This window comes from Streptococcus pneumoniae, assembly GCA_040719455.1.
Classification (GTDB): Bacteria; Bacillota; Bacilli; order Lactobacillales; family Streptococcaceae; genus Streptococcus; species Streptococcus pneumoniae_G.
Window position 1 is genome coordinate 1,397,501 of sequence record JBFDTN010000001.1, and the last position, 115,343, is coordinate 1,512,843.

The following is a 115,343-nucleotide window of genomic DNA, read 5'->3' on the forward strand; positions in this document are numbered from 1 at the left end:
CACGCCTCACTGCTTAGCCAGACACTTCCATTCGTCTGGTTGAGTTAGCCTTCTGCGTCCCTCCATCACTTCATACTCTAGTACAGGAATATCAACCTGTTGGCCATCGGATACACCTTTCGGTCTCTCCTTAGGTCCCGACTAACCCAGGGCGGACGAGCCTTCCCCTGGAAACCTTAGTCTTACGGTGGATGGGATTCTCACCCATCTTTCGCTACTCATACCGGCATTCTCACTTCTATGCGTTCCAGCGCTCCTCACGGTACACCTTCACCACACATAGAACGCTCTCCTACCATTACCTATTAGGTAATCCACAGCTTCGGTAAATTGTTTTAGCCCCGGTACATTTTCGGCGCAGGGTCACTCGACTAGTGAGCTATTACGCACTCTTTGAATGAATAGCTGCTTCTAAGCTAACATCCTAGTTGTCTGTGCAACCCCACATCCTTTTCCACTTAACAATTATTTTGGGACCTTAGCTGGTGGTCTGGGCTGTTTCCCTTTCGACTACGGATCTTAGCACTCGCAGTCTGACTGCCGATTATATCTCGTTGGCATTCGGAGTTTATCTGAGATTGGTAATCCGGGATGGACCCCTCACCCAAACAGTGCTCTACCTCCAAGAGACTTAACATCGACGCTAGCCCTAAAGCTATTTCGGAGAGAACCAGCTATCTCCAAGTTCGTTTGGAATTTCTCCGCTACCCACAAGTCATCCAAGCACTTTTCAACGTGCCCTGGTTCGGTCCTCCAGTGCGTTTTACCGCACCTTCAACCTGCTCATGGGTAGGTCACATGGTTTCGGGTCTATAACATGATACTAAGTCGCCCTGTTCAGACTCGGTTTCCCTACGGCTCCGTCTCTTCAACTTAACCTCGCATCATATCATAACTCGCCGGTTCATTCTACAAAAGGCACGCTCTCACCCATTAACGGGCTCGAACTTGTTGTAGGCACACGGTTTCAGGTTCTATTTCACTCCCCTCCCGGGGTGCTTTTCACCTTTCCCTCACGGTACTGGTTCACTATCGGTCACTAGGGAGTATTTAGGGTTGGGAGATGGTCCTCCCAGATTCCGACGGGATTTCACGTGTCCCGCCGTACTCAGGATACTGCTAGGTACAGACTCTGTTTCGAATACGAGGCTTTTACTCTCTTTGGCTCTACTTCCCAGTAGATTCTTCTACAAAATCTGAGTCCACATTGCAGTCCTACAACCCCGAAGAGTAAACTCTTCGGTTTGCCCTCCTGCCGTTTCGCTCGCCGCTACTCAGGCAATCGCTTTTGCTTTCTCTTCCTGCAGCTACTTAGATGTTTCAGTTCACTGCGTCTTCCTTCTCATGACCTTAACAGTCATGGATAACATGCATTACATGTTGGGTTCCCCCATTCGGACACCCCTGGATCATTGCTTACTTACAGCTCCCCAAGGAATTTCGTCGTTAGTCACGTCCTTCTTCGGCTCCTAGTGCCAAGGCATCCACCGTGCGCCCTTATTAACTTAACCTTATTTAACCTAATTCTTTCAAATTAGAAAACTCATTAATTCACAGCGTTTTCGGTTTATTTTCTTGTTACTATTTGATATAGATATTCAATTTTCAATGTGCAAATCTCTACAACTCTCTCGAGTTGTATGGAGCCTAGCGGGATCGAACCGCTGACCTCCTGCGTGCAAAGCAGGCGCTCTCCCAGCTGAGCTAAGGCCCCACAAGACCTCTCAAAACTAAACATGACGACCAATATACAGTTCCTTTTTTCCTTAGAAAGGAGGTGATCCAGCCGCACCTTCCGATACGGCTACCTTGTTACGACTTCACCCCAATCATCTATCCCACCTTAGGCGGCTGGCTCCTTACGGTTACCTCACCGACTTCGGGTGTTACAAACTCTCGTGGTGTGACGGGCGGTGTGTACAAGGCCCGGGAACGTATTCACCGCGGCGTGCTGATCCGCGATTACTAGCGATTCCGACTTCATGTAGGCGAGTTGCAGCCTACAATCCGAACTGAGACTGGCTTTAAGAGATTAGCTTGCCGTCACCGACTTGCGACTCGTTGTACCAGCCATTGTAGCACGTGTGTAGCCCAGGTCATAAGGGGCATGATGATTTGACGTCATCCCCACCTTCCTCCGGTTTATTACCGGCAGTCTCGCTAGAGTGCCCAACTGAATGATGGCAACTAACAATAAGGGTTGCGCTCGTTGCGGGACTTAACCCAACATCTCACGACACGAGCTGACGACAACCATGCACCACCTGTCACCAGTGTTCCGAAGAAAAATCCTATCTCTAGGACGGTCACTGGGATGTCAAGACCTGGTAAGGTTCTTCGCGTTGCTTCGAATTAAACCACATGCTCCACCGCTTGTGCGGGCCCCCGTCAATTCCTTTGAGTTTCAACCTTGCGGTCGTACTCCCCAGGCGGAGTGCTTAATGCGTTAGCTGCGGCACTGAGTCCCGGAAAGGACCCAACACCTAGCACTCATCGTTTACGGCGTGGACTACCAGGGTATCTAATCCTGTTCGCTCCCCACGCTTTCGAGCCTCAGCGTCAGTTACAGACCAGAGAGCCGCTTTCGCCACCGGTGTTCCTCCATATATCTACGCATTTCACCGCTACACATGGAATTCCACTCTCCCCTTCTGCACTCAAGTTAAACAGTTTCCAAAGCGTACTATGGTTAAGCCACAGCCTTTAACTTCAGACTTATCTAACCGCCTGCGCTCGCTTTACGCCCAATAAATCCGGACAACGCTCGGGACCTACGTATTACCGCGGCTGCTGGCACGTAGTTAGCCGTCCCTTTCTGGTAAGATACCGTCACTTAGCAGATTTTCCACTCCCACTAACATTCTTCTCTTACAACAGAGCTTTACGATCCGAAAACCTTCTTCACTCACGCGGCGTTGCTCGGTCAGGGTTGCCCCCATTGCCGAAGATTCCCTACTGCTGCCTCCCGTAGGAGTCTGGGCCGTGTCTCAGTCCCAGTGTGGCCGATCACCCTCTCAGGTCGGCTATGTATCGTCGCCTTGGTGAGCCGTTACCCCACCAACTAGCTAATACAACGCAGGTCCATCTGGTAGTGGTGCAATTGCACCTTTCAAATGCTTACCATGCAGTAAGCACTGTTATGCGGTATTAGCTATCGTTTCCAATAGTTATCCCCCGCTACCAGGCAGGTTACCTACGCGTTACTCACCCGTTCGCAACTCCTCCGCTCGGTGCAAGCACCAAGCTTCAGCGTTCTACTTGCATGTATTAGGCACGCCGCCAGCGTTCGTCCTGAGCCAGGATCAAACTCTCATATAAAGTTTGAGCTCTCACTCATGTTCTGTCTCGCTGACAGATTTATTGTTTCTTGTGTTTGACTGACTGAGTCTCCTCAGTCGCCCTGCACATTGGTTCGTCTTGTTCAGTTTTCAAAGGTCTTTGTCGCTCTCTCGCGACAACCATCTTAGTATATCACCTATCCATTTCTTTGTCAACACTTTTTTTCGTTTTTTTTGATTTTTTTATTACTTTTTTTAATCTTGTTTTTCTGCATCTTCTATTTTTGCCTAGTTTACAATAAAATAACTACCCCTAGTGATTTCTCTCGTTTCTTTCATTCAACTATAAAAAAGAACTTCCTAATAGAAGTTCTTGACTGCTTTACTTACTAAGCTCTGTGATAAAGCCTTTTAACTGTTCCTTCGTATGGACGCCTGCCACTTGTTTGACTACTTCGCCGTCTTTTTTAAACAATAGGGTAGGGATTGACATGATCCCATACTCCCGGGCGGTGTTTGGATTCTCGTCAACATCCATTTTGAAGATTTTCAATTCATCTTCATGAATTTCTTCGGACAATTGTTCCAAAATTGGTGCTTGCATACGACATGGGCCACACCAAGTTGCCCAAAAGTCAATCAAGACAAGACCTTCTTTTGTTTCTTCGACAAAGTTTGCATCTGTAACTGCTTGAACCATAGTTGTTCTCCTTTATTTATATTGCTAATTCTATTTTATCTTAAAAGAAAGCTTTTTCAAAATATTTGCTACGCATTCATCTCTATTGGCTAATAATAGGCTCTAAGTATTTATTTTTCCTACAACAAAGATTAATCTATTTTGTACTTTGACAAAAGTAATTCCTTCTTGAGAATAACCCTTTTTTCCGATTTCAGCAACAATAACAATCGCTTCATCTGCAACTAGGTTAAAAAAATCCATCTAGGAATAAATTTTATATATGAGTTTGTCTCCTCATTTTTACAAAAATATATAATTTTCACATGTAAGCAAAGTAGTCTATAAGCAACCAAGTGCCTATATTAGAATTTTCTACCATAATCACAAATAACTATTATCTAACCTCATGTTAAACTCTTTGCTCATTGATTTATCAATTTGATAAACTAGCTCGCTATTCAGCGTATTCTTTACTTTTGAATCCTCTATTGAGCTTACTTATCCCTTTGTAATTACAAAATTCATAGTATAAAAAAGAAATCACTCATCAGTGACTTCTCTAGAATATTATACAAGCATACCCTTCATCTTCACAAGCCAATAAATTGATAAAATAAATAAAGGAAAGGCTAAAAAGATCATGGACACAATCCCTAGACTGGTTGCCAACGCTACAAAAAGCATGCCAAGAAGGCTCGGGAGAACAAGATCTACAACACCGATGGCTGATTGAATAGATCCCATTGCATCCTCAGGAATCAAGCTCATCACTGCTGTTTGCAACCGAGGCATGATAACACCGATTGAAAAAACACCGCCAGCAATTCCCATGAGCAGCATCCAGAAATTTTGAAAGAAAAAACCAACTAAAATCAATCCACACATAGATTGACCAATATAAAGATTTAGTTTTGTAGAGACATGTTTCAAAAGATTACCACTGAGAGAACTTCCTAAAATAACTCCCGCGATATTTAAAATGGAGATAATGCTCAAAGCCTGTCCTGTCTGTAAACCTAGGAAAGGATGTTTCGATAGAAATAAGGTCGCAACCGGCACTGTTATATTGAGCAAGGCACTACTAATTGCTAAAACACAGAGTAATTTCATGATATCACCCATACCAGCTAAGAACTTAATAAATGTTAAAAGATGTTGCCAAAAAGCCTTAAAACTTAAGTTTTTATCAATCTCTAGTTCCTCTTCCATCTAGATTAATTTCCCTCGAATCAGCCATAGCCCACCGAAAGCAAAGAGAAAGGTCAAAGCATTTAAAAAAGCAAAAATTTCAATACTTAAAAATCCTAAAAATAATCCTCCACTGAGATTGCCAATAATTCGTACAGTCAGTGTACTCGCCTGTACAAATCCCATGGCTGTCGTCATATCATCCTTAATCAAGCGAACTATATCGGCGTTAGCATGAATCCTGTAAATTGACCCAAGGTATCCGAGATAAAGTTAATCAAGCAAATTAGGACAACAGATAACAAAGAAAATTTACTACTTGTCAAAATGATACCTACGCCTGTGTAGAGTAAGAATTTGACGAAAGAGAAGACAATATTTTTTCGAACCCGATTTTTCTGAAAATCTGCCACTGTCCCTAAGGCTATCTGCAAAATCTGTGGCAAAGTTTCTGAAATCGTAATTAAAAGGATGGCTAAAGGTGCAAATGGATAAGAAGACACATAACTGATAAAAGCTAGATAAAACATGGTATCTCCAAATTATGTAACTTTTATAGTTTTCAATCAATATGTTATCATTTATTTATCGAAATAAAACAATGGACTTCTCCACAAGGATTGAATCCAGTGATTTACAGGATTCAGTCCTTTTACTTTTTCTTCCCTCAAGCATTGTCTTGCGCTGCTGGAGGCTAAAGATATGAATAAGTTATAGATATTGACTTCCTGTCCACCCCCTTCAACTGTGACATCACTAACATTTTTCGGCTCTATAATTTCTGTAGTGGGTAACTTCCACTGAAGAGATTATAGAGCTTTTTCAGTGTAGAAAAAAAGTCCCATATAATCTATAATGAAAAGCGACGAAACTCACATTAGAAAGAATCATATGGAACGACTTAATAATACCACAAATCTTATCGGAATAAAAGATAAAAATATCACCATCACTTCTGCTTACAAAGTTAAATCCCATATCCTCCTTCAAGCAACCTTAGACTATCCTGCTCCTCCTTGTCCTCACTGCCAAGGAAAGATGATAAAATATGACTTCCAACGAGAATCCTCTATTCCTATGCTTGATCTTCAAGGATTTCCTACTCTTCTAAAACTTAGAAAACGACGCTTTAAATGCAAGTGTTGTCTACGTGTATCCGTAGCTCAAACGCCTCTCGTCAAGAAACATCATCAAATTTCTCAACCTATCTGGGACAAAATCACTCAACTACATACGGAAAAAGTAACGAACTCTGATATCACTAAGAAGAACCACGTGTCTGTCTCTACCGTACAGCGAAAGCTGACTAAATTCTCCTTCAAAGAAGACTACTCAAGACTTCCTGATATCCTATCTTGGGATGAATTCTCATGTAATAAGGGAAAGCTTGCATTTATCGCTCAGGATTTTCAAACCAAAAAGATTATCACTATTCTTGAGAATAATCGGCAAACAACCATTAAAAACTACTTCCTCAAATACACGAGAGAGATGAGGGAAAACGTCAAAGTCGTAACTGTAGATATGGCTGGTAACTACATTCCTATCATTAAATTCTTATTCCCGAAAGCAAAGATTGTTCTGGATCGTTTCCATATTATTCAGCACCTGAGCCGGGCGATGATGGCTACTCGGATTGCCATTATGAAGAACTGTGACAAGGGCTCTCTCCCTTATCGTGCTATGAAACATCATTGGAGAATCCTCCAAAAGGACAGCCGGAAACTCTCTAACAAACTCTTTTATTCTCGAACCTTTAGGCAAACATTAACCCCTAGAGAAGTAGTTCAAAAAACCTTAGACTTATCAGAGGAACTAAGGCACTATTATGACCTTTATCAACTCTTGATGTTCCATTTTCAAGAGAAGAACAGTGAGGCTTTCTTCGGACTGATAGAAGACTATTTACCTACTGTGAATTCTACTTTCAGAACAGTCTTTACAACCTTTCTCAAATACAGACAATACATTACCAATGCACTTGAATTACCTTATTCAAACGCTAAGCTAGAAGCTACTAACAAACTTATCAAAGACATCAAACGACAAGCTTTCGGTTTCCGAAACTTCAAAAACTTTAAAACAAAAATTCTCATCGCTTTAAACATACAAAAAGAGAGAACCAACCTGATTCTCTCTCGTATGGGATAATACTTCACCCACTACAGTTGACAAAGTGCCCATTTTTCTAAGATACAAATTTAATAAAAAAAGAACCTTGCTTCCACAAGATTCAAAGAACTATAAACTCCGCCAGTAGGACTCGAACCTACGACATCATGATTAACAGTCATGCGCTACTACCAACTGAGCTATGGCGGATAATAGCTAAGCGACTACCATATCTCACAGGGGGCAACCCCCAACTACTTCCGGCGTTCTAGGGCTTAACTGCTGTGTTCGGCATGGGTACAGGTGTATCTCCTAGGCTATCGTCACTTAACTATTCTGAGTATTTCCACACTCAAAATTGAATATCTTATCAAATCCTCTCAAGAACTAAACCACGCTATGTTCTCGTTGAATCTTACTTATTTTGGATAAGTCCTCGAGCTATTAGTATTAGTCCGCTCCATTGCTCACACAACTTCCACTCCTAACCTATCTACCTGATCTTCTCTCAGGGCTCTTACTAACTTAACGTTATGGGAAATCTCATCTTGAGGTGGGTTTCACACTTAGATGCTTTCAGCGTTTATCCCTTCCCTACATAGCTACCCAGCGATGCCTCTGGCGAGACAACTGGTACACCAGCGGTAAGTCCACTCTGGTCCTCTCGTACTAGGAGCAGATCCTCTCAAATTTCCTACGCCCGCGACGGATAGGGACCGAACTGTCTCACGACGTTCTGAACCCAGCTCGCGTGCCGCTTTAATGGGCGAACAGCCCAACCCTTGGGACCGACTACAGCCCCAGGATGCGACGAGCCGACATCGAGGTGCCAAACCTCCCCGTCGATGTGAACTCTTGGGGGAGATAAGCCTGTTATCCCCAGGGTAGCTTTTATCCGTTGAGCGATGGCCCTTCCATTCGGAACCACCGGATCACTAAGCCCGACTTTCGTCCCTGCTCGAGTTGTAGCTCTCGCAGTCAAGCTCCCTTATACCTTTACACTCTGCGATTGATTTCCAACCAATCTGAGGGAACCTTTGGGCGCCTCCGTTACCTTTTAGGAGGCGACCGCCCCAGTCAAACTGCCCGTCAGACACTGTCTCCCATAGTGATAAACTATGCGGGTTAGAGTGGCCATAACACAAGGGTAGTATCCCAACAGCGCCTCCTTCGAAACTGGCGTCCCGATCTCTTTGGCTCCTACCTATCCTGTACATGTGGCACAGACACTCAATATCAAACTGCAGTAAAGCTCCATGGGGTCTTTCCGTCCTGTCGCGGGTAACCTGCATCTTCACAGGTACTAAAATTTCACCGAGTCTCTCGTTGAGACAGTGCCCAAATCATTACGCCTTTCGTGCGGGTCGGAACTTACCCGACAAGGAATTTCGCTACCTTAGGACCGTTATAGTTACGGCCGCCGTTTACTGGGGCTTCAATTCAGATCTTCGCGTTACCGCTAAACCCTCCTCTTAACCTTCCAGCACCGGGCAGGCGTCACCCCCTATACATCATCTTACGATTTAGCAGAGAGCTGTGTTTTTGATAAACAGTTGCTTGGGCCTATTCACTGCGGCTCAGTATTACTGAGCACCCCTTCTCCCGAAGTTACGGGGTCATTTTGCCGAGTTCCTTAACGAGAGTTCTCTCGCTCACCTGAGGCTACTCGCCTCGACTACCTGTGTCGGTTTGCGGTACGGGTAGAGTATGATACATCGCTAGAAGCTTTTCTTGGCAGTGTGACATCACTCACTTCGCTACTAATCTTCGCTCCCCATCACAGCTCAACGTTATAGGTATAAGCATTTGACTCATACCACGCCTCACTGCTTAGCCAGACACTTCCATTCGTCTGGTTGAGTTAGCCTTCTGCGTCCCTCCATCACTTCATACTCTAGTACAGGAATATCAACCTGTTGGCCATCGGATACACCTTTCGGTCTCTCCTTAGGTCCCGACTAACCCAGGGCGGACGAGCCTTCCCCTGGAAACCTTAGTCTTACGGTGGATGGGATTCTCACCCATCTTTCGCTACTCATACCGGCATTCTCACTTCTATGCGTTCCAGCGCTCCTCACGGTACACCTTCACCACACATAGAACGCTCTCCTACCATTACCTATTAGGTAATCCACAGCTTCGGTAAATTGTTTTAGCCCCGGTACATTTTCGGCGCAGGGTCACTCGACTAGTGAGCTATTACGCACTCTTTGAATGAATAGCTGCTTCTAAGCTAACATCCTAGTTGTCTGTGCAACCCCACATCCTTTTCCACTTAACAATTATTTTGGGACCTTAGCTGGTGGTCTGGGCTGTTTCCCTTTCGACTACGGATCTTAGCACTCGCAGTCTGACTGCCGATTATATCTCGTTGGCATTCGGAGTTTATCTGAGATTGGTAATCCGGGATGGACCCCTCACCCAAACAGTGCTCTACCTCCAAGAGACTTAACATCGACGCTAGCCCTAAAGCTATTTCGGAGAGAACCAGCTATCTCCAAGTTCGTTTGGAATTTCTCCGCTACCCACAAGTCATCCAAGCACTTTTCAACGTGCCCTGGTTCGGTCCTCCAGTGCGTTTTACCGCACCTTCAACCTGCTCATGGGTAGGTCACATGGTTTCGGGTCTATAACATGATACTAAGTCGCCCTGTTCAGACTCGGTTTCCCTACGGCTCCGTCTCTTCAACTTAACCTCGCATCATATCATAACTCGCCGGTTCATTCTACAAAAGGCACGCTCTCACCCATTAACGGGCTCGAACTTGTTGTAGGCACACGGTTTCAGGTTCTATTTCACTCCCCTCCCGGGGTGCTTTTCACCTTTCCCTCACGGTACTGGTTCACTATCGGTCACTAGGGAGTATTTAGGGTTGGGAGATGGTCCTCCCAGATTCCGACGGGATTTCACGTGTCCCGCCGTACTCAGGATACTGCTAGGTACAGACTCTGTTTCGAATACGAGGCTTTTACTCTCTTTGGCTCTACTTCCCAGTAGATTCTTCTACAAAATCTGAGTCCACATTGCAGTCCTACAACCCCGAAGAGTAAACTCTTCGGTTTGCCCTCCTGCCGTTTCGCTCGCCGCTACTCAGGCAATCGCTTTTGCTTTCTCTTCCTGCAGCTACTTAGATGTTTCAGTTCACTGCGTCTTCCTTCTCATGACCTTAACAGTCATGGATAACATGCATTACATGTTGGGTTCCCCCATTCGGACACCCCTGGATCATTGCTTACTTACAGCTCCCCAAGGAATTTCGTCGTTAGTCACGTCCTTCTTCGGCTCCTAGTGCCAAGGCATCCACCGTGCGCCCTTATTAACTTAACCTTATTTAACCTAATTCTTTCAAATTAGAAAACTCATTAATTCACAGCGTTTTCGGTTTATTTTCTTGTTACTATTTGATATAGATATTCAATTTTCAATGTGCAAATCTCTACAACTCTCTCGAGTTGTATGGAGCCTAGCGGGATCGAACCGCTGACCTCCTGCGTGCAAAGCAGGCGCTCTCCCAGCTGAGCTAAGGCCCCACAAGACCTCTCAAAACTAAACATGACGACCAATATACAGTTCCTTTTTTCCTTAGAAAGGAGGTGATCCAGCCGCACCTTCCGATACGGCTACCTTGTTACGACTTCACCCCAATCATCTATCCCACCTTAGGCGGCTGGCTCCTTACGGTTACCTCACCGACTTCGGGTGTTACAAACTCTCGTGGTGTGACGGGCGGTGTGTACAAGGCCCGGGAACGTATTCACCGCGGCGTGCTGATCCGCGATTACTAGCGATTCCGACTTCATGTAGGCGAGTTGCAGCCTACAATCCGAACTGAGACTGGCTTTAAGAGATTAGCTTGCCGTCACCGACTTGCGACTCGTTGTACCAGCCATTGTAGCACGTGTGTAGCCCAGGTCATAAGGGGCATGATGATTTGACGTCATCCCCACCTTCCTCCGGTTTATTACCGGCAGTCTCGCTAGAGTGCCCAACTGAATGATGGCAACTAACAATAAGGGTTGCGCTCGTTGCGGGACTTAACCCAACATCTCACGACACGAGCTGACGACAACCATGCACCACCTGTCACCAGTGTTCCGAAGAAAAATCCTATCTCTAGGACGGTCACTGGGATGTCAAGACCTGGTAAGGTTCTTCGCGTTGCTTCGAATTAAACCACATGCTCCACCGCTTGTGCGGGCCCCCGTCAATTCCTTTGAGTTTCAACCTTGCGGTCGTACTCCCCAGGCGGAGTGCTTAATGCGTTAGCTGCGGCACTGAGTCCCGGAAAGGACCCAACACCTAGCACTCATCGTTTACGGCGTGGACTACCAGGGTATCTAATCCTGTTCGCTCCCCACGCTTTCGAGCCTCAGCGTCAGTTACAGACCAGAGAGCCGCTTTCGCCACCGGTGTTCCTCCATATATCTACGCATTTCACCGCTACACATGGAATTCCACTCTCCCCTTCTGCACTCAAGTTAAACAGTTTCCAAAGCGTACTATGGTTAAGCCACAGCCTTTAACTTCAGACTTATCTAACCGCCTGCGCTCGCTTTACGCCCAATAAATCCGGACAACGCTCGGGACCTACGTATTACCGCGGCTGCTGGCACGTAGTTAGCCGTCCCTTTCTGGTAAGATACCGTCACTTAGCAGATTTTCCACTCCCACTAACATTCTTCTCTTACAACAGAGCTTTACGATCCGAAAACCTTCTTCACTCACGCGGCGTTGCTCGGTCAGGGTTGCCCCCATTGCCGAAGATTCCCTACTGCTGCCTCCCGTAGGAGTCTGGGCCGTGTCTCAGTCCCAGTGTGGCCGATCACCCTCTCAGGTCGGCTATGTATCGTCGCCTTGGTGAGCCGTTACCCCACCAACTAGCTAATACAACGCAGGTCCATCTGGTAGTGATGCAATTGCATCTTTCAAATGCTTACCATGCAGTAAGCACTGTTATGCGGTATTAGCTATCGTTTCCAATAGTTATCCCCCGCTACCAGGCAGGTTACCTACGCGTTACTCACCCGTTCGCAACTCCTCCGCTCGGTGCAAGCACCAAGCTTCAGCGTTCTACTTGCATGTATTAGGCACGCCGCCAGCGTTCGTCCTGAGCCAGGATCAAACTCTCATATAAAGTTTGAGCTCTCACTCATGTTCTGTCTCGCTGACAGATTTATTGTTTCTTGTGTTTGACTGACTGAGTCTCCTCAGTCGCCCTGCACATTGGTTCGTCTTGTTCAGTTTTCAAAGGTCTTTGTCGCTCTCTCGCGACAACCATCTTAGTATATCACCTATCCATTTCTTTGTCAACACTTTTTTTCGTTTTTTTTGATTTTTTTATTACTTTTTTTAATCTTGTTTTTCTGCATCTTCTATTTTTGCCTAGTTTACAATAAAATAACTACCCCTAGTGATTTCTCTCGTTTCTTTCATTCAACTATAAAAAAGAACTTCCTAATAGAAGTTCTTGACTGCTTTACTTACTAAGCTCTGTGATAAAGCCTTTTAACTGTTCCTTCGTATGGACGCCTGCCACTTGTTTGACTACTTCGCCGTCTTTTTTAAACAATAGGGTAGGGATTGACATGATCCCATACTCCCGGGCGGATGGTTGCACCGTTTCCTTGCTACTGAACTAGAAATGATCAATTTGTAAATCGTAGCAGATAACCATTGGGGTCTTGTAGGAGAAACTCGATTTGTTCCTTTTGAATCCTTCGATAGAGTTCTTCCACCTGGTCGCAAGCGATTGAAAAATTAATGCCCTGCCCTAAGGGATATTCTAATGCACCAATGTTCCAACCGTCATCGTGGATTTGCTCAAACATGAACTGACTATCCTCAAACGACATATAGTTGTTTAGTTTTGATTTAGTACTAGGCAACGAGTCGCAGGCATAACTGGGGTTAGGCAAGACGAGTTAACGACGTAATAGATTAAAACTAAATGACTATAAAAGCAAACTTATCTTCTATTCGCTCATACTCTAGTGTAAAGCCTAGTCTTTCATAAAAAATCTTTTGTTTGTGTAATATCAAAGACAGACAATTCCGGAATAAGTTTATTGAAATGCATGGCAAGTTCTCCATATGCTTAAAAGCATCTACTGCTAGTCATTACTTAAAAGTCACGATGGTAGCGCCACTTCCTCCAGCATTTTGAGGTGCATAGCCGAATTCTTTAACCTGTTTATTGCGACGGAGATATTTGGTCACTCCCTCACGGATGACACCTGTTCCGATACCGTGGATAATATCGACTTGCGCCATATTATTAAGCAAGGCTTGATCGATAAAGGCATCTAATTCTTCCATTGCTTCTTCGTAGCGTTTTCCTCGAAGATCTAAGCGGGCACTCGGTCCTCGACCGCTGGTACGTTTGACAACATTGATCTGTTTTTTCTTAGGTGTTTCTTCTTTTTCTACTTTAACGAGGTCAAACTCTTTTTCGTCTAACCTCATCTTAATCAAACCAACTTGGGCTTCCCAACGTCCGTCTTTGAGTTGTTTAACAAGGCTACCGCGTTGACCATAGCTGGTCACAACAATCGCGTCTCCAACTCGTGGTTGACGTTTTTTCTTGGCTTGTTTTAAAACCTTATTTTTCGATAAATCCACCACTTCTGGCGCTAGCTTTTTCAGCTGGCTTTTGGCTTCAATGATTTCATGAGGTTTGAGACTTGCTTTCTGATGAAGATTTTGCAAGATACTGTCACTTTCAGCCAAAGCCATATCTACGATTTCCTTCGCTTCTAAGCGTGCTTTATTTAGCTCCGTTTCTTTTTCTCGGTTTAATTCGTGGTAAAGTTTTTTAAGCACACGATTAAATTTGAGATTATCTTGCTCTACTTCACGGATATGATCCAAGCGTTTACGACTTTCCAAGGTTTGCTCTTCGAGCTGCTCAATAATGCGATTGACATCATTATCAGTATCCGTCATACCTTCTGCCTCACGGACAATGAGATCCATCAAGCCCAAGCGTCTAGCAATCTCAAAGGCATTACTACGACCAGGAACTCCCTGCATAAAACGATAAGTCGGACGCAAGCTATCCGTGTCAAATTCCATGCTGGCATTTTGCACCCCTTCGGTCTCAATCCCATAAGCTTTCAACTCAGGATAGTGGGTTGTCGCCATGGTTTTAATCCCTCGAAGTCGTAAATCTTCCAAGATAGCAATGGCTAATGCTGCCCCTTCTTGTGGATCGGTTCCTGCTCCTAACTCATCAAATAAGACTAGGGATTGCCCATTTACTCGCTCCAAGATGGAAACGATATTGGTCATATGGCTTGAGAAGGTCGATAAACTTTGCTCAATCGACTGCTCATCTCCAATATCTGCAAAAACTTGATGGAAAACTCCAATCCGGCTCCCCTTATCTGCCAAAATAGGTAGACCAGCCTGTCCCATCAACTGCGCCAAGCCAAGGGTCTTTAGCATAATGGTTTTTCCACCTGTATTGGGTCCTGTGATGACCAGCGCTGTTAAGTTTTCACCAAAATACAGGTCATTTGCCACAGCGTTTTCCACCAAGGGATGACGGACATTGAGAAGTTGCACATCTTGCTGCCTAGACAGATTAGGAACCACTGCTTGATAGTCTTGCAAAAATCGAACCTTGGCACTGGTCAAGTCTAAATGTCCAATAATCCAAGCGTTATTAGCAATTTCTTGAGCATAAGGACGAATCATGCTAGACAATTCTTCTAAAATACGCAAAATCTCATAGCGTTCATCCGCTTTATGACTAGCAATTTCTTCATTCAAATTGACCACAGCCCGTGGTTCGATATAAACCGTGTTTCCACTGGCTGAAATATCATGCACGACCCCTGCAATCCGATTGCGATAGGTATTTTTAACAGGCAAGACATTTCGACCATTCCGGCTTGCGACAACCTGATCCGCCAGCATATCGCCTTTGTGTTTAAGAATGTCTTGCAAAATCTCTCGCACTTGGTGCTCATTTTCCTGAATGTTTCTACGAATGCGGGCTAGGTTGTCACTGGCAAAGCTTTCTACAAAACCACCATCGTTAATGGCCTGCAAACTCCCTTGGATCGTCGGAAAATCCACTAGATTTTCAAACAAACGAGATAAACGTTCCAAGCGAACATTTTCTAATTCTCCATAAAACTGAACCAGCTCATGACTGACAGCTAATAAACGCTTAAGAACTAGAAATTCTTCAATGTTTAAATCACTTTCTAACTCCAAGCGTTTCGTAATCGCCGAAACATCCTCTGTGGCTCCCAAGGCAAAATGAGGTTCTTCTACAAAAATCGCCTGCATTTCTTGCATTTCTAAAAAGGCTGTTTCAATTTTTTCCGCCTTATCGGTCGGCATAAGCTCAATAAGCTCCCTTTGCCCCTGCTCTGTTACCAAATAGGGGATAAACAAATCCTTGACTTTTTGAAATTCCAAGGTTTCTAATATTTTTTGATTCATCTTTTTTCCTCTTTTTATGTAAAGAAACTCAGCTAGCTACCCAACTGAGTTGTCCTTTATCCGATTATCTTTGTCACCCAAAGCGTCTTTAAGAGATTGCTTGTAATAGGGACATGGTTGATGAGAAATCGCACTAAACTACTAGCATTCAAATGGTTTTGAATCGTTCCCATCGGAACTGTCGCTAAAATTGTCAGCACCATTTGTAAACCAAACAGGGTCACACAAACGGAACAAACACCTGCAAGGAGATTAAACTTTTTATCATCTAAATAATTCAAGGGCAACACATGCAGGAAAATTCCCACAAAACGCCCAACGGTATAAACCACTGTATAAATCAGCAAAAAGGCTATCCCTGCATAAAAGACCTGATCCAACTCAAACAGCTGTTGACTAGAAAAGAAATAGGTCGTTGCTCCTTCTTGAGCATTGGCATAAGGGACTAAGAGACTGATTGTTTTTGACAAGGTTTGATAAGATTGGCTAGCGATCATCACAGCCACCACAGCAAGTAGGGTATAAAATCCTTGTAGAATCAAACCCCTACTATATCCGATATAAAAACTCCAAGTCAAACAAATGAGTAAAAGAATTGAAATCATTGCTCGACCTCGTCTTCACTCGCTTGTTTTTGTGTGTTTTTGACAACTTTTTTACGCAGAATTTCCAATTCTTGCTCTAAGTCATCGACTGCAATTTCTCTCTCCAGCTGCGTAGACAGACTGTTTACAGCTAATAAAATAGCTAATGTTTCGTCATCTGCCATCGGCATGCTTTCTTTGAGAGCTGCGTATTTCTCTGTTGCGACTTTTTCGACCTCTTCCATAAACAAATTATCATGCTCGGTTGTTAAGGTTAATGTCTTGTTTCCAAATGTAAATTTGTATCGATTTAGATTTGCCATAAAATTTACCTCAAGACATTATACCAAAAAGAGGAGATTTTGTCAGTTTTTATAGTAATTTCAGTGTTTTTTATAGCTTTTATGATTATAATGTCCACCCTCACCCAAGCAGTCTATTATTTTTTAAAATATAGCGGAATACAGGCGGTTACGCTATATTGTTTTTCCGATGAAGCGGCAATAAATTTCGATGTTCATTTTTCGACCTCTTCCTTTACTGGTTGATGGATGATAATCTTATCGATTAATTCATTGAGAATTCTTGGTGTCAATTTAGATAGTGTCGTGTAATCTTCAATCACTTTCGTAAATTTTTCAATCTCCTTATTGTACTCCATTTCTTGACGTAAGATAGTCTAAAATGTTTAAAATCTATTTATTCCAAACGAAAAGCAGGCACACCGCCTGCTTTTCGTTTGTTCACATCTTAACTTCTCGTACTTGTAAAACAAAGACTTTTTCATTTGCCAAACAATCTAACCAATATTGTCTGTCTTGTTCGGCTTCGCTTTGGTACAGTTTCATCCAATAGATTTCGGCTTGTTTAAAATTTACAAACGAGTAAGAATAAGTTAATGCCGAATGCTCGCCGACAGGAAAGACAACTTCGAAAGTACTTTTTTCGAAAATATAGTCCAGCGATTCGATATTAGATACCAGTTCGCTAATTGCGGCTAATTGGCAATTTCCCGTTTTGAGTAAATGGAAAGTCTCTTGTTTCATTTCGAAATTCTCCATATTTTCATGCTTGTTTTGCTTTAATTTTTCGGACATATTTTTCCTCCTTATCTGTTAACAGTGACATCATAGCTCTCTTTGGCTAAATAGTCCAATAGTTTAAAAGATTTTTATTACATTTTAGGAAATAAAAAATAGTGCCGAATTGTCAAGTTAAGTGCAACAGTGTGTATCTGATGTAAAGTTGAGTTTGGTATTAGGCTGCTTGGGCTATCCCAAGCAGAGTTTTGGCAGACTGATAGCCTAATAATCTTCTTGGTCTCTGGTTGATGGCTGAGGTAGTCGTAGCTAAGCTCTCAGCTGTGATGGATTTGATGGGGTACTCCTTAAGGAGTTGAGACACGGCTTCGTTCACATACTCCGCCTTCTTCCCAGCCAGATAGACGGTGATCGCGTAGCGTGTCTTGCGTTCAACCAGGGTCAGGATAGATGGCTCTCCAGCTGTTTTCAATCCAAGGACAGAGTCAATCTCCCAATGTCCAAACTCAGAACGATTATTGATTTCTTCTAGGCGTTCCTCAATGGAAGTCCCCAAATGCTTCTTAGTTGATGTACGCTTCTTGACCTTTGGTTTTAGTCGCATGGCACGAGGTAAGTCAATAGGCTTAACTGCCAGTAATCCTTGATGAATATAGGTGTACATGGTTTTAGTGCTGGGAACTAGCTCATCAGGATTGTCCTGCTTATAGGCATGAATAAAGGTATCGACACTATGAATTCTTGGCTTAGCCAACATGGCCTCCGTAAAGGCGGTTAGGAAAGACTCTGAGACCTTTTCAAGTTTCAGACAGTAAACAGCCTCCCGCCTCTTTTCAGCCAGATTTTGGGCTGTCTCATCGAAATAGTCCTGAAAATAAACGAGTTTACCATTGACTTTCTTGACTTGCTGGACAGAGCCTCGCTTAATCTCGCGTGAGATGCTGGAACGGTGAACGCCTATTCTACGAGCAATCTCAGCCATGGAATGACCATCAGACAACCAAGCCTGAATTTTCCCTCTCTGACCTGCTGTCAGATGCGTATAAGAACGTTTTGTGGTACAATCAGTAGTGGACATGTTTATCTATCTTTCTATACTTTGTTTAGCAACTTTAGTATATCAGATAAACATGTCTTTTTCTGTTGCTCTTCATTTTACAACGGGGGAATAAAAAATAGTGAGCACAATCGCTATTTTATGGGATTATGGGTGGATATTAAATATTTTTAATTTTTACTGCTGTCAGACTCGTCCACATATTGAAACTACCTTTTCATTTCATCGAAATGAACTTTATCAATATCTTCAATGAATCTCATTAGAGTTTTACTATTCTCGATAATTTCCTCAGATTTAATTGGTCGATGTGATAAGACATTGATAAAAGTCAACAAAGCTCCTAGCCTGCGTTTAAAATTATTACCAACTTCCTTCCCAGTTGCATTTTGATATATTTCTTGAATTTCATTTTGATTATTTCGTTGTGGTAGAAGACCAGGTTTCTTGAAATATAAAAACTCTTCAAAAATTCTTCTCATACTGTTGGCAGCATGGTAAGTATCGCAAGAATCAAGCTCATTTGTTTTTTTGTCTTTTAATTGATAGATCTCTAAGAATAGCTTCTTGTATGGGGTGATATTTTGTTGGCAAGTTCGAATTTCACTATGAAAATCCTTATCTGGATTTTTGAAAACTTCAAAAAGTCCATATTTATCATTATTCACTTTAATACCGTATGTTATTTGACAAAAATCATCCCAAGAATGGGTAAGTAAAAAAAGTTGAATATTATCCTCGGAAAGAATTTTTTTCATCATTTCCAAAACATAAAATCTATTAGTTTCATCTAAGCTAGATATAGGATCGTCTATTACTACTAATTCAAGGTCATCTTTTAATTCTTTTTGCTCACTATCCTTATATAGTTCAAAATAGAAATATAGTAATGCTAACAGATTTTTTTCACCCTCACTTATATTTGAAATTGATAAATTAATATTATCTAATGAATGTTTTAGATAATAATTATTATTTTCTAATATAAGCTCTATCTGGATTCCGAGGCTGGTTAGAATTTCATTCAAAAATTCCATGAAATCCTTATATTCGGACTGGCTCTCTTCAAGTTTTCGGATTTCTTCATTATATTTTTTATTACTTTCCTTAGTTGATTCTATTTTTTTCTCGCTCTCTTGAATTTCTTCTAAATTTTTTTGAATATCTGAGTCTTCAATAGCAATAGCGATAGATCCTTTTGCAAGCTTTTCGACATTACTTATAGTGATATTAATTTCATTTATTTTGTCGTTGCGAGTTTTAGTTATAGTACTATTAACCTGTTCGACTTCTGTCTCAAAATCTAGTATGTGATTTTTTAGTGAGATAGATAAGTTCATATTTGAAATTTTTTCATCAATTTTTTCAATAATTGTGTCTATGTCGTGAAGCTGCTTGAAACTAAATAATCTATTAATTTCATCTTGCCCCATTTCAATGATAGTTAAGGTCATCTTCTTTGATTTTGCTTGAGTGACTAACTCCTTGTTGTCACTTAATGTATCTTTTATTTTTTCAAGTCTTGATATATCCTTCCGTTTAGAGTTCTGTTGATATGTTTTGATTCTATTTTTAACATCTTGCAAATTCAAAGTATTGTGACAGAATTTGCATTTTGATTCAGCTTTGTTGTGTAATTCTATACCTTTTTCAAGCCACTTTATTACTTCGGAGGTTGTTGGCATATCATCTGTAAGTGGATATTGCTTATTTAGGGATTTTTCTAAAAAATCTAAGTCATCTTGAGGAATCTTTGTAATGTTTAAATTTGGAAGCTCAGCATTGATTATCTTGTTTCTATCATTCTCAAGTTTTTTAATATCTGCAGAAAAATTTTTAATATATTCTCGGTTTGAATTTATTTTTAAAGCTGAATCTAAATCACTTTTATATTGTTGTAATATTTCTTCAATAGTAAATTTGGACTGCTTTCGCTTTATATTTGCTTTTCCTTTTTTTGAATCATGAATCTTATCAATGTGTTCACGGAGTAGGTCTCTGCTTTTGCTACATTGTTTTTCGTCAATGTGTACATCTATAATTTTAGATTTTATTTTTACGATTTTTTCAGCAATATCTGCATCATTTTTACTGAATGAAATCTTCACCCCTTTAATTAGAGAGTCATCGTCATTAAGAAGAAGTGTATTAGAAACATAGTCAGCATTAAAGAATCGAAATGAAGTTTCGGAAGCTCCGCTGTCTTTATAGGTATTGATAATACCATTTGATAAAGAACTTTTCCCTCGACCATTATAGCCAAATATAACGTTCTTATTTTTGAAAAAATTAGGCGGTGTGGAGTAATCTTTAAACGATTTTAAGTTAAGGTTTTTAATTTGTTCAATCATATATAGTCCTTCTTTTCTCTCTTTTAATGAGTATATTATATCATATTATTCTTCCTGTAGAGTTGCATAGTAATTTAACAAATAAAAAGGTTAAAAGTACCTTTGGATAATGCTTTTAGCCGAGATATAGATGGTTTATATTATCTCGTATACTTGGACTGCTGGGCAAGATATGATATAATAGAGGGCATGAATAGTATCAGCCTTACACCGAGTGAAGAAACTATTAAGCAATTTGTGAGTAAACACCAAGCTAATCTTGCAAATAGTAACAATCAATATATTCGCTATTTTTTTAGACTGAATCAAGCAACCGTCTCCATCTATACTTCTGGTAAAGTTCTAATCCAAGGAGCAGGGGCTAAAGCTATTGCCCAAGACTTTGGCTATCAGGCTCCTGAAACAAAAGAAGTGATCTACCATCAAAATCTTCCATTAATAGGAACAGATGAAGTTGGAAACGGTTCTTACTTTGGTGGCTTAGCTGTCGTGGCTTCCTTTGTCACACCTGAGCAACACCCTTTTTTGAGAAAATTAGGGGTAGGAGATTCGAAAACTCTGACAGATATAAAAATCAGACAGCTAGCACCACTTTTGAAAAAGGAGATTCAGCACCAAGCCCTTCTCCTTCATCCTAAAAAGTACAATGAGGTGATTGAGTCAGGTTACAATGCTGTCTCTGTCAAGGTGGCGCTTCACAACCAAGCCATCTATCTATTACTCAATCAAGGAGTGAGTCCTCAAAAGATTGTCATCGATGCTTTTACCAGTCAGAAAAACTATGAAAAGTATCTGAAAAACGAACGAAATCACTTTAAAAATCCGATCAGCTTAGAAGAAAAAGCCGAAGGAAAATATCTTGCCGTTGCTGTTAGCTCGATTTTAGCACGAGATTTATTTTTAGAGAATCTAGAGCAACTCAGTCAAGAACTCGGCTATACATTACCAAGTGGAGCAGGAAGTAAAAGTGATCAAGTTGCCAAGCAAATCCTCGCTGCCTATGGAATGGCTGGTTTAGCACAATCCGCCAAACTTCATTTTAAAAATACAGAAAAAGCAAAAAAATTGCTAGAAAGGTAATTTATGAGTAGACGAAATAAGAAACAAAGTGCATTTGCTCACTTTTTAGCCGAATGGGGTGTCTTTACCCTCATGATGGGATTGATTTTCCTTTCCTATCTCTTTGTATGGAATGCCGTTCGTGTAGATGGACACTCGATGGATCCGACTCTAGCTGACGAAGAACGTTTGGTCGTCGTCAAAGTGACGCCAATTGACCGCTTTGATATTGTCGTTGCCAAGGAAACCGATGAAGATGGCAAGGAGAAACAAATTGTCAAACGTGTTATCGGCATGCCGGGCGACACCATCCGATACGAAAATGACCAACTCTATGTCAACGACCAGAAGGTAGAGGAGCCTTATTTGGCTGACTACATGGCAAAATTCAAGGAAGACCGCTTGCAAACTACCTACTCTTACAACAGTTTCTTCCAGCGTTTAGCACAAAACGCCCAAGCCTTTACAGTCGATAAAGACGGGAATCCAAGCTTCACTATTGAAGTCCCACAAGGCGAGTATCTCCTACTCGGTGATGACCGCATCGTTTCAAAAGATAGCCGTCAAGTCGGAACTTTCAAGGCAGAGCAAATCCAAGGTGAGGTCAAATTCCGTTTCTGGCCGTTCACCAAAATCGGCACATTTTAAGAATCTGTATTTATAAACGAAGTCTTCTAGTGGGGAACTTATTTTATGATAATCAAGTCGTTTTTTTGAAGGAATACTTGACTATATTTCTAGAAAAACAAGGCTGAGTAGCGGAAAATAAGCCCTGAATAGAGTCGCTGAGCTGTGAATATAGATTCTAAGCAACCACACCAAGAAAGGGGTGGGACAGAAGCCCTTGGGACTCCTGTCTCATTCCTTCTTTTTTACTAGAAAGAGAGCAAGATGGACCTTTATATCTCAGGAACGATTGAGCGAATTATTTTTGAAAATCCGAGCAATTTTTTTCGTATTCTCCTCCTTGAAATAGAAGAAACCAATAGTGAGTTTGACGAGCCTGAAATTATCGTGACAGGCACTATGGCAGATATCATGGAGGGAGAAGACTACATTTTTTGGGGAGAATTGGTACAGCACCCCAAATACGGTCAACAGTTAAAAATGAGTCGCTACGAGCGTGCCAAGCCAACTCAGCAAGGCTTAGTCAAGTATTTTTCGAGTGATCATTTCAAGGGAATTGGACTCAAGACCGCTCAAAAAATCGTGGATTTATATGGGGACAATACGATTGATAAAATCTTAGCTGAACCTGAAAAACTAACCAGTATCAATGGCTTGTCTGTTACTAACCGTGAAGCCTTTGTCAGCAAGCTTCGCCAAAATTATGGGACTGAGCTAATCCTCTCAAAACTTGCCAGCTACGGCATTCCCAACAAGCTAGCTTTTCAAATCCAAGATTTCTACAAGGAAGAAACCATGGAGATCGTGGAACACTCTCCTTATCAGCTTGTCGAGGATATCCAAGGGATCGGCTTTAAGATTGCCGACCAACTAGCTGAGCAAATCGGGATTGAAAGTGATGCTCCTGAGCGCTTTCGTGCAGGTCTGATTCACACTCTTCTTAATCTGTCTATGGAGACGGGGGATACCTATATTGAAGCAAGGGATTTGCTAGAGGCAACGATTACTCTGCTAGAGAGTGCTCGCCAGATTGAGCTAGATCCTAGTAAGGTCGCTGATCAGCTAGCGAGTCTCATCGAGGAAGATAAGGTCCAAAACGTTGGTACCAAAATCTTTGACAACAGCCTATATTTTGCTGAGGAAGGCATTCGCACCCACATCATGCGGATCTTAGAAAGAGGAAAAAAGGACACCTTTCAACAAGAAGAGATTGAGAAAGCTATTCAGCAAGTCGAAGAAGACACCCATATCACCTATGATGCCATTCAAAAGCAAGCCATTTGTGCTGCTATTGAAAACAAGGTCTTTATCCTAACTGGCGGACCCGGAACAGGGAAAACAACAGTCATCAACGGAATCATCGCCGTCTATGCCCAGCTCCACAAGCTAAATCTCACTAAAGAAGAGCAACCCATTCTCCTTGCTGCGCCGACTGGACGCGCTGCCAGACGGATGAATGAGTTGACAGGACTTGCGAGCGCTACGATTCATCGGCATTTAGGCATGACAGGGGATGACGACACTAGCCACTTAGAGGACTATCTGGATGCTGACTTTATCATCGTGGATGAATTTTCCATGGTGGATACTTGGCTTGCCAATCAGCTCTTTAGCAACATTGCAACTGACAGCAAGATTTTGATTGTCGGAGACAGTGACCAGCTCCCTTCGGTCAGCCCAGGGCAAGTGTTAGCTGATTTATTGCAAGTCACAGCTATTCCTCAGACACGTTTGCAAAAAATCTATCGACAAAGTGAAGATTCGACCATTGTTACCTTAGCCAGTCAGATTCGCGAGGGGCATCTTCCTTCTGATTTTCAAGAGAAAAAAGCCGATCGCTCCTATTTTGAAGTAAGGGCAGAGCACATTCCTGCCATGATTGAAAAAATCGCGGCAGCAGCTATCAGAAGTGGGATTGACTCTTCTGATGTCCAAGTGCTGGCTCCCATGTATCGTGGAAAAGCAGGGATTGACCATATCAATCAGCTTATGCAAAATCTTCTCAATCCTGTGGAAAATGACGCACTTACTTTTGATAATCTCGATCAAAGCTATCGCATGGGAGATCGCGTCATTCACCTCGTCAACAACGCTGAAAGCAATGTCTTTAATGGCGATTTGGGCTATATCACCGATCTTCTACCTGCCAAATACAGCGATTCCAAGCAAGATGAAATCACCATGAATTTTGATGGCAATGAGATTACCTATCAACGTAGCGAATGGTATAAGATTCGCTTGGCCTATGCCATGAGTATCCATAAATCCCAAGGAAGTGAATTTCCAGTGGTGATTCTTCCGATCACCTCAAGCAGCAAGCGGATGCTTCAACGAAACCTCATCTACACCGCCATCACGCGCTCAAAAAGCAAACTCATCCTCCTTGGTGAGTACGCTGCCTTTGATTATGCCACAAAAAACACAGGCATTGCTCGAAATACCTACCTCATCGAACGATTTGCGGATGTTTCTTCCAATTTATCCACAGAAGGTGTGAAAAACTTTGTGGATAATGTGGATAAACCTGTTGAAAAGTCCGATATTCCCGTGGAAAACTGTTTCTTAACCGAGGATAACCTGCTTTCCATTGACCCTATGATTGGAATAACAGAAGAAGATATTCAAACCTTTTTCACATTTTATCAAAAAAATTAACAAAAGAGTGAGGAACCTGCAATTCCTCACTCTTTATTTTCTAGTTTATTTTTTCAAACGTTCTACGTCGCGTGCAATGACCAATTCTTCGTCTGTTGGGATTACAAGGACTTTCACTTTAGCGTCTTCACTTGAAATGATACCGTCTGCCCCACGGACATTCTTTTCTGGCAAGATATCACAACCAAACCAAGACAAGCCATCGATTACAGCTGCACGAACAAGGTCAGAGTTTTCCCCAATTCCTGCTGTAAAGACAATTGCATCTGCTCCATTTAACACGGCAAAGTATTGACCGATGTATTTTTGAATACGATCCACAAACATATCAAAGGCAAGAGTGGCATCTTTATCACCAGCCTCCATGGCACTTTCAATATCGCGCATATCACTTGATTGACCAGATACACCTAATAGACCTGATTCGCGGTTCAAGACACGACTGATATCAGCTGGTGTTTTCAAATCATCTGTATGCTCCATCAAGTAAGGAATAATTGCCGCATCGATATCTCCCGTACGCGTTCCCATCATAAGCCCTGCAAGTGGAGTGAATCCCATAGAGGTATCCACAGATTTTCCACCGTTAACAGCTGTGATAGAACCACCATTTCCGATATGTGCTGTGATGATTTTCAACTCTTCCACTGGACGACCAAGATGTTTAGCAGCTTCTTGTGCAACATACTGATGGCTCGTTCCATGAGCTCCATATTTACGAACTTGATTTTCTGTATAATACTTAGTTGGCAATGGATAGCGATAAGCCTTCTCTGGCATTGTCGTATGGAATGATGTATCAAATACGGCTACACTTGTAATATCTGGTAGCAATTCCTTGAAGGCACGAATCCCATCTGCATTAGCTCCATTGTGAAGCGGTGCAAGAAGAGTCAACTCTTCGATTTTTTGCAACACTTCATCATCAACAAGTGTTGATTCTTTGAAGAATTCGCCACCAGCCACCACACGGTGTCCAACACCTGTGATTTCATCATAAGCTTTGATAATCTCAAAACGAATCAAATCATCTAACAAGATTTTCACTGCTTGTGTGTGATTTTCAATATCTAGGACTTGCTGTTCAGCACGTCCATCAAATTTTACGGTTGAAATCGAATCTGGCAAGCCAATACGCTCAATCAATCCTTTGGCAAGGACTGTTTCTTCTGGCATGGCATACAGTTGCCATTTCAAACTTGAACTTCCAGCATTGATTGCAATTGTTTTTGACATAATGTTCCCCTTTGGTATTAAGCGTTTTCATATAGTATATCAAAAATTTGTTTAAATTTCACTTTCTTTGAACCCATTTTTGAAAATTTTCTCTAAATTGCATCATTTCTTCTGGATTTTGAATATTTGTCAATGGATAGACAAAAGGATTTTCTACCTCTTCGTCCTGTTTTTGTAAAATAAAAATACTTTTTGCATACTGGCTATGACCAAATAGAGTCTCTGGCAGGCTAATCATGGCTAGAACTTGGGCATGGTCTTTCAGCCATGCTTTGAGCAATGGACTCTGAGGGCTTGTCAGCAAATCATTAGGTGCTAAAAAGAAAGCATAGCCGCCTGTTTTTAGATATTTGAGCGATTGCTCCATCAAGAGATGATGGGCGTAGGTGTGCTCACCCTCAGCTGCCACCTGATAGCGCTTAGCGATACGATCATCTGGATAATACCCCACAGGCAGATCACTAATAATCACATCACTGTCTTTTAAAACCTGTGGACGAACCGCATCTCCCTGTGCAAAACTCACATCTGCTCCCATGACTTCTGCCATACTAGCCGATAAATCAATCAGTAAATCATCGACTTCCATACCTAGATAATTTAAGTCTTTCTGGCTATGGTTTAACAAGGTCTCCGCTAGATTGCCAAGTCCACTTCCCATTTCAAGAACATCAATCTTCTCACGACTGACAAGGCTATCCACTAAAAAGGTCAAGAGCAGACCAATCGCATCAGGCGTAAACTGGTGATTAGCTTGTAATGGCTCGGTTTGAGCTGCCTTCATCAATAGAAACTGAAAAGATCGTCGCCACTCCTCTTTTGTCAAATGTAGTTCTTTTAAGGTCTGGTTATTTTTTTTGACGACTTCTAACTCTGTCTCTCCATCCACATAAATCCCATTTTGCTCTACTAAGGCGTCATAAAAACTGGTTGATAGGGCATTTTGCAAGGTTTGGACATTTTCTAGTAGCAGGTGATACGCCTGCTCAATCGTTTCAAAATTCATAGTATCCTCCGCTCCCTATCATACCAAAAATCAACTTTTTTGGCTATTCTAATGTAGAGTTGTGAGAAGGAGTTTCACGATTTTCTGAAACAAGCTCCTCTTTTTCTTCCTGAAGTTTGGTCTTTGAGTCCGTTTTGCTGATACTCTTTTGCACCTTTTCTTCTGTCTTTTTCTCTTCTTTTTGAGCATGCGGGAATAAAAACTGATACCTGCGCCTAGATGCTAGATGGCTTGTGATAGAAAGACTCATTTTCTCTTTTTGATAATGCGCTGTTCCCTGTTTAAAGGCAATCTCTCCTGAATTTTCTTTGATCTCATCTCTAGCAAACCTTGCCATAGCATAGGCTTTAGCTCGCTCTTGACTCAAGAGAAAATTGTGACTGCTTGCCACCTCACGATTGAGATAAAATTGCAAAACTAGGCTGAACACAGCTGCCATAAAAAGGGCATACAGAAGGACACCTGCCTTAACCTTTTTCTTCCACACGATAAATATACTTCCTTTCTAAACCTTTTTCAAAACGAAGATCAATATGAACAATCGAGCCATCTTTTGAAATCTGAGCCTCTGTCACCCCATACACCATAGGCTGATAGCCACGACCATTGCTGTCTGTCTTTCGAAAATCATCTTTATTGGACTTTCCAAAGGCAATGGCTTTACCATCTTGAAGGACGTAAAGTTTCCCATTTTCAACCTTGTCAAACTGACTTCGGCTCAACTCAGCGTCTAATTGATCTGCAAAAAGCAACCATTCCTTGACCTCGTTATTTTGTTGCGCCTGAATTTCAGACGCAAGAAGCTGCGTCATGGACTGAAATAGGAGGATACTGCCACTGATAACAAGCAGCGAAACCAAGGCTTCTAGGAGCGTAAAAGCAGCTACTTTGCTATTTTTCCACACGTATGATTTCCTCCTTTCCATGATAAACAGTGAGTGCTTGAGCGGATTTTTCCACATGAATCGCTACACCATTTACAGCCACATCACTCTGCTCTGTCTGCAAGGCCATTTTCGCCGTGCGAAAGACTTCTTCTTGTGCCAATTGCTGAGCTTGCTCTTTTCTTGACTCATGAATATGAGCCAGTAAAAAAGTGGCGATAAAAGCAAAGACACTAAAGGCAAGGAGAGCCTCTAGTAGAATGCTCCCCCTAACTGCTTGTTTTCTTAATTTTTCCATTTCCGATATATAATTGATAACTAATCGTTTCATCCTTGGTCTGAAAGACAATCTTGCTCAGCGAAGAATTCCCACCTGCTCGATCAAAATGCAAGACTTGATAATCTGGTGCCTGCACAGAGCTTGGGATAGCTAGCTGGCGATAATCATTTGAAATCCGGCCTTGGGCAATGGTCAAATCCAGCTTTTCCTGAGAAGTTGCACTTAACTGCTGGCTTTCACGGTAGAATTGCTCAAATTCTAAAAAGAAAATCTGATTTTGCACCTTTTCAAAAGAAGCATGCATGGAATTTGACAAAATCAAGAGTAAAAAACTGGTAATAAAGAGGGTTATCAAACTTTCTAACATGGTAAATCCTTTAATCACTAATCTCACGCCCTTTTTCGACTTTTCCAGAGGCAAGGGCTTTATGGTAAGCTTCTACCTGCTTGTCCGTAATCTGTCCTTCTTTTTCTAATTTCCCAAGAGTTGCAGTTTCACCAACGTGATTTAACTCATATAGCTCCGCTTGGCTTTCCACCACCTTAACCACCGCTGCATTTCCTTTTTCTGCCACCGCATCTTTTTGCTTGGTTAAGTTTGGTACAAACAAGAGCATGAGGACACTGATGATAAGAAGTACCACTAACATTTCTACCAAGGTAAACGCTTTGACCTGTGCTTGTTTCAATTTTTTCATCATCATTTTCATTAAATTTGAACCTCCATATTTTCATAAATGGGTAATAACATCGCTGCATAGAGCATCACAATCATAAGGGCGACAAAGACAAATACAAGGGGCTGGACTAAGTTCATGGCTCTATTGACACGCGTGAAAAACTCCTCCCATGTCTTTTCCGCATAGACTTCTAGCTCACTTCCCAAGCGCGATTTGACTTCGCCATATTCAATAATCAAGCCCAATTCTTTCTTGAAAAAGGGATAGTCTTGGACTTTTTGAGAAAATTCCTGTCCATTTTGCAGAGCCAACTCCAGATCTCGTCCGATTTCTTGAAAGAGCTGGGATGCTTGTTCTTGCATCATCTGAAAAATCTGGCTGAGTTCTAAGCCTTGTCCAATCATATTGCCCCACTCTCTCGCATAATAGGCGGTGAGATAAATCTTAATATACTGTCCAAAAAAGGGAATTTTTGACAGATGAGAAAAGACTTTGAGTTTGGCTGTTTTTCGAACATAGAGCAAAAAAGCAAAGATAACAAGAGATAAAACTAGGATAATTCCCAGAAAAATCTGAGGCAAATGGCTAATCACTTGAGTTGCTAGATTGCTACTATCCATTTGAGGCAAGAGATAGTTGCGCAACCCCAGCATAATCAAGACCAAAAATCCTAATAGAAGAAGAGGATAAGTCGCCACCTCAATCAATTTCTTTTTCACCTTAGCGAGATTATCTAGATACTCCTCGATCTTGACCATACTGAGGGCTAGATTTCCATGAAATTCTGCCAAGGACAGCTGGGTGACAATGGCATCTGAAAAACCAAGACTTCCCATAATTCTTGAAAAGGGTTGACCTGTGGATAAACCTTTTCGCATCTTCTCCACATAAGCTGTCTCTAATAGCGCACTTCTCCCCAAGAAATCCACTGTTTCTGCTAGATGAAAGCCACTAGAGAAGAGGTTATTAAAGAGTTCGATGACTTTTTTCTGTTTACTTGTGGATAATTTTTTCGCTTTCCGCCTGTTCAAGACTGATATGTCCTGCTGCAAAAAGCTGATCAATTTCTGCATTCCAGACATCTGGCTGGTGCTCTTGATAGTTTTGGCTGGCAAAATCGACAAGTCCTCCTCCCTTGATTAACCGTTGATAACATACGCCCTGTAAGACAATCCGCAATTCATCCTCGCTGACCCCTAATTCTAATAAACGTTCATACACACCACGGATACTTTTAGCGTGGATAGTAGAAAATACCGTAGCCCCTGTTAGGCTTGCCCTGACCACGGCACGCGCTGTCTCACTATCCCTGATTTCCCCTATAATCAATAAATCCGGTCGATGACGCAAAGATAGCTTGATTAGATTTTCATAGGTCAAGCCAATCGCTTCATTTAACTGTAACTGGAGCATATCATCCTGCTTGATTTCCACAGGATCTTCGATGGACATAATCTGCTGTCCTTTAAATCGCTTTTGAGACAGATAATGCATAAGGGTCGTTTTTCCACTGCCGACAGGGCCTGAAAAAAGGTAAAGCCCACGCTGGCAAATATTTTTGCTTAATGTTTCCACATCCGCAAACCAAAAATGCAACTCATCTGCCTTATCATGAAGCAAGCGAATAACAAGACTTTCAAGACCTCTGTAATCTCCAACTGTGGATAAGCGTAGAGAAACCTCCTCTTGTCCACAAAGATAATCACAGGAGCCCAACTGACTGCGGCGTTTTTCCCCAACATTCATCCCAGCTGTGAATTTAAAATGACTAATGACTGCAGCAAATTTTTCAAAATCATACTGACCAATCAGCTGCCTTTCATCTCCAATCCTCATATGCAGCTCATAGCAATCTTCTTTTGGAATAAAATAAATATCCTGCGCCTTTTTGTCTCTTGCTTGCTTGATAATCTCTTGTGCAATTTCTTGAACCATATGCCCTCCTTACCTAACTATTCGAAAGAAATCAAAAAAATGCCAACACAAGTTGACATTTTTGCTAATTATTTCTATTTTGACATACGCGGTGCTTTTCAGACGCATTTTGTTTATTATAGCCTGGGCGGAACTTACTTTGTGGAATCACATGGTCATCTTCTAAGAGCATGAGCGAATGATACTGCTGGATATACTCTCCACACTCCTCACACCAACGCTCATCGCCTGGATCCCAAAAAATCGTCATTAAATCACTACGACTTCTATAAAATGGAGACCCCTCAGCCAAATCGACCCAATGATGTTTGTAATGTTTCAGCGCAGTATAATAATCGTCAAATGTCCATGTTTTGACGATGTCATCTTCCCAACCTTCTAAAAACCACCAGGGTTCATAATCTCCATACATCTCTACTACACAATACATACTACTTTCACTTCCCTGTCGTTTATTATACTGAAATTCATTTAAAATTCAAACTATTTTGCTTGAAAAGCTAGGTGATTTTTATTTTTTCGAACGTTTTATCCTTAATCAACTTATATTTTTCGTTTATTTTTCAGAAAATATTGATAAATCCGTTTTCATTTTGTATAATGTTATTATCTGATTCTAAAAGGAGATTATGATGAAAAAATCATTCATGTTCAAAAGTACAGTTGCTCTTGCAACCTTTACTGCCCTTGCTGCTCACCCGCAATTAGTCCTTGCTAATGAGAAAGAGCAAGTTGAACCTATCAACACAGAGCAAACTACGTCCCCTTCTCTTGATGTAACAAATACAGAGACTCCTGCTGTGAATGTAGCTACTCTTTCATCTACAAGCACAGAGACTAGCGATATTAAGCCAATTGAGGGACAAAACGTGGATGTCCGTATCCTTGCAACCACAGACCTGCACACCAATCTCGTCAACTATGACTACTACCAAGATAAACCTGTGGAAACATTGGGACTGGCTAAAACAGCACTCTTAATCGAAGAAGCTAAAAAAGAAAATCCAAATACAGTCTTGGTTGATAATGGCGACACCATCCAAGGAACACCGCTTGGAACCTATAAATCAATTGTCAAACCTATCGAAAAAGGGGAAGAACATCCTATGTATGTCGCCCTTAATGCTCTAGGATACGATATTGGAACCCTTGGTAATCACGAATTTAATTATGGTTTGGACTATCTAAATAAAGTCATTGAAACTGCCAAGATGCCAATTGTCAATGCTAATGTTTTAGATGCTAAAACAGGCGATTTTGTCTATGAGCCTTACAAGATCTTGGAAAAAACCTTTGTAGATACCGAAGGACGCAAGACCCTTCTTAAAATCGGGGTGACAGGAATTGTTCCTCCACAAATCATGCTTTGGGATAAGGCAAACTTAGAAGGCAAGGTCATCGTGCGTGACTCTGTGGATGCGGTGAAGGACATGATTCCTACTCTTCGTAAGGCTGGAGCAGATATCGTTCTTGTCCTATCTCATTCAGGCATTGGAGATGATGTTTATGAGCATGGGGAAGAAAATGTCGGCTACCAAATTGCTAGCTTAGCAGGTGTTGATGCAGTAGTGACAGGGCATTCACATGCGGAATTCCCAAGTGGAAACGGTACAGGCTTTTATGAGAAGTACAAGGGCGTTGACGGCATCAAAGGAAAAATCAATGGCACACCTGTCACCATGGCAGGTAAATACGGAGACCATCTTGGAATCATTGACCTCAATCTAACCTACACTGATGGCAAGTGGAGTGTGAACACAAGCAAGGGACAAATCCGCAAGATTGATACCAAGTCAAAAGCAGCAGATGAAACCATTGTTAATCTTGCCAAAGAAGCGCATGAAGGCACTGTTAACTATGTCCGTCAACAAGTCGGTACAACGACAGCCCCAATCACCAGCTTCTTTGCCTTGGTGAAAGACGATCCATCTGTCCAAATCGTCAATAATGCCCAACGCTGGTATGCACAGCAAGAACTAGCAGGTACACCAGAAGCCAATCTCCCAATTCTTTCAGCGGCAGCTCCATTTAAGGCAGGTACACGAAATGACCCAACTGCCTACACCAACATTCCAGCTGGACCAATTGCTATCAAAAACGTAGCCGACCTCTATCTCTATGATAATGTAACAGCTATCGTCAAGGTGACAGGCGCTCAGTTGAAAGAATGGTTGGAAATGTCTGCTGGGCAGTTTAACACGATTGATCCAAATTCTACACAACCACAAAATCTCGTCAATACAGACTATCGGACCTATAACTTCGATGTGATTGATGGCGTGACCTACCGTATTGATGTTACACAACCAAATAAATATGACCGAAATGGAAAAGTTGTCAATGAAACAGCTAACCGAATTGTCAATCTTGAATATCAAGGAAAAGCGATTGACCCAAATCAGGAATTTATCGTTGTTACCAACAACTATCGTTCGAACGGAACTTTCCCAGGAGTGAAAGACGCTAGTGTCAAACGCTTGTTGAACTTGGAAAACCGCCAAGCGATCATCAATTATATCTTGGCTCAAAAGGAAATCAATCCTAGTGCTGACCAAAACTGGTACTTTGCCGATACCATCAAAGGCTTAGACTTACGCTTTATGACGGCAGAATCAGCCAAGGATTTGATCAAAGACTTAGCCGATGTCAACTACATCGAACCGGCAAGCATCGAAGGTTTTGGAGTATACCGCTTCACCTATGTAGAACCAACTGTGCAAGTAGATGACACAGAGGTTCCACCAACTGCACCATCAACGCCAGTTGAAAAAGACATTCAAGAAGAACTGACTCTTCCAGGCGGTCAAAAAGTGACCTTGCCAATCCAAAAAGAAACTCAAGTGCAAATATTAGGAGCAAAACAAAACAAGGCCTCTAAACTGGCTGCTCCAAGCAAGCAATCTGCAGAGAAAAGCAGTCTACCAAAAACAGGTCAGACAACTTCTTCTCTAGGATTCCTAGGCTTTGCAACACTAGCACTAGCAGGTCTTGGATTAAAAAAAGGAAAACATTCTGAACAATAAAAGATAAAAAGGTTGAGCATATATGTTCAACCTTTTTACATGTCCTCTTTTAAGCAGCTTATAGTTGTTTCGTTCTGACTTAGTATAAGGCAACGAGTCGCAGACTGAAGTTAACGACATCATAAATGAAAGCTAAATGGCTATACCACAATATCTGACTCACTCCGTCTACTCTTGATTCAAAAACTTGTCTTTATAGTAATTAAAATAGGTCTTTTGTCCCGTAATCATTACCAAACGTCCTTCTAAACCATAACGAAGAATAGAAGCCTCTTTTTTCGTGAGGGTAGTTTCTGCTTCAATTTTGAAGAAATTTCCTTTTTCTGTCTTTGTCGCATTGGTATCAATGCTAGAAATGGTAGATGTTAAGGTCATTTGCTTATTGGCGTCGTCAACAGTCGTAAAGCGAACTTTATCCCCTTCTTTGATACTAGAAATGTCCTTAGAGGAGATATAGCTGGTGATTTTCACCTTACTGTTTTCTGCTAGAGTTGGGTAGAGCTGAGCTAGTCTTGTCCCTTCAGGCACCAAGCTAGAACTTTTGGTCTCTGGATTGAGATGAAGAATACCGTCTTCCTGAGCTAGGATTTCTCCTTTTTCTGTCAATCCAGCTTGAATCTTATTATTGCCTTCAACTTCCAGAATCTTTTGATCTAGTGCTGTCATTTCTTGCCCCACTTTAGCTAGATTTTGTGATTTAAGAGATTCTAATTGGCTTGTAAGGCTAGCAGAATAAGCTTGTTGAGCTCCTGATCCTGCGTATTGTAGACGGTAGCCTGATAAAGCAGATTCTAGTTGGCTGATTTGGCTATCGACTTGTGCCAGGTATTGGCTTTTGAACTGTTCTTGGGTACCGTCGGTTGCTTGGGTGCTGTAGGCTTGATAAATGTCATAGCCACTTGTTGCGGGGTCCAGGCTAGCTCCTGTTTGGATAGCTGATTTGACGGCTTGGTAATCGGCAATCTTGGCATTGGTCTCATTGATGATATTGCCTAGTTCTGCCTGAGAATTGCTTGCAACGGCATTTTGCGAAGCAATGGTCGCATTTTGCTGCTCCGCATTGGCGCTGAGGCTAGCCGCTTGATTGAGATAGTCTTGAAAGGCTTGTTCATAGCCAAATTTATCCGCTGCAGGAAATTGGCTAGAACCAGATTCAAGACTGGCTTTGAGGAGTTCTAACTGACCTTTTTGTTCTTTTAGGGTTTCTAATTGGGAAGAAAGAGTGGCTTGTTGGGCCTCTTCTCCCTCTCGTTTATATTTGACCAGTACTTCCCCTTTTTTAACAGCCTTATTTTCCTCTAAATGATTCTCAATAATCGCGTTATTGCTGGTTGATTGGATATTGGCCAAAATACTTTTTGGTTCAATACTAGCGCCTGCAGAGAGGGTTATCTCTTTCTTGGCAAAGAGGGCAAAGGCTAGGAGAAAGAGTAGGAGTACAAAGGTTTGCAGAATTACACGACTTGAAAAGTTATGGTAGCGACGATGGTAAAATTCAGCACTTTCTAAAAATTGTTCGTTCATGCATTCTCCTTTCTAGCTATTGACCAAGTTGGCATAAAAACCATTTTTTGTTAAGAGTTCCTGGTGAGTGCCTTGTTCGATGATTTGCCCTTGATGGAGCACCACCACGTGCTCTGTCCGCTCGGCAATAGTTAAACGGTGGGCGATAAAGATAAGCGTCTTATCCAGAGCCATGAGATTATCGACAATTCGTTTTTCAGTTAGAATGTCAAGGCTACTGGTCGCTTCATCAAGGATTAACACAGGAGCATCGGTTAAGAGGGCACGTGCCAAGGCAATCCGCTGGCGTTGACCACCAGAAATCCCTGCCCCATCTGAGGTCAATTCTGTCTGGTAATTGAGAGGCATGCGCTCGATGTCTGCTCGAATCTCAGCTAGCTCAACTGCTCGTAAAATATCTTCTTGCGTTGTTCCTTCTTTGGCACCTAAGAGCAGATTGTCTAAAATCGTTCCATTAAAGACATAGGGTTGTTGAGGGAGGTAATTGATATGCTGCCGTAGTGCATGTTTATCAATCTGATTGAGATTGATATGGTTCAGTGTAATTTCGCCCTTTGAAGGATCGTAGAAATTAACCATCATCTTGGCCAAGGTTGTCTTACCAGAGCCAGAAATGCCGACAAATGCAACCTTGCTGCCATGTTTGATAGACAAATTTATATTAGACAAGACATCTTTCCCATAGCCGTATTTGTAGCTGACATCTTTAAAGTCAATATCTCCAACTACCATTCTCAGGTCTTGCACTGTCTTTTGCTCGGCAAATTCGGACTCGACCAAATAGACCTCATTCAAGCGGTTATTGGCCACTTGAGCAGTTTGGAGTTTCGTTTGTAAGTTGATAATATTTTCCAAGGGATTGGTGAAATACACGAGCAAGGTATTGTAGGTAATCAGCTGCCCCAAGGTCATTTGATTGTCCATGACTAGAATCGCTCCCATCCAAAGAATAGCGACATTTAAGAGAAGCTGAGCCACTTTTTTCAGAGCCTTTTGCTGGCTCTCCGCTCGGCTATAAGCAAAAGATTTTTTGAGATAATCTACAAATTCCTTATCAATCTTTTGGTAGCGAAAACTTTCGCTAGTCAATGATTTAATGGTTTCAATCCCGTTAATGTCCTCAATGATCGAAGAAGAGAGCACGGCGTTTGATTCCATAGTATCTCGATTCATCTTTTCAAAAGGTTTCATAAAAGCAAAGATGATTACAGAATAAATAGGCAAAGCTAAAAGACTAATAAAGAATAGGTTGATGTTTTGAGAGAACAGAACGACTGAGATGATGAGCACCGTTGAAACGTCCAGAAAGATGGACAAGATGGTAGAAGCTAGAGCGTCAATGATACTATTGGCATCGGTAAAACGTGAAACAATCTCTCCTGTCCTACGAGTCGTAAAAAAAGACATAGGTAGATGAAAGACGTGCTTGATATAGGACAAAATCACATCAATCGACAAGCGCTGTCCTAAAATCAAAAGCAGATAATCCTGTGCATAAGCGAGCACCTGTTGTAGGACATAGACGATGACAAGTCCTAGCGAAATCATTCCCAGTTTATTTTTCATCTGATCCGGCACATAAGTGTCAATGATGGACTGAAGGTAGTAAGAACCCATGATATTGATTAGAGTCACGAGAAAGGTCGCAAGAATAATGTTGGTAATCAGCCCTCTTTGCTTGGTCAGAATAGGCAAAAAAGAAAGAAGTCCATTTTTCTTTTCTTTATGAGGCTTGTACTCAGGAGTTGGAGCTAGAAAGATGGTGACCCCTGTCCACTCTTCCTCAAAACGTTTGCGAGGGAGCTTGGTGATTTTAACGGCAGGGTCTGGATCAGCGATATGAATGGATTTCTTGTCTTGACCAATTACGACATAATAATGAAGAAGCTTACCTTCTTTGAGCACATGAGCGATAAAGGGATAAGTCAAATCCTCCATATCAAAGAGGGTCATATCTGCCTTAATAGCACGTGTTTCAAAGCCAAGTTCTTGGGCGACCTTCACCAAGCCAAAGGCAGTCGTGCCTTCCATAGTAGTCTTTGCCATTTCACGAAGACTAGCAAGAGAATGGTACGAACCATAAAAACCAAAGACCATGGCAAGTGAAGCTACCCCGCAATCCCTGCTATCAACTTGAGGACGATAATGCCGTTTCTCAAACTTCATACTGTGCTCCTTTTAAAAAGTAATAGATATATGTTACCGAAAATTTGTTGGTTTGACAAGAGCACGTGAATTTTTACTCTCAAAAAATGAGGTTGGAACTTTTGTTCCAACCTCATTACATTTTAGAGATTTAACAGTTTAACACAATCTTATCAAGCTTGTAAAATATTGGTAAATTCGTATTCTACAAACCTCGTTAACCTTTGCGCGAGGAAATTCGATTTCTTCGAAATCACGATTGAAGCCAACTCCCATCAGTATTTTCCAAACATGCTCTACATCAATTCTTTTAAGACGCTGACGCTAGTCAGAGCATAGAGCGGAGCGGTCTCTGCTCGCATAATCCGTGCTCCAAGACCAACCTTGCGACCACCTTTTTCCTCAAATTGCGCGACCTCATCAGGCGACAATCCCCCCTCTGGACCAAAGATAAAAAGAATCTTTTCACCGCCTCTAAGGCTTGATAAGGCTTCTACCAAGGCAGCCAGCTCACCTGCCTTAGCTGATTCTTCATAAGCGATGAGAATACTATCAAACTGATCAAGTGCAGCAAGAAAATCTGATTTATTCGCAAATAAGTTAACCTCAGGCACCCGATTGCGCTTACTCTGCTCTGCTGCTCCAAGAGCGATTTTTTGCAGTTTTTCAACCTTTTTAGCCAACTTCTTGCTATCCCATTTGACCACTGACCAGTCTGCTGGGAAGGCCCAAAGCTGACTCGCACCTAGCTCTGTTGTCTTCTGGGCAAGAAATTCTAATTTATCCCCCTTAGGAAAGCCACAGGCAATGGTGACCTCTACTGGTAATTCAACCTGGTCTGGCAATTCTTCAATCACTTCAAAACGATGTTCTACTTCATCAACCACGCGCGCCAAGCGCTTAATCCCATCATCAAAGACGAGGACTACTTGGTCATCTTTTGCCAAGCGCATAACCTGAAACATGTGCTTGACAGTATCCTTATCCTCTATGGTAATGCTTGAACTTGCCTGACCCTTTACAAAATACTGCTGCATCTAGCCTCCTATGACACCTGAAATATCATGCGTTTTTTTCAACACAAGGGCATTCCATTCCCCTTGAATCATCTGGGTTTCAAGGAAGAAGCCTGCGCTATAAGCTGCTTCCAAGACCATATCCAACTTATCAGCGATAATCCCACTCATGATCAGATAGCCTTCGTCCTTGAGCAGGCGGTAAGCATCATCTGTCAGATGCACCAGGATATCTGCCAAGATATTGGCCACGATGACATCAGCCTCTAGCTCTACACCACGAAGCAAATCACCGGTTTGCACCGTGATATTGTCCGTATGGGCATTGAGATCAATATTTTCCTGAGCTACCCGCACCGCAACTTCATCAAGGTCATAGGCGTGAATTTGCCCCGCACCTAGAAGGGAACTCGCAATCGAAAGCACACCGCTTCCAGTTCCTACATCCAGCACGCGCTCCCCACCCCGCAAGACTTGCTCGAGGGCAAACAAGCTCATCTTAGTCGTCGGATGTGTCCCCGTCCCAAAGGCCATACCAGGGTCGAGGCGAATCACCTTCTCACCTGCCGTCGCCTCATAATCCGTCCAAGACGGCACAATGGTCAAATCGTGGGTAATCCGCGCTGGCTCATAGTATTTCTTCCAGTTGTCCGCCCAGTCTTCCTCTTCCAAGGCTTGATCTTCCAAGCGAACCGTACTTGGGTCTAAAAAGTCGCTGACTTCTTTCAAGCGCTCAAGCAGTCTCACCTTGACATCTTCAATCGCTAGATTTTCTGGATAGTAAGCCACAATCGTAATCACATCGGATTGCTCTTTGTCAGGCACAATTTCCCCAAACAAGTCCTCCTTATCCAGATAATCTGCTGTATCTTCAATCGCAACGCCCTGCGCACCCAGCTCAATCAAGAGATTGGATACAATCTCCTCACCTTGGCGCGAAAGCTCCACCCGTAATTCCTGCCACATAGTGTCTCCTTTAACCATTCATTTCTTGTTCTTCTATCTCTTTTAAACTCAGACCAATCTGATTTTTCCACTCTGTCCGCCCATTAGCACTCATTCCAAGGACAAACATAGCAGCTGTCGAAGCGCTATTAAACAGCTGATTTTGCTGCAAAATACCGTCTTGAATCAATCCTTTGTTTGACAGCTCTTCTCTCAATTCTTGCACAGACTGAGAAAGATGAGGAGCGTTGATCACATCCATCATGCTACCTTTTAGGACTACGAAACCTTCTGCAGTCCGTCTACAACTTGCTTTGATTTCTCGCTTAGATTTTTTGGTCTTTCTCTTTAAATAAAGCAGTTGTTCATCTTTGCTCTCTTTTTCATAGGAAACTGCTTCTTGCTGAATAATGGGCACAAATAGCTTATAGCCGAGCGTTCCGATAATCATCGTCGTATATTCAATGATTTCATCTAGTTCAGCCTGCTTTTCCTCAGTTACATGTCCAGCATTAGGTTCATTACCATTTTTGACTACAAAACGCCCTGCTTCCTTAGCAAGATTGGTAAATGAATTTTCCAAATAGCTAATCTCAGTCGGACCAAATGAGTTGTTCTGCGTTGTCAAAATAATCACATCATTAAAATAATCCGCATGCGAATCTCTAGTGTGCTCCTGTACACGCAAAAGAACACCTTCTCCATTTTTTCGCATGGTTGCTTGACCGATGTAGGTAATATCTTTTTGCGTCTCATCATCTTTCCCAAAAAGGAAATAAATTCCACTCTGTTTAAGCTCGTCTCGCTCCTTGAGAGTCGTCAACTGAATCCGAGGAATTTTATACAGCACTCCTGTCCAGTTAGAAAGCGTGCACTTCATACGCCCTGTCACATCTCCGTCCATGAGGAAAATATTGATATTTTTGCTCCGATTTGCCATCCCTAATACCTCGGATAAGGGTGAAAATCCTTTTCCTGCAAGCTTGCTCTGCCATTTTCAAAAGCCTCTTTGTCCCAGTTAATAGCAAATTCTTCTGCCTCATCATCTGCTAAAAAGTCCATGAGATCATCTAGCCCTTTTTCCGCTGTTTCTGCTAGAAAGGCAACAAAATAGGCGATAAATTCACTGGACAAGCCTTTTTTCTGCTCATAAGGAATCGTCACCAAATAGTCCTCTTCCTTGACCGTTGACTTCAAGGGATTGTAAAACAAGACTGCTTCTTCAAAGAAAATATCTTCTGTTGTCACATTTCCCTCATCGTCTACGGTTTCAACGCCCGCCTTATTTTCCACTTCCAGTAAAAAAGCGACCTCTACCGCATGATTTTTCTTGTCCCAGTTGATTTCAAAATCATAGGGAAATTCCTTTTCCATAGTTTGATCCAAAATATCTAAAAATCCGTACTTGCTCATCTTGCCTCACTTTGCTTAAAATATGATAGAATATATAGATAAGTGTATCATAAAACCAACTAAAAAGATAGGAGGAGCAACAGCCATGATTGAGAATCTCGCTCTTAAAATGCGGCCCAAAACGATTGACCAGATTATCGGGCAGAGCCACTTGGTCGGTGAAGGGAAAATTATCCGTCGCATGGTGGAGGCAAAGCGTCTATCTTCCATGATTCTCTACGGTCCGCCAGGAATTGGCAAGACCAGTATTGCGAGCGCCATTGCAGGCACATCCAAGTACGCCTTTCGCACCTTTAACGCCACTGTCGATACCAAAAAACGCCTGCAGGAAATTGCAGAAGAAGCTAAGTTTTCTGGCGGTTTGATTCTGCTCCTCGACGAGATTCATCGTTTGGATAAGACCAAGCAAGATTTTTTACTGCCCTTGCTGGAAAACGGCAATCTCATCATGATTGGGGCAACAACCGAAAATCCTTTCTTTTCCGTAACACCTGCCATTCGCAGCCGCGTTCAGATTTTTGAGCTAGAACCTCTCTCAAATAATGACATCAAAAGAGCTATCCAGACAGCCATTTCAGACCCAGAGCGCGGATTTGATTTCCCTGTTATCTTAGAGGATGATGCGCTTGATTTCCTTGCAACCAGCACCAATGGTGACCTACGTTCTGCCTTTAATTCCTTGGAATTAGCCGTTCTATCCACTCCTGAAAATACAGAAGGCATCCGCCATATCACACTTGATACTATGGAAAACAGCCTGCAAAAAAGCTATATCACTATGGATAAGAATGGGGACGGTCACTACGATGTCCTCTCAGCTCTTCAAAAATCCATTCGAGGAAGTGATGTCAATGCCAGTCTTCACTATGCTGCACGCCTAATTGAGGCTGGAGATTTACCCAGTCTAGCGAGACGCCTCATGGTCATTGCCTACGAGGACATTGGTCTTGCCAATCCCGACGCTCAACTCCATACCATCGCTGCCCTTGAAGCCGCCCAAAAGCTAGGATTTCCAGAAGCCCGCATTCCCATTGCTAATATCGTAGTTGATCTGGCCCTCTCACCCAAGTCAAACTCTGCTTACCTAGCTATGGAGCAGGCTCTTTTCGATCTAAAGAAAAACGGACACCTGCCGATTCCAAGGCATCTTCGCGACGGGCATTACAAGGGAAGTAAGGAGCTAGGCAACGCTCAAGACTACCTCTATCCTCACAATTTCCCAGAAAAATGGGTAGATCAGCAATATCTACCAGATAAATTAGTCGGAAAAAACTACTTTGAGCCAAATCAAACTGGCAAATACGAGCGAGCCCTTGCTACGACTAAGGAGAAGATTGATCGCTTAAAAAAATAATGGTATCGGTTTCAAAAAAATTGCATTTTTCTCTTGAATTTTTTTGAAAATGTGGTATTATATAAACATAGAAACGCTGTGGTGTACGACTTCACACTTAAGTGTTGACCGACTATTTTTTGTATTACTAGGGAAACAAAAGTCTTCTAACAGCATGCAGGCCGTTACACGCGGAAGCAGCTTCAGTTAGAGCGAGTTGCCCACCTGCTTAATTGCGCGGGTTCAATACAAATCGTGACAGTCCGGCACCAATACAGCTTTTTCTATTGCCTCCTTAGCTCAGCTGGCAGAGCAGCGGACTCTTAATCCGTGGGTCACAGGTTCGATCCCTGTAGGGGGCATATTTTAGTGCTCAAAAGCCTTATTCTAAGGGCTTTTTTTCGTTTTTGTTCTACTTTTGTTCTACCAAATCTTTTTTTGACTTTTCCGATAGTAATTCTCGGATCAAATTGTTTTCTCGTAACTCCTTTTCCTTCAGTAAATGACCGTAAGTTTTAGTGACTTGCGTAATATCTTTATGACCCATGACCTTGGCTACTACCCAAATATCCACTCCTTTTGAAAGAAGGATACTCGCATACGTATGCCGAATACCGGTCGCTGTTAGCATATAAGGAGCAATTTCTAACTCCTCCAACATTAGCTGTAACGCCTTATTCACACCATTATTCGTAGGAGTGCCATAAAGTCCATCATAAAATAAAAACTGATCCGGATTCTTCACATTTAGACGATTTAAAGTCTCTTTCTGATCAACTCGCAAGCATCTTAAAATCTCAATAGTATCCCCATCTATCGGGACATATCTGTCTGACGTTTCCGTCTTAGGTGGCTTCCAGCTATTTGTAGTACTATCATATCGTCTGTAGGTATGAATTGTCTGATGCTCTAAATCAATACAATCCCAAGTTAACCCAAGAACTTCCCCGAATCGCATACCTGTTTTAAAAGCAATGTAGAAAAAGTACGGGAGCACCGATTTTCGATAATTTAACTTCGTTCTCAAAAAACCTAGTATCTTGTAATAATCAGAAGAGCTAGAAATAAATTTTTCCTCCGTTTTTTTGCTCTGCTTCTTGCCAGAGATGATTGCTCCTTCTGTAAAATCTATCAGATCAATTCGATCTCTAATAGCATACTTCACAACCTTCTTTACTTCATTGTGGAGCCTGTTGACAGTATTTCTAGTAACTTTCTGAGCATAGTCATTCAGAAATTGTTGGTACTGGCTATATCTTATATGTATGGCTGGAGTTGTCCCAAAATAAGCCTCTATACGTTCACCTCTTAGCTGATGTTTATACAAAGTAGACTCACTTTTTCCCAAAGGAATAATTGTATTCGTGAACCACTCATTCCACAAGTCATATAGACTCATATTGTTCCTAATCTGCATGCCCTGTTGAATTTTCAGTTCAATCTCTCGAGCAGCGTTCTTTGCCTCAGTCTTTGTAGAAAATCCACCTTTGTAAGCGATTAACTGCTTGTCTTTATCAACAATTCTAAAATCCCACTTGTTTCCTCGTTTTCTAAAACTTGCCATGATTTAATTCCTCTTTTCTAAAAGGATAAATCAAGGATTAACTCCTTGATTATATCACTTTTTTTTTAATGTAGTCAATATAGTCGCAAAATTTTTATCAAAGTACTTTCTTGTCTGACTTGCTAAAAAGAAATAGCGTCCACCTTGGTTCTCAGGGTATTTGACAAAGCCATTAGGATTTTGTTCTATATCAATCTGAGAACGTATCTCAGGTTTATAGAGGATATTTTCGAGTAACCAAGGACGAGAGACTGAAAGCAAATCTACAATATCTTTTAGTTGAAGCCATTTTCCTTGCGAATTTTCTTTCAGGAGTCGTTCGTATTCTTCTTTTTGCACTATGATATGACTTTCAGGTAATTTAACAGTAATATTTTCCAATGTTAGTTGTAATTGATTTGATATGTTATTCATGATATTTTCTCTTTCGTTTAAGTATCATTTATGAGATAATAAGCAGTAGAAGGAGCTACTGCTTACTTCTCAAAATGTAGGACTTACTAGCTTTTACCTTGGCGGGGCTTGCTAGTAGGTTTTTTCTTTTTATGATTTACTGGGTTCATGGTGGAATAAAAAGCATCATTCTCAAAGTTATATACCGATATCTCAGGATTCGAACAATCAAATTGATAAGCAAATCGTTCAATCTGTTCTTGAGAATGGTTATTGTAGTCAGCTACTGAGAACACTATTTGCTTATATAAGGGTTCTCCATCTTCAGTAGTAACCTTGAAATGATAGACGACCTCATTGATCCTTCTCATCATTTGCTCCTCTGAGTCAGCCGTTCTTTTATTTTCAGGTACCATAATATTATAGATCTGTTTTGGCGAAAAAATACTTGTGATATGGATTTCTTCCCATAGCGTAAAGATATTGCTATATCTTGCATGCATTTGTTGTAGGTATCTGTCTGTCACCTTCAAAAACTCAGCATAAGGTAGTTCACCCTTATACTCCTCCATGAATAATATAGGTTCGCCTTGATACCCATCTAACCCCCCATTCTGATAGTCGCTCCAAATATAGACCTTTTCACGACCGTGTTCTTCTTTAAGCTTAACTTGTGTATAAGACTTACCAGCACCAGAGTCGCCAGTATGATAGATAACTTTGACATCTCTATAGTCAGGCGTATCCTTGATTCGGAGCTGATAGTAGTGCTCTTTTATCATCTTCGAGTATGAGCGATACTCCAATTTTTCAGACATGATTTCTTCCGGAGTAGCACCACCTTCTAATCTCTCTTGAATATAATCAAGATCGCTTCGATAGCCTTGCCGGTTAGCTCTAAGCTCTCCGAGCACCTTCATAGGCACAACAATAGTATGCGCTTTTTCTTCGTGTTTACCGGTTTTATTGAGGTATTCAATTACCTCTTCTTTTGTTCCTCTTGTAAACTCTGCATGTATAGTCGGATAGAGACTTTGAAGAGCAGAAAATCGAACTTGACCCTTGTCTTCTAAAATGAGATGGCAGTGGTGGGTTCCTGTGTCCGCTATTTCGTAATTTGCTGCGCACATCCTCTTTTCTTCTTTTCCATCTACCCAAAGGCGCATGAGGTGGTCAACAATCGCTTCAGGAGTATAGTTGATATTTGGATCAAGATTTGCACGAAATTCTTTTACACGCTTCTGAGTTTTTTCTGAAAAATTCTCGAAATACTTGCTTTCAGTATCAAAGAGTTTATCAACGTTGTTCAGTACGCAACAGAATGAATAAGCTTTGTGTTTTGAATCAAGTTCTTTCTTTTTAGTTTGTTTGAGAGTCATTTATTGCTCCTGTCTTGATATTTTTCAGTGTCTTTTTGAGTGTGAGACAAAGAAATGCTTGAGTTAATGCGGTTTTGAGGGATTTGTCTTGTGTCTTTGAAGTGGTGCAAAGGTAATACTAACTTTGCACCTTACATGAGGCTGTCTGCCCCCCTCCTTACGCCTACGGCTAAGGAGGGGCGACCTCTTTCTTAGAATACATTCCTTTTAGAATCTCTTCTTCAACAGCAAATATGTCATAGGTCGGAACCCGAATATGAATAGGGGGCTTCCCTTGTTCTATCAGGTATCCCCGTCCTCGCCCCTGTTTACGTGAGACTTCATTTTGATCATCTGAGAGCAACATGCCTAGAACCTCCTTGCTAAACGAACCTAGCAAAATACTATTATGAATATTTTCGCGAGATTTTCCAAAATACTCCGAATCCGGTCTTTGTTGACTGATCCAAACATGGATATTGAAGCTTCTTCCCAACATGAGAAGCCTAGATAACTGTCTGATTCGAATTTCCCTACCTTGCTTATCAAGCATAGTCAAATAAGCAGCCATCTCATCAAGATAAGCAATGACTAGAGCTCTACTCCTATCTTTTCTAGACTGGCGATTCTCTAAGAGCCCTATCGCTTCATCAAACCAAGCACTCACTTTATCAAATCGAAAGAAAGATTCTTGGGTTAATAAAAATTCAAAGTCCCTATCTCCTTTATAATCTCCAACTAATAAACTTGCCTTTAGATGCTTAACAGCCTTAGCAAGCAACAGCTTAGAGCAATAGGTCTTTCCAGATCCAGAGCTTCCAAATACTGCAAGGTGAGGAGCAGAGAGATTTAAGGGAACAGGAGCCTTTATCCCTTGCTCTAATAAATCTTCATGGAAAAATAGACTAGAAATCCTCATCTTCCACCTCTTTTACAATTTTCTTTTCTAGCTTTTGAGGCGTAATGTCACAGTAAAATTCTTGAGCAGTAGCATAATCAGTCGCAAAGATATAGCGCAACACAATATAATTTACTTCTTTTTCTAGCAAGGATACAGAATGAGTAGAGAGCACGAAAGGACTCGGAGAAAGGTTATAGCCATTTTGTTCCCCATACTCACGTAAATAATAGTCTGACAATTCTTTTAGGTATTCACGATTGATATCCTCGCTATCTGTGATACAGAGCACCTCAAAGAGTTTAGCAGTACCAGCTCTGTTTTCTCGAACCTCGTTCCAACTTTTTAAGTATAGTTTGTTATTACTAAAGATTCTTAGCTTTCTAACAACAAAAGAGAATACTTCGTGCATCGCTTCAGGACGATAGATCACAGACTCTGTTTTCCAAACATTGGGAATTTTGCCATCCGTAGATAGCCATAGTAAGATAAGAATAGGAAAAATGATAGCAAATAAATACTTTAGCAAATATATACCTGCTACTAGCCCGATACTTAAAAGGATAGCAAGCATTATCTTCATTTCCAATTTTTGTTTATGAAACCAACGTAAAATTTTCATTATAAAATCCTCCATATTAAACCAAGAGGCGATAGGAACATTCCTATTCCTCCACCTCTTGCATATTTAAAAGTGTCTCTAGGCTATCAATTTCAGTAATCCAATAGCCTCCACTGCTAAAATGATACCCCTTTCCAACAATCTTGTACACGGTCATTGGTTCAAAAGCAATCTCTGAACCCATAGGAACTATGATACTAACCACCTCTGTGTTATCCCCCAATGTAGGGAGTGTGTACTTGATAGCAGAAGGTTCTTTCTCTCTCAAAAAACGTCCCTTCTCATCTTTCATCTTACGCCCCAAAGAGTCAGTCAAAGTTCTTTTGTAAGGAAGTCCCTTAAAACCTAAGTGAACTGCCGTCACCTCCTGCGTCTGCATAGGACTACTGCCTGTATTCGATGTAGCAATTAAAGAGCTAAATGTAACCATCTTTTATACCTCCAATTTATAATATAGAAAAAGCAAGGGGAATAGGACAGGATAGGATAGGATAGGATATACGTATTAGAATAATACGTAATGGTAATCTCCCCCTTGCTGAAAACACGACAATCTTAACCTATCCCATAGGCATCACCTCCTTGACTCTCAAGACCAAAACTATGTATAACTAGCTGAGAGACTTCTAGTTACTCATCTCAACAATAGCATTATCTCACATCAACAATACCGAAAACTCGCCACCTACTCATTTTTTTTCGATTAGCAAACACTCATATTACTCATCTCAACAATAAAATTATCCCATATCAACAATACCGAAAACTCGCCATAAACTATTTTATTTTTGCATATTGTTGTTTTAATACTTTTTCCTGCATATTATAGGTTTTCTTATCTCTCATATAAGCTCCAAAGAAAGCAGCTCGACACGATAAGTCTTGATAAGCTTTAGATTCTATCATCTGCTTAATTAAAGGAGAGTATTTTTTCTTCATCTCAACACTCAGTTTCTCATCTAGGTTTAGGATACGCTGAAGTGTTCGACTCGCAATCCCTTCAAATTCCCCAGTAATCCCTAAATCCATTCTTATTTTTTCCGATTCCTTTGAGTTAAAATCGCAAATCTCATCATAGATAGATCCTCCTAAACGAATTTTTATCTCGTGTTTTGTTTTATAATATTCAATAGCGTAACGAATTTTTATCACAGACATCTCATAGTATGGAAAAGGAGCCTGTTCTGCAGGTATGCGGACATACTCTCCGTTATGGATCTTCTTCTTATCCTCTTTTAATTTCTTTATGATTTCCTTGTTCACTGGTTTCTTCCTCTTTCCTTTTCTAGTGATTCGTTCACATTTAATTACTTTACTAATTTTTACATTGATCAAGCTCTCAAAGTCAATGTTCTTAATTCGTAATCCGTATTGTTGTTCTTTTCCAATACAGTGGTCAGAATCACCTTGACTCTTAGCTTTTACTTCACGCCACCTTTTCTCATAAACTTTTTTAAGCTTCTTAACGTTCACCTTAATTGGCATACAATATCCTCATTTCTAAGCAGTTTCACTGCTATTTGTTATACTAATAATTTAATCATAGACACCTAGCACAAAACTCGCCAGTCTATCCCGACATACTTTTTTTAAATACAGTGCCCAAATTTTTTCACTCATTTAGCACACCTATATACTAACATAGGGTATTCTTTCATTTCAATTTGACCCTCGTCAGTATTTCCTTACAGGTAAAATATTTTTTCCTTACGGAGGAACATTTTCTCCTTACAGATGATCTATCACGATAATATTTTCTCCTTTACCAGTTATTTAATCATAGATACCTAGCACAAAACTCGCCAATCTATCTTGATATACTTTTTTCCTCTCCACCTCGACCTATTTTTTTTGCTCTGAAAGAGTGTTTTATTATAGTTCTTTATTTGAATACAATTCCTAACCACTGAAATATTCTCAAAAAAATCTTGTAGCAAATCTTTTTCTCAAAAAAGATAAAAATAATTAACTTTCATATTTACAAATAATTTAAAATATAGTATTATATAGTTAGAGAAGGTGTTCTCCCACCTATTAAGCGGAGGCGATAAAGAAGGTGTTCTCCCACCTATTAAGCGGAGGCGATAAAGAAGGTGTTCTCCCACCTATTAAGCGGAGACGATAAAGGAACGGCTTCGGCTGTTCTTTTTTCCATTAGAAAGGAATATATGTTTGGATTTTATAATATCGACGTTGACTATCTGGAATTTCTACACAACATTGATTCAGAAGTAGAATATTCTAGTTCCTACAAAACTGCTACCCATCCAAAGGTGTTTTTAGGTATTATTACCACCGTAAATAATCAGAAATACTTTATTCCTTTTACATCAGCTAAAAAAAGTCATGAAAATCCTAAAATGAGCTTATCTAGTAAGAATCATTTGTTAATCTATGAAGAAGTCGATACAACTACAAAAAATAAGAATGCTCATAAATTTTACAGGTCTACAGATGAAGATGATAAATTTCTTATGTTAATTTCTTCTCTTCAATTTAATAAAGCAATTCCTGTTATTGATGGATTGTATAACTATTATGACATCCATGCTGAGCCTGATGCTCGATATAAAAGCATGTTGATTAAAGAATATTCTTTCTGTTTATCAAGAAAAGATGAGATCATAGATACAGCCATAAAAACTATTGAAGCAATTAAAAACGGCGTTAATGTAAAATTTGCTTGTAACTTAAATCTTCTAGAGAGCAAAATGAATAAATTTAAAAAATAAAATGGGGTACAGTGCCTTATCCCGACATACTTTTTTCCTCCTTTTTTTGAAATACGGTGCTCAATTTTTTCACTCATTTAGCACACCCATATACTAACATAGGGTATTCTTTCATTTCAATTTGACCCTCGTCAGTATTTCCTTACAGGTAAAATATTTTTTCCCTTATAAATACGTTCATTAGTATCGCCTGTTTATTTATCCCTTCATCTGTTTTTTTATACAAATATAAAATCCACCAAATTTCCTTGGTGGATTCTTCTATATACACTACTTTTTGATACCTTCAAGTATCATACTAACACCTTCTACAACTTTATTTTTTTGGCTATCAGACAGCTCATCCATCACTCGGATCAAATTAGCCAAACCTGTATTAGTAGATAATGGCGGGAAGTCAAAGAACTCAGCTGGTGTCACGTCTAGGGCTTCTATCAGCTTGTCAATCGTATCTGCCTTGATATTCAAATGCTGATTTTCTACCCTATAAATATAGTTATGTGCCAAACCTGCCTTTTCAGCTAAGCTCTCCTGAGTGATGCCCTTTTCTAACCTTAGTTTCCTCACTCTTTTTCCAATGTACTCTCTCATCTCTATTTGTTTATATTCCATAGGCTCTACCTCACACCTTAATGATACAAGGTTATCAACATATCTCAACCCATCTTTAGGTATGATTTTTGTAAATATAATACTTGTAAGTGTTGAAAGTATGTGCTATAATATAGGAAATTAAAAATTTACACACCTAAAGGTGTGTAAATAATAAAAATAAGTTTATAAAAGGAAGACTTCATGCTTAGGAAAGAAAATTCAATCAAATCCCACGGCACTATTAAGGTGTCTAAGGCTTACGGCGCTGTTGGGGTGTTGGCTTTGTCGGGTGCTTTGGCTCTAGGTGGGGTATCTGTTAGCGCTGATAGTGTTGAGGGTACTAGCACGGCAACCGCTACTGAGGCGGTAGCGCCTACTAATACAGTTACTGAAGCCCAGCTTACTGAGGCTAAAGAGGCAGTCGATACCACCCATAGTGCAGTACTCGCTCAGGATAGTACGGTCAAGGAGGCTGAGGCTAGTCTTGAAGCTAATCGTGCGGAGGTAGCTAGTCTTGATACTCAGATTGCAGAGGTTAAGGAAGTAGATAGTCAAGCCGTTGCGGAAGCTAAAGAGGCGGTTACTCGTGCGGAGTTGGCTCTTGGTAACCAATCTGTCGAAGCGGTCGAAACCAAGGTAGCTGATGCTAGTCAGGCTCTTGCCGACTCCATCAAAGCCGTTAGTGATGCGGAACAAGACCTTGCTCTTGCTGAGAGGGGTACTGAAGTAACTGAAACGGTTACTGAGACGGTCGAGGTACCTGCTGAGGGGGCTAAGTCTGTATTGGCAAATACTGGGTTCTCTTGGGATGACGATGTACTTCGTCCGATTGCGGTGAATGATGACTATATCCAAGCCATCAAGAATCTTGCTAATGGTACTGGTACTGCTGATGCGGTAGATGCAGCGGTTAAGAAAGGAACTCAGGGGGTATTTGGTGAATCGTTCTCACTGCCTACCTTGAATGACAATTTGCGTTCTCTTTCCCAAGAGGAACAGTCTTTAACGACTAAGTATGACATCAGAGAACCCCTTCCAGCAGAGCTCTCTCGTAATCTCAGTCTTTACGGCGCAGCAGTGATTAACCACGTCCGCAGTCTCTTTGGTCAGCCGTTGCTCGAGGTATCCGAGGCTACTGCAGCCTTTGCTAATAAGTACCAATCAGTACAGGAGACTGACCGTCATCGTGACTTCACTTTTGACGAGGTCATCAATACTGTCGGTAAGGGATTAAACAATACTAAAATTTATTCTGGGGCTTACTGGTTGAATAATGGTTCTGATAGTTTTGTAGGGGGTGGTATCTTCCCAACAGAAGGTCAATTATACAATATTATGTATAATGCTATTGTAAGTGATTTGTTTAGCGTAGGAAGTAGTTATAGACATACATTGGATTTGCTAGGGTTTACCTCTAATGCTAAACAGTTTGCTATTATGACTGATGTTCACTATGGTGCGCATGAGATTCCATTAGCAGGTGTTAAGCTTGCCCTTGCTGACTCAGCCTCCCCAGCCCTAGCGAACCCATACGAAGTCCGCGCAGGGGGTACGTCTACCACTAAGCAAGTTACCAAAGAAGTAACCCGTACGGTAGTAGACCCAGCAGCCGTTTCCAACGCCAAAGCTACTCTATCAGCAGCCCAAGCTACGAAGATTGGCGCTGAAACTCGTCTTGAATCTGCTCAAAATGAATTGGCTAGCGTTCGTTCTTTGGCTCGTGCGGTTAAGGAAGCTAAAGACCTTTATACTTCCCTAGCTCAGGCGGTATCTAGCCGTCAGGAGACGTTGGCTCGTTTGATGACTGCTAAAGTAGCAGCAGAGGAAGGGGTAGAACGTCAGGCAGCTTTGGTAGTTGCGGAGCGTGAGGAGTTGAATCGTTTGATGGGGGCTTATGAAAATGCGCTTGCTAAGTATGCTAGTCTTAAAGAAGCCTATGATGCACAACCAAAGCCTGAAAAACACCATGAAGTTGGTACAGGCGTAACTGCTAGCAAGCCTGTATATGAGCTTCCTAAAGTTCAAGACCATGGGACACTCGGAGGAGATAGTCAGATTGGGGTTGGTTCACAAAATGGCGGTGCTCTTGGTGGAAACAAAAAACCTAGTACAACTGTCGGAACTCAAAAAGACAAAACAGATAAGGTTGATACCCTTGGTATGAAGCCTTCGAAATCCGATATGAAAACCCCACAATACATGGGAAGTCATACTACTTACGGACAAGGAATGCCTGCAAAAGCCGTTTCAACTGTTCGTAACAATCAAGCATCTAAACAAGCTATTCCAACAGCTAATAGCTTACCAAAAACAGGAACAAATAACTCTATCCTAACACTGCTCGATACAGCAAGTATCAGCCTTGTTAGCTTAGTAGGATTGAAAAAGAAAAGAGGATAAAAAAATGACAGAAGAAATTTTACTTTTCCGATTTGGAAAAAGTGATGAAAATAAAATTGATTCACAAGAAGTATTTGAACATCATTTTAATCATCTTAAAAAACATAAAAAACTACTATTTACTACAGACTCACGCATCAAAATTCCTACACATTGCGAAGAGATAATATTTGTAAACCACGATAAAAATCAATGTTTTAAAGCATTCATTGATGGTAGTGGAAAGTTTGCTGATAGTACTCCTACGGAAGGTTATGATGTTCCATCAGAATTGAAACATTTATTACAACAAGAAGTTAAAGATGGATATGGTTGGTTTGCAGTATCTGCCGAGAATATCTCTATCGAATCTCTCTCCAAAGGGCAATATCGCTTGGCGAGAATCGAAGTAATTGATAGTCTTGGAGAAAATCAAACACCTCACAGATATGTCCTTCCTTTTACAAACGATAACTAATATACACTCATCAAAAAAAGCAACTCCTATTTCATGTGGGAGTTGCTTTTGGATTCTCAGCAATCGTTAGAAAGAACAAGCTATTCCAACAATTTCTTGAGAATGAGAATAGAAAAATGGATATTCTGTGATAATATTGAAACAACATTCCTTTGATATTATTTTGAAAGTCGTTGATAAATTATAAGAAAATGGCTGTTAATCAAAAAACATGGAATAAAGTAAGTTGACGTGATATAATAAACGTAAGAAAAAAACAACAAAAGGATACTACACTATGACATTAGCCGTTGCAAGAGATAAGAGGGTAGGATTTACTACTAACAAAGATTATTTTGAAAAAGCCAAAGCTGTTGCTAAGGCTAATGGAATGACAATTTCAAGCGCTATGGATAGGTTTGTAAAACAAGTTGCTATTACTGGAAAAATGGAATTGTTAGATGAAAAAGAAATTCTATTTCAGCAGTTGCAAGGAGAGATAAGACAAGCTATTGATGATTATGAGTCTAGCGTAAATACTTTTTCTGCTGAAGAAGTGAGGAAACGCCTTGGATTATAAGATTAATTATAGTATTGGCGCCTTACAAACATTAGAAGAGATAAAGGATTATATCATCAGTAATTTTGCGTCAGAAAGATCAGCTCGCAAAGTGATTGAGAATATTATGCACAAGATCAGTGCCTTAGAGATATTTCCAGATGTTGGCTTTGATGCTGACGAAAAATTTGGGAAAACGTTAGACCAACGTCATAAAACACGAGGTTTAACAGTAGGGAAAGATTATATAGCTTTATATTTTGTGGATAGTGTTAAAAAAGAAGTTGTGATTACTCATATTATTTCGACACGAAGTGACTATATGAAATTATTTGAATGAAGTCTTGTTTAAATTTTTAAGGAAGCAATCCAACTAATGCTTGCATTCTGTAGTTTCTTACCTACCTTAATCGGCTTAATCATTGCAAACGTAAAAATGAACAATAAAAAATAATCGTCCTAACTTTAGCAGAGTGATGACGATTATTTTTTTAATCTAATTACAAAGCTACCGTCTTAAACGGTTCTACATTAGAGTTGAGTTGCTGCTCAGCAATCCTATTGTAGCATAGCTTGTAGGCTTTTGCAAGGGTATGGTATAATAGGTAACGTAGAAAAGTGTCCCTAAAGGGATGTGATTTTCTAAGCTCCTAAAGGAACTAGAATATCGCAAAGACGGTGGCTACGAATTTTGAAAGGGGTGGTGCTTATGAATGTAAGTACAGAAATCCACTTAGAAAGGAGTAGCATCTTTTGACAGCTTTTGAAGTTGTACAAACGATTCTAGGTTTTGGTACTTTTACCATTGCTTTGATTGGATTGTGCTATAAAATCTTCAAAAATGATTCAAAAAAATAATCCCGTCCCCACTTTTAGCCGAGTAGGACGAGATTAAATCATTCTATAAAGCTACCGTCTTAAACGGTTCTACATGGGAGTTGGATTGCCGTCCAGCTCCTTTTTCTAATCCTATTGTAGCATAGCTTGTAAGCTTTTGCAAGAATATGATATAATAGATGACGTAGAAAAGTGTCCCTAAAGAGATGTGATTTTCTATGTTCCTAAAGGAACTAGAATATCGCAAAGACGGTGGCTCCTTATTCTGAAAGGTGGTGATGCCTATGGGCGATTCATCAAAATCTAACAGAAAGGAGCGATTTTATTGTCCACTTACGAAGCAATGCAACTCATGCTTGAGTTTGGTAGTTTTCTACTCTCACTCATTGGATTGATTGTTGTTATCGTAAAAATGAGCAATAAAAAATAACCGTCTCAACTTTGGCGAGTTAACGGTTATTTTTTATAACTAAAACGAGCCACCGTCTTTTTAACGGTTCTACATGGGAGTTGAGTTACTGCTCAGCTCCTTTTCTAATACTATTGTAGCATAGCTTGTAGGCTTTTGCAAGAATATGATATAATAGATGACGTAGAAAAGTGAAGACGGTGGCTCCTTATTCTGAAAGGTGGTGATGCCTATGGGCGATTCATCAAAATCTGACGGAAAGGAGGAGCTAGATTTTGACAGCTTTTGAAGTTGTAGAAGTTCTATTTATGTTTGGTAGTTTTACTATCAGGTTAATAGGCTTATGCTATAAAATCTTCAAAAATGATTCAAAAAAATAACCGTCCATAACTTTAACGAGTTAACGGTTATTTTTAACTTATAAAAACGAATCACCGTCTTAAACGGTTCTACATTGGAGTTGAGTTACCGCTCAGCTCCTTTTCTAATACTATTGTAGCATAACTAAATGACTTACGCAAGCTAGATAGAAATATAGCAAATTAATTTGTTCTACTAACTGTTCTACTAAAATGATTTTCCTACTACTTCATGAGTTGCTAATCCTTGATTTATCAATGTTTCTAATAATAATTATTACTTATTTTACCTCATATTTAGCTGTAGGGGGCATATTTTAGTGCTCAAAAGCCTTATTCTAAAGGCTTTTTTTCGTTTTTGTTCTACTAAATCTTTTTTGACTTTTTTAATCAAATAATTTTAGCCATCTAACACAAACTCCCTCGCTAAAATAGCGAGGGAGTTTTCAGTGACTTTATTTGTTTTAGAATGGTAATTCTTCTTGTTCTAAAACAAGATCTGCGAGATCTTCGGCTACATTGTTTTCACGCATAGCACGTTGGGCACGACTTTCGAGTAATTGGAAACCATTGCAGAGCACTTCTGTAACATAATGGTTTACACCATTTTTTTCGTACTTGCGTGTCCGCAATTCACCGTCCAAGGAGATCAGACTCCCCTTGCCTGCATAGCTAGCCAAGGTTTCAGCCAAGCGTCCCCAGACCACGACATTGACAAAGTCAGCTTCTCGCTCCCCATTTTGATCTTTATAGCGGCGATTCACAGCAACTGTCACACGCGCCACCGATTTATCATTGGGTGTTTTTTTCAATTCTGGTGTTCCCACCAAGCGACCAATCAGAATAACTTTATTATACATATCATTTTCCTCCTACCTATCTATTCGCAGGAGTAGCAAAAAAGAGCGGATTTTTCCGCCCTTTCTTTCATTATCCTTGCCAATGCTTGGCTGGGTCAAATGCTGTCCCTACGACTTCAGCTGGATCCAACTCAATGATGCCACGTTTTTGCGGGGCATTTGGCAGCTGCAATTCACGCAGACTGCACATCATACCAAAACTCTTTTCACCACGCAATTCTCCTGGGAAAATCAAGTTACCTTTTGGCATCATGGCACCTGGTAGCGCTACAATCGTTTTCAAACCAAGAGCAGCATTCGGTGCCCCTGCTACGATTTGAACAATCGTATCTTCTGCCACTTTGACTTGACAAATATTCAAATGATCACTATCTGGATGAGCTACCATCTCGACAATTTCACCAACGACAAATTTTGGTTCACAATCATTGACCAACTGCTCTTTAAAGCCTTCTTTTTGCAACTCTTGATTCAGCATAGCCACATCTTCGTCTGATAAGAAAACTTGACCGCGTCCTTCAATCTCAATCAAGCTAGATACTTCAAAAATATTCCAAGCGACTGTCTCTTGATTGTCCACTCGAGATACACGCGCAACTTTTCCTTTGCGCTCAACTTCTAATTTAGCATCCCCACTATCTGTGACAATGACCATCAAGACATCTCCGACGCCTTCTTTGTTATATGTAAAAATCATTTTTTATCCTTTCACTTTCGCTAAAAATTCATTGATTTCTTGCTTGCTTTTTCGGTTTCGATTGACCAAACGACCCAATTCTTTACCATTTTCAAGGACTACAAGACTTGGAATACCATAGATATTCCACAACTTTGCCAAGTCTAAATAAGCATCTCGATCGACCCATACAAAATCAAACTCCGGATTTTCAGCCTCAATTTCTGGCAAGAAAGGCTTGATATACTGGCAATCGCCGCACCAATCTGCGGAGAAGAAAAAGACACACTTGCGAGGCTTTTCTATTAAGCCAGCCAACTCTTCGAGATTGTAAGGAGTAATCATTTAGCTTCCTCCTCATAGGTCAGTTCTCCTTTTTCATAGCAAAACGTTACGCTACGTCCGTCTGAAAAGATCGCACCGCCGACCAAGCAGTCTTCGCTTGATTTGTAAAGCTCTACATAAAAGGTCTCAATCGTGCCCATTTCTGAAAGCATATAGCGGACTTCTGCTACTAACTCCTCCTGCTTTTTCACCCGTTTTTTATCCTCAACGAGCCTATGCGTTCCATATAAAGCAGTACCTGCACCGATCACTGCAAGACTTGATAACATGATTTTCTTAGCGTTCATACCCATATTTTACCATAAAAAATCACCTAGGACAATGAAAGATAAACGAGCGAAAAAAAACTGGGAAAACCCAGTTTTTCTAGCTATTCCTAAAATGGAAGGAAGGTTCCAAGTACAAGGAAGGCAATGCTGATGGCAATGACGATAGCAACGAATTTTCCTACATATTTCAACCATGTACCAAGCTCAATCCGTCCAAGAGCAAGAGCGCCCATCACGATACCTGATGTTGGAGCAAGAAGGTTCAAGACCCCATTTGCAGATTGGAAGGCTGTGACGATAAGAGACGCTTTGACATTGGCAAATTCTCCAAGAGGGGCGATAATCCCCATGGTTGCTCCTGCAAGTCCAGATGATGATGGAATCAAGAAGGACATTGGGAGGTAGAAGATATAAGTCAAGACGATGAAGACTTGAGAAGAGAAGCCACTCAAGATGCCTTCACCCCAGTGAAGAATGGTTCCTGAGATTTGACCATCGTTCATGATGACTTGGATTCCACGCGCTACCGCACAGATAAGAGCAACACCTAGCAAGTCCGCCGCACCAGCCATAAAGGCTGAGATAAAACGATCTTCTGCCATACCATAGACCAATCCCACCAATACAGCCATAAATATGAAAAGCATGGTTACTTCTGGGAAATACCAAGTACCAAGTGCAGCAGAGTGTCCAAAGATTTGACCAATCACTGGCAAGCCAGTAATCATATTGTTGATATTTTCAAAGAGAGGAATACCAAAGTCACCCCATGGAATCAAACTGATAATCATGATGACAAAGGTTGCAACAAAGACCCAAAGAACCCGTTTTTGTGCAGGACTCAACTCAGCATTGGTTTCTGTTACTTTAAAGGCTTTCAAGTCTTCTTCTCGTTGTTTGTACACAAGAGATTTTGTTGGGTCTTTTTCAATCTTGCTCGCATAACTATAAACAAAATAGATAGCCACAACAAGCAATACAATTAGCATGATAAAGCGCAATAACATACCATCCGCCACGCTGATTCCAGCAGAGTCAGACGCGACACCTGTCGCAAATGGATTGACCGTAGAAGCCAAGCATCCAATCTGCGAACCAATCAAAATGATGGACACGGCTGTAATACTATCAAAGCCAACCGCCATCATAACTGGAACCAAGAGTGGATAGAAAGCCATGGTTTCCTCACCCATACCATAAGTAGAACCACCAAGAGCAAACAGTGGCATTAACACTGGAATGAGCATCTTTTCACGACCCTTAAATCGCTTCACGATGGAGGCAATCCCCACATCCAAGGCACCTGTTTCGGTCACAACCCCAAGAAAGGCTCCAACCATAATAATGAAGAAGGAAACCTGAATCGCACCGTCCGTATGAATGGTATATTCGTCTTTTTCCCCTTCGTTAATCACCGTATCTTTTCCGAGCATGGCATTAACAGGCGCCATTAAGACATCATAAGCTCCTTGAGGACTTTTTTCTACCTGTGCATACTCGCTCTTACCACTACCATTATCGACATAACGCCCTGCTGGCACCACCCAGGTCAGCATAGCCATTAGCGCAATGATCAGCATCAAGACTGTATAAGATGATGGCATCTTAAAGCCTTTTTTTACTTTTTCACTCATCCCTTTTCCTCCTTTTCGTTCCTCTACAACACTGTTGTAAATAAGGGATTTTCTCCAGTTTTCCCACAGAATATAGTGAATTGAATAAAGGTTAGGACATTGTAAGCCGCTTTGATGAACACTATCTAGGCAGCTTATTGCCTTATCCTACTCCTTTTTCAATCCACTATGACTTCCACCTCTTAAACGTAAATAGGATTAGTTTAGAAGAGGAAAGTAGAATGTTAAGAGTGGAAGTTTCTGCAGTTACAAAAGAAATAATTGTTCTCATACGAGAATATTGTTATTTTTCAATAATCGTGCCACTTTCAGACTCGATCAAAGCCCCTAGATTTTCAAGAGAAGTGATTACGGCATTTGCTTCTGGGCGATTATTTACAAAAGCGATACCTGCTTCTACTTTTGGCAACATGCTACCTGGTGCAAATTGCTCTTCTTTGATGTATTCTTCTAGTTGTGCAACACTCACACGTTCCAATTTTTCTTGATTTGGTTTGTTAAAGTTCACATAGACATAGTCCACACCTGTCAAAACGATAAAGAGGTCTGCATCAACTAGCTCTGCCAAGCGTTGTGAAGCAAAGTCTTTGTCAATCACCGCTTCCACACCTGTAAGACTGCCGTCTTCTTCACGGACCACTGGAATACCACCACCGCCAGCAGCGATCACAACTTGTCCTGCATTTAAAAGTGTCCGAATGGTTTCAATTTCTTTAATATCCACAGGTTGCGGTGAAGCCACCACTTTTCTCCAACCACGTCCAGAATCTTCTTTGAAGGTCGCACCAGTTCGTTCTGCTTCTGCTTTTGCTTCTTCTTCTGAATAAAATGGACCGATTGGTTTGGTTAGATTTTCAAAAGCTGGGTCTTTTTTATCTACCACAACTTGCGTCACAACAGACGCCACTTCTTTTTCAATGCCTTCTTTCAAAAGAGCGTTTTGAAGTGCATTTTGAAGCCAGAATCCAATACTTCCTTCTGTCATTGCCACCAATGAATCAAGAGGAAAAGCAGGGTTTTTCTCAGAATCCGCTGCTAAATGTTGAAGCAAGAGATTACCAACTTGCGGACCATTTCCATGCGTTACGATCAAATCATCTCCATTTTTGATCAATTTAACAAGATGAGCCGCTGTTTCTTCTAATGCTTTTTGTTGTGCTTTTGCAGATGGATCTGAGGAAAGGATTGCATTGCCTCCCAATGCCACAACGATTTTACGATTTGCCATATAGTCTCCTTTTTCTATAAAGAAGGACTGGACTAAATCACTTAGTCTCAGTCCTCCTGTTGGTATTATTGGTTATTTTTGGTAGGTTATGTTTTTGCAGTTGTAGTACTAAATTACACTTTTGGAATGAATAAGTCACCAAGTGTTGCTGCCATCACAGCTTTGATAGTGTGCATGCGGTTTTCCGCTTGGTCAAAGTGACGAGCGTATTTGCTGCGGAAGACTTCGTCTGTTACTTCCATTTCTTCTACGCCAAATTTTTCAGCGACATCTTTACCATAGACAGTATGTGTATCGTGGAAAGCTGGCAAGCAGTGCAAGAAGATAAGGTCTTCATTTTCTGCTTTTTTCACAAGTTCCATATTCACTTGGTATGGTTTCAAGAGGGCAACACGTTCTGCAAATTTGTCTTCTTCACCCATTGATACCCAAACGTCTGTGTAAAGAACATCTGCTCCTTTCACCGCTTCATCAGCATTATCTGTGATGAGAATACGAGCACCACTTTCTTTGGCAAATTTTTCAGCAAAGGCTACCACTTCTTCTTCTGGGAAGAGTTCTTTTGGTGAGAAGATATGAACATTCACACCAAGGATAGCACCTGTCACAAGAAGGCTGTTTGCCACATTGTTACGACCATCTCCACAGTAAACCAAAGTCAAACCTTCTAATTTACCAAAGTTTTCTTTGACAGTGAGGTAGTCTGCAAGCATTTGAGTTGGGTGCCATGCGTCTGTCAAACCATTCCATACAGGAACACCAGAGAATTCTGCTAGTTCTTCCACCATTGCTTGGCTAAATCCACGGAATTCAATCCCGTCAAACATACGTCCCAATACTTTAGCGGTATCTTCTGTTGATTCCTTTTTACCAAGTTGGATATCATTTGCGCCTAGGTATTCTGGATGTGCACCAAGGTCAATGGCTGCAGTTGTAAATGCTGCACGTGTACGAGTAGAAGTTTTTTCAAATAGAAGGGCAATGTTTTTGCCTTCAAGATAGCGGTGAGAGACATTGCGTTTCTTCAAATCTTTCAAATGTGCTGAGAAATCAATTAAATACTCCAATTCTGCACGAGTAAAATCTTTTTCTGCTAAAAAACTTCTTCCTTTAAATACTGATGTCATTGTTATTTCCTCTTCTTTCTTTTCCTATATTTTATTGATTGATAAGGTTTGACAAAACACTCATCTGATGTTTATCTGAGATTTTAGATGTCTTCACGTTCAAACGGCATAGACATACAACGTGGTCCACCACGACCGCGAACCAATTCGCTTCCTTCGATCTTAATCAAACGAAGTCCTTTTGATTCAAGAATCGCATTGGTAATGGTATTGCGTTTGTAAACTACGACAACACCTGGAGCGATTGTGAGGGTATTTGAACCATCATTCCATTGCTCACGCGCTGCTGCTACATGGTTTCCACCGCCACAGCGAATCAATTCCACTTTTTCACGACCAAGGTTTTCTGCGAGAAGTTCTGCAAGATCACCCTTTTCTTCCGTGATGTTCAACTCTTCATTTTCATACGTTACAGAATAGACACGAAGGTCGCCTTCAATTTCTGGGTGAATAGTGAATTTATCGTAGTCAACCATGGTAAATACTGTATCCAAGTGCATGAATTTACGGTTGTTGGCAAATTCAAAGGCAAGTACTTTCTTGAAACCAAGGTTTTGTTTGAAGATATTTACCAAAAGTTTTTCGATAGATGCGGCATCTGTCCGTTGAGAGATACCAACAGCAAGCACATCTTTAGAAAGAACTAACTCATCTCCACCTTCGATACGGGTTGTTTCATCACGATTGTAAACAAGCGGTGCTTTTCCTCCATAGATTGGGTGATGAGCAAAGATGTATTTACCATAAATAGTTTCACGGTTACGCGTATCTGCATACATGTGGTTGAGAGAAACCCCACTTCCGATAGTTGCAAATGGATCGCGTGTGAAGTAAAGGTTTGGCATTGGGTCGATTGCAAATGGATAGTCAGACTCAACCAAGTCTGTTAGACCTTTTGCTTCTTCTGGGATTTCTGGCAATTCAGCTTTTTGAACCCCTGCCATTGTTTTTTCAATCAATTCTTTGTTGTCTGTGATTCCTTGAAGCAATTCACGAATGGCAATCTTGGTTTGACGACCACGGATATTAGCTTCTTCAAGGTATTCTTCGATAAATTGATTGCGGATTTCTTCACTTGTAAGTGATTCAGCTGCAAGCTGTTCCAAGTAAAGAACTTCTACCCCTTCATTACGAAGCGCTTCTGCAAAAGCATCGTGTTCTTTTTGAGCAGCTTCAAGGTAAGGAATATCATCGAACAAGAGACGTTCGAGATAGTCAGGCATCAAGTTTTCTAACTCTTTACCTGGTCGGTGTAAGCAAACTTTTTTTAGTCTGCCAATTTCAGAATAAACATGAATTGGACTTGTGTGACTCATGATCATAGTTCCTTTCTGTTTTGCGATTAATACGCCTTGTTATTTTTTACACTCTTATTGTACCCGCTTTCTATGCTCTTTTTTTGTGATATTTGGCACTAAAACTGTGAAGAATCTCACACTTTTATACCATTTTTTGTAAAACTATCCAAATGTATTCGCTTTCTTTTGATATTCTTACATTTTGTTGTTCATAAAGCATAAGTATGATTTGAATTTTTTTTGAAAAAAATCAAAAAAATAGAAATCAAGTTTTGAAACTTCATTTCTATTCTTCTTGTGTTACCATTTAATATACTGTAAAAAATAATCCTTGTCACAGAAAGTCAAGTGATGCTTTTCCATCTCAATCACTCCTTCTTTCTTTAGCTGCCGCAAGACATGGCTTACCGTTTCGCGCGTCGTCCCACTCATATTGGCAAGATCAATGGTTGTAATCGCAAAGGGGAGAGGAATCTTCCCCTCGCTCGTACGATCACAAATATCATAGAGCAAAATAGCAAGCGCCTGAGTCACACGCTCCATAGCACTTGAGGTCACCATATTTCGCAGGCGAATTTCATGCACATGAAGGAGACGCGACAAGCGACGATACAACATCCTCATCTGGTGGATATTGGTCAAACAAAACTTCTCATACAGTTCTGTGGGCAGGGTAAAATACTCGACATCTGTAATCGCATAGCCTGAAAAATGGTATCGCTCATCTTGAAACAAGCCTCCATAAGGAATCACACGGTCTTTTTTCACATAATCTATATACAAAAACGTTCCTGACGAATCGTGTTGCTCGACCTTGACATATCCTGAATAAATCAAAAAGAGCTTATCTCTGCGGTCATCTTCAAAAAAGAGAATTTGCCCCTTAGGAACCTTGCGATAATGGATGCGTGCCATCAGCTGATCAAATTGTTCAATCGAAAAATATTGAAATTCTTCTAAATTTCGTAAAAACTGGTACTGCTCTCGTGTAATCATCTGCTCACTCACTGTCTATACTTATTTATTGTACTCTTTTTCATTATAACATATCTTTATAGAATTCCTTTAATTTTCCTATACAATCGGAATATTTTTCACCTTGAATCCCCTTTCATTGAATAATATTATCTTTTATTTGAATATTCCTTATTTTTTGATACAATAATATTGATAGTATTGAAAAAAGAGGTCAGATATGAACAAAAAAGAAACGCGTCATCAACTCATTCGCTCCTTGATTTCAGAAATGAAAATCCACACCCAGCATGAATTGCAGCAGGCACTCCTTAAAAATGGCATTTCTGTCACCCAAGCCACGCTCTCACGAGACATGAAAGAGTTAAATCTGGTCAAGGTCAACCACGATGATCATCATTATGAGATTTATAGCATTAGCCAAAGCCGCTGGGAGCACCGCCTGCGTTTTTATATGGAAGACGCCTTAGTCATGCTCCGAACGGTTCAAAACCAAATTATCCTCAAAACCCTGCCTGGACTTGCCCAGTCCTTTGGATCCATTTTGGACTCCATTCAAATTCCTGATATTGTGGCAACCATCTGCGGAGATGACACATGCTTGATTATCTGTGAAGACAATGAAGCCGCCGAGCGGTGTTTTAACGAATTAAGTCAATATACCCCACCTTTTTTCTTCAGTGAGAAATAAAATATGTTAAAATAATAGAAGAAAGAAGGTAAAACTATGACACAATTATTTGATAAAATCAAAGAAGTAACCGAACTCTCTGCTATCTCTGGCCATGAAGGTCCTGTGAGAGACTTTCTGCGCCAAAAGCTCACTCCGCACGTCGATGAGATCGTGACAGACGGTCTTGGCAGTATTTTTGGTGTCAAAAAAAGCCAAGCAGCTGACGCTCCACGCGTCATGGTCGCTGCCCACATGGATGAGGTTGGTTTTATGGTCAGCCAGATTCAGGCTGATGGGACCTTCCGTGTGGTTGAGATCGGTGGCTGGAATCCGCTAGTCGTCAGCAGCCAGCGTTTTACATTATTCACCCGAGAAGGGCGTGAAATCCCTGTCATTTCTGGCTCTGTACCACCACATTTGACACGTGGTGCAGGGGGTCCTACCTTGCCATCTATCTCTGCCATTGTCTTTGACGGTGGTTTTGCAGACAAAACAGAAGCTGAAAGCTTTGGTATCCGACCAGGAGATGTCATCGTGCCAGACAGCTCAGCTATTTTAACAGCTAATGGTAAAAATGTGATTTCTAAAGCTTGGGATAATCGCTACGGTGTACTCATGATCAGCGAACTAGCCAGTCATCTCTCTGAAAAATCCCTCAACAACGAACTCTATCTCGGTGCTAATGTTCAAGAAGAAGTCGGACTACGTGGCGCTTACACATCCACAACCAAGTTTGCTCCTGAAATTTTTCTTGCCGTGGATTGTTCACCTGCTGGAGATGTCTATGGAGATCAAGGAGCGATTGGGGAAGGAACCTTGATTCGTTTCTTTGATCCAGGCCATCTCATGCTCCCTGCTATGAAGGATTTCCTTCTGAGCACTGCTGAAGAAGCTGGTATCAAGTACCAGTATTATTGCGGCAAAGGTGGAACGGACGCTGGAAGTGCCCATCTACAAAGTGGTGGTGTCCCATCGACTACGATTGGAGTCTGCGCTCGCTACATCCACTCCCACCAAACCCTCTATGCAATGGATGATTTCTTGCAAGCACAAGCCTTCCTCCAAGCATTGGTGCAAAAACTTGACCGCTCAACGGTCGATGCCATTAAACGCTATTAACGACGACAGAAAAACGAGTCTGGAACTTTTTATTCCAGACTCGTTTCTTTTAGTCTTTAAGTTATAAAATTTACCCCAAACGCTAATCCATCAAGATTTTATGAGAAGTGGCGATTTCAGCAACATCACAACTTCGATCCCACCCCTATTTTTATCTCATACCTGCTCCAACTTTTCTTTGATAGCAAGCAGTCTTGTCAATACTTTACTTCGTGTCTGCAAACCGACTACATTCAAAACATTTTCTAAAAGAGGCAATTTACCAAATCATGAGTAGTAAGCCTAGTAAAATACTGTCTCTCACGATATGACTCAAGAATGAGAGTTCACGTCCAATTCCCGTCTTTTGAGCGAGTCTTGAAAATCCATAGCCCAAGCCTGTATAAAAGAGAAAACAGAGAAGCCCTGCCGGATTGCGAACCAAAAATACGAGAAATACAGCCAATAACACACGTTTTTGATGATGATTACTGACGGACCAGCGACTCATCAAAGGGATTAAGGTCACCAAATCAAACCCTACTAAAAATAACGAAGTCTGCCGAAATAAACTCATCCATTGCACTTGCTGCTCTGAAAGTCCAAGTGCTTGCTGGCCAATCAGCAAATAAGCTCCGATGACATTGACCATCACAAGCATGAAATAAGAGAGTTGAAACAACAAGCTATACGACGCCTTCAATTCCAACTTAAGAGGGGTCAATTCTCGGGAAAAATAACAGAAGTAACAAATGGAGAAGCCCATCAATAAGACCACAAATAAGAAACTTGAGAATTGGAATCCTACCTGTGTCTGCTGTGGTTTCATAAAGAGCAAGCATATCAGCTGTAAACACGCGCCTAATAGCCCAACTTGCAGTACTCTTCTTGCCTTTATCATGATCATCGTCTCCTACCTCCTAATACTATATCCCTAGTATAGCGAGAAAATAAAAGAAAGGAGGAAAATCCTCCAAACGGTATCATTTTATCCTTAAACAGACCTACTTTTTTAAAGGCAATGGATGCAAATACACACTCTAGCTAAAATTCGTCACAGTCACACCAAGTAGACGAATGCCTTTGCTACTTTCCTCCAAACTATCGTAAATCTCAAAGGCAATCCGCTCAATGTCTTCTAGGCTTTGGGTTGAAATGTCTAAACTCCGTCGCTTAGTCATGGTCGAAAAATCAGCATAGCGGATTTTCAAGACAATCGTGCGCCCTTTTTTGTCATGCTTACTCAAACTTTTGACAACTTGCTGCGACAGACTGGTTAATTCCTTTTTCACATCCTCTTCTAAATACAGTAATTTCCCATAAGTCCGCTCTTTGCCAATCGACTTGCGAATGCGGTTATTTTTCACAGGAGAATTAGAAATGCCTCTCGCCTTGCGGTACAAGTCATAACCAAACCGTCCAAAGCTATCAATCAAGGTCATCTCAGGAATTTTCAGCAAATCCGCTCCTGTATAGACCTCCATGGCATGGAGCTTTTCTACCGTTTTCTTTCCCACACCGTGAAATTTAGCAATGTCCATCTTCGCCAAAAAGCTCTCTGCCTCCTCAGGCACAATTACCGTCAAACCATGTGGCTTTTCATAGTCACTAGCCATTTTAGCCAAAAATTTATTATAGGACACACCAGCAGACGCCGTCAAATGCAGTTCATTCCAAATATCGTGCTGAATCAGTTTGGCAATTTTAACAGCCGATTTAATCCCTTTTTTATTTTCCGTAACGTCCAGATAAGCTTCATCAATACTCATCGGCTCGATTAGATCCGTGTAGCGCTTAAAGATCTCTCGAATCTGCTGACCAACCTCGACATACTTAGCATAATTTCCATGGATAAAAATAGCCTGAGGGCAGCGTTCATAGGCTTCTTTACTACTCATTGCCGAATGTACACCGAACTTTCTAGCCTCATAATTACAGGTCGAAACCACCCCACGACCACCTGACAAGCGAGGATCATGCCCGATAATCACTGGCTTGCCACGGAGCTTTGGATTATCCCTCTCCTCAATCGCTGCAAAAAAAGCATCCATATCAATATGAATAATCTTTCTAGATGTATCATTGATCAAAGGAAAAATCAGCATATCCTCACCTCCTTACCCATTTTTTCCTATTTCTATTATACCTTTTTTCTCTGATTTTCTAAAATAATTGAAAACAAGTATGAATTTCAAAAATATAGTACAGTTATACTCTGTTTTCTCATCTGTATTATAAAAGAAAATCGCGCTATTCTCAACATTTTTGTTGTGTAAGCGATTACTGTATGATATACTTGTTTTATAAATGTAACAGATGAAGTGTTACTAGAAAAAAGAGGAAAAATCATGGTCGTTAAAACAGTTGTTGAAGCTCAAGACGTATTTGACAAGGCTTGGGAAGGCTTCAAAGGAGAAGATTGGCGTGAAAAAGCAAGTGTATCTCGCTTTGTACAAGCCAACTACAAACCTTATGATGGAGACGAAAGCTTCCTAGCAGGGCCAACTGAACGCTCTCTTCACATCAAAAAAATCATCGAAGAAACAAAAGCAGGATATGAAGATACACGCTTCCCTATGGATATTGATCGTGCGACTTCTATCGCAGATATCCCAGCAGGTTTCATCGACAAAGAAAATGAGTTGATTTTTGGGATTCAAAATGATGAACTCTTCAAATTGAACTTCATGCCTCGCGGTGGTATCCGTATGGCTGAAACAACTCTTATCGAAAATGGATATGAGCCAGATCCACTTCTTCATGAAATCTATACAAAACACGCTACAACTGTAAATGACGGTATCTTCCGTGCTTATACAGCTGATATTCGTCGTGCCCGCCACTCTCACCACGTTTCTGGTCTTCCAGATGCTTACTCTCGTGGACGTATCATTGGTATGTACGCACGTCTTGCCCTTTATGGAGCAGACTACTTGATGGCAGAAAAAGTCAAAGACTGGAACTCTATCACAGAAATTGACGAAGAATCTATCCGCCTTCGTGAAGAAATCAACCTTCAACACCAAGCCCTTGCACAAGTTGTGAAATTGGGTGACCATTATGGTGTTGATGTGCGCCGTCCAGCTTACAACGTCAAAGAAGCAATCCAATGGACAAACATTGCCTTCATGGCAGTATGTCGTGTCATCAACGGTGCTGCAACTTCACTTGGACGTGTGCCAATCGTACTTGACATCTATGCAGAACGTGACTTAGCTCGCGGTACATTTACTGAATCAGAAATCCAAGAATTCGTTGATGATTTCGTATTGAAACTTCGTACAGTTAAATTTGCTCGTACAAAAGCATTTGACGAAATCTACTCAGGAGATCCAACTTTCCTTACAACATCTATGGCAGGTATGGGTAACGACGGTCGTCACCGTGTTACAAAAATGGACTACCGTTTCTTGAACACTCTTGACAACATCGGTAACTCTCCAGAGCCAAACTTGACCGTTCTTTGGTCTGACCAACTTCCATATTCATTCCGTCGCTACTGTATGGCAATGAGCCACAAACACTCTTCTATCCAATACGAGGGTGTAACAACAATGGCCAAAGACGGATATGGTGAAATGAGCTGTATCTCTTGCTGTGTGTCACCACTTGACCCAGAAAGCGAAGACAAACGCCATAACATCCAATACTTCGGAGCTCGCGTAAACGTTCTTAAAGCCCTTCTTTCAAGCTGGAACAACGGTTATGACGATGTACACAAAGACTACAAAGTATTTGACTGCGTAGAGCCAAACAACTCTGAAATCTTTGAATACGACGAAGTTATCGCAAACTTTGAAAAAGCGCTTGACTGGTTGACTGACACTTATGTAGATGCGATGAACATCATCCACTACATGACAGACAAGTACAACTACGAAGCTGTTCAAATGGCCTTCTTGCCAACCTTCCTTCGTGCAAACATGGGATTCGGTATCTGTGGATTCGCAAACACTGTTGACTCACTTTCTGCGATTAAATACGCACAAGTAAAACCAATCCGTGACGAAGATGGCTTCATCTATGATTACAAAGTAACTGGTGACTTCCCACGTTACGGTGAAGATGATGACCGAGTTGACGACATCGCGAAATGGCTCATGGAAGCATTCTTCTCACGCTTGAACAAACATAAATTATACAAGAACGCAGAAGCAACTGTTTCTATCTTGACCATCACTTCTAACGTTGCTTACTCTAAACAAACAGCTAACTCACCTGTTCACCGTGGAGTATTCCTCAACGAAGATGGTTCTGTCAACACTTCTAAAGTAGAATTCTTCCCACCAGGTGCAAACCCAACTTCTAAATCTCGTGGTGGTTGGTTGCAAAACTTGAACTCATTGTCTAAATTGAACTTCAAACATGCAAATGACGGAATTTCATTGACAACTCAAGTATCACCAAAAGCACTCGGTAAGACATTTGATGAGCAAGTAACAAACTTGGTAACAATCCTTGATGGTTACTTTGAAAACGGTGGACAACACGTTAACTTGAACGTTATGGACCTTCAAGATGTTTATGACAAGATCATGAACGGTGAAGACGTTATCGTACGTATCTCTGGTTACTGTGTAAACACTAAATATCTCACTAAAGAGCAAAAAACTGAATTGACACAACGTGTCTTCCACGAAGTACTTTCAATGGATGACCATGCTGCAGAAATTGCAGGTAACTAATCATATAACAATAGAGACTAGGACAACATCCTAGTCTCTTATTTTCTATCCTTTACTCTTTAAAAAAGAGCGAATAGCTACCTTCAATCCCATAAGTCGTCAAATCATAGTCTGTATGAGAATGTTTTACGGGATCATAAATCACTAATTTCTTATCTAAGCCAAAATAATAGTGACCTTTATGAACAGCTGAGAAAGCCCGATAAGAGGACTCTCCTTTTGGAAAGGCAAGAACTTCTTGCTCCTCATTTGCTACATCTAATACTGTCCAAGTGTGGGCGTTCAAATAAGTTTGATCATGCTGAATCAAGAGTTTCTTACCCGATTCATCCGCCAACAAGCGATACGGATAGGGAAGCTCTAAATCAATTTTTCCTTCATGCCGAGTCTTGGTGTTATAGGTAAAGATATGTTTTCCACCAATGTACTCTCCACTCTCATCCTTTCCTACAACAGTCTCTGCCACATAGAGCGTATCTCCCAAGGCTGCTAGACTCATATAGCCACCAATCTCATTTCCTAAATCAATCTTTTCTTCGATTTCTAAGTCTCGCGATATTTTCCAAATCTGATGACTTTGCGTTCCCAGGCTCTCATCTGCTAGCAGACGCCGATTGACCAAGGCATAAAGCTGATCACCGATAAAGGTCATCGAAGAAATGCTATTTGCATACTCATCATCTACAATCGTTTTTTGCTCGACCTGCTCTAGCTTTTGATCGTATTTACGAAATTCTACGGATGAGCCCTCTATAATACCATAGATATATCTACCATCCGTGACCCAAGTCCTACAATAAGGAAGAGAGGACTTACTCTCAAGGCTCAAAGTGTCCAGATTGATTTGCACTCTGGTACTCATTTTTCCATCTTCTTGAGTCAAATAACTATTTCCGTATTTCAGGAGATAATCGTTATTGAAGTACACTTCTTTCTCCAACTGATAATCTTGTGTATCAAAACCTCCTTCTTTTTCTTTGAAAGTTGTGAAAACCGAGCTATGAGATATCCCAAAGTCATACTCATCTGGTACTTTCTGCGCACAGGCTGTTAAAGATAAGCTTAACAGGGCTAGAGACAGCATTTTACAGCTACGAACCAAAGATTTCATCAGACTTCCTCCTTTTATTTGTAATGTTATTATAAAATATTTGCAGAATTTTGTCACCTATTTATAAAAATCTACCGTCTATTGCTAAAATTTTTGATATAATAGGCTTATCTTGACAAAAGGACACAGAGCTATGGAAGAATCACGAGAAATCAACCAAATCATTGATGTTGCTATGCTAGCAGGCACTATTTTACTACAAAGCGGTTCTGAGATTCACCGCGTGGAGGATACAATGCTCCGCATTGCCCATGCCAAAGGCATTTCTGACTGCAATATCCTTGCCATGCCTGCTGCCATTTTCTTCTCGATCGAAAATACCAATATTTCAAGAATGAAGCGGATTACGCACTCCTCCTACAATATCGAAAAGGTCTGTGATGTCAATCAAATCTCTCGGCAGCTCGTAGCAGGCAAGCTATCCTTAGAAGAAGCCTTAAAAGCTCTCAAAGCTGTGAAAGAACGTGGCTTTCCATATACCAAATGTCAGACTATTTTTGCTGCGACACTTTGTGCTCCCTTTTTCTCTGTCATGTTTGGCGGACACTTCTACGATGCTTTGGGAGCAGCTCTTGCGACCTTTTGTGGCTTTACCTTTTCACTCTACGTGGACAAGCTCATCCGAATTCCTTTTGTGACAGCTTTTGCTGGAGCCTTTGTCTTTGGGCTTTTTGCACAATGTTGGGTCCAATTCTCCGCATTTCACTCCAGTGCTGACCTGATTATTGCCGGAGCCGTCATGCCCTTTGTTCCAGGAATCGCCCTAACCAATGCCGTCCGTGATATCATGACCAATCATATCAACTCAGGGATGAGCAAGCTCTTTGAATCTCTCTTAATTACACTCGCACTCGGTGCTGGCACATCCGTTGCCCTCATTTTGGTGAACTAATATGACAATTTCAACTCTATTGCTCCAAGCGGTAGCAAGTTTCTTTGCTACCATTCTCTTTCTCATCGTTTTAAACATTCAAAAGAAGATGCTGATTGTCAGTAGTCTATTGGGCATGCTGGTCTGGATGATTTATCTTCTACTCAAGGGTCCAACCAATGTGATTATCGCAACCTTTATCGCGGCGATTATCGGCTCTTGTCTCAGCCAATTTCTAAGCATTCACTATAAAACGCCTTCGGTCGTCTTTATCCTAGCTACTTTAGCTCCTTTAGTACCGGGCTATCTCTCCTATCGGACAACCGCCTTTTTCGTGACTAGTCAATACGATCGCGCCATTGCAAATACGACCTTGATTGTCCTTTTAGCTCTTGTCATCTCAATCAGCATGGCGATTGGCAGTATCGTCTTAAAACTCTATCAACACTTGAAACACCACTAATACTGAAAAGCCGAGCAAGCACCTTGCTCGGATTATTTTATTCCTCGATAAAGCTCCATCCCTTGTATGATAGCCTTATCTAGTACCAAATCAATCGTGCCTTAAGATCTTTGCTATATTTTACATAAAATAAATAAAAGGAATGATGTGTTATTTTTGCAAAAATCTAAATTTTCTGTCTTTTGTTTCTTTACATAGTCTTTTTCCTGTCTTTTGGGTGAATTATGATAAAATAGAAGAAGAAATACTTGTAGGTATCAAAGGAATTGAGGTAAGTATGAAGATTGGAATTGATAAGATTGGTTTTGCAACCAGTCAATACGTTCTTAAATTGCAGGATTTAGCCGTTGCTCGAGATATTGACCCTGATAAACTCAGCAAGGGGCTTTTACTAAAAGAATTGAGTATTGCGCCTTTAACAGAAGATATCGTAACCTTGGGGGCATCAGCTAGCCAGTCGATTTTGACCAATGAAGACAAAGAAGCGATTAGCATGGTCATCCTTGCGACGGAATCTGGCATTGACCAAAGTAAGGCTGGAGCTGTTTTTATCCATGGCTTACTGGGAATCCAGCCCTTTGCTCGAAGCTTTGAGATCAAGGAAGCCTGCTACGGGGCAACAGCCGCTCTCGACTACGCACGACTCCACGTCGCAAATCATCCGCAGGATAAAGTACTCATCATCGCAAGTGATATTGCCAAGTACGGGGTAGAAACTTCTGGCGAGCCAACTCAGGGAGCTGGCGCTCTTGCTATGCTCGTGACAAGCAACCCCCGTATCCTCTCCTTTAACGAGGATAATGTGGCACAGACCCGTGACATCATGGACTTTTGGCGTCCGAATTATTCAACAACCCCATTTGTCAATGGTGTGTACTCCACTAAGCAATACTTGGACTGCCTAAAGATGATCTGGGCAGAGTACCAAAAACGTCATCAACATTCATTAGAAGATTTTGCAGCTGTTTGCTTTCACCTGCCTTACCCTAAATTGGCTTTAAAAGGACTCCAAAAACTTTTAACCAAGGAATTACCCGAAGAACACCGTGCTCAACTCACCTATAATTTTGAACAATCCATTCAGTATAGCCAAAAAGTAGGCAACATCTACACAGGCTCTCTCTATCTAGGTTTGTTATCCTTATTAGAAAATCAACCGCAGCTAAAAGCAGGAGATAAAATTGCTCTCTTTAGCTATGGTAGTGGAGCTGTGGCAGAATTCTTTAGCATGACCTTGGTAGAAGGATTTGAACAACAACTTCGCAGCGACCGCTTGGAGGAACTAGACCAGCGTACACCTGTCAGCGTAGCAGAATACGAAGCACTATTTTTCGCTGAAACCGTCCTAGACGAAGAAGGTTCTGCTGTCTTTTCAGGCTACGAAAACCAAACCTATGCTCTATCTGAAATCAAAAATCATGAGCGGGTCTATGTTTCTATGGAGGACAAAGCATGAGCAGCTCATGGTCTCTTTTTTCCAAAAAATCCATCGATGAACGTCTCGCCCACTTACGAGAACACCAACTCCTAAGCGAAGTAGAGCAACATAGCCTTGAGCAAGCAGAAACACTTCCTCTTGCGATTGCAGACCAGATGAGTGAAAATGTCCTTGCAACTTTCGCACTTCCCTACTCCATCGTGCCAGATGTCTTAGTAGATGGGAAAAGCTATCACGTTCCCTTTGTGACGGAAGAGCCATCTGTCGTTGCAGCTGCTAGCTTTGCCAGTAAAATCATCAAACGCTCAGGCGGTTTTCAGACCAACATCCATAATCGAGAAATGATTGGGCAAATTGCACTCTATGATGTCCCTCATCACGATACGGCTAAAGCAGCCATTCTCGCTGAAAAAGAAAATCTACTAGACCTTGCTAATCAAGCCCATCCATCCATGAAACAGCGAGGAGGTGGCGCAAAAGACATTCGCATAGAGTCAAAAGATGAATTTCTCCTCGTCTACCTCGTAGTAGATACGCAAGAAGCCATGGGAGCCAATGTCCTCAATACCATGTTAGAGGCACTCAGCCCTCATGTAGAGCAATTAAGCCAAGGTAAGCTCCTCATGGCAATCTTGTCAAACTATGCCACGGAAGCCTTGGTATCTGCGACTTGTCAGATTGATTTCCGCTCTCTTAGCCGAAAATCAGATGAAGCCCTTAATATTGCTGAAAAAATCGCCCTCGCAAGTAAACTCGCTAAAGTCGATCCCTACCGTGCCAGCACTCATAATAAAGGGATTTTCAACGGTATTGATGCCGTAGTCTTAGCTACTGGCAATGACTGGCGAGCTATCCAAGCAGGGGCGCATACCTATGCTAGCCGTACAGGGCACTATCAAGGATTGACGACATGGACGGTGAATCTTGACAAGAAAATCTTAGAAGGCAGCATAACACTTCCTCTGCCGATTGCGACAAAAGGAGGATCGATTGGGTTAAATCCAGGAAGCCGTGTGAGCTTTGATTTACTTGGACAACCAACTGCCAAAGAATTGGCGTCCGTCATTGCCTCAATTGGTCTAGCACAGAATTTCGCTGCCCTCAAGGCCTTGGTCAGCACAGGCATCCAAGAAGGGCACATGAAGCTGCAAGCCAAGTCTCTAGCACTTCTAGCAGGCGCTAACGAGGAAGAGATTCCTCACTTGGTCAAATCCTTATTAGCCCAAAAACGCTTTAATCTGGATACTGCAAAAGCCATCTTAAAAGAATTACGCACATCTTAACAGCAAAAAAATCGTTTGAGAAAATTCTCAAACGATTTTTTCATTAAAACATGTGAAAGACAAGAACTGCTAGAATCGCTCCTACGATTGGACCAAGGACTGGAATCCAAGCATAGCCCCAATCCGAATCACCTTTGTATTTGAAAGGTAGGATAGCATGAAGGAGACGCGGTGCAAGGTCACGCGCTGGGTTGATGGCATAACCAGTTGTCCCACCAAGAGACAGACCGATTCCGACGACAAGTGTTCCAACGCACAAGGTTCCCAAACCAACTGGCATATCATACAAGCCAAAGGATAAAATAGCAAGGACAAGAACAAAGGTTCCAATCATTTCACTAATAAAGTTTGTAAGGTTATTGCGAATCGCTGGACCTGTCGCAAATGTTCCCAACACTGCACCCGTATCTTCTGTTACATCATAGTGAGGCTTGTACTGGATATAGACGAGGAGTGAGCCTAGCATAGCTCCTGCAAATTGAGCTAGGATATAAGGCACCACAGACCCCCAAGAAAGAGTCCCATTGACCGCCATCGCAATACTCACGGCTGGATTGAGATGGGCTGGACCTAGGTTTCCTGAGATAAAAGCTGCAATCGCAACTGCAATCCCCCAACCAAGGGTAATCACAATCCATCCCGCATTGTTATTTTTTGTTTTTGAGAGGACAACTCCTGCTACGACTCCATTTCCAAGGAGCACCAAGAGGGCTGTGCCTAAAAATTCTCCAAAAACTTCTGTCATCATCTAGTTTTTTCTCCTATTCTTTTTCTTTCAAATATGCCAAATCATTTTTAGCAAGTGCTGTTTGCAATTCTTCTGCTTTTGCCTGACGTACTGCTTCATCCCACTCATAGTAAGCTGCCATCTCATTTAAGACTGGCTCGATCAATTCATCTAAGCTATCACGCATAAAGAGGACATGATTGGTTCTACGAAGAAGGAAATCAACTGGGCTAAGTGCTAATTCATACCCCATAGCGTAGTGAAGAGAAAGAGTCTCAGCAAGGCTCAAGCCTTCTGCTTTTTCCACAGTTCGCGCAAGAGCAAAGACTTTTGGTGCATTAGAGCCATAAAGATTTGCCAAATAAGTCGCCTCATCTAAGCTCAAACCACTCAAGACACCAAGTTGGGCATAAGCTTCTAGCTCAGAAGCTACATTGGCTGGATTTAATTCCCCACCAGAGACTGGATAGGTCTTAGAATTGATGAGTTTAAAGCTCCGACCGTATTCGCTAGATAAAATCTCAAGGACTTTTTGCATGGCACCTTCAGCCATCTTACGGAAATCTGTGATTTTTCCACCTGCAAGTGTCAAAAGACCATTGTCATCTCGCTCAAGGCTACTTCCACGAGAGACAGCAGATGGGTCAAGCACCTTCTCAGATGTACTTGATTCCAGGTGAGCAACTGCGCTTTCCACATCATCACGTGTTTTTTCTTCTTTGAGATAATCCTGCACCGTTGCGATGAGATTTTCAAAACTATCATCGCTGATCTTACCGCTATTACCACCATTGTAATCAGAAGCGCTATTGCCTGATAGGAGCGGTCGAAGACCTGCCCAGCTACTTTCGATATCATCAATCGTCAAGTTTGCATGTGGGAAGCGATTATTAACAATCTCAAGAAGGTAATCCACATCTTCTTGGGTCACCATTGGATTTTCCAAGTCACCTTTGTAGTCTGTGTCTGTCGTACCAAAGTAAGTCTTATTTTCACGAGGGAGGACAAAAATCATCCGACCGTCTGCCTTACCTGTGTCAAAATAGACAGGCTGAGAAACCTTCAAGCGGCTTTGATCCACCACCAAGTGAACCCCTTTTGTTGGTCGCATTTGAGAGATTTTCTTGCCAGTATTTGAGAAGTTCCGAACTTCATCACTCCAAGGACCAGTCGTATTGATAACTACACGAGCACGGATTTCAAAGGTTTCATCAGTCAATAAATCACGCGCAATCACACCGACCACTTCTCCATCTTCAAAGAGGAAATCCTCAGCTTTTACATGGTTTGCAATCAAAGCACCATCACGATTGGCACGTTTGATATTTTCAATTACCAAGCGTGCGTCATTGTTACGGAAGTCCAGATAGACACCGCCACCAACCAAGCCTTCTGTTTTCAAGTCAGGTTCACGTTCTAGCACTTCTTCCTTGCTCAAGACTTTGTTGGCTAACTCCGTATTGTTAACCCCAGCCAGTAAATCATACAAATCCATTGCTACTTTTAAACGAAACAGGCTAAAGGTCGAACCTTCTTCCTCATAAACAGGAAGCAACATTGGATCTGGCTTTGGAATATGAGGGGCGATTTGTTGAACCACTGCACGCTCCGTCACAGTATCAGAGACGACTTCCACATCAAATTGCTTGAGATAGCGAAGTCCTCCGTGGACCAATTTGGTTGAGCGGCTGCTGGTTCCCTCAGCAAAATCCTGCATTTCAATCAAAGCAGTATCAAGACCACTAGCAGCAGCCTGCAAAGCCACTCCAGCACCAGTAATTCCACCCCCGATAATCAGCAAGTCCAACTGACGGTCTTGCATTTTTTGAATCGCGAGTTCGCGTGTACGTTTTGAAAATTCCATGGTTTTCTCCTCTTAATCTTCTTCAGCAAATACTTGCGTTGCTTTGACAGCTTTCTTCCAGCCTTTGTATAATTGTTCCTTACGAGATTCGTTCATGGTTGGTTGGAAAAGTTCTCCTGTTTCATTCAAGGCTTTTAATTCATCCAAATCTTTCCAGTAACCAACCGCAAGCCCTGCTAAGAAAGCAGCTCCCAGGGCTGTTGTTTCAAGATTTTTCGCCCGAGCAATATCAATCCCTAAAATATCTGCTTGGAATTGCATGAGAAGACTATTCATAGCAGCCCCACCATCGACCTTCAAGAGCTGAATATCAATACCAGAATCTAGCTGCATAGTATCAATAATATCCCGAACCTGATAAGCAATGGATTGAAGCGTTGCTTTAACAAAATCTTCCTTGCTCGTACCACGAGTCAAGCCAAAGACCGCTCCACGCGCATTTGGATTCCAATAAGGCGCTCCAAGTCCTGTAAAGGCTGGCACAATATACACTTCATCATTGCTCGTTGAATCACTCGCTAGACTTTCAGACTCTGGAGCGCTCTCAATCATACGCAGACCATCACGCAACCATTGAATGGCACTTCCAGCGATGAAAATTGAACCCTCCAAAGCGTAATAAACCTTGCCGTTAATTCCATAGCCAATCGTGGTCAACAGGCTATTATCTGACAGCTGCATCTCATGACCTGTATTCATGATGATAAATGAACCTGTTCCATAGGTATTTTTTACCATACCTGGCTCAAACGCTAGCTGACCAAAGAGCGCTGCCTGCTGATCTCCTGCCATTCCTGAAATCGGCACTTCTCCACCATAAAAATGGAATGGAGCTGTCACGCCATAAATCTCTGAATTCGGACGTACTTCTGGCAACATGACCTTTGGAATGTTCAAGATCTCTAAAATCTCATCATCCCATTTTAGCTCTTTGATATTGTAAAGCATGGTTCTTGCCGCATTGGAATAATCTGTCACATGGGCTTTCCCATCTGTCAATTTCCAAACCAACCAAGTATCAATGGTTCCAAAGAGTAATTCTCCCTTTTCTGCTCGCTCTTGCGCTCCTGGCACATGATCCAAAATCCAGCGAACCTTGGTCGCAGAGAAGTAAGCATCAATCACCAAACCAGTCTTTTCATGGAAAAGCTCTGAGTAACCATCACGCTTAAGCTGTTCTGCCAGAGGAGCTGTTTGACGAGATTGCCAAACAATGGCATTATAAATCGGCAAACCTGTCTTCTTATCCCAAACCACTGTTGTTTCCCGTTGGTTCGTAATCCCAATCGCCTCAATATCCGTCGGTTTAATCCCACTTTCGATAAAGGCTCCTGCAATGACTGACTGCACGGAATTCCAAATTTGATTGGCATTGTGCTCTACCCAGCCAGCCTGTGGAAAAATCTGTGGAAATTCCTTTTGACTACTGCTGACCTTTTCACCTTTTTTATTGAAAATAATTGCCCGTGAACTTGTTGTTCCTTGGTCAATGGCCATGATGTATTTTTCAGACATATGTATCTCCTTTTCTTCCTTTCTTTTTAAAGAAAGCGGTTTCTTCATGTTTCTATTATACACAATCCTGCTGACAAAATCCTATCAAGTTTTTCACAATTTCTAAAAAGTTTGATAGAATTTCACAAACTTTAGCCCAAAAAGAAAAAGCTAAGACAGTTCTTAGCTTTTTAGCATCATCATTCTCTTAGTAAACTAGCAATCGCCTGCAGATCCTTTCTCGAAACGAGAGCTTTAATACGATACACAAGGCTCGCTCTATAACTTGTCCTCGTGCTATTGGTAATCACACAGTCATAGTCATGATTCTCCACATAAGGCTCAAAATAAATCAAGCGATTGTTCCCTAGATAGTGAGAAAGAGCGGTCACCATGACTTCATACTGGGTGCTATTGCCTGCCATATCTAAACCAAGCAGGACATGATGACTGACCTTGTCAGCCACAAAGCAAATCAACTGTAAAAATTCCCCTTCCATTTTTTGACGCAGTGCTAAAGAATTTGGCGCAACTAAATTGACTAATTTCTCAGCTAAGGAAAACTCTTTCTCTGTCATCAAGGGACGAAGCAAGTCTTTCATGCCTAAATTGTCAAAAGGGCTACTCGCTATGACCCCACGATAAAAATAAACCTGCCCAAAAGCTTGGCTTAACACATAGGTCATTTGCTCATGCACCTCTTCTCCAAACAAATCCGATTCCTTGAGCAGACGAATCCCCTTAGTAGTCAATTCCATCACAGGACCACCAAATCCTAAAATATATTCCATAGTGGAAACCGGAAGCAAGGACATGGAAACTAGAAATGTGAACAAACAATCCGCATCGCCATCTGATGCTTGAAATATAGATGGGGCTAATAGCTGCAAACGCTGATAAAAACGATTATCCTGATATGGTAAAAGAAGCTTTTCTAATGCCTTAAATTCCTTGCCATTTACCTTCTCTCGTTGATTGCTAATATAAAACCACAAGGTCAGCTGACTTTTTTGGTGTTCCGTAAAGGAAGAGCTCGCCAAACGCTCCAAAATAATAATCTCATGTTTGCTGTGTTCTTCTTGCTTGAGCTTTTGCACCTGTGAAAGAGGCCAAGTCCTCCAGAATAATTCATAATAAAAATAGCGAATATGGTGTTCCTGTCCCTTAAGACGACCATTAGAAATACTGATGCCAAATTCTGCTAACAAGTGATTTAGTAGCGATAAATGACGATTGAGCGTCGCTTCACTCACCATTAACCTTTGCGACAAGGACTGAATAGAAAAATGCTCATGATTAAACACATAGCACAAAATCTGATATTTGACCGAAGTTTCCAACAAGACTGATACCAAAGATTCCCAGGCTAAATCAGGCGCCATCTCTAACCATAATGTCTCTTCCTGATAACAAATAGCAAATTCCAGTTGTCTCTCTTTAGCAAGATCATTTAAGGAATCTCGATATTTCAAGAGAGTTGCCCGAGAAAGATTAGTAGCTCTCCCCACCTCCTTAAGAGATATCGACATCTCTTTATGTGCTAATAAAGAAAGCAAAAGATATTGACCAGCTTCTGCCTTTTCCATGATATCTCCTAGTTGCATCGCCCGCTCCTTCCTTTGCTACATTTAGATATATTATACTATAATCAAGAAGAAAAAACGTTGATGACGTTTTCATATTCCATAGTTATTCAATCTTGATTTAGTAGAAGACAACGAGTTACAGGCAGAACTTAGGTTAGCTGAGGATTATTTCATAATTCTTATTTCCAACCTCATTTAGATATATAGCAGAAAAATTGTAGAGAGGAGTTTTCTAAGACTGGCTTTATTCACAGGAACTATACACAAGATACGTCTTTTTCTAACTCACAAGACTTTACAATCATTCATTTTTCAGCAAAGTAAGACTCTATCTCCTGCTGGATTTGTTCATTCGCTAAGCTTCGCAGAAACTCTACGCAATATAAAAAAAGGTGCCTATCGACACCTTTTCTAGCCTTCAATTGCGTCACAAACATCTCCATGATCACAAAAAGGGAAGCAAGTCCCCCTTTTGTGATCATTACGATTTTGTTCCTTTTTCTACAAAATCAAGATTTTGCAGAGACTGACCGGCCCAATCTTATTTGTCAGTAAGAGCTGCAAGTCCTGGCAACACTTTACCTTCTAAGAGTTCCATTGAAGCTCCACCACCTGTAGAGATCCATGAGAATTTGTCTGCACGACCAAGATTGATAGCTGCTGCTGCTGAGTCACCACCACCAATGATTGATTTCACTTCTGGTTGTTTTACAATAGCATCCATCACACCAATTGTACCAGCTTGGAAGTCAGGATTTTCAAAGACACCCATAGGTCCGTTCCAAACAACTGTTTTCGCACCTGTAAGAGCTTCGTCAAATTTTGCAATTGATTTTGGACCGATATCAAGACCAAGGAATCCTGGATCAACTGCTTCGCCTTCAGTATCTTTTACTTCAGTGTAGTCTGCAAAGGCATTTGCTTCTTTTGAGTCCACTGGCAAGATCAATTTACCATTTGCTTTTTCAAGAAGAGCTTTTGCTACATCCAATTTATCTTCTTCCACAAGTGAGTTTCCGATTTCGATTCCTTGTGCTTTGTAGAATGTGTACGTCATTCCACCACCGATAAGGACTTTGTCTGCTTTTTCAAGAAGGTTTTCAATAACGCCAATCTTGTCAGAAACTTTTGAACCACCAAGGATGGCAACAAATGGACGAACTGGGTTTTCAACAGCTTCTTGGATGTAAGCAATTTCGTTTTCAAGAAGGAAACCTGCAACTGCTTTTTCAACGTTTGCTGAGATACCTACGTTTGAAGCGTGCGCACGGTGAGCTGTACCAAATGCGTCGTTGACAAAGATACCGTCTCCAAGAGAAGCCCAGTATTGACCAAGTTCTGCATCGTTTTTAGATTCTTTCTTACCGTCAACATCTTCAAAACGAGTGTTTTCAACCAAAAGAACTTGTCCGTCTTCAAGCGCATTGATTGCTGCTTCAAGCTCAGCACCACGAGTTACTCCTGGGATAAAGACAACATCTTGACCCAATTTTTCTGCCAAGTTTGCAGCAACTGGTGCAAGAGATTTTCCTTCCTTGTCAGCTTCTTCTTTCACACGACCAAGGTGAGAGAAGAGCACTGCACGTCCACCTTGCTCAAGGATATACTTGATTGTAGGAAGCGCTGCTGAAATACGGTTATCATTTGTAATCACGCCATCTTTCAAAGGTACGTTAAAGTCAACACGAACAAGGACTTTTTTCCCTTTCAAGTCAACGTCTTTTACAGTAAGTTTTGCCATTTTACAAAAACTCCTCTTCTTTATTTTATACTCTCTCATTATACCATATTTTGGAAATTAAGGGAAAGATTTCACAAGAAAAATCGAAAGAAAATTTTTTATGGTTGTTTAGTTTTAATTTCATGCGAGTCAACAAGTCGCAGGCAGAACTTAGCTTATCAAAAAAGGAGAGGGAATCCCCTCTCCTTAGTTAGTCAATTATTTTGCAATTTTTGCAAAGTACTCAAGAGTACGAACCAATTGAGCAGTGTATGACATTTCGTTATCATACCAAGAAACAACTTTCACCAATTGTTTTCCGTCAACGTCAAGAACTTTAGTTTGAGTTGCGTCAAACAATGAACCGTAAGCCATACCTACGATATCTGAAGAAACGATTGGATCTTCAGTGTAACCGTATGAATCATTTGCAGCAGCTTTCATTGCAGCATTTACTTCGTCAACAGTTACGTTTTTCTCAAGAACAGTTACCAATTCAGTTACTGATCCAGTTGGTGTAGGAACGCGTTGAGCAGCTCCGTCAAGTTTACCGTTCAATTCTGGGATTACAAGACCGATAGCTTTAGCCGCACCAGTTGAGTTAGGTACGATGTTTGCAGCACCAGCGCGAGCACGGCGAAGGTCACCACCACGGTGTGGTCCGTCAAGGATCATTTGGTCACCAGTGTAAGCGTGGATAGTTGTCATCAAACCTTGAACAACACCGAAGTTGTCTTGAAGTGCTTTAGCCATTGGAGCCAAGCAGTTTGTAGTACATGATGCACCAGAGATAACTGTTTCAGTACCATCAAGGATGTCATGGTTTGTGTTGAATACAACTGTTTTCACATCGTTTCCACCAGGTGCAGTGATAACAACTTTCTTAGCACCGTTAGCGTGGATGTGTTGCTCAGCTTTTTCTTTAGATGCAAAGAAACCAGTTGCTTCAAGAACGATTTCTACACCATCAGTAGCCCAGTCAATGTTTCCTGGCTCACGCTCAGCAGAAACTTTGATGAATTTACCGTTAACTTCAAATCCACCTTCTTTAACTTCCACAGTTCCGTCGAAACGACCTTGAGTTGTGTCGTATTTCAACAAGTGTGCAAGCATAACTGGATCTGTAAGGTCGTTGATGCGAGTAACTTCAACACCTTCTACATCTTGGATACGACGGAATGCAAGACGTCCGATACGACCGAAACCGTTAATACCAACTTTAACTACCATTTGTGATTTCCTCCTTATTGAAAATCAAAAAGATTTTTTTATGTGAAAAGAGTAACTTGATAAGATACAAATCATCTTTCAACATTCCTATTATATAACTAATTAAGAAAAAATGCAAGTGATTTCATTAGAATTAGAAATTTTATCATTTGTTTCATCGATTTTCATAGAAGGTTAGAGCATGGAAAAGGAGTGAGGAGAAATGATTTCTGTGAAATCATTTCTCCTCACTCCTTTATCTCTAATGTTGGCACAGCTTATAGAATATTGATTGAACAATATGTTACAAACCCGAAAAGTCTGCGTCAAACCGCAAGCTCTCTAAAAGGAAACAAGCCAAAGAACTTTCATCACAACCTCTTTTTATGCCTATTTAGCGATTTTTTGTATCCAGTATGATCGTCACAGGACCGTCATTGAGTAATTCAATTTTCATATCTGCTCCAAATTGACCGGTTTGAGTTGATACTTCAAGTAAGAGCTGTCTATTGAACTCCTCATACATGCTCTTTGCCTCTTCTGGCTTTGCTGCGCCTGTAAAGGCTGGACGGTTTCCTTTTTTCGTATCAGCATAAAGGGTAAATTGCGAAATGGATAAAATCTCTCCCTGGATGTCCTTGACACTCAGATTCATCTTGCCATCAGCATCCGAGAAAATGCGCATATTGACAATTTTTCGGACAGCATACTCTATATCCTCCATGGTATCACTAGGAGCAACACCGACAAGGAGCAAGAGCCCTTGCTGGATAGCGCCAATCACTTCATCATCAACACTCACAGAAGCGTGTTTTACACGTTGAATCACAATCTTCATCGACTCACCTACCCATTCGTCCGCTTAACAGAATAAACTTCTGGCACACTCTTAATCTTATCAACGACTGTGGTAAGCATCGATAGATTTGGAATCCCAAAGGAAACATGGATATTGGCAAATTTCATATCCTTGGTTGGTTGGGCATTGACCGTAGAGATGTTCCGAGTTTTGTTTGACAAGACCTGCAAGACATCGTTTAAAAGTCCTGTCCGATTCAGTCCATAAATATCAATATGAGCAATGTATTCCTTGCTTGAGTGATGGTCTTCCCACTCCACATCTAGCAGGCGTTGCTCATAATTATCTTGAGCTTTCAAGTTCATACAGTCCACACGGTGAATCGCTACACCACGTCCTTTGGTAATATAGCCCACAATAGCATCACCTGGTACAGGATTGCAGCATTTAGCAATTCGAATCAAAAGTCCAGATGCACCTTGGATAATGACACCACCTTCATGCTTGACCTTCAAGGTATCTTTGTTTTCAACCTTGACTTCGCCACCTTTGAGTAATTCTTCTGCTTCAGCACGAGCCTTGGCTTTTTCTTCCTCACGGCGTTCTTTTTCCGTCAAGCGATTGAAAATGGAAATAGCTCCTACTTCTCCAAAACCAATGGCTGCAAAAAGAGCATCCTCAGTCTTGTAGCTAGTCTTTTGCAGCACTTCTTCCATGTGCTTTTTATCCATGTATTTATTTGCCACATATCCCTGCTCTTGGAATTGTGCTTGCAAAAGTTCACGACCTTTGGAAATGGATAATTCCTTGTCTTGGTTTTTGAAAAATTGACGGATTTTATTGCGAGCCTTGCTGGTTTTGACCATATTGAGCCAGTCACGACTCGGTCCAAAGGAGTTACTATTGGTGATAATCTCAACTTGGTCCCCTGTTTTGAGCTTGGTCGTTAGAGGCACCATGCGACCATTAACCTTAGCACCTGTCGCTTTTTCTCCGACCTTAGTGTGGATCTCATAGGCAAAGTCAATGGGACCTGAGTCTTTCGGAAGCGAGCGAACCGCTCCGTCTGGTGTAAAGACATAGATTTCCTCAGCCAGATAATTTTCCTTGACCGAATCTACGAATTCTTTGGCATCATCGGACTGGTCTTGGAGCTCCATCATCTCCTTGATCCAATTCATCCCAATAGCGGATTCACGGCTATCAACCTGTCCTTTAATCCCCTTTTTATAAGCCCAGTGAGCTGCAACCCCATACTCTGCCACTTCGTGCATTTCCTTGGTTCTAATTTGAAACTCAATCGGACCTTTTGGTCCATAAACCGTCGTATGGATGGACTGATAGCCATTAGCCTTGCGATTAGCGATATAGTCTTTAAACCGCCCTGGCATTGGCCGCCATAACTCATGAATATAGCCCAACATGGCATAAACATCGCTCTGCGTGTCAAGGATACAACGGATAGCAATCAGGTCATAAATCTCATCAAAACGCTTTTTCTTATCCTGCATTTTTCGATAAATCGAATAGATATGCTTAGGACGACCATAGATTTTTCCATGCAGGTGGCGCTCAGCTGCATACGTCTCAATTTTACCGACTACTTCCTCGACCAAGGCCTCCCGCTCCCTGCGTTTTTCCTTCATCATGTGGGAAATCTTATAAAATTCAACGTCATTCAGATAGCGGAAAGACAAGTCTTCCAGTTCCCACTTGACGCTCGAAATCCCCAAGCGGTGTGCTAACGGAGCATAAATTTCCATCGTTTCTCGTGAAATCCGCTCCTGCTTGTCTTTGCGAAGGTGCTTGAGTGTACGCATATTGTGCAGGCGATCGGCTAGCTTGACTAAAATTACACGAATATCTTTGGACATTGCCATCAACATCTTGCGGTGATTTTCAGCCAACTGCTCTTCGTGAGACATATACTTGACTTTCCCGAGCTTGGTCACACCATCTACAATAATGCGCACATCTTCGCCAAACTCGCGCTCCAAATCATCTAACGTAGCATCCGTATCCTCCACAACATCATGCAAGAAACCACAGGACACTGTCACTGCATCTAATTTTAGCTTTGCTAAAATCCCTGCTACCTGGATCGGATGAATAATGTAAGGTTCCCCTGACTTGCGGAATTGCCCACTATGACAATCTACTGCATAAATCAAAGCCTTTTGCACAAAAGCCACATCTTCTGGGGATAAATACTCTCTGGTTAAGGCTACCACTTGGTCGCCTGTTAAGTTTACTTCTTTTGGCATCTTTCTCTCCAATTCTTCCTATCATTTTACCATTTTTAGAAGCAGAAGAAAACTGCTACTGCTTAAATAAGAGGGATTTCTTAAAAACCATTCCTATTATGATATAATAAAAATAGGATTATATCGGAGGTGAAAACTCATGAACCAAGCATTCCAACTTTAACTTAATTCTAAAGGAGGAATTTTCATGCTCAAACAACTCGTTTCTAAAAAATATCTATTTCTATACTTTTTGGCTATCAGCATTACTTGGCTGGAAGCCATCATCACCCCCACCCTAGTCAGATCATTGCAACATTCCAGTCCCAACAATTTAACAGGCTTGGTGCTATTATCACATTTAGCTTGCTGGGAAATGGGGTGTTATTGGTTGGTTTAGCTGGTAAGCGCTATTTCTATGCTAAAATTCTAGCAGACTTTCATCTTCACACTAAGACACGCCTTATAAAGAACTTTTTTACAAAAGAAATCTTGAAAAGTGAAGAAATAGTAGCAGCTATCGAAAAAGACATGCTTCAACTAGAACAAAATTACTTAGAACCCAGCCTCATTATTCTCTCAGCCATCGGCTTTACCAGCCTCTCCATTGTCTATGCACTCTTTTCCAATTTCTTTCTAGAAAGTCTTTTTATCCTTTTTTACTCCATTCCCGCTCTTTGCTCTGGTATCGGAAGTAAAAAACTAAACCACTATACGACAGAATTAGCGCAGACTCAAAAAGACTTTCTTACGACAATGACGGACTTTGTCAGAGGTAGTCGTATTATCCGTCAGTATCAGGCAGGAGCATTTATCACATACCGAGCCTCTAAGTCCCTACAAACGACTATCCAAAGCCAGCTCCATTATGAGAAACAGCGCACATTAAACAGCATTGTCATCAATGGCATTGACCTCGTCTGCTCTATCAGTCCCATTCTCATCGGTGGACTCATGACCTATCAGCAAAAGATTCTTCCAGCGCAATTCATCGCTATCTATTTAGTCAGCCATAATATTGGCTATCAATTTCAAGAAATCTCTTATTTTTTAAATACCTACAAATCAACAGCCTCACTGCGCCAACAGTATGCATTTTTATTAGAAGAAGATACAGATCTTCCTATGGAACATCCTGATAAACTGTTTCCAATCACCATAGAAAATTTAGACTTTTCCTACGGAAATCAAGTCATTTTCAGAGATTTTCAACTGACCATTCACAAAGGAGAAAAAATCGCTCTCATTGGAAAAAGTGGGAGTGGAAAGACGACTCTACTAGACTTGATTGCTGGAGATAAACAGCCCGACAAAGGACGCATTCTCTTTGCTGGACACAAATTATCACCTGAGAAAAGGAGGTCAGCTATCGGCTACATCCTCCAAGATAATCACTACTTTCCTAGTTTAACTTTAGTAGAAAATATCACACTTGGAAAAAATCATAATTGTCAAGCCATCCCAACCCTCCTATCTTCCTTGGGACTAGCAGAACATTCATCTCAGGAACATTTTTCAGGTGGGAACGCCAACGAATCGACATTGGCCGCGGCCTATTCCACGACAAAAACCTCCTCTTAGCCGATGAAATCAAATCGAGTTTAGATACCACAACCGCAAAGAAAGTCCAAAAAGCTCTCTTCACGCACCCACACACCCTAATCGAAGTCATCCATCACTATTCTCCTAAAGACTTAGCCTTGTACGACCAAGTCATTGTGATTGGAGAGAACTAAAACTAGCAAAAAGAGGTTGGGACAAAAGTACCCGACCTCGTTATATTTTGTAGTTCTAACAGTTTGACACAGTAGTTGTCTGGTTTATAGAAGAAGCTAGCGAATTGTTCTTCGCTAGCTCCCATTCCCAACCTTTCACAATTCTCAATTGTGAAAGCTAGTCAACTTGCGGGGTATGAACAGTCCAATGGACTGTTCATACCTGAGCCTAAAAATTGGAAAGCGAAGACTACAAAATCGATTTCGTCGAAATCACGATTTTTGTCCCACTCCCTTTTTCATTTTTAATACAAGTCAAGGTAGTTATCCACTTCCCATTGTGAGACAAAGGTTGCATAGCTTGCCCACTCGATTCGTTTCGCTTCTACAAAGTTAGTGTAGATGTGCTGACCAAGGGCTGCTTTTACAACTTCGTCTTCTGCCAAGGCTTTCAATGCATTGTGAAGCGTTGAGGGTAGGTCTGTAATCCCTGCTTCTTTGCGCTCTTCTGCAGACATGATATAGATATTTTCCTCGATAGGAGCTGGTGCTTCAATTTTATTTTCCACGCCATGTAAGCCGACCTCAAGGAGAACTGCCATGGCAATGTAAGGATTAGCCATTGGGTCAACTGAACGAAGTTCTAAGCGTGTCCCCATACCGCGAGATGCTGGTACCCGCACCAATGGTGAGCGGTTGCGTCCTGCCCAAGCGATATAAACGGGCGCTTCATAACCTGGAACCAAGCGTTTGTATGAATTGACCGTTGGGTTTGTAATGGCTGTAAAGTTATACGCATGCTTAATCAAACCACCCAAGAAATGATAGGCTGTTTGAGATAGCTGCATCCCTTTTGGATCTTGTGGGTCATAAAAAGCATTATTTCCGTCTTTGTCAAAAAGAGACATATTGCAGTGCATACCAGATCCTGCAATACCAAATTTTGGTTTTGCCATGAAGGTCGCATATAAGCCATGCTTTCTAGCAATGGTTTTTACGACAAGCTTAAAGAGCTGGATTTTATCACAGGCACGCAAGACCTCATCATACTTAAAATCAATCTCGTGCTGACCAACCGCTACCTCATGGTGGCTCGCTTCTACTTCAAAGCCCATCGTTGTCAAGACATTCACGATTTCACGGCGAGTATTGTCCGCCAAGTCTGTCGGCGCTAAGTCAAAATAGCCCCCCTTGTCATTGACTTCAAGCGTTGGATTGCCCTGTTCATCTAGCTTAAAGAGGAAAAATTCTGGCTCTGGTCCAAGGTTGAATGACTGAAAGCCTAGCTCTTCCATGTGTTTAAGAGCACGTTTGAGATTGCCACGAGGGTCGCCTTGGAATGGTACACCTTCTGTCGTGTACACATCACAAATCAAGCCAGCAACGCTGCCATTTTCATCTCCCCAAGGAAAGACAGTCCATGTATCCAAGTCTGGATAGAGATACATATCAGACTCGTTAATGCGCACAAATCCTTCGATAGAAGAACCGTCAAACATCGCCTTATTGGACAAAACTTTTTCAAGCTGCTCATCCGTTGCAGGAATTTCGACATTTTTCATGGTCCCTAAAATATCCGAGAACATCAAACGAATAAATGTGACATTCTTTTCTTTGACTTCGCGGCGGATGTCAGCTGCTGTGATTGGCATGGGTATATTTTCTCCTTATAAATCCTGATCTCATCTTTTGGTCATTGCATACGACCAAAGGGTGGAAGGGATGAAGCAAATCGACCTTGCTGCAAGATGTCATTGTGAAGCGCACGGCGAACATCTTTTTCAGTAATGGTCCGTTTGGACTTAGCTTCACGCTCAGCGTATTTTCTCTTGATAGCAGCGATATTATAGCCTTCAGCAATATAATCCTTGATTTCAAGCAAGCGATCCATATCATTTAAAGAATACATGCGGCGATTGCCTTCGTTTCGATCAGGCTTGATCAAATCTTGATCTTCATAATAACGAATCTGACGAGCTGTCAAATCCGTTAATTTCATAACACTGCCAATGGGAAAAACTGCCATATTGCGGCGAAACTCTTTTTCCTTCATTGCTTTTCCTTTCTTACACACTATTATAGTCTGAAAATTATTGTCTGTCAAGAATATATGTTAGAAATTCTAACACATATATTATTTTTTATCCTTCAGGAGAATTTGGCGAAGTCTTTCCACATCATAATTGACCAAGATGGCAATAAAAACACCGATAAATGTTTCAAATATTCTTGCCAAAACATAAACAAGGGTATCCCCTTCAGGAATGGATAAGGTGATAATCAAGAGGGCAGATACACCACCAATCACACCTGCTTTATTGTTCATCGCAACATTGGTCATGATGGTTAACATGGTACAAATCGGAACCAGCACTAAGGTGATGATAAAGTTATCTGCAAATAGTTGATTGATGATAAAAAATAGAACGGCGTAAAATCCGCCAATACTATTTCCCAAGATTCGTGATGTACCAAAATGCACACTCTGATCAAAATCCTCTCTCAAGCTGAAAACAGCTGTCAAAGCTGCGATTTGAAGACCTTTAAAGCCTAACAGATGAAAGAGGAGAAGAACGATAAACACAGCTAAGCCAGTTTTTAACGTCCGCATGCCTAAGCGAAATTTCGAGCGATCAAAGGCATATTTTTTCAAATAATTCATAACTCACTATTCTTTCTAGCTTTATTGTAACATATTTCTGATTAAAAAATAGTGATGAATTTGGCAAAATTCCTATTTTTCTATTGTTTATTTTTTAGTTGAGCCTGCGCTAAGCGACCATAGAGCAGATACGGTATTTGACGTAATTCTTCGACCGTTTTACAGCTCAAAGCACACATGATGAGGCGGATATCACTCTTCCAACCTTCAACAATAGCAATGACTTCTGATAGCGGTTTTGTTTCGATAAGCTCTAAAAGCGTACGCGACAACCCCACTCCCTTAGCACCTAAAACGAGGGCTTTGATCATATCAAGGGGGTGACGAACACCACCACTAGCCAATATCTCTATTTTATCTAGCATATCTTGTGCATGAAGAAGAACTTGGGCAGTCGTCTGTCCCCAGTCATTGAGATAGTCACGATTGCCTCCGCGACGATTTTCAATAAAGGCAAAGCTCGTTCCGCCGCGGCCAGAAATATCCACTGTCTTAATCCCTAGCTCATATGCCAACTCCATACTTTTCACATCCATACCAAAGCCCACTTCCTTGAGAACCAAAGGAACTAGAGATTTCTCTACATAGTCTTTGAGATGATCTCTCCAGTGGGCAAAGGTACGCTCACCCTCTGGCATGAGCAATTCTTGCATGACATTGACATGAACTTGTAAAAAGAGAGGGGATAAGTCTTCAATCGCCTTTTGCGCCGAACTATAAGGCTTATCAAGACCAATATTGGTCGCAAGGAGCAAGTCTGGATGATCTTCACGCACCGCATAGGATGTGTCCTTGGGATTTTTCAAGGCTGCACTGTAAGAACCTGTGACAAATAAAATGCCACAGGCTTCTGCCAATTGAGCCAATTTTTGATTGATATCTGCTGCTTTTTTGCTCCCTCCGGTCATAGCATTGATATAAAAGGGAAAATCCCAATCGCGTCCTGCAAAGTGAGTCGTCGTATCAATCTCAGCCAAGTCGTACAAGGGAAGAGAGCGATGAATCAGCTCTATATCATCAAAACTATTATACCCCCAAGGCTGCTCCAACGCATACTTGATATGCTGATCCTTTCGCTCTTCACTCATTTGATCCTAATTTCTCCTCATATAATACTTCTATGCCTTGTTCAGCCCAACGTTTTTTAAGCAGCAAACTACTCTCGTTTGAAAAGGATAGGGCAATCCCACAATCGCCTCCACCAGCACCACTGCTTTTTGCGACAGCGTCTAACTCATTTGCAGCTGCTTTTAAGACTTTAAGAGCTGGGGGATAGATACTAGGACTCAAAGCTTCTAACAGCTGAGAAGTTCTTTCTAAACTTGCTATTGCCTGCTCTTTGTCCCCAACTGTCAATGCATGCGCTAACTGCTTGACCTGCTGGTCTGTCTCTTGTAAAAATCTGTCTGTAATCGCGGATTTAACGTCTTCGACCATGTGAGTTGAAATAGCTGGTTGCTTAGTCCAACCCACTAAAAAATCACAAGATAATGATGACTTTAACACTTGAATCTCATATCCCCAGTCTTTCTCTAATACGACTTCTAAAGGATCTTGCTTCAAGGCTCTAGCAACTTTCTCACGATTAAAAGAGGTGTAACAAATCAAGTCACCATAGGCAATACAAGCCACATCTCCCATAGAACCATTGTCTCCACGCTTTAAAAGCGTTGCCGCCGCTAAGCGAAAGATCATATCAAAACTCAAAGTCACACCGTAAAGAGCTGCTATGGCACGAACTGTCAAAACCACGACACTACCGCTGGAGCCAAGACCAAATTTCTTACCTTCTTTTTCTAGTTTTCCTGTGATACTTAAAGAAAAAGGCATGCATTCAATCCCTTGACTTGTGAGATAGCTCTCCATCACCGCCACCGTATCCTGAATAAGAGCATAAGCAGGATCTGGAGTCAAATCCACCGTATAATCAAACATATCTGACTGCAAACGATAGTAAGCACTCGGCTCTATACTAGCCTGCATATAAAGAGGGATGTGTTTAATAATGGCTGATTGACCTGCAGTTAAGATGGCATATTCCCCTGCTAGATAGAGTTTCCCTCCACTTTTTACCTCATACTTGGTCATGAGTCAAATCCTTTGTTTTAGAGACAATCACTCGGTACTTCTCTTCAAAGATTGGCACTAAGTTTTCTAAATCCTTTTCCAAGCACAACACTTTGACATTGGGTCCTGCATCCATGGTGAAATAGCAGGCATGCCCGTTTTCTCGCACCTTTCGTACAAAATCCATAGCCTCATAACTTGCCTCTGTCAGATAAGAAAAGGCTGGAGTTGCGGTCTTAGTTGTCCCATGCATGGCAAGGGCATTTTGCTCAGTCAAGACTCCTACTTTTTCAAAATCATTTGTCTCTAAATACTGGAGCATATTCTTATAGTCCACTTCTGACTGGGCAATCCATTCTGCAAAGTTTGTAGAAGTTTCCACGCAACGCTTCATCCCCTCACGGCTCGAAATCGGCTTTTTCTGATCTTCTAAAACAAGCATAATCATGGCTAGCTGCAAATCTGTCTTAACAGGAAAGATCTCTCCGCTATCTTTGTCCCAAGCCGCCAAAGGTCCGTAAAAACTACGAGACGACGAACCTGAGGCGAGTTTTGCTTCCTGTGCCAATTCTTTGGTAGATAGCCCCAATTCAAAAAAGAGATTGCAGGCTTTCACAAGCGCAGATAAACCGCTTGAGCTAGACGAAAGACCTGCTGCAGTTGGCATGTTATTGGTGGTATCCACACGGACAAAGCCTGCTCCCATCGGACGATAACGGTCTAAGACCTTTCCAATCTTTTCATGCTCTGCCTGACTTTGCCGTTGTCCATTGATATAAAACTCATCTGCAACTGCTGTACTTGGCAAAGCAGATAGACTGGTATCTGTGTACATATTTTCCAGTGTGAGCGAAATACTGCTCGTTGCAGGTGTCACTGTTTTCGCATCCGCTTTCCCCCAATATTTGATGATGGCAATATTGGCGTATGAACGCACTGTTATAGGCTTTCTATCCATGTATTGACCGCACCTTTCTCCTGTAATCGCTGAGCCAATCGTTCAGCTTCTTTCCTTTCTTTAATAAGAGCGATAATACAGCCTCCAAGACCACCCCCGCTCATCTTTGCCCCTAAAGCACCCTCATTTAGAGCTAACTTGACTAGCTCATCTGCTTTTTCACAACTCACTCTAATCGCAGCTAAATAGCTATGAGCTTCTGTCATAGCCTGTCCAATCATTTCTAAATCACGCGCCTCAATGCCTTCTTCTATAAGCTTTGTGAGATTTCCCAGCTGATGGAGATTGTGAAGAGCGAGCCTTCCTGATTCTTCCACCTTTTGAATGGCTTCACGCGTATGCCCATGGATGCCTGTATCTGCAATCAAAAGATAAGCATCCAAGTCCACATCAAGCTCTGTGAAACCAACGTTCTTGATAAATTTAATCGCACGATTGCTCAAACAAGTCTTTGCATCCAACCCACTCGGATTCATGTGGGCAATCATCTCCGCACGATTGGCGAGGATTTCCAAGGTTTCTTCGTCTAAATCTTTCTCAAAATAATCAAAGACAGCCCGAATCGCAGCAATGCTGACCGCAGCGGATGACCCCATCCCCCGCTTTTCAGGCACCATAGAATCCACCTGACAACGGATATAAGCTTTATCAATCCCCAGATGATCCAACGCAGCAAAAACCGCCATAGATAGCGTATCTTCCTCATATAGCATCCAAGGACTCTCTGCAGGGACAATGCGACAAGTCACCTCGATATGATTGAGCGGTAGCGAAATCGCTGGATAACCATAGACCACAGCATGCTCCCCAATTAAAATAATTTTACTATGTGCCTTTCCGACACCCATTTCTTTTGTCATAGTCTCTTTCTCGCGTTTCTCTATTATATATTTTAATATATTTCACAAAAAAAAGCGATTTTTTGACGGCGAATTGTCAAATTAAGTGCACATTTATCCCATAAAAAACTTCATAAGGTGTTTTCCAGTTTAGACATTTTCGTGGTCTGTTATTTAATTTATCTTCCCATTCCTGAATGATTAAGTGTTCTACCTCTGTTAAGTCACTTCCTTTTGGAAAATACTCTCGCAATAAGCCATTTGTATTCTCGTTTGTTCCTCGTTGCCAAGGAGCATGAGGATCAGGAAAATAGACTTCGACATTTAGTTTCTCGGTGAGTTCAGGATGTCCTGAGAATTCCTTACCTCTATCAGGAGTCACTGTTTCTTTTGGTAGGGACTCTAACATATTTACCATGGCTTCTATAACCAATTTACTTTTCTTGACAGCTACTTTCTGAATTTTGAGGAAGCGGGAATGCCTATCAGTGAGTGTTACTAGGCAAGCTTTTCCAGTCTTTCCAGCAACAGTATCGGCTTCCCAATCACCTATTCTCGAGCGTTCATTAGCTGCTATTGGCCTCTCATGAATGGTATGAGAAATAGGAATTTTTCCTCGCTTTTCCACATGGGATTGTGTATGGCGTGTTTTACCATGGTGACGAAGTTTGCGAACAACCCCACGAGCACCATGTGAAAGAGGCGTGTCGTCAAAGTGACCGCGATAGATAGCTCTATAAATGGTTTGATAACTAATGACGGGTCTTTCTCGTTCTAAACGTAATCGCCCCTCAATTTCTTCTGGCGACCATTGACACTCAAGAAAAAGATGCTTGACGGTCTGACTGAGTTCAGTGTCTATTTCTAATTTCCTTTTTCGCCCACAATGCGATTTAGCGAGATGATAAGCTGTTTGTGCCCTACTAGGCGAATAGTTGCCTTGTTTTGAATGACGTTTTAATTCACGGCTAATACTTGAGGGGTGCCGATGTAATAGTCGTGCTATTTGAGAAAAGGTCATCCCTTTAGTACGATAAATCAGAATACTTTCTCGTTCATCTATGGTAAAATGATGGTAGCTCATAAGATTTCCTTTCGTAAGATGTTTGTTCAGTTTTATTTTACTAGAAAAAATCTTATGAGTTTTTATTGTGCACTTATATTGTAAATTCAAGACAGAAAAAAAGGAGTGAGACTCAATCGTGATTTTCTAAAAATCAACGATTTCACTCCTATATTTCTCCATTTGATGCAATCAAACAATTCTTAATCACATCTCGTAATTTTCTGCGTTCTTCTATCCATAAAGGACGGTCATCCTTATTATAGGTCCGATTGGTGAGAAAAATCACAGCTTCTTGTGATTTACGATTGACCATGATGAAAGGACCAGTATAGCCCGTATGATCCAGCCAATCTCCATCTAAATTCCAAGCAAGGCTACGCGTTTTACCCGCTTCTTTGGAAAAATTTTGAAAAAGATCTGCTGCAAAATCATCCTGCAAATAATGCTCTAAAAAGAGCTGCAAGTCTTTGACTGTCGAGAACAACCCCGCACTGCCAGCATGAATCCCCAAGACACGCGCCTTAGGGTCGTGAACAAGTCCTGCCTTTTTCCCACGAACCGTAGGAACAGCAATCTCTCGTGGACCAAAGCTTGTCTCAAGCATCTCCCAAGGCTGAAAAATCTCCCTATCGAAGATCTGAGCAAGAGACGCTCCATATAGATCCTCTAGTAAAAAACCAAGCAAAAGAAAATTCACATCTGTATAGTGAAAAGCCTTATCATCCCGTATATCAAGCTGATACAAGGCTGCTTTCAATTCACGAGATTCTAAACTATCTCGATTTGGAATAAACGGATCTAGTCCTGAAGTATGAGTCAAAAGCTCGCGAATCGTAATATCAGCATGGCGAAAAGCTGGCTGATAACTTTGAAAAGTCCGATCTAACTCAATCAAGCCCTGCTCTAAAGCAAAGATCGCGAGAGTTCCAACACCAACAACCTTGCTGACACTAGCCAAATCATAGATCAAACCAGCACTGGTCGCTTGGTGATTTTCCGGATCACTCTGACCGATATAATGCTCCTGCCACGCACCCTTTTGATACACCGCTAGGCTCGCACCTGGATAAAGCCCATCTTCCATTTGCTGCTTGATATAGGAGATTACTGTTTTCATACTCACACGCTTTCAACCCAGACTTCAATCTGGCTCTCGTCCTTGGTCACAAAGAATTTGCGAGATTTTGGAACAAAATTCTCTTTTCCGACAAATTGCTGCTCTAAATCAGCAACATCTATGCTGTCTACCATCCAGTGAATGGCTGCTAAATCCCAAGTTTTTCTAGCTTCTATGTCCAAATCAGCACCACTTGCCTCTTCAAAAGCCAAGAAATCTGAACTACCTGCTAAATTTTGATAAAAATCTGCTTTGCTTAAAGCAGATACATTCAGCTGAAGGCTCTCTACCTCAAACTCCGTCAATCCTTGAAAATCCTCTAAAGGCTCTATATCCTCAATAGACGCCACAGCAACAAGAGTGTCAAGAGTATCTTCACTATGAAGTAAGAAACAATCACCCTCAGGTGAGAGTGCTTCAAAAGCAAAGCCATGTTCTCCCTTGTAGAAAGTCACCCCTTTTTGTTCAGTTGCTAATAAACTGTCAATCTCTCGAGGATTAGCTACTTTTATACAAATCTTTTTAAGCTTTTTTGGCCCCTCAACCTTTCGAGCTCGATTGCTAGGAACTTCCTCTAAAATCAACTTCTCAAGTCGTGTCTTATCTCCAAGGCTAGTAAAGCCAGCATCTTCTAAGAGATTCGTCATCCCCATCACTTGCGTATAGAAGAGCAAATTGTGTTTTCGATTATTGATCGCCAAGGTTGGCACGGCTCTTACAATCCTATTTCTGTCAGTCATACTTTCCTCCAGTCTTTCTATTGTAAAAAAAAATTATAAATTTTTCAATCATTTATACGCAAATGTACTCTTCCTACACGTAAAAAAATCCACTGATTCATCCATTTCATGCCACTCCTTCTACAACTGATAGGATCTACAACAGAAGTGATAGGATCTACAACAGAAGCACGTGAGCCCTAACCATGAAAACTCTACAAATATAGTCATTTCGTTTTAATTTATTATGTCATTACCTCGTCTTGCCTAACCTCAGTTATGCCTGCGACTCGTTGCCTCGTACTAAATCAAAACTAAATAACTATTGCAAAAAAGAGCACAGACGAAAAATCCGTACTCTTCGGTATGTATGGCTCCTAACCAATCATCAAATCTACCAAGAGGCAGCAAAAAAATCTGGAGGTCAAACTCCAGATTTTTAATCTTATCCGTAAAGGACTTTGTAAAGTGCCACAGCAGCAATACCTGCTAGGATTGGTGCTACAACTGGTACCCAAGCATACCACCATTTTGAATCACCCTTGTGCTCACCAAGAACTGATTTTGGAAGGAGGAAGTGAAGGAAACGAGGTCCAAAGTCACGCGCAGGGTTTAGACCAGGTCCAGTAGGTCCTCCGATAGATGTTACAAGTGCCATCACAAGGAAACCAAGTGCCATGTGAGCCACAACAATCCCTGGATTCAAGTGCGCACCAAGTGCTACTTTTGCTTGGATATTTGCAACATCCATACCTTGTGTTTTTGCAAAGGCTGCTACTTCTGCACCGAAGTAATTTCTAGTCAAGCCCATCGCTGCAAAGAAGAGCACGAATGAACCGATGAACTCGTTAACAAATCCATTGATAGTTGCTGCTTTGCGAGATTCTGCAGTTCCGTGGTCAATACTTGAAATCGTTCCAAATGTTCCCAAGATGTGGTTTGCATTTGTTGTTTGCAAGAAATATGGGCGGTAAGCTGCGACAACCATCAACTGACCAAAGATAGCTCCCAAGACTTGCGCCAAGATGTATGGTGCTACTTGTGCCCATGGGAAGTAGCCACTCACAGCAAGTCCCAAAGTAAAGGCTGGGTTGATGTGGTTTCCTGATACATTTCCAAACATAAGGGCTGGCATCATCACACCCATACCATATCCAATCGCAATCACAAGCCAACCACTTTGGTGACCTTTTGTTCCTTTTAATTCAACATTGGCAACGGCACCATTTCCCAAAATGATGAGTAGGGCTGTTCCCAAGAATTCTGTGATATACTTCACAGTCCATGTAACGTCCATTTTTTTCTCCTCTTTTTATATAATTTTTAGACAAACCCTATTCTATCAAGTATAATGGAGAATGTAAAGGTTATTTTCACAAAAAATACAAAAAGGAGAGATGTATGCGCTTTAATCAATTTAGTTACACGAAAAACGATGAAAAAACAATGAAACTAGAATTGGAAGAGCTTGGATTTTCCTATCATGAAGAAGTTTCTGATAAGAAAAATCTCGAACATTTCGTTCGTCGTTGCTTGTTTACCTATGAAAACACCGACTATGCTCTTTACCAGCTCTTGGCAGATTTTGAAACAGACTTTCTGACCTTCTGCCAATCTGAGAGTGATTTGACAAGCGACATCTTTTATATGGTCGCCTTTCAACTCCTTGGCTTTGTGCCACATGTGGATTTTGACGAGATTGACAAATTCCGCAAAGAGATTGCTTTTCCGATTCCGTTTGGCAATCTCCTTGACAATCTCTATCAGCTACTCAATACCCGTAAGAAAGATGGCAATACCTTGATTGACAGCTTGGTTAGCCAAGGTCTCATCGCAGAAGATAATCACTACCATTTCTTTAATGGAAAGAGCCTAGCAACCTTTGACACCCATAATCTCATTCGTGAAGTAGTCTATGTTGAAAGCTTGGTCGATACAGACGGCGATGGTCTAGGAGATCTCATCAAGGTTAGCATTTTACGACCTAAGACTGACGCTAAAATCCCTGCCATGATGACAGCAAGCCCCTACCACCAAGGAGTCAACGACAAGGCAAGTGACAAAGCCCTGCAAAATATGAATGTTGATTTAGAGGTCAAAAAAGCCCACACCATCACGGTAGAAGATAGCACTGTCTCATTTCTTGAGCCACAGCATCCAAAACACATCGGCAACAGCACCGAAAAACTCGGTCCTATCGGTACTTACAGTCTAAACGACTATCTTTTGTCACGAGGATTTGCCAATCTCTATGTCTCAGGCGTTGGTACGAAAAATTCCCAAGGGATGATGACAAGCGGTGACTACCAGCAAATCGAAGCTTATAAGAATGTCATCGACTGGCTCAACGGTCGCGCAACAGCCTATACGGATCACACTAGAACAACTGCCGTCTTAGCCGACTGGGCAAATGGCAAGGTCGCTACAACAGGTCTTTCCTATCTCGGCACCATGTCAAATGGTCTAGCTACAACAGGGGTTGATGGACTAGAAGTCATTATCGCAGAAGCTGGTATCTCATCTTGGTACAATTACTACCGTGAAAACGGATTGGTCACGAGTCCTGGGGGCTATCCCGGTGAGGATTTGGACTCGCTCACAGCTTTTACCTATTCGCGCGATCTTCTAGGCGGAGATTATCTACGCAACCATGCTGCTTATCAAAATTTCTTTGACAAGCAACGCTCTGAACTAGAACGCACATCTGGTGATTACAATCAATTTTGGCATGACCGCAACTATCTGCCTCATACCCACAAGGTCAAGGCTGAGGTCGTCTTTACCCACGGTACACAAGACTGGAATGTGAAGCCAATCCATGTCTACCAAATGTTTCACGCCCTTCCTCACACAATCAAAAAACATCTCTTTTTCCACCACGGTGAGCATGTCTATATGAACAACTGGCAGTCCATTGACTTCCGCGAGTCTATGAATGCTCTCTTGACAAAAAAACTCATCGGAGAACCATCTGATTTTGAGCTTCCAACAATCATCTGGCAGGATAACCAAACCCCTCAAAACTGGGAGACTTTGGAGGACTTTGGCACCAAGAAAATCTGCACACTTCCTCTAGGAGATGAGGAAAAAACCATCCATAATCCATACAAACAAGAAGACTATGAGCGTTATAGCAAGAACTATCAGACTTTTAAAGACGATTTATTTACCGATAAAGCCCAGCAGGTAACGATTGATTTGACTCTGGAAGAAGATCTCTTCATCAATGGTGCTATCACGCTTCATCTACGCTTAGCCTCATCGAGCAATAAAGGCTTGATTTCCGCACAGGTTCTTGATTTAGGCAAGAAAAAACGCTTAACTTCTCTCCCTCGTGTCATCAGCTCACGCTCTCTTGATAATGGACGATATTTTGCCCAAGAGCATTTGATGGAATTGCCTTTTGTCGAAACATCGCATCGGGTCATTAGCAAGGGTCATATGAATTTGCAAAATCGCACCGATTTACTGGTCATTGAAGATATTCAGCCTCAAGAATGTATGGAATGCGACCTGCGCTTACAACCAACGATCTATCGTATGAAAAAAGGAGACAAGCTCCGTGTTATTCTCTATACGACAGACTTTGAACATACCGTTCGTGACAAAACAGACTACCAGCTAACCGTGGATTTGAGTGCCTCTTCTATCCTAATTCCTAGTGAGATTTAGGAAAATCCTATAAAGAGGAGCACGCTTTCTCTAAAAAATTCCATCACTTCTTTCTAAACATCGTAAAAAGGACTAAATAGTCCCTCAGACTGAAGACAAACTCCAACTTCAGAAAAACGTTGCATTTATATTTAATTTTCTGTGGTTTCATGGTTAGAAAATTTACGAGAGTGGCGAGCACAATACCGCCGCCGTACTAAAAGTGACAGAAAGCGCTGATATGAATGACGTTTTCTGTCACTCGAATCTTCGAGACTTTAGACTCGAAGATTAATCATGGAATTCCAAAGAAAGTCGCTGATGTCCGAAAGCACATAAGGATGGTGGCATTAAAAAGACCTTTTCTTCAAACTGAGACAATATCCTTGATATTGCCTACTGAGTTTTCAAGTCTAGTTTCTAGCTTTCTTTTAGAATATGGTATAATAGAGAGAATAAAAGAAAAGGAGAATCACCACCTATGATGAACATGCAAAATATCATGAAACAAGCGCAAAAAATGCAAAAGCAAATGGAAAAAAGTCAAGCAGAATTAGCTGCGACCGAATTTGTCGGAAAATCTGCCCAAGGTTTGGTGACAGCGACTTTTACAGGAGATAAAAAATTAGTCAAGATTGATTTCCAAGCAGCTGTCGTAGATCCAGAAGACATCGAAACACTCTCTGACATGACGATGCAAGCAGTGAATCATGCTTTATCACAAATCGACGACGCTACTAAGCAAAAATTGGGTGCCTTTGCTGGCAAATTACCATTCTAAGAACAAAAAAAGGAGGTTTGGACAAAAGTACCTAACTTCCTTATTTTTATAGTTTGAACAGTTTGACGCAGTCTTGTCGCTGGGTTCAATGCATCAGTGGAGCTATTTACGAGAACAGAAAGTTGTGAGCAACTTATCCAAAACATTGATAAATCAATATTCTATTAAAAGAAGCTAGCGAACTTATCTTCGCTAGCCCTATTTCCAACCTTTCATAATTCTCAATTGTGAAAGCGTCAACTTGCGGGATACTAACAGTCCAGTGGACTGTTAGTACCCGAGCTTGGAAATTCGAAAGCGAGGCTAGTCCAGTGAACTGTTCATAGTTGAGCCTAAAAATTGGAAAGTGGAGACTACAAAATCGATTTCTGCGAAATCACGATTGAGCCCCACTCCTTTTTTTATAGGCAATCGCTCTTTTGGCTAAAAGTTAAACATATCCACCATCCGCAAAGTGAGCATTTGCAGATAACTTCTATCTTTTTTATAAGTTTCCAAGCTCTCTTTCAGCAAGCTTAACTCATCTGTAATAATGCCATTGACGCCTAGATGGAGCGAGCGCTCGATCGTCTCCTCATCATTCACAGTCCAATCATAAACCTCTTTCTGACTGAAGAGGGCTTTCAATATGAAATTTTCATCTAATGTCGAGTATTCCATGGTGTAGCCGGTCGCACTTGTCTGCGGAAAGATGGTATTATAAGGCAGGATAAAAAAGACAGGAATCTGATACGGACTCTCTAGGACAGACTCCACCACATGGTAGTCAAGAGAGTGCATTTGGTGCCCTTTTTCTTCGATGATTTTGCCGTATTTTTCTAAAAATCGCTTCATCATCTCTGGTGAATCCTTGGGACTGGTCTTGATTTCAATCAAAAGTTTTTGACCGAGTTCGTCCGCACGCTCAAGATAAGCCTCAAAACTTGGAATCTTTGCCTGATGTCCATTTTCAGAAACTTCTAACGCTGTCAGCTCTGCCAAGGTAAAATCTTGCGGACGACCATCAACACCAGCTAGCTCTTTCAAATTGGCATCGTGCATCATGACAAACTCATGATCCTTGGTTTCTTGGATATCCATCTCAATCAAGTCGGGCTTGAGTTTTGCGGTCAACTCTAAAGCTTCAAGCGTATTTTGCACACCATTTGCCTGATCGACCCCGCGATGGGAGATGGTCAAGGGCATTTTTTCCGTTGGAAATTGCAGGTAAATCACGGCTTGCAGAGTGAAAATCCCAGCTGACATTGTTAGAATAGCTATTAGACGCACAAGCCTCGGACGGCGATACTTCTCCTGCCTACGTCCTTCCTCATAAGAGAATGCTACAAATGCCAAAAGAAAATAAACCAAAACAGCATAATAGCAAAATTCAAGAAATACATAGTTGGCGACCGCTGCATAAAATGAAATAGCATTATCCAGCTGATCTGCAAAGGATTGAGTCACTATCACCATAAATATAACTAGCGAACACAAAATCGTTACTTTCATCGTCAGCCACATCAAACGCCACATAGAGCGCCAGAACTTCCGATGAGTCTTAGCGACGCTGTATGCAATCGCTTCTCGTACAGTTCTCCCCTCGCAAAATATCTGTGGCAGCGTAAACATTAAACGTGTACTAAGCCAAAAGGCGAGAATTGAAAATGCTAGCAAAAGCAAGGCAACCCAAGAATTTCGACTGATGTATTCCAAAATAAACTCAGGAATCAAGAGTTTATTGAGATAATAAATCTTCAGAATCCGTCTCAAAAAAGGAAAGAGACCACTGGCATAAAGGAGGACAAAGAGAATCTTACTAAGTCTAGCTTGCTTTAGCACGCGCAAACTTTCTTGCGCCGTTGCCCGTAAAAAAGCAGGAAGCGTCTCATGACCTTTCACCCATAGCTCATGAATCCCTACCACAATCGTCCCCATTTGCCAGTACACAAGAAGAAGATTGAGCAGAAACACCAGCAGTAAAGCAAGAGCCACCAAGGGAGAGGCAAGCATCACAGCTACTGCATTTGTGTAAGACAGATACAAAAAGCCCGTTTGCTGGAGTAAAAAGTCTGACACCAAGGAACTAAAGGGAATCCAAATCCCTTCCATAAATAGAAAGAGTAGGAAAAAGAGGACTAAAACCTTATCAAACTGGCGATAAAGAGTTTCTAGGACTGGCCTTTTCTTACGCATCGTCTCCTCCGAAAAAGGCAGAGAGATCTAAGCCATTAAAAGTCCCTTGAAATTCCTCTTCTTGTTCATGAAGCCAAGACTTACTCTCGTCTAGTTCCTTGAACTGTTCATAGATTTGGGCAGTCATGCGCGCATCTTCTAAGCTATTATGCGCTCGACCTGTCAATCCTAGAAAGCGAGCAACCGTGCTGAGCCGAAGATTGGCAATCCCATGCAAATCCTTGCTTCTTCTCGCAAGCGCCTCTTCATATACATCGACACAGTATTGATTAGTAACATCCAAACCATTTTCTAGCAAAATCGGTAAATCACTTTTTTGCCCATTATAGCCGATGAGAGGTAGCTCTCCCACAAAATCCTCAAACTCTGCCAAGACTGTCTCTACTCTTGGCGCGTGAAGTAAGTGCTCCGACGTAATTCCTGTTAATCCATTGATAAAACTCTTTAAGGGAACATCGGTGTGCACATAGCTATCAAATTGCCCAATCTCGACATGCTTGTCCATCTTGACAGCCGACACTTGAATCAAATGAAAAAATCCTTTATATTCGGTAAATTCCAAGTCAAAGGCGATATAGGTTTCTAACGATTTCATTTTCCCTCCATAATAGAAAAACTGACCCAAAGCCAGTTTTTTATCTTCCCAATAAACGCGCCCAAAAGCCTTTATTTTCTTGGGCTTCTACTTTTTTCTTCGCTTCATCTAGCTCTAACAATAGGACTTCTTGATCATTTTTAGCTTCTGTTACAAGCTGCTGTGCTTGATGGGTGAGCTGCTGCTGTTGATCGAGTTGCTTATCTTTTTCAGCAATCTGGATATCTTTGATCCGCATTTGCTCATCTTTTTCAGCTAGCTGAGCGTCCTTAACTTTCAGTTGCTCATATAAGCGAGCAATTTCGTCATTTTTCTCATCAACCAAGATTTCCATCAATTCACGGTGTTGCACATCTTGGCTAACTGGCTCGTCCTCAAAAATGGTCTTTTTGTAATGCTCTTCTAGCTTGATTAAGCCACTTCTTTTGACCACGGTCACGCCTTTTTCATTTTTTTCGGTATCCTCAGGCGGCAAGGCCTTGACCCGATTGTTGACCGCTTGGCGACTAACCCCCAAAATATCGGCTAGTTCGCTGACTGTTTTTTCAATCGTCATAATATCCTCTGAAACTTTTTCTTGATGTAACTACCTAAATCTTAACATAACAAGGCTTGACTGTCAAATTTTGCTAGCTTTTATGATACAATAAACCTGCACAATTCGTTAAAAACACTATTGTTTTTTAGAGAGGAAAAACATGACACATTTTGACACTATCGTCATCGGAGGCGGACCTGCTGGCATGATGGCAACCATCGCGAGTAGCTTTTATGGGCAAAAGACCCTCCTGATTGAAAAAAATCGTAAGCTTGGTAAAAAATTAGCCGGAACAGGGGGAGGTCGTTGCAATGTGACCAATAACGGTACACTTGATGATCTCATGGCGGGTATCCCAGGAAACGGACGCTTTTTATACAGCGTCTTTTCCCAATTTGACAACCATGACATTATCAATTTTTTCACAGAAAATGAAGTGGCGTTAAAAGTAGAAGACCACGGACGTGTCTTTCCCAAGTCTGACAAGTCAAGAACTATTATTGAGGCTTTGGAGAAAAAAATTCACGAACTAGGTGGACAAGTCCTCACCCAAACAGAAATCGTCTCTGTCAAAAAAGTAAACGAGCAGTTTATCCTCAAATCCGCTGAGCAAAGCTGGACTTGTGATAAACTCATCGTCACCACAGGCGGTAAATCCTATCCTTCTACGGGTTCTACCGGATTTGGTCATGATATTGCTCGTCATTTCAATCATACAATTACCCCTCTTGAGGCAGCTGAAAGTCCTCTTTTAACAGATTTTCCACACAAACTTCTGCAAGGCATTTCACTTGATGATATTTGCCTCAGCTACGACAAGCACCACATCACCCATGATCTACTCTTTACCCACTTTGGCTTGTCTGGCCCTGCAGCGCTACGGATGTCAAGTTTTGTCAAAGGCGGAGAGACTCTCACTCTTGACTTTCTTCCTCAGATGAGTAAAGAAGCTATCTTGGACCTACTTCACACCGAGCGTGAAAAATCTCTGAAAAATGCCCTCAAACTCCTGTTACCAGAGCGAGTAAGCGACTTTCTCAGCCAAGATTTCCCTGAAAAAGTCAAGCAATTAAGTGATAAGGACTTGGAATCACTCATCCAACGTATCAAAGCCCTCCCTATCCCTGTCACTGGCAAGATGTCTCTCGCTAAATCCTTTGTAACCAAAGGTGGCGTTGATTTAAAAGAAATCAATCCTAAGACCTTAGAGAGTAAGTTGGTCTCTGGCTTACATTTTGCTGGGGAAGTCATGGACATCAATGCCCACACAGGTGGCTTTAACATTACTTCTGCCCTCTCTACTGGCTGGGTGGCTGGAAGTCTCCATTACTAAGAAAACCTTCACCAAGTTTCTCACTCGGTGGAGGTTTTTTAGAATATAAATCGTAAGAAGGCTAGCAAGACCACGCCAAAAATAACACTGCCTAAAAGATTGCGGTAGCGGAAAGCCACATAAAGCGTCGGAATCGCAGCCAACAAATCCAAACTCTTAAAGCTTGGGAATTGACCAATTTCCCCCTTTGTTAAGCTCGATAAAATCAAGACAAAGATAATCGTAACGGGCAGAAACTTCAAAAAACGCATGACAATAGCTGGCAATCCACGGTATTTCACCAAGAGAAACGGTATCACCCGTGGCAACCAAGTCACCAGCGCAGCTAGCAAAATAGCTTGTAAAATGTAACTATTTCCCATCTAAAATCACCCCCACAGAACAACCAATCAAGGTCGCAAATAAAACGGCTAGAGCCTGGGACACCAGCATAGTCAAGACAAAAAAGCTCACCGCCGTCACCAAAAGAATGGTCAAAATCTTTCTCACAGACTCCTTTTTCATCATGACTAAAAATTGCGATGTAAAAATCCCAATAAACATCCCCACTAAGGCAAAATCCAGTCCAAACAGTTCAGGATTTGGCAAGAGATTGCCTAACACTGTTCCTAAAACCGTCGCACAGGCCCAAGATAGGTAGCTGATGAGATTATTTCCCATCATCCAAGTAGCATTTGTCTCCTCACCGTGTAGCTGAGCTCCCAGCAGAACCCCGTAGCTCTCATCGGTCAAGAGAGTTCCAATCGCCAGATTTTTCAAAAAGCTGTCTTTTCTGAAAAATGTCGAAGTATGTAGGCTCAGCAGGAAAAATCGGATATTGATGAGAAAGACTGTCAGTGCAATATCTGTCACACTGCTATTTAATGCCATCATGGCAATCATGACAAACTGAGCACTCCCTGCATAGACCAAAATACTCATCAAGAGCATTTCAATCGGTGTCAGATAAGGGGCTGCAATCACGCCACAAGCTAGACCAATTCCAATATATCCCAAGGCAGTCGGCATTCCTGCCTGAATCCCTGCCATCCATTTTTCTTGTCTCATAACCCTTCCTTTTTCTAAAAATTCTCATTTATTATACCACAGAAGAGAAATGCTGAAAAGAAGGTGATCAGACTTTTTAGATGTGAAGTATTAGCCTCTAGCACTTAAACATAGAGAAATTCCCAAGGTCAAAAGAGCCAAGCCTGCAAATATCACCCAACTAAGCCAAATGCTCGCAAGAGCTAAGCTGGTAAACAAGGCAGTTCCCAAAGGCATGGACAAGGTAAAAAGCAACTCTAAAAAACTACCTGTCTGAGCCAAGACATTTGATGGAATCTCTTTCATCAGCATGGCCTGCAATTTAGGATTGATTTTCCCTGCAAGATAGCTCAGAAAAATAAGCAATAAAAGCGAGATGACAGGCGAGAAAGCAAGAGCATTACTAGTCGCAATGAGAACCAAAAGCCCTGCTACTATTTTTAAAATCGTATTGAAAGACTGCTTGCTGAAATAATCATTAGGTGTGAGCCCCCCTAAAATCGTCCCAGTAATTGAGATGACTTGCAGGAGAAAAAGCGATTGGCTGAAAGACAAGCCAAACAAAGGCGCATCTGTAAAAGAAAGCTGATAAATGGGCGTTATACTGCCACCCAAGGCATTGATCAGAAGGACCGCTAGTAAGAAAAGCTCAAAATTCCCTGTTTTTAATCCTTGAAACACCTTGCGGAGATTGGTGTAAAGCTCCTTAAATTGACGAAAGAAGGGTTGGCGGAGTTCTTCTCCTCGGACTTGGTAGGTCAGCTCCTGTCTCATGCCTAGTAAAATCAAGGTCGATGTGAGAAAGGTCGCCGCATTGACCAAGCTCACCAAGAAGAAGTGATTGTGGCTAATGGAAAGTAACCAGACTCCCAAAGCCTGCCCACCCAAGAGGCTCACCACACTGACCACTTGACGGAAAGAAAAAGCTTCCATTAAATCTTCTTCTGCCACATGGGTCTGAATCATGGGTAATTTAAGGCCAGAACGATAGGTGGATAGCATATCAGACAGGATATTGATGAGGCAAACAGTCGAAAAGGCGAGCCAGCTCACCGATTGGGTCAAAAAAGCAATCAGGATAAAGAGGATTGCCTGCACATAGCCCAAAGCTAGATAAATCCGCCCCTTGTCCTTGGTCCGATCCGCATACATGGAAATCAAGACATTAAAAATCGTAGGGACAAACGTAATCATCGCTGCAATCCCGATGGCGAGCTTACGATGATCCATAGAAGAGGCAAATACGATAAAGACCAGATTATAGATGGACGCCCCAAATCCATTGAAGAAGTCTGACAGGGTTAACAGACGGTAAAAGCGATTGCGTACCAATAATTTCATAAACATCTCCTCGTTTCTATTGATCTGAATGACTTTATTATACGCAAAAAAAGCTCGTTTACAAGGGATTTTTAGTAGGTGGATAACTATCCTCAGTAAGTGGTCACAAAGCAGCTCTAAGTTGCAGAGGAAAATCTTAACTTTTAAATCCCCACCCAATAGCTTTTTTAGCTATGTAGCAGTATTTCTCCACAAAAAAGAAAAAGATAGGAAACCCTATCTCATCATCGTCAACTGCAAGAGGGTCACAAAGCTATTCCAAGCAATGTGAAGCATTATTGGGTAATAGATGGATTTAGTCTTGCGGTACAAAGCAGCAAACAAGAGACCACCACCTAGATAAATGATAAAACTAGAAAAACTCCAGCCGTGCGGTAAAACATGCATCAAACTAAAGAGAACAGACGACAAGAGAACATCCAAATAATACTCCTGAAAGGATTTCAAACTCGTCATCAGCAAAGCACGATAGACCAACTCCTCACAAATAGGTCCAAAAAGGCTGATATTCAAGACAAATTGGATAAAAAAAGCTGTTCCTGATAAGTCTTGAAACAGGAGTTCTCCCCTCGCTTGATTTTGCGGCAGAGGTAAAAAGAGAGCTGCTAAGTTCCACCAGAGATACATGAGGATAACAGTTCCTACCGTTGCCCCTAAGTAGGAGAACTTCCACTCAAATCTACAAAATACCCTGCTTTCTCCCATCAAATAGAGCAAACCAATAGCTCCTACGCCTTGTAAAAGGGTTAACAAGAGCCACACGATAAAATAGCCTGTATCAGATAAAGAGCGTATGAAGGAAAGTGCCATGATTTCCTGCACACCAAACTGAGAAAAGAAAAGCAAAAAAGCAATTCCGCTATATATCATTATTAGTTTGTGTTTGGTCATAGATAGTTCTCCTTGAATAATAAAAAGAAAGAGGAGTAGAATAGTAACTAAAAATATTTAGTAGTTTGTATAAAATTCTACTCCCCGTTAATTACTATCTCTATCAAATATAAATCATATTTTTGTTAAAATTTACGGATCACGTCTTGTATAATAGCTACTAGGAACATTTCCCCACCATCCAAAACCATTATACATAGAACTATATTGATTCATAGTAGGCGCGCCCGCCGCTGAACCTACTGCTGCATAGCCTCCTCCAACAACCGGTACACGTTGTCCTCCCCCAACTTCCATCAATTCCTCTAGTGTCAAGTCCATGACTGCTGCATTTTTTAAATGAAGCATAACCATGCTCCTTTCTATTTTTAGATAGTCCTCTATCCTAGCTAGCATTTGAATGTATCGACTACGATTTTAGTATATCACTTCCATAAAGGGATCTTTAAAAATCGCATATTTGATATTTTTTCAGTAAAAATTTCTTATTTGCGATTTTTTAATCTTGCTGATGTTTATGAGTAAGCGGTTAGTCTATCTACTTTGTGGAATTGTGGCAGATATTATTATCGTATTTCCAGTTATATTTTATTAAGCAGGTTTTCGTATTGGGATAATTTTAGAGTCAATAAAGCTAGTAGATGTTCATTTCCTATGACATCCAGAGATTGAATATAGTCTTCAATCTCTTTTTTATTTTCACCATTATACTGCAAAAAATAATTCATTTTTTGTAAATACTTCAAAACAATTTGCTCAAACACATCATAGGGTCCAAGCATGTCTTTTAGCGCCTGCTCAAAAATGCTGACATATTGAAATTGCTTTCTCTCCATCATTTCAGAGATAAGGTTGAGTAGCCCCTGCTTCATATAGAGCTTATTCTGCAATAAATTACAAAATTCCTCTGATTTTCTAAGCAATTCCTGCCCTAAAAAAAGAAGATCTTGATCAGAGAAAAATGGCATGGTGTTGCAAAAAAGATACAGCTCAAACCAGGTCCAGGACTCAATCGCATAGAGATACTCCGTGATAAAGACCTTGTCTGATTCCAGTAAGACATAAGCTGGATCAAGCGAGTGCAGAGCATTCTTAATAACAATACCATTTAATCGAGCATAGCGATGATTGTCTTCCTGCTCTAGCTTATCCAATAGGACTTTTAGCGAATCCCTATCTTGATAAGCAAAGGCAGCAACGATTTTTCTTCCCATACGGATATGCTTGGGTTCCCTATAATCGTTTAATTTATGAGCAAACTCATCAAAAGTCATATTGATCCCATCAATCGCTAACAGCAAACGATCTGCCGAAAGCATGGACTGACCTAGTTCAAATTTAGATAGTTGCGAGGCAGTTAAAGAGCCTTTCGCCACCTCTTTTTGCTTGATTCCACGCGCCATGCGTAATTCCTTATAAAATTCTCCTAAATTGATTTTTTCTGTCATGAGAGTCTCCTCTATGTCAATCCTTATTCTTAGAACCTGTATTCATAAGTGAAGTAATTCTATTCAGGGCTTACTTTTACTGACTGTAAGCTCTAAGAGTAAAAAAGAAAGAGTGAGAAAAAATGGTGTTGCTACATTCTCAATCACTCGCATCCATCTGTCACCAAAATAATCAGCGAAATACAGGCAAATCCCAAGCCTAATGTAACGCATAGATATACCAAATAACACTGTCTATGTCTTTAGCTCTCTCAAGTCTTTTCTTTCTACTTTCTGTTTTATTTATTGTATCATAATACTAATTATTTAGACAGAATTTTCCGAAAAATATCTCCAAAAAAAGAGCCAACGGCTCTTTCTTCATTCTTCCAAAGGATCAAAAGCAAGGCTCGGTTTGGCATTGAGGGAGAGGTCTGCAAAGTTCTCTTTGTTCCACTCACTGACACTGGCATAGGCAATCATACCTGCATTGTCCCCACAAAGGCGTAGAGGTGGAATCACGACTTTGACATCGCAAATATCAGTTGCTAACCTTTCTCGCAAACCTTGATTGGCTGCAACACCACCAGCTACAACAAGCGTTTTAACGGGATATTTTTCAAGGGCTTTTTGGGTTTTCGCCATTAAAATATCAAGCACTGCTGCTTGAAAGCTGGCAGAGAGATCTTTATTGTCCAAAACCTCTCCTCTTTGCTCAGCATTGTGGTAGAGATTGATAAAGGCAGATTTCAGACCTGAAAAAGAAAATTCCAAATTGTCTTCTTTGATCATAGCGCGCGGAAAATCATAGATATCTTTTCCTTGATGGGCTAACTCATCAATCTCACGTCCTGCTGGGTAAGACAAACCCATGACACGACCGACCTTATCATAAGCCTCACCAACCGCATCATCACGCGTCTCACCAACAATCTTATAATCCCCTGCTTCTGCTACATAGACCAACTCGGTATGTCCGCCACTGACCAAGAGAGCAAGCAGAGGAAATTCTAAGTTTTCCACACTTTGCGCTGCCATCAAATGCCCTGCCATGTGGTTGACTGGAATCAAGGGAATGCCGTGTGCCCAAGCAAAGCTCTTTGCCGCAGCAAGTCCCACAAGAAGTGCCCCAACAAGCCCAGGACCAACAGTCACCGCAACAGCTGTCACATCACTCTCTTGAATGCCTGCCTGCGCTAATGCTTCCTCGATACAGGCTGTGATGACCTCCACATGATGACGGCTCGCCACTTCTGGCACCACACCGCCAAAGCGCTTGTGGCTCTCGATTTGACTGGCAATGATATTGGACAATAATTCTGTTTCATTTTTCATCACAGCGACACTGGTTTCGTCGCAGGATGTTTCAAAAGCTAATATATATCTATCTTTCATTTGGTTCTCTCTTCATGATAATCGCGTCTTCCACTGGCGCGTGATAATAGTTTTTCCTCCGAGCGATTGGGGTAAAGTGTTCCTTTTTATAAAATAGCAGAGCTGGCTGATTAGAAGCCCGAACTTCGAGAAACATATCCTTCTGCTTAGGAAGCGTTGTAAATAGCCACCTTGCAATCCCTTGACCTTGATACGCTTTCTTGACAGCAATGTGCAAGATCTCCACCTCAAAATCTGACTCCTGCGTAGCAAGAAAGCCCACCACTTCCTCACCTACTAGAGCAAGCTGATACTCTATCAAAGGATTCTCCAAATCGCTCTCTATCTGCGCTAGAGTCCACGGGCTTACCTCATACACATCGCGAAGCAAATCATGGACCTGCACCGCCAGATCTGCTCGTTTTTTATCTAGCGTTTGTAGCTTTATCATAGGCGTTTGATGTAGGACTGACCGTCCTCTTGATGGTCTTTTAGCCAATTTTCCTCTGCCTCGACTCGTTTGAGATAGTTGGGAACAAAATCATGCACACGAGAAGAAGCTAAATCTAAACCCATCTTTCCAATACGATAGGCATTTGGCAAGGTTTCCTGCCAGCTAGCTTCTGGCAAGCTCTCTTTAATCTGCTCCACAAAGCCTGCCACTTCACCGACAAAGCTCACCACGTCTGCCTTCTTTGCACGCCCCAAAACTTCCTCAAACGACAAATGAGCCTCAGGTTCAACCAAGAGGTCATTTTCATAAAATCCCGCGTAAACATTATTTCGTCGTGCATCCATGATCGGAATCACCAAGCCTTTCTTTCCTTCAGGAACAAGCGCTTGTAAGCTCGACACTCCAACCAAATCAATCTTTAGCGTGTGAGCAAGGGTTTTTGCCGTTGCCACAGCAATCCGCAAGCCAGTATAGCTCCCAGGTCCTTCTGCTACAACAATCTTCTCCAAATCCTTGGGGGTTAAGTCCACACTCCCCATTAAAAACTCAATTGCTGGCATCAAGGTAATGCTATGATTTTTCTTGATGTTTAGCGTCATCTCAGCTAAAAGCTCTCTATCATCTAAAATAGCAAGTGCTAGGGCTTTACTGGATGTATCAATGCTTAAAACTTTCATCATTCAACTTTCCTTACTTGATTCTCCCTCTTATTTTATGATATAATTGATATAATTGCAACGAATCAAGGTCAATCTATTACCCAGAAAACAAAATAATTTGCTGCCTCTAAGAAAAACAGGGGCGATTTTCTGATAGTTTGATCATGAAGATGAAAGGAAAGGAAATGAAATGATTTATAAAGTTTTTTACCAAGAAACAAAAGACCGCAGCCCACGCCGTGAGAACACGCGTTCGCTCTACATGGAAGTAGAAGCAGCAAACGAACTAGATGGTCGTATCAAAGTGCGCCAACTCGTGGAAGAAAATACCAACTACAATATTGAATTTATCGAGCTATTGTCTGACAAGCACCTAGAATACGAAAAGCAATCAGGCAACTTTGAATTGACGGAGTTTTAACCATGTCTTATACCTTAAAACCTGAAGAAGTAGGGGTATTTGCCATTGGCGGACTCGGTGAAATCGGAAAAAACACCTACGGAATTGAATACCAAGATGAGATTATCATCGTGGACGCTGGGATTAAATTCCCCGAAGATGACCTCTTGGGGATTGACTATGTCATCCCGGATTACTCCTATATCGTAGAAA

105 protein-coding genes, 4 tRNA genes, 5 rRNA genes and 3 pseudogenes (2 of these 117 running past the window's edge) are annotated in these 115,343 nt (G+C 41.4%); 29 read left to right on the forward strand and 88 right to left on the reverse strand.

Annotated elements, in window-relative coordinates; genetic code table 11:
- The 7 genes from AB1I63_06725 to AB1I63_06755 all read right to left on the reverse strand — a co-directional run.
- Positions 1-1,511, reverse strand: a 23S ribosomal RNA gene (locus AB1I63_06725); it reaches 1,393 nt to the left of the window's first position.
- Positions 1,512-1,641: 130 nt separating this feature from the next.
- Positions 1,642-1,714: transfer RNA gene (locus tag AB1I63_06730), tRNA-Ala, on the reverse strand.
- A 56-nt stretch (positions 1,715-1,770) separates the two neighbouring features.
- Positions 1,771-3,318 (reverse strand): 16S ribosomal RNA (locus AB1I63_06735).
- Together the 16S and 23S rRNA genes with 1 tRNA gene alongside form the textbook arrangement of a ribosomal RNA operon.
- Before the next feature lie 342 nt (positions 3,319-3,660).
- The gene (trxA, locus tag AB1I63_06740) at positions 3,661-3,978 is read right to left on the reverse strand and encodes a thioredoxin (protein MEW4354574.1); all 318 of its coding nucleotides are present in this window, start codon (positions 3,976-3,978) and stop codon (positions 3,661-3,663) included.
- 549 nt (positions 3,979-4,527) lie between these two features.
- Positions 4,528-5,169, reverse strand: a complete 642-nt coding sequence (locus AB1I63_06745) for a hypothetical protein (protein MEW4354575.1) — start codon at positions 5,167-5,169, stop codon at positions 4,528-4,530.
- Positions 5,170-5,346 carry a hypothetical protein gene (locus tag AB1I63_06750; GenBank protein MEW4354576.1) on the reverse strand — a complete coding sequence of 59 codons (177 nt, stop codon included), beginning with the start codon at positions 5,344-5,346 and terminating at the stop codon, positions 5,170-5,172.
- Between the two features lie 20 nt (positions 5,347-5,366).
- On the reverse strand, positions 5,367-5,678 hold the full coding sequence (locus AB1I63_06755; GenBank protein ID MEW4354577.1) for a hypothetical protein: 312 nt from the start codon (positions 5,676-5,678) through the stop codon (positions 5,367-5,369).
- A 361-nt stretch (positions 5,679-6,039) separates the two neighbouring features.
- On the opposite strand from AB1I63_06755, the gene AB1I63_06760 reads away from it, so the two are divergent.
- Positions 6,040-7,299 (forward strand): ISL3 family transposase, encoded by a 1,260-nt coding sequence (locus AB1I63_06760; GenBank protein MEW4354578.1) that lies wholly within the window; start codon positions 6,040-6,042, stop codon positions 7,297-7,299.
- 97 nt (positions 7,300-7,396) lie between these two features.
- On the opposite strand, the gene AB1I63_06765 is transcribed toward AB1I63_06760, so the two are convergent.
- The 14 genes and pseudogenes from AB1I63_06765 to AB1I63_06830 all read right to left on the reverse strand — a co-directional run bounded on the left by AB1I63_06765 (position 7,397) and on the right by AB1I63_06830 (position 20,744).
- Positions 7,397-7,470, reverse strand: a tRNA-Asn gene (locus tag AB1I63_06765).
- A gap of 5 nt (positions 7,471-7,475) precedes the next feature.
- A 5S ribosomal RNA gene (gene rrf / locus AB1I63_06770) occupies positions 7,476-7,591 on the reverse strand.
- Positions 7,592-7,684: 93 nt separating this feature from the next.
- A 23S ribosomal RNA gene (locus AB1I63_06775) occupies positions 7,685-10,588 on the reverse strand.
- Positions 10,589-10,718: 130 nt separating this feature from the next.
- Positions 10,719-10,791 (reverse strand) — tRNA-Ala (locus AB1I63_06780).
- 56 nt (positions 10,792-10,847) lie between these two features.
- A 16S ribosomal RNA gene (locus tag AB1I63_06785) occupies positions 10,848-12,395 on the reverse strand.
- A 342-nt stretch (positions 12,396-12,737) separates the two neighbouring features.
- Positions 12,738-12,866 (reverse strand): annotated as a pseudogene (locus AB1I63_06790) (thioredoxin family protein).
- 40 nt (positions 12,867-12,906) lie between these two features.
- A pseudogene (locus AB1I63_06795) lies at positions 12,907-13,116 on the reverse strand (VOC family protein).
- 262 nt (positions 13,117-13,378) lie between these two features.
- Positions 13,379-15,712, reverse strand: coding sequence for an endonuclease MutS2 (locus tag AB1I63_06800; GenBank protein MEW4354579.1), 2,334 nt, complete (start codon positions 15,710-15,712; stop codon positions 13,379-13,381).
- A gap of 56 nt (positions 15,713-15,768) precedes the next feature.
- On the reverse strand, positions 15,769-16,317 hold the full coding sequence (locus AB1I63_06805; GenBank protein MEW4354580.1) for a CvpA family protein: 549 nt from the start codon (positions 16,315-16,317) through the stop codon (positions 15,769-15,771).
- Positions 16,314-16,619, reverse strand: coding sequence for a hypothetical protein (locus AB1I63_06810; protein MEW4354581.1), 306 nt, complete (start codon positions 16,617-16,619; stop codon positions 16,314-16,316). Before AB1I63_06810 ends, AB1I63_06805 begins: the two co-directional genes overlap by 4 nt.
- A 194-nt stretch (positions 16,620-16,813) precedes the next feature.
- Positions 16,814-16,957, reverse strand: coding sequence for a DUF4368 domain-containing protein (locus tag AB1I63_06815; protein MEW4354582.1), 144 nt, complete (start codon positions 16,955-16,957; stop codon positions 16,814-16,816).
- Positions 16,958-17,039: 82 nt separating this feature from the next.
- Complete coding sequence (locus tag AB1I63_06820; protein ID MEW4354583.1) at positions 17,040-17,393, reverse strand: hypothetical protein; 354 nt, start codon at positions 17,391-17,393, stop codon at positions 17,040-17,042.
- 160 nt (positions 17,394-17,553) lie between these two features.
- Positions 17,554-18,414, reverse strand: a complete 861-nt coding sequence (locus AB1I63_06825; GenBank protein ID MEW4354584.1) for an IS30 family transposase — start codon at positions 18,412-18,414, stop codon at positions 17,554-17,556.
- A 188-nt stretch (positions 18,415-18,602) separates the two neighbouring features.
- Complete coding sequence (locus AB1I63_06830; GenBank protein MEW4354585.1) at positions 18,603-20,744, reverse strand: AAA family ATPase; 2,142 nt, start codon at positions 20,742-20,744, stop codon at positions 18,603-18,605.
- 189 nt (positions 20,745-20,933) lie between these two features.
- Between AB1I63_06830 and rnhC the strand changes: the two genes are divergently transcribed.
- The 3 genes from rnhC (at position 20,934) to AB1I63_06845 (ending at position 25,085) form a co-directional block, all read left to right on the forward strand.
- Positions 20,934-21,824 (forward strand): ribonuclease HIII, encoded by an 891-nt coding sequence (rnhC, locus tag AB1I63_06835; GenBank protein ID MEW4354586.1) that lies wholly within the window; start codon positions 20,934-20,936, stop codon positions 21,822-21,824.
- A 3-nt stretch (positions 21,825-21,827) separates the two neighbouring features.
- Entirely contained in the window at positions 21,828-22,451 is a 624-nt protein-coding gene (gene lepB / locus AB1I63_06840) for a signal peptidase I (GenBank protein ID MEW4354587.1), read from the forward strand.
- Positions 22,452-22,694: 243 nt separating this feature from the next.
- Positions 22,695-25,085 carry an ATP-dependent RecD-like DNA helicase gene (locus AB1I63_06845; GenBank protein ID MEW4354588.1) on the forward strand — a complete coding sequence of 797 codons (2,391 nt, stop codon included), beginning with the start codon at positions 22,695-22,697 and terminating at the stop codon, positions 25,083-25,085.
- Positions 25,086-25,130: 45 nt separating this feature from the next.
- On the opposite strand, the gene AB1I63_06850 is transcribed toward AB1I63_06845, so the two are convergent.
- The 10 genes from AB1I63_06850 to AB1I63_06895 form a co-directional block, all read right to left on the reverse strand.
- A complete protein-coding gene (locus tag AB1I63_06850; protein MEW4354589.1) occupies positions 25,131-26,321 on the reverse strand; it encodes an acetate kinase in 1,191 nt (396 codons plus the stop codon).
- A 58-nt stretch (positions 26,322-26,379) separates the two neighbouring features.
- Entirely contained in the window at positions 26,380-27,327 is a 948-nt protein-coding gene (locus AB1I63_06855) for a class I SAM-dependent methyltransferase (protein MEW4354590.1), read from the reverse strand.
- A 43-nt stretch (positions 27,328-27,370) separates the two neighbouring features.
- The gene (gene comGG, locus AB1I63_06860) at positions 27,371-27,814 is read right to left on the reverse strand and encodes a competence type IV pilus minor pilin ComGG (GenBank protein MEW4354591.1); all 444 of its coding nucleotides are present in this window, start codon (positions 27,812-27,814) and stop codon (positions 27,371-27,373) included.
- The gene (gene comGF / locus AB1I63_06865) at positions 27,795-28,232 is read right to left on the reverse strand and encodes a competence type IV pilus minor pilin ComGF (protein MEW4354592.1); all 438 of its coding nucleotides are present in this window, start codon (positions 28,230-28,232) and stop codon (positions 27,795-27,797) included. Before comGF ends, comGG begins: the two co-directional genes overlap by 20 nt.
- Positions 28,219-28,509: a competence type IV pilus minor pilin ComGE gene (comGE, locus tag AB1I63_06870; protein MEW4354593.1), complete on the reverse strand. Its 291-nt coding sequence runs from the start codon at positions 28,507-28,509 to the stop codon at positions 28,219-28,221. The genes comGF and comGE overlap by 14 nt, the downstream gene beginning before the upstream one ends.
- Positions 28,481-28,858 carry a competence type IV pilus minor pilin ComGD gene (gene comGD / locus AB1I63_06875; GenBank protein MEW4354594.1) on the reverse strand — a complete coding sequence of 126 codons (378 nt, stop codon included), beginning with the start codon at positions 28,856-28,858 and terminating at the stop codon, positions 28,481-28,483. The genes comGE and comGD overlap by 29 nt, the downstream gene beginning before the upstream one ends.
- Before the next feature lie 10 nt (positions 28,859-28,868).
- A complete protein-coding gene (comGC, locus tag AB1I63_06880; protein ID MEW4354595.1) occupies positions 28,869-29,189 on the reverse strand; it encodes a competence type IV pilus major pilin ComGC in 321 nt (106 codons plus the stop codon).
- A gap of 11 nt (positions 29,190-29,200) precedes the next feature.
- Positions 29,201-30,244 carry a competence type IV pilus assembly protein ComGB gene (gene comGB / locus AB1I63_06885; protein MEW4354596.1) on the reverse strand — a complete coding sequence of 348 codons (1,044 nt, stop codon included), beginning with the start codon at positions 30,242-30,244 and terminating at the stop codon, positions 29,201-29,203.
- Positions 30,165-31,106, reverse strand: coding sequence for a competence type IV pilus ATPase ComGA (gene comGA / locus AB1I63_06890; protein MEW4354597.1), 942 nt, complete (start codon positions 31,104-31,106; stop codon positions 30,165-30,167). Before comGA ends, comGB begins: the two co-directional genes overlap by 80 nt.
- Positions 31,107-31,170: 64 nt before the next feature.
- The gene (locus AB1I63_06895; GenBank protein ID MEW4354598.1) at positions 31,171-31,536 is read right to left on the reverse strand and encodes a DUF1033 family protein; all 366 of its coding nucleotides are present in this window, start codon (positions 31,534-31,536) and stop codon (positions 31,171-31,173) included.
- A 202-nt stretch (positions 31,537-31,738) separates the two neighbouring features.
- Here AB1I63_06895 and AB1I63_06900 point away from each other — a divergent pair, with 202 nt between their 5' ends.
- Complete coding sequence (locus AB1I63_06900; GenBank protein MEW4354599.1) at positions 31,739-34,129, forward strand: bifunctional 2',3'-cyclic-nucleotide 2'-phosphodiesterase/3'-nucleotidase; 2,391 nt, start codon at positions 31,739-31,741, stop codon at positions 34,127-34,129.
- Positions 34,130-34,297: 168 nt separating this feature from the next.
- Here AB1I63_06900 and AB1I63_06905 read toward each other — a convergent pair whose 3' ends face one another.
- The 6 genes from AB1I63_06905 to AB1I63_06930 form a co-directional block, all read right to left on the reverse strand.
- Positions 34,298-35,653, reverse strand: coding sequence for a bacteriocin secretion accessory protein (locus AB1I63_06905; GenBank protein ID MEW4354600.1), 1,356 nt, complete (start codon positions 35,651-35,653; stop codon positions 34,298-34,300).
- Positions 35,654-35,665: 12 nt separating this feature from the next.
- Positions 35,666-37,819, reverse strand: coding sequence for a peptide cleavage/export ABC transporter ComA (comA, locus tag AB1I63_06910; GenBank protein MEW4354601.1), 2,154 nt, complete (start codon positions 37,817-37,819; stop codon positions 35,666-35,668).
- Positions 37,820-38,094: 275 nt separating this feature from the next.
- Positions 38,095-38,835 carry a 16S rRNA (uracil(1498)-N(3))-methyltransferase gene (locus tag AB1I63_06915; protein MEW4354602.1) on the reverse strand — a complete coding sequence of 247 codons (741 nt, stop codon included), beginning with the start codon at positions 38,833-38,835 and terminating at the stop codon, positions 38,095-38,097.
- Positions 38,836-39,780, reverse strand: coding sequence for a 50S ribosomal protein L11 methyltransferase (gene prmA / locus AB1I63_06920; protein MEW4354603.1), 945 nt, complete (start codon positions 39,778-39,780; stop codon positions 38,836-38,838). It lies immediately after the preceding gene.
- A 10-nt stretch (positions 39,781-39,790) separates the two neighbouring features.
- A complete protein-coding gene (locus AB1I63_06925; protein MEW4354604.1) occupies positions 39,791-40,699 on the reverse strand; it encodes a GIY-YIG nuclease family protein in 909 nt (302 codons plus the stop codon).
- A 2-nt stretch (positions 40,700-40,701) separates the two neighbouring features.
- Positions 40,702-41,172: a DUF3013 family protein gene (locus tag AB1I63_06930; GenBank protein ID MEW4354605.1), complete on the reverse strand. Its 471-nt coding sequence runs from the start codon at positions 41,170-41,172 to the stop codon at positions 40,702-40,704.
- Positions 41,173-41,257: 85 nt separating this feature from the next.
- Here AB1I63_06930 and AB1I63_06935 point away from each other — a divergent pair, with 85 nt between their 5' ends.
- Positions 41,258-42,526 carry a replication-associated recombination protein A gene (locus AB1I63_06935; GenBank protein ID MEW4354606.1) on the forward strand — a complete coding sequence of 423 codons (1,269 nt, stop codon included), beginning with the start codon at positions 41,258-41,260 and terminating at the stop codon, positions 42,524-42,526.
- Positions 42,527-42,794: 268 nt separating this feature from the next.
- Positions 42,795-42,867: transfer RNA gene (locus AB1I63_06940), tRNA-Lys, on the forward strand.
- Between the two features lie 50 nt (positions 42,868-42,917).
- Here AB1I63_06940 and AB1I63_06945 read toward each other — a convergent pair.
- The 7 genes from AB1I63_06945 to AB1I63_06975 all read right to left on the reverse strand — a co-directional run bounded on the left by AB1I63_06945 (position 42,918) and on the right by AB1I63_06975 (position 48,825).
- Positions 42,918-44,072, reverse strand: coding sequence for a tyrosine-type recombinase/integrase (locus tag AB1I63_06945; protein MEW4354607.1), 1,155 nt, complete (start codon positions 44,070-44,072; stop codon positions 42,918-42,920).
- 51 nt (positions 44,073-44,123) lie between these two features.
- Positions 44,124-44,483 carry a DUF771 domain-containing protein gene (locus tag AB1I63_06950; GenBank protein ID MEW4354608.1) on the reverse strand — a complete coding sequence of 120 codons (360 nt, stop codon included), beginning with the start codon at positions 44,481-44,483 and terminating at the stop codon, positions 44,124-44,126.
- An 86-nt stretch (positions 44,484-44,569) separates the two neighbouring features.
- The gene (locus tag AB1I63_06955) at positions 44,570-45,841 is read right to left on the reverse strand and encodes a replication protein RepA (protein ID MEW4354609.1); all 1,272 of its coding nucleotides are present in this window, start codon (positions 45,839-45,841) and stop codon (positions 44,570-44,572) included.
- Between the two features lie 169 nt (positions 45,842-46,010).
- Complete coding sequence (locus AB1I63_06960; protein MEW4354610.1) at positions 46,011-46,739, reverse strand: type IV secretory system conjugative DNA transfer family protein; 729 nt, start codon at positions 46,737-46,739, stop codon at positions 46,011-46,013.
- On the reverse strand, positions 46,726-47,340 hold the full coding sequence (locus AB1I63_06965; GenBank protein ID MEW4354611.1) for a hypothetical protein: 615 nt from the start codon (positions 47,338-47,340) through the stop codon (positions 46,726-46,728). Before AB1I63_06965 ends, AB1I63_06960 begins: the two co-directional genes overlap by 14 nt.
- A 43-nt stretch (positions 47,341-47,383) precedes the next feature.
- Positions 47,384-47,770: a hypothetical protein gene (locus AB1I63_06970; GenBank protein ID MEW4354612.1), complete on the reverse strand. Its 387-nt coding sequence runs from the start codon at positions 47,768-47,770 to the stop codon at positions 47,384-47,386.
- A 347-nt stretch (positions 47,771-48,117) separates the two neighbouring features.
- Positions 48,118-48,825, reverse strand: a complete 708-nt coding sequence (locus AB1I63_06975) for a hypothetical protein (protein MEW4354613.1) — start codon at positions 48,823-48,825, stop codon at positions 48,118-48,120.
- Positions 48,826-49,508: 683 nt separating this feature from the next.
- Here AB1I63_06975 and AB1I63_06980 point away from each other — a divergent pair.
- The gene (locus tag AB1I63_06980) at positions 49,509-50,072 is read left to right on the forward strand and encodes a type III toxin-antitoxin system ToxN/AbiQ family toxin (GenBank protein ID MEW4354614.1); all 564 of its coding nucleotides are present in this window, start codon (positions 49,509-49,511) and stop codon (positions 50,070-50,072) included.
- A 270-nt stretch (positions 50,073-50,342) separates the two neighbouring features.
- Here the strand turns inward: AB1I63_06980 and AB1I63_06985 are convergent, their stop codons facing one another.
- A complete protein-coding gene (locus AB1I63_06985; GenBank protein MEW4354615.1) occupies positions 50,343-50,684 on the reverse strand; it encodes a helix-turn-helix transcriptional regulator in 342 nt (113 codons plus the stop codon).
- Between the two features lie 183 nt (positions 50,685-50,867).
- Here AB1I63_06985 and AB1I63_06990 point away from each other — a divergent pair, with 183 nt between their 5' ends.
- The 8 genes and pseudogenes from AB1I63_06990 to AB1I63_07025 all read left to right on the forward strand — a co-directional run bounded on the left by AB1I63_06990 (position 50,868) and on the right by AB1I63_07025 (position 55,687).
- Positions 50,868-53,066 carry an LPXTG cell wall anchor domain-containing protein gene (locus AB1I63_06990; GenBank protein MEW4354616.1) on the forward strand — a complete coding sequence of 733 codons (2,199 nt, stop codon included), beginning with the start codon at positions 50,868-50,870 and terminating at the stop codon, positions 53,064-53,066.
- Positions 53,067-53,070: 4 nt separating this feature from the next.
- The gene (locus AB1I63_06995; protein ID MEW4354617.1) at positions 53,071-53,523 is read left to right on the forward strand and encodes a hypothetical protein; all 453 of its coding nucleotides are present in this window, start codon (positions 53,071-53,073) and stop codon (positions 53,521-53,523) included.
- A 277-nt stretch (positions 53,524-53,800) separates the two neighbouring features.
- Entirely contained in the window at positions 53,801-54,082 is a 282-nt protein-coding gene (locus AB1I63_07000) for a hypothetical protein (GenBank protein ID MEW4354618.1), read from the forward strand.
- Positions 54,072-54,401, forward strand: coding sequence for a type II toxin-antitoxin system RelE/ParE family toxin (locus AB1I63_07005; GenBank protein MEW4354619.1), 330 nt, complete (start codon positions 54,072-54,074; stop codon positions 54,399-54,401). Before AB1I63_07000 ends, AB1I63_07005 begins: the two co-directional genes overlap by 11 nt.
- A 27-nt stretch (positions 54,402-54,428) precedes the next feature.
- Positions 54,429-54,515, forward strand: a complete 87-nt coding sequence (locus AB1I63_07010) for a putative holin-like toxin (protein ID MEW4354620.1) — start codon at positions 54,429-54,431, stop codon at positions 54,513-54,515.
- Between the two features lie 296 nt (positions 54,516-54,811).
- A pseudogene (locus AB1I63_07015) lies at positions 54,812-54,919 on the forward strand (putative holin-like toxin).
- Positions 54,920-55,223: 304 nt separating this feature from the next.
- Complete coding sequence (locus AB1I63_07020) at positions 55,224-55,328, forward strand: putative holin-like toxin (protein MEW4354621.1); 105 nt, start codon at positions 55,224-55,226, stop codon at positions 55,326-55,328.
- Between the two features lie 287 nt (positions 55,329-55,615).
- Positions 55,616-55,687, forward strand: coding sequence for a putative holin-like toxin (locus tag AB1I63_07025; GenBank protein ID MEW4354622.1), 72 nt, complete (start codon positions 55,616-55,618; stop codon positions 55,685-55,687).
- Between the two features lie 443 nt (positions 55,688-56,130).
- Here AB1I63_07025 and AB1I63_07030 read toward each other — a convergent pair whose 3' ends face one another.
- The 9 genes from AB1I63_07030 to AB1I63_07070 all read right to left on the reverse strand — a co-directional run bounded on the left by AB1I63_07030 (position 56,131) and on the right by AB1I63_07070 (position 64,099).
- Positions 56,131-56,526 carry a single-stranded DNA-binding protein gene (locus AB1I63_07030; GenBank protein ID MEW4354623.1) on the reverse strand — a complete coding sequence of 132 codons (396 nt, stop codon included), beginning with the start codon at positions 56,524-56,526 and terminating at the stop codon, positions 56,131-56,133.
- A 70-nt stretch (positions 56,527-56,596) separates the two neighbouring features.
- Positions 56,597-57,223: a YtpR family tRNA-binding protein gene (ytpR, locus tag AB1I63_07035; GenBank protein MEW4354624.1), complete on the reverse strand. Its 627-nt coding sequence runs from the start codon at positions 57,221-57,223 to the stop codon at positions 56,597-56,599.
- A gap of 3 nt (positions 57,224-57,226) precedes the next feature.
- On the reverse strand, positions 57,227-57,547 hold the full coding sequence (locus AB1I63_07040; GenBank protein ID MEW4354625.1) for a thioredoxin family protein: 321 nt from the start codon (positions 57,545-57,547) through the stop codon (positions 57,227-57,229).
- Positions 57,544-57,834 (reverse strand): DUF4651 domain-containing protein, encoded by a 291-nt coding sequence (locus AB1I63_07045; GenBank protein ID MEW4354626.1) that lies wholly within the window; start codon positions 57,832-57,834, stop codon positions 57,544-57,546. Before AB1I63_07045 ends, AB1I63_07040 begins: the two co-directional genes overlap by 4 nt.
- An 89-nt stretch (positions 57,835-57,923) precedes the next feature.
- Positions 57,924-59,450: a YfcC family protein gene (locus AB1I63_07050; GenBank protein MEW4354627.1), complete on the reverse strand. Its 1,527-nt coding sequence runs from the start codon at positions 59,448-59,450 to the stop codon at positions 57,924-57,926.
- A gap of 283 nt (positions 59,451-59,733) precedes the next feature.
- Positions 59,734-60,678, reverse strand: coding sequence for a carbamate kinase (arcC, locus tag AB1I63_07055; protein MEW4354628.1), 945 nt, complete (start codon positions 60,676-60,678; stop codon positions 59,734-59,736).
- A gap of 113 nt (positions 60,679-60,791) precedes the next feature.
- Positions 60,792-61,805: an ornithine carbamoyltransferase gene (gene argF / locus AB1I63_07060; protein ID MEW4354629.1), complete on the reverse strand. Its 1,014-nt coding sequence runs from the start codon at positions 61,803-61,805 to the stop codon at positions 60,792-60,794.
- An 83-nt stretch (positions 61,806-61,888) separates the two neighbouring features.
- Positions 61,889-63,121: an arginine deiminase gene (gene arcA / locus AB1I63_07065; protein MEW4354630.1), complete on the reverse strand. Its 1,233-nt coding sequence runs from the start codon at positions 63,119-63,121 to the stop codon at positions 61,889-61,891.
- A 282-nt stretch (positions 63,122-63,403) separates the two neighbouring features.
- Positions 63,404-64,099, reverse strand: coding sequence for a Crp/Fnr family transcriptional regulator (locus AB1I63_07070; GenBank protein ID MEW4354631.1), 696 nt, complete (start codon positions 64,097-64,099; stop codon positions 63,404-63,406).
- Positions 64,100-64,298: 199 nt separating this feature from the next.
- Between AB1I63_07070 and argR the strand changes: the two genes are divergently transcribed.
- On the forward strand, positions 64,299-64,769 hold the full coding sequence (gene argR, locus AB1I63_07075; GenBank protein MEW4354632.1) for an arginine repressor: 471 nt from the start codon (positions 64,299-64,301) through the stop codon (positions 64,767-64,769).
- Between the two features lie 36 nt (positions 64,770-64,805).
- Complete coding sequence (gene pepA / locus AB1I63_07080) at positions 64,806-65,870, forward strand: glutamyl aminopeptidase (protein MEW4354633.1); 1,065 nt, start codon at positions 64,806-64,808, stop codon at positions 65,868-65,870.
- 259 nt (positions 65,871-66,129) lie between these two features.
- Here pepA and AB1I63_07085 read toward each other — a convergent pair whose 3' ends face one another.
- The gene (locus AB1I63_07085) at positions 66,130-66,750 is read right to left on the reverse strand and encodes a CPBP family intramembrane glutamate endopeptidase (protein MEW4354634.1); all 621 of its coding nucleotides are present in this window, start codon (positions 66,748-66,750) and stop codon (positions 66,130-66,132) included.
- Positions 66,751-66,889: 139 nt separating this feature from the next.
- Positions 66,890-67,954, reverse strand: a complete 1,065-nt coding sequence (dinB, locus tag AB1I63_07090) for a DNA polymerase IV (protein ID MEW4354635.1) — start codon at positions 67,952-67,954, stop codon at positions 66,890-66,892.
- A gap of 243 nt (positions 67,955-68,197) precedes the next feature.
- Here dinB and pflB point away from each other — a divergent pair, with 243 nt between their 5' ends.
- Positions 68,198-70,534 carry a formate C-acetyltransferase gene (pflB, locus tag AB1I63_07095; GenBank protein MEW4354636.1) on the forward strand — a complete coding sequence of 779 codons (2,337 nt, stop codon included), beginning with the start codon at positions 68,198-68,200 and terminating at the stop codon, positions 70,532-70,534.
- A gap of 52 nt (positions 70,535-70,586) precedes the next feature.
- Here pflB and AB1I63_07100 read toward each other — a convergent pair whose 3' ends face one another.
- Positions 70,587-71,645 carry a hypothetical protein gene (locus AB1I63_07100; GenBank protein ID MEW4354637.1) on the reverse strand — a complete coding sequence of 353 codons (1,059 nt, stop codon included), beginning with the start codon at positions 71,643-71,645 and terminating at the stop codon, positions 70,587-70,589.
- A 133-nt stretch (positions 71,646-71,778) separates the two neighbouring features.
- Here AB1I63_07100 and AB1I63_07105 point away from each other — a divergent pair, with 133 nt between their 5' ends.
- The 4 genes from AB1I63_07105 to AB1I63_07120 all read left to right on the forward strand — a co-directional run bounded on the left by AB1I63_07105 (position 71,779) and on the right by AB1I63_07120 (position 75,700).
- Complete coding sequence (locus AB1I63_07105; GenBank protein MEW4354638.1) at positions 71,779-72,537, forward strand: threonine/serine exporter family protein; 759 nt, start codon at positions 71,779-71,781, stop codon at positions 72,535-72,537.
- 1 nt (position 72,538) lies between these two features.
- Positions 72,539-72,979 (forward strand): threonine/serine exporter family protein, encoded by a 441-nt coding sequence (locus AB1I63_07110; GenBank protein MEW4354639.1) that lies wholly within the window; start codon positions 72,539-72,541, stop codon positions 72,977-72,979.
- A gap of 277 nt (positions 72,980-73,256) precedes the next feature.
- Positions 73,257-74,435 carry a hydroxymethylglutaryl-CoA synthase gene (locus tag AB1I63_07115; protein ID MEW4354640.1) on the forward strand — a complete coding sequence of 393 codons (1,179 nt, stop codon included), beginning with the start codon at positions 73,257-73,259 and terminating at the stop codon, positions 74,433-74,435.
- Positions 74,432-75,700: a hydroxymethylglutaryl-CoA reductase, degradative gene (locus AB1I63_07120; GenBank protein ID MEW4354641.1), complete on the forward strand. Its 1,269-nt coding sequence runs from the start codon at positions 74,432-74,434 to the stop codon at positions 75,698-75,700. Before AB1I63_07115 ends, AB1I63_07120 begins: the two co-directional genes overlap by 4 nt.
- Positions 75,701-75,743: 43 nt before the next feature.
- Here the strand turns inward: AB1I63_07120 and AB1I63_07125 are convergent, their stop codons facing one another.
- From AB1I63_07125 to AB1I63_07160, 8 genes are all read right to left on the reverse strand, one after another.
- Complete coding sequence (locus tag AB1I63_07125) at positions 75,744-76,448, reverse strand: MIP/aquaporin family protein (protein ID MEW4354642.1); 705 nt, start codon at positions 76,446-76,448, stop codon at positions 75,744-75,746.
- Positions 76,449-76,461: 13 nt separating this feature from the next.
- A complete protein-coding gene (glpO, locus tag AB1I63_07130) occupies positions 76,462-78,291 on the reverse strand; it encodes a type 1 glycerol-3-phosphate oxidase (GenBank protein MEW4354643.1) in 1,830 nt (609 codons plus the stop codon).
- Between the two features lie 12 nt (positions 78,292-78,303).
- Positions 78,304-79,806, reverse strand: coding sequence for a glycerol kinase GlpK (gene glpK / locus AB1I63_07135; protein ID MEW4354644.1), 1,503 nt, complete (start codon positions 79,804-79,806; stop codon positions 78,304-78,306).
- Positions 79,807-79,985: 179 nt separating this feature from the next.
- The gene (locus AB1I63_07140) at positions 79,986-81,389 is read right to left on the reverse strand and encodes a helix-turn-helix domain-containing protein (protein ID MEW4354645.1); all 1,404 of its coding nucleotides are present in this window, start codon (positions 81,387-81,389) and stop codon (positions 79,986-79,988) included.
- Positions 81,390-81,912: 523 nt separating this feature from the next.
- Complete coding sequence (locus tag AB1I63_07145) at positions 81,913-83,112, reverse strand: phosphoglycerate kinase (GenBank protein ID MEW4354646.1); 1,200 nt, start codon at positions 83,110-83,112, stop codon at positions 81,913-81,915.
- 198 nt (positions 83,113-83,310) lie between these two features.
- Positions 83,311-84,321, reverse strand: coding sequence for a type I glyceraldehyde-3-phosphate dehydrogenase (gene gap, locus AB1I63_07150; protein ID MEW4354647.1), 1,011 nt, complete (start codon positions 84,319-84,321; stop codon positions 83,311-83,313).
- 373 nt (positions 84,322-84,694) lie between these two features.
- Positions 84,695-85,138, reverse strand: a complete 444-nt coding sequence (gene dtd / locus AB1I63_07155; GenBank protein MEW4354648.1) for a D-aminoacyl-tRNA deacylase — start codon at positions 85,136-85,138, stop codon at positions 84,695-84,697.
- Between the two features lie 8 nt (positions 85,139-85,146).
- Positions 85,147-87,363 carry a bifunctional (p)ppGpp synthetase/guanosine-3',5'-bis(diphosphate) 3'-pyrophosphohydrolase gene (locus tag AB1I63_07160; protein MEW4354649.1) on the reverse strand — a complete coding sequence of 739 codons (2,217 nt, stop codon included), beginning with the start codon at positions 87,361-87,363 and terminating at the stop codon, positions 85,147-85,149.
- 249 nt (positions 87,364-87,612) lie between these two features.
- Here AB1I63_07160 and AB1I63_07165 point away from each other — a divergent pair, with 249 nt between their 5' ends.
- Positions 87,613-88,923: an ABC transporter ATP-binding protein gene (locus AB1I63_07165; protein MEW4354650.1), complete on the forward strand. Its 1,311-nt coding sequence runs from the start codon at positions 87,613-87,615 to the stop codon at positions 88,921-88,923.
- Between the two features lie 439 nt (positions 88,924-89,362).
- Here the strand turns inward: AB1I63_07165 and glnA are convergent, their stop codons facing one another.
- The 11 genes from glnA to gla form a co-directional block, all read right to left on the reverse strand.
- The gene (gene glnA, locus AB1I63_07170; protein ID MEW4354651.1) at positions 89,363-90,709 is read right to left on the reverse strand and encodes a type I glutamate--ammonia ligase; all 1,347 of its coding nucleotides are present in this window, start codon (positions 90,707-90,709) and stop codon (positions 89,363-89,365) included.
- 41 nt (positions 90,710-90,750) lie between these two features.
- The gene (locus tag AB1I63_07175; GenBank protein ID MEW4354652.1) at positions 90,751-91,110 is read right to left on the reverse strand and encodes a MerR family transcriptional regulator; all 360 of its coding nucleotides are present in this window, start codon (positions 91,108-91,110) and stop codon (positions 90,751-90,753) included.
- An 81-nt stretch (positions 91,111-91,191) separates the two neighbouring features.
- Complete coding sequence (locus AB1I63_07180; GenBank protein MEW4354653.1) at positions 91,192-91,719, reverse strand: aromatic acid exporter family protein; 528 nt, start codon at positions 91,717-91,719, stop codon at positions 91,192-91,194.
- Between the two features lie 80 nt (positions 91,720-91,799).
- Entirely contained in the window at positions 91,800-92,807 is a 1,008-nt protein-coding gene (gene fni / locus AB1I63_07185) for a type 2 isopentenyl-diphosphate Delta-isomerase (protein MEW4354654.1), read from the reverse strand.
- Positions 92,800-93,807, reverse strand: a complete 1,008-nt coding sequence (locus AB1I63_07190) for a phosphomevalonate kinase (GenBank protein ID MEW4354655.1) — start codon at positions 93,805-93,807, stop codon at positions 92,800-92,802. Before AB1I63_07190 ends, fni begins: the two co-directional genes overlap by 8 nt.
- Positions 93,794-94,744, reverse strand: coding sequence for a diphosphomevalonate decarboxylase (gene mvaD, locus AB1I63_07195; GenBank protein MEW4354656.1), 951 nt, complete (start codon positions 94,742-94,744; stop codon positions 93,794-93,796). Before mvaD ends, AB1I63_07190 begins: the two co-directional genes overlap by 14 nt.
- Positions 94,726-95,604 (reverse strand): mevalonate kinase, encoded by an 879-nt coding sequence (gene mvk / locus AB1I63_07200; protein ID MEW4354657.1) that lies wholly within the window; start codon positions 95,602-95,604, stop codon positions 94,726-94,728. Before mvk ends, mvaD begins: the two co-directional genes overlap by 19 nt.
- A gap of 76 nt (positions 95,605-95,680) precedes the next feature.
- Positions 95,681-96,667, reverse strand: coding sequence for an IS30 family transposase (locus AB1I63_07205; GenBank protein MEW4354658.1), 987 nt, complete (start codon positions 96,665-96,667; stop codon positions 95,681-95,683).
- Positions 96,668-96,815: 148 nt separating this feature from the next.
- Positions 96,816-97,772 (reverse strand): serine hydrolase domain-containing protein, encoded by a 957-nt coding sequence (locus AB1I63_07210; protein ID MEW4354659.1) that lies wholly within the window; start codon positions 97,770-97,772, stop codon positions 96,816-96,818.
- Complete coding sequence (locus tag AB1I63_07215) at positions 97,769-98,506, reverse strand: CppA N-terminal domain-containing protein (protein MEW4354660.1); 738 nt, start codon at positions 98,504-98,506, stop codon at positions 97,769-97,771. The genes AB1I63_07210 and AB1I63_07215 overlap by 4 nt, the downstream gene beginning before the upstream one ends.
- A gap of 424 nt (positions 98,507-98,930) precedes the next feature.
- Positions 98,931-99,782, reverse strand: a complete 852-nt coding sequence (gene gla, locus AB1I63_07220; protein MEW4354661.1) for an aquaglyceroporin Gla — start codon at positions 99,780-99,782, stop codon at positions 98,931-98,933.
- 104 nt (positions 99,783-99,886) lie between these two features.
- Here gla and AB1I63_07225 point away from each other — a divergent pair, with 104 nt between their 5' ends.
- Both AB1I63_07225 and AB1I63_07230 read left to right on the forward strand, forming a co-directional pair.
- A complete protein-coding gene (locus AB1I63_07225) occupies positions 99,887-102,157 on the forward strand; it encodes a Xaa-Pro dipeptidyl-peptidase (GenBank protein ID MEW4354662.1) in 2,271 nt (756 codons plus the stop codon).
- Between the two features lie 460 nt (positions 102,158-102,617).
- Positions 102,618-102,917 carry a YbaB/EbfC family nucleoid-associated protein gene (locus AB1I63_07230; GenBank protein ID MEW4354663.1) on the forward strand — a complete coding sequence of 100 codons (300 nt, stop codon included), beginning with the start codon at positions 102,618-102,620 and terminating at the stop codon, positions 102,915-102,917.
- 423 nt (positions 102,918-103,340) lie between these two features.
- Here AB1I63_07230 and AB1I63_07235 read toward each other — a convergent pair whose 3' ends face one another.
- Genes AB1I63_07235 through AB1I63_07245 form a run of 3 tightly spaced genes read right to left on the reverse strand, consistent with a single transcriptional unit; the run spans position 103,341 to position 106,243 of the window.
- Positions 103,341-105,092, reverse strand: coding sequence for a glycerophosphodiester phosphodiesterase (locus AB1I63_07235; protein MEW4354664.1), 1,752 nt, complete (start codon positions 105,090-105,092; stop codon positions 103,341-103,343).
- Positions 105,085-105,687 (reverse strand): 3'-5' exonuclease, encoded by a 603-nt coding sequence (locus AB1I63_07240; protein MEW4354665.1) that lies wholly within the window; start codon positions 105,685-105,687, stop codon positions 105,085-105,087. Before AB1I63_07240 ends, AB1I63_07235 begins: the two co-directional genes overlap by 8 nt.
- 40 nt (positions 105,688-105,727) lie before the next feature.
- Entirely contained in the window at positions 105,728-106,243 is a 516-nt protein-coding gene (locus tag AB1I63_07245) for a DUF536 domain-containing protein (protein MEW4354666.1), read from the reverse strand.
- A gap of 142 nt (positions 106,244-106,385) precedes the next feature.
- On the opposite strand from AB1I63_07245, the gene AB1I63_07250 reads away from it, so the two are divergent.
- Positions 106,386-107,558, forward strand: coding sequence for an NAD(P)/FAD-dependent oxidoreductase (locus AB1I63_07250; protein ID MEW4354667.1), 1,173 nt, complete (start codon positions 106,386-106,388; stop codon positions 107,556-107,558).
- A 38-nt stretch (positions 107,559-107,596) separates the two neighbouring features.
- Here AB1I63_07250 and AB1I63_07255 read toward each other — a convergent pair whose 3' ends face one another.
- The 9 genes from AB1I63_07255 to tsaB form a co-directional block, all read right to left on the reverse strand.
- A complete protein-coding gene (locus AB1I63_07255; protein MEW4354668.1) occupies positions 107,597-107,920 on the reverse strand; it encodes an AzlD domain-containing protein in 324 nt (107 codons plus the stop codon).
- Positions 107,910-108,605: an AzlC family ABC transporter permease gene (locus AB1I63_07260; GenBank protein ID MEW4354669.1), complete on the reverse strand. Its 696-nt coding sequence runs from the start codon at positions 108,603-108,605 to the stop codon at positions 107,910-107,912. Before AB1I63_07260 ends, AB1I63_07255 begins: the two co-directional genes overlap by 11 nt.
- A gap of 90 nt (positions 108,606-108,695) precedes the next feature.
- A complete protein-coding gene (locus AB1I63_07265) occupies positions 108,696-109,925 on the reverse strand; it encodes an MFS transporter (protein ID MEW4354670.1) in 1,230 nt (409 codons plus the stop codon).
- Positions 109,926-110,141: 216 nt separating this feature from the next.
- The gene (locus AB1I63_07270) at positions 110,142-110,816 is read right to left on the reverse strand and encodes a type II CAAX endopeptidase family protein (protein ID MEW4354671.1); all 675 of its coding nucleotides are present in this window, start codon (positions 110,814-110,816) and stop codon (positions 110,142-110,144) included.
- Between the two features lie 132 nt (positions 110,817-110,948).
- Positions 110,949-111,164, reverse strand: coding sequence for a hypothetical protein (locus tag AB1I63_07275; GenBank protein ID MEW4354672.1), 216 nt, complete (start codon positions 111,162-111,164; stop codon positions 110,949-110,951).
- Positions 111,165-111,397: 233 nt separating this feature from the next.
- The gene (locus AB1I63_07280) at positions 111,398-112,264 is read right to left on the reverse strand and encodes a helix-turn-helix domain-containing protein (GenBank protein MEW4354673.1); all 867 of its coding nucleotides are present in this window, start codon (positions 112,262-112,264) and stop codon (positions 111,398-111,400) included.
- Between the two features lie 360 nt (positions 112,265-112,624).
- Positions 112,625-113,638: a tRNA (adenosine(37)-N6)-threonylcarbamoyltransferase complex transferase subunit TsaD gene (gene tsaD / locus AB1I63_07285; protein ID MEW4354674.1), complete on the reverse strand. Its 1,014-nt coding sequence runs from the start codon at positions 113,636-113,638 to the stop codon at positions 112,625-112,627.
- On the reverse strand, positions 113,628-114,068 hold the full coding sequence (gene rimI / locus AB1I63_07290; protein MEW4354675.1) for a ribosomal protein S18-alanine N-acetyltransferase: 441 nt from the start codon (positions 114,066-114,068) through the stop codon (positions 113,628-113,630). Before rimI ends, tsaD begins: the two co-directional genes overlap by 11 nt.
- Positions 114,065-114,748 (reverse strand): tRNA (adenosine(37)-N6)-threonylcarbamoyltransferase complex dimerization subunit type 1 TsaB, encoded by a 684-nt coding sequence (gene tsaB / locus AB1I63_07295; protein MEW4354676.1) that lies wholly within the window; start codon positions 114,746-114,748, stop codon positions 114,065-114,067. The genes rimI and tsaB overlap by 4 nt, the downstream gene beginning before the upstream one ends.
- Before the next feature lie 172 nt (positions 114,749-114,920).
- Here tsaB and AB1I63_07300 point away from each other — a divergent pair, with 172 nt between their 5' ends.
- Complete coding sequence (locus AB1I63_07300; protein MEW4354677.1) at positions 114,921-115,151, forward strand: DNA-dependent RNA polymerase subunit epsilon; 231 nt, start codon at positions 114,921-114,923, stop codon at positions 115,149-115,151.
- 2 nt (positions 115,152-115,153) lie between these two features.
- Positions 115,154-115,343: the 5' portion of a ribonuclease J gene (locus tag AB1I63_07305; GenBank protein ID MEW4354678.1), read on the forward strand. Its footprint extends 1,490 nt past the window's final position; 190 of the gene's 1,680 nt are visible here — the first part of the coding sequence; its start codon is at positions 115,154-115,156; the stop codon falls past the right edge of the window.

Excerpts from the sequence above, each read along its gene's own strand:
- AB1I63_06810 (MEW4354581.1), bottom strand. The coding sequence starts at position 16,619 with ATGGCAAATCTAAATCGATACAAATTTACATTTGGAAACAAGACATTA.
- AB1I63_07215 (MEW4354660.1), bottom strand. The coding sequence starts at position 98,506 with ATGACTGACAGAAATAGGATTGTAAGAGCCGTGCCAACCTTGGCGATC.
- AB1I63_06970 (MEW4354612.1), bottom strand. The coding sequence starts at position 47,770 with ATGGTTACATTTAGCTCTTTAATTGCTACATCGAATACAGGCAGTAGT.
- AB1I63_06905 (MEW4354600.1), bottom strand. The coding sequence starts at position 35,653 with ATGAACGAACAATTTTTAGAAAGTGCTGAATTTTACCATCGTCGCTAC.
- AB1I63_06980 (MEW4354614.1), top strand. The coding sequence starts at position 49,509 with ATGTTTGGATTTTATAATATCGACGTTGACTATCTGGAATTTCTACAC.
- dinB (MEW4354635.1), bottom strand. The coding sequence starts at position 67,954 with ATGCTGATTTTTCCTTTGATCAATGATACATCTAGAAAGATTATTCAT.
- AB1I63_06800 (MEW4354579.1), bottom strand. The coding sequence starts at position 15,712 with ATGAATCAAAAAATATTAGAAACCTTGGAATTTCAAAAAGTCAAGGAT.
- AB1I63_07160 (MEW4354649.1), bottom strand. The coding sequence starts at position 87,363 with ATGCCAAAAGAAGTAAACTTAACAGGCGACCAAGTGGTAGCCTTAACC.
- argF (MEW4354629.1), bottom strand. The coding sequence starts at position 61,805 with ATGACATCAGTATTTAAAGGAAGAAGTTTTTTAGCAGAAAAAGATTTT.
- AB1I63_07105 (MEW4354638.1), top strand. The coding sequence starts at position 71,779 with ATGGAAGAATCACGAGAAATCAACCAAATCATTGATGTTGCTATGCTA.
- AB1I63_06975 (MEW4354613.1), bottom strand. The coding sequence starts at position 48,825 with ATGCCAATTAAGGTGAACGTTAAGAAGCTTAAAAAAGTTTATGAGAAA.
- tsaB (MEW4354676.1), bottom strand. The coding sequence starts at position 114,748 with ATGAAAGTTTTAAGCATTGATACATCCAGTAAAGCCCTAGCACTTGCT.
- AB1I63_07045 (MEW4354626.1), bottom strand. The coding sequence starts at position 57,834 with ATGAACGCTAAGAAAATCATGTTATCAAGTCTTGCAGTGATCGGTGCA.
- AB1I63_07205 (MEW4354658.1), bottom strand. The coding sequence starts at position 96,667 with ATGAGCTACCATCATTTTACCATAGATGAACGAGAAAGTATTCTGATT.
- AB1I63_07245 (MEW4354666.1), bottom strand. The coding sequence starts at position 106,243 with ATGACGATTGAAAAAACAGTCAGCGAACTAGCCGATATTTTGGGGGTT.
- AB1I63_07240 (MEW4354665.1), bottom strand. The coding sequence starts at position 105,687 with ATGAAATCGTTAGAAACCTATATCGCCTTTGACTTGGAATTTACCGAA.
- AB1I63_06950 (MEW4354608.1), bottom strand. The coding sequence starts at position 44,483 with ATGAATAACATATCAAATCAATTACAACTAACATTGGAAAATATTACT.
- AB1I63_06850 (MEW4354589.1), bottom strand. The coding sequence starts at position 26,321 with ATGTCAAAAACAATTGCAATCAATGCTGGAAGTTCAAGTTTGAAATGG.
- AB1I63_06895 (MEW4354598.1), bottom strand. The coding sequence starts at position 31,536 with ATGTATTGTGTAGTAGAGATGTATGGAGATTATGAACCCTGGTGGTTT.
- ytpR (MEW4354624.1), bottom strand. The coding sequence starts at position 57,223 with ATGATTTTTACATATAACAAAGAAGGCGTCGGAGATGTCTTGATGGTC.
- glpO (MEW4354643.1), bottom strand. The coding sequence starts at position 78,291 with ATGGAATTTTCAAAACGTACACGCGAACTCGCGATTCAAAAAATGCAA.
- mvk (MEW4354657.1), bottom strand. The coding sequence starts at position 95,604 with ATGACAAAAGAAATGGGTGTCGGAAAGGCACATAGTAAAATTATTTTA.
- AB1I63_06995 (MEW4354617.1), top strand. The coding sequence starts at position 53,071 with ATGACAGAAGAAATTTTACTTTTCCGATTTGGAAAAAGTGATGAAAAT.
- lepB (MEW4354587.1), top strand. The coding sequence starts at position 21,828 with ATGAGTAGACGAAATAAGAAACAAAGTGCATTTGCTCACTTTTTAGCC.
- AB1I63_06915 (MEW4354602.1), bottom strand. The coding sequence starts at position 38,835 with ATGCAGCAGTATTTTGTAAAGGGTCAGGCAAGTTCAAGCATTACCATA.
- AB1I63_06830 (MEW4354585.1), bottom strand. The coding sequence starts at position 20,744 with ATGATTGAACAAATTAAAAACCTTAACTTAAAATCGTTTAAAGATTAC.
- AB1I63_07250 (MEW4354667.1), top strand. The coding sequence starts at position 106,386 with ATGACACATTTTGACACTATCGTCATCGGAGGCGGACCTGCTGGCATG.
- argR (MEW4354632.1), top strand. The coding sequence starts at position 64,299 with ATGAACAAAAAAGAAACGCGTCATCAACTCATTCGCTCCTTGATTTCA.
- comGA (MEW4354597.1), bottom strand. The coding sequence starts at position 31,106 with ATGGTTCAAGAAATTGCACAAGAGATTATCAAGCAAGCAAGAGACAAA.
- AB1I63_07255 (MEW4354668.1), bottom strand. The coding sequence starts at position 107,920 with ATGGGAAATAGTTACATTTTACAAGCTATTTTGCTAGCTGCGCTGGTG.
- AB1I63_07175 (MEW4354652.1), bottom strand. The coding sequence starts at position 91,110 with ATGAAGGAAAAAGAGTTTCGCCGCAATATGGCAGTTTTTCCCATTGGC.
- gap (MEW4354647.1), bottom strand. The coding sequence starts at position 84,321 with ATGGTAGTTAAAGTTGGTATTAACGGTTTCGGTCGTATCGGACGTCTT.
- AB1I63_06900 (MEW4354599.1), top strand. The coding sequence starts at position 31,739 with ATGAAAAAATCATTCATGTTCAAAAGTACAGTTGCTCTTGCAACCTTT.
- glnA (MEW4354651.1), bottom strand. The coding sequence starts at position 90,709 with ATGCCAATCACAGCAGCTGACATCCGCCGCGAAGTCAAAGAAAAGAAT.
- AB1I63_06815 (MEW4354582.1), bottom strand. The coding sequence starts at position 16,957 with ATGGAGTACAATAAGGAGATTGAAAAATTTACGAAAGTGATTGAAGAT.
- AB1I63_07225 (MEW4354662.1), top strand. The coding sequence starts at position 99,887 with ATGCGCTTTAATCAATTTAGTTACACGAAAAACGATGAAAAAACAATG.
- AB1I63_07040 (MEW4354625.1), bottom strand. The coding sequence starts at position 57,547 with ATGATTACTCCTTACAATCTCGAAGAGTTGGCTGGCTTAATAGAAAAG.
- AB1I63_06855 (MEW4354590.1), bottom strand. The coding sequence starts at position 27,327 with ATGAATTTTGAAACGATTGAGCAGGCGTATCACCTGCTACTAGAAAAT.
- arcA (MEW4354630.1), bottom strand. The coding sequence starts at position 63,121 with ATGAGTCACACAAGTCCAATTCATGTTTATTCTGAAATTGGCAGACTA.
- AB1I63_07125 (MEW4354642.1), bottom strand. The coding sequence starts at position 76,448 with ATGATGACAGAAGTTTTTGGAGAATTTTTAGGCACAGCCCTCTTGGTG.
- AB1I63_07300 (MEW4354677.1), top strand. The coding sequence starts at position 114,921 with ATGATTTATAAAGTTTTTTACCAAGAAACAAAAGACCGCAGCCCACGC.
- AB1I63_06955 (MEW4354609.1), bottom strand. The coding sequence starts at position 45,841 with ATGACTCTCAAACAAACTAAAAAGAAAGAACTTGATTCAAAACACAAA.
- pepA (MEW4354633.1), top strand. The coding sequence starts at position 64,806 with ATGACACAATTATTTGATAAAATCAAAGAAGTAACCGAACTCTCTGCT.
- rnhC (MEW4354586.1), top strand. The coding sequence starts at position 20,934 with ATGAATAGTATCAGCCTTACACCGAGTGAAGAAACTATTAAGCAATTT.
- AB1I63_07235 (MEW4354664.1), bottom strand. The coding sequence starts at position 105,092 with ATGCGTAAGAAAAGGCCAGTCCTAGAAACTCTTTATCGCCAGTTTGAT.
- glpK (MEW4354644.1), bottom strand. The coding sequence starts at position 79,806 with ATGTCTGAAAAATACATCATGGCCATTGACCAAGGAACAACAAGTTCA.
- AB1I63_07145 (MEW4354646.1), bottom strand. The coding sequence starts at position 83,112 with ATGGCAAAACTTACTGTAAAAGACGTTGACTTGAAAGGGAAAAAAGTC.
- AB1I63_07085 (MEW4354634.1), bottom strand. The coding sequence starts at position 66,750 with ATGATAAAGGCAAGAAGAGTACTGCAAGTTGGGCTATTAGGCGCGTGT.
- pflB (MEW4354636.1), top strand. The coding sequence starts at position 68,198 with ATGGTCGTTAAAACAGTTGTTGAAGCTCAAGACGTATTTGACAAGGCT.
- tsaD (MEW4354674.1), bottom strand. The coding sequence starts at position 113,638 with ATGAAAGATAGATATATATTAGCTTTTGAAACATCCTGCGACGAAACC.
- AB1I63_07115 (MEW4354640.1), top strand. The coding sequence starts at position 73,257 with ATGAAGATTGGAATTGATAAGATTGGTTTTGCAACCAGTCAATACGTT.
- AB1I63_06935 (MEW4354606.1), top strand. The coding sequence starts at position 41,258 with ATGATTGAGAATCTCGCTCTTAAAATGCGGCCCAAAACGATTGACCAG.
- AB1I63_06845 (MEW4354588.1), top strand. The coding sequence starts at position 22,695 with ATGGACCTTTATATCTCAGGAACGATTGAGCGAATTATTTTTGAAAAT.
- AB1I63_06960 (MEW4354610.1), bottom strand. The coding sequence starts at position 46,739 with ATGAGGATTTCTAGTCTATTTTTCCATGAAGATTTATTAGAGCAAGGG.
- AB1I63_07110 (MEW4354639.1), top strand. The coding sequence starts at position 72,539 with ATGACAATTTCAACTCTATTGCTCCAAGCGGTAGCAAGTTTCTTTGCT.
- dtd (MEW4354648.1), bottom strand. The coding sequence starts at position 85,138 with ATGAAGATTGTGATTCAACGTGTAAAACACGCTTCTGTGAGTGTTGAT.
- AB1I63_07190 (MEW4354655.1), bottom strand. The coding sequence starts at position 93,807 with ATGACCAAGTATGAGGTAAAAAGTGGAGGGAAACTCTATCTAGCAGGG.
- AB1I63_07180 (MEW4354653.1), bottom strand. The coding sequence starts at position 91,719 with ATGAATTATTTGAAAAAATATGCCTTTGATCGCTCGAAATTTCGCTTA.
- AB1I63_07070 (MEW4354631.1), bottom strand. The coding sequence starts at position 64,099 with ATGATTACACGAGAGCAGTACCAGTTTTTACGAAATTTAGAAGAATTT.
- AB1I63_07230 (MEW4354663.1), top strand. The coding sequence starts at position 102,618 with ATGATGAACATGCAAAATATCATGAAACAAGCGCAAAAAATGCAAAAG.
- AB1I63_06925 (MEW4354604.1), bottom strand. The coding sequence starts at position 40,699 with ATGGCAAATCGGAGCAAAAATATCAATATTTTCCTCATGGACGGAGAT.
- mvaD (MEW4354656.1), bottom strand. The coding sequence starts at position 94,744 with ATGGATAGAAAGCCTATAACAGTGCGTTCATACGCCAATATTGCCATC.
- AB1I63_07280 (MEW4354673.1), bottom strand. The coding sequence starts at position 112,264 with ATGACAGAAAAAATCAATTTAGGAGAATTTTATAAGGAATTACGCATG.
- AB1I63_06930 (MEW4354605.1), bottom strand. The coding sequence starts at position 41,172 with ATGAGCAAGTACGGATTTTTAGATATTTTGGATCAAACTATGGAAAAG.
- comGC (MEW4354595.1), bottom strand. The coding sequence starts at position 29,189 with ATGAAAAAATTGAAACAAGCACAGGTCAAAGCGTTTACCTTGGTAGAA.
- AB1I63_07270 (MEW4354671.1), bottom strand. The coding sequence starts at position 110,816 with ATGACCAAACACAAACTAATAATGATATATAGCGGAATTGCTTTTTTG.
- AB1I63_07100 (MEW4354637.1), bottom strand. The coding sequence starts at position 71,645 with ATGAAATCTTTGGTTCGTAGCTGTAAAATGCTGTCTCTAGCCCTGTTA.
- AB1I63_07275 (MEW4354672.1), bottom strand. The coding sequence starts at position 111,164 with ATGCTTCATTTAAAAAATGCAGCAGTCATGGACTTGACACTAGAGGAA.
- AB1I63_06965 (MEW4354611.1), bottom strand. The coding sequence starts at position 47,340 with ATGAAAATTTTACGTTGGTTTCATAAACAAAAATTGGAAATGAAGATA.
- AB1I63_06985 (MEW4354615.1), bottom strand. The coding sequence starts at position 50,684 with ATGGAATATAAACAAATAGAGATGAGAGAGTACATTGGAAAAAGAGTG.
- AB1I63_07030 (MEW4354623.1), bottom strand. The coding sequence starts at position 56,526 with ATGTATAATAAAGTTATTCTGATTGGTCGCTTGGTGGGAACACCAGAA.
- trxA (MEW4354574.1), bottom strand. The coding sequence starts at position 3,978 with ATGGTTCAAGCAGTTACAGATGCAAACTTTGTCGAAGAAACAAAAGAA.
- AB1I63_07120 (MEW4354641.1), top strand. The coding sequence starts at position 74,432 with ATGAGCAGCTCATGGTCTCTTTTTTCCAAAAAATCCATCGATGAACGT.
- AB1I63_06990 (MEW4354616.1), top strand. The coding sequence starts at position 50,868 with ATGCTTAGGAAAGAAAATTCAATCAAATCCCACGGCACTATTAAGGTG.
- prmA (MEW4354603.1), bottom strand. The coding sequence starts at position 39,780 with ATGTGGCAGGAATTACGGGTGGAGCTTTCGCGCCAAGGTGAGGAGATT.
- comGE (MEW4354593.1), bottom strand. The coding sequence starts at position 28,509 with ATGGAAAAATTAAGAAAACAAGCAGTTAGGGGGAGCATTCTACTAGAG.
- AB1I63_06750 (MEW4354576.1), bottom strand. The coding sequence starts at position 5,346 with ATGACGACAGCCATGGGATTTGTACAGGCGAGTACACTGACTGTACGA.
- AB1I63_06820 (MEW4354583.1), bottom strand. The coding sequence starts at position 17,393 with ATGTCCGAAAAATTAAAGCAAAACAAGCATGAAAATATGGAGAATTTC.
- AB1I63_06825 (MEW4354584.1), bottom strand. The coding sequence starts at position 18,414 with ATGTCCACTACTGATTGTACCACAAAACGTTCTTATACGCATCTGACA.
- AB1I63_06760 (MEW4354578.1), top strand. The coding sequence starts at position 6,040 with ATGGAACGACTTAATAATACCACAAATCTTATCGGAATAAAAGATAAA.
- AB1I63_06745 (MEW4354575.1), bottom strand. The coding sequence starts at position 5,169 with ATGGAAGAGGAACTAGAGATTGATAAAAACTTAAGTTTTAAGGCTTTT.
- AB1I63_07000 (MEW4354618.1), top strand. The coding sequence starts at position 53,801 with ATGACATTAGCCGTTGCAAGAGATAAGAGGGTAGGATTTACTACTAAC.
- AB1I63_07265 (MEW4354670.1), bottom strand. The coding sequence starts at position 109,925 with ATGAAATTATTGGTACGCAATCGCTTTTACCGTCTGTTAACCCTGTCA.
- AB1I63_06805 (MEW4354580.1), bottom strand. The coding sequence starts at position 16,317 with ATGATTTCAATTCTTTTACTCATTTGTTTGACTTGGAGTTTTTATATC.
- AB1I63_07050 (MEW4354627.1), bottom strand. The coding sequence starts at position 59,450 with ATGAGTGAAAAAGTAAAAAAAGGCTTTAAGATGCCATCATCTTATACA.
- rimI (MEW4354675.1), bottom strand. The coding sequence starts at position 114,068 with ATGATAAAGCTACAAACGCTAGATAAAAAACGAGCAGATCTGGCGGTG.
- AB1I63_07260 (MEW4354669.1), bottom strand. The coding sequence starts at position 108,605 with ATGAGACAAGAAAAATGGATGGCAGGGATTCAGGCAGGAATGCCGACT.
- comGD (MEW4354594.1), bottom strand. The coding sequence starts at position 28,858 with ATGTTAGAAAGTTTGATAACCCTCTTTATTACCAGTTTTTTACTCTTG.
- gla (MEW4354661.1), bottom strand. The coding sequence starts at position 99,782 with ATGGACGTTACATGGACTGTGAAGTATATCACAGAATTCTTGGGAACA.
- AB1I63_07140 (MEW4354645.1), bottom strand. The coding sequence starts at position 81,389 with ATGCAACTAGGAGATATCATGGAAAAGGCAGAAGCTGGTCAATATCTT.
- AB1I63_06755 (MEW4354577.1), bottom strand. The coding sequence starts at position 5,678 with ATGTTTTATCTAGCTTTTATCAGTTATGTGTCTTCTTATCCATTTGCA.
- arcC (MEW4354628.1), bottom strand. The coding sequence starts at position 60,678 with ATGGCAAATCGTAAAATCGTTGTGGCATTGGGAGGCAATGCAATCCTT.
- fni (MEW4354654.1), bottom strand. The coding sequence starts at position 92,807 with ATGAGTGAAGAGCGAAAGGATCAGCATATCAAGTATGCGTTGGAGCAG.
- comA (MEW4354601.1), bottom strand. The coding sequence starts at position 37,819 with ATGAAGTTTGAGAAACGGCATTATCGTCCTCAAGTTGATAGCAGGGAT.
- comGB (MEW4354596.1), bottom strand. The coding sequence starts at position 30,244 with ATGCAGAAATTGATCAGCTTTTTGCAGCAGGACATATCAGTCTTGAAC.